At 68.2% G+C, this 111416-nt stretch carries 117 protein-coding genes and 1 pseudogene; 95 read left to right on the top strand and 23 right to left on the bottom strand.

The window, feature by feature from the left end:
• Nucleotides 1-220 precede the first annotated feature (220 nt).
• The gene (locus tag DS843_RS21465) at nt 221-1984 is read left to right on the top strand and encodes a pyruvate, phosphate dikinase (RefSeq protein WP_149470872.1); all 1764 of its coding nucleotides are present in this window, start codon (nt 221-223) and stop codon (nt 1982-1984) included.
• Between the two features lie 73 nt (nt 1985-2057).
• On the opposite strand, the gene DS843_RS21460 is transcribed toward DS843_RS21465, so the two are convergent.
• A complete protein-coding gene (locus DS843_RS21460; protein WP_149470871.1) occupies nt 2058-2507 on the bottom strand; it encodes a CBS domain-containing protein in 450 nt (149 codons plus the stop codon).
• Between the two features lie 336 nt (nt 2508-2843).
• On the opposite strand from DS843_RS21460, the gene DS843_RS21455 reads away from it, so the two are divergent.
• Nucleotides 2844-3593, top strand: coding sequence for a sulfite exporter TauE/SafE family protein (locus DS843_RS21455; RefSeq protein WP_149470870.1), 750 nt, complete (start codon nt 2844-2846; stop codon nt 3591-3593).
• A gap of 33 nt (nt 3594-3626) precedes the next feature.
• Here DS843_RS21455 and DS843_RS21450 read toward each other — a convergent pair whose 3' ends face one another.
• Nucleotides 3627-4175 carry a gamma carbonic anhydrase family protein gene (locus DS843_RS21450; protein ID WP_149470869.1) on the bottom strand — a complete coding sequence of 183 codons (549 nt, stop codon included), beginning with the start codon at nt 4173-4175 and terminating at the stop codon, nt 3627-3629.
• A gap of 130 nt (nt 4176-4305) precedes the next feature.
• Here DS843_RS21450 and DS843_RS21445 point away from each other — a divergent pair, with 130 nt between their 5' ends.
• The gene (locus DS843_RS21445) at nt 4306-4536 is read left to right on the top strand and encodes an FmdB family zinc ribbon protein (protein ID WP_149470868.1); all 231 of its coding nucleotides are present in this window, start codon (nt 4306-4308) and stop codon (nt 4534-4536) included.
• Nucleotides 4537-4549: 13 nt separating this feature from the next.
• Here the strand turns inward: DS843_RS21445 and DS843_RS21440 are convergent, their stop codons facing one another.
• Nucleotides 4550-6091 (bottom strand): sigma-54-dependent transcriptional regulator, encoded by a 1542-nt coding sequence (locus DS843_RS21440; RefSeq protein WP_149470867.1) that lies wholly within the window; start codon nt 6089-6091, stop codon nt 4550-4552.
• A 275-nt stretch (nt 6092-6366) separates the two neighbouring features.
• Here DS843_RS21440 and DS843_RS21435 point away from each other — a divergent pair, with 275 nt between their 5' ends.
• Nucleotides 6367-7677: a D-amino acid dehydrogenase gene (locus tag DS843_RS21435; protein WP_149470866.1), complete on the top strand. Its 1311-nt coding sequence runs from the start codon at nt 6367-6369 to the stop codon at nt 7675-7677.
• Nucleotides 7678-7684: 7 nt separating this feature from the next.
• Here DS843_RS21435 and DS843_RS21430 read toward each other — a convergent pair whose 3' ends face one another.
• Nucleotides 7685-8416, bottom strand: coding sequence for a PRC-barrel domain-containing protein (locus tag DS843_RS21430; RefSeq protein ID WP_149470865.1), 732 nt, complete (start codon nt 8414-8416; stop codon nt 7685-7687).
• Nucleotides 8417-8545: 129 nt separating this feature from the next.
• Here DS843_RS21430 and DS843_RS21425 point away from each other — a divergent pair, with 129 nt between their 5' ends.
• The gene (locus tag DS843_RS21425) at nt 8546-9118 is read left to right on the top strand and encodes a type 1 glutamine amidotransferase domain-containing protein (RefSeq protein WP_149470864.1); all 573 of its coding nucleotides are present in this window, start codon (nt 8546-8548) and stop codon (nt 9116-9118) included.
• Between the two features lie 37 nt (nt 9119-9155).
• Here the strand turns inward: DS843_RS21425 and DS843_RS21420 are convergent, their stop codons facing one another.
• Entirely contained in the window at nt 9156-9818 is a 663-nt protein-coding gene (locus DS843_RS21420) for a LuxR C-terminal-related transcriptional regulator (RefSeq protein WP_149470863.1), read from the bottom strand.
• 351 nt (nt 9819-10169) lie between these two features.
• Here DS843_RS21420 and DS843_RS21415 point away from each other — a divergent pair, with 351 nt between their 5' ends.
• The 16 genes from DS843_RS21415 to DS843_RS21340 all read left to right on the top strand — a co-directional run bounded on the left by DS843_RS21415 (nt 10170) and on the right by DS843_RS21340 (nt 25457).
• The gene (locus DS843_RS21415) at nt 10170-10871 is read left to right on the top strand and encodes a LuxR C-terminal-related transcriptional regulator (protein ID WP_149470862.1); all 702 of its coding nucleotides are present in this window, start codon (nt 10170-10172) and stop codon (nt 10869-10871) included.
• 116 nt (nt 10872-10987) lie between these two features.
• Nucleotides 10988-12454 (top strand): xanthine dehydrogenase small subunit, encoded by a 1467-nt coding sequence (xdhA, locus tag DS843_RS21410; RefSeq protein ID WP_149470861.1) that lies wholly within the window; start codon nt 10988-10990, stop codon nt 12452-12454.
• Complete coding sequence (gene xdhB / locus DS843_RS21405) at nt 12447-14801, top strand: xanthine dehydrogenase molybdopterin binding subunit (RefSeq protein ID WP_149470860.1); 2355 nt, start codon at nt 12447-12449, stop codon at nt 14799-14801. The genes xdhA and xdhB overlap by 8 nt, the downstream gene beginning before the upstream one ends.
• The gene (locus tag DS843_RS21400; protein WP_286192239.1) at nt 14794-15636 is read left to right on the top strand and encodes an urease accessory protein UreD; all 843 of its coding nucleotides are present in this window, start codon (nt 14794-14796) and stop codon (nt 15634-15636) included. Before xdhB ends, DS843_RS21400 begins: the two co-directional genes overlap by 8 nt.
• 42 nt (nt 15637-15678) lie before the next feature.
• Nucleotides 15679-16944 carry a glycosyltransferase gene (locus tag DS843_RS21395; protein ID WP_149470859.1) on the top strand — a complete coding sequence of 422 codons (1266 nt, stop codon included), beginning with the start codon at nt 15679-15681 and terminating at the stop codon, nt 16942-16944.
• Between the two features lie 37 nt (nt 16945-16981).
• Nucleotides 16982-17284 carry an urease subunit gamma gene (locus tag DS843_RS21390; RefSeq protein ID WP_014240308.1) on the top strand — a complete coding sequence of 101 codons (303 nt, stop codon included), beginning with the start codon at nt 16982-16984 and terminating at the stop codon, nt 17282-17284.
• 11 nt (nt 17285-17295) lie between these two features.
• Complete coding sequence (locus tag DS843_RS21385) at nt 17296-17601, top strand: urease subunit beta (RefSeq protein ID WP_035673497.1); 306 nt, start codon at nt 17296-17298, stop codon at nt 17599-17601.
• Nucleotides 17602-17627: 26 nt separating this feature from the next.
• On the top strand, nt 17628-19337 hold the full coding sequence (ureC, locus tag DS843_RS21380; protein WP_149470858.1) for an urease subunit alpha: 1710 nt from the start codon (nt 17628-17630) through the stop codon (nt 19335-19337).
• A gap of 18 nt (nt 19338-19355) precedes the next feature.
• Nucleotides 19356-20207, top strand: a complete 852-nt coding sequence (gene murI, locus DS843_RS21375; protein ID WP_149470857.1) for a glutamate racemase — start codon at nt 19356-19358, stop codon at nt 20205-20207.
• Nucleotides 20204-20731 (top strand): urease accessory protein UreE, encoded by a 528-nt coding sequence (gene ureE, locus DS843_RS21370; protein WP_149470856.1) that lies wholly within the window; start codon nt 20204-20206, stop codon nt 20729-20731. The genes murI and ureE overlap by 4 nt, the downstream gene beginning before the upstream one ends.
• A complete protein-coding gene (locus tag DS843_RS21365) occupies nt 20664-21530 on the top strand; it encodes an urease accessory protein UreF (protein WP_286192238.1) in 867 nt (288 codons plus the stop codon). The genes ureE and DS843_RS21365 overlap by 68 nt, the downstream gene beginning before the upstream one ends.
• Nucleotides 21527-22165 (top strand): urease accessory protein UreG, encoded by a 639-nt coding sequence (ureG, locus tag DS843_RS21360; protein WP_149470855.1) that lies wholly within the window; start codon nt 21527-21529, stop codon nt 22163-22165. The genes DS843_RS21365 and ureG overlap by 4 nt, the downstream gene beginning before the upstream one ends.
• Nucleotides 22166-22265: 100 nt before the next feature.
• Nucleotides 22266-23153 (top strand): PRC-barrel domain-containing protein, encoded by an 888-nt coding sequence (locus DS843_RS21355; protein WP_149470854.1) that lies wholly within the window; start codon nt 22266-22268, stop codon nt 23151-23153.
• A 37-nt stretch (nt 23154-23190) separates the two neighbouring features.
• Nucleotides 23191-23604: a YgaP family membrane protein gene (locus tag DS843_RS21350; protein ID WP_286192237.1), complete on the top strand. Its 414-nt coding sequence runs from the start codon at nt 23191-23193 to the stop codon at nt 23602-23604.
• 292 nt (nt 23605-23896) lie between these two features.
• Complete coding sequence (gene fabI / locus DS843_RS21345) at nt 23897-24682, top strand: enoyl-ACP reductase FabI (protein WP_149470852.1); 786 nt, start codon at nt 23897-23899, stop codon at nt 24680-24682.
• A gap of 364 nt (nt 24683-25046) precedes the next feature.
• Nucleotides 25047-25457, top strand: a complete 411-nt coding sequence (locus DS843_RS21340; RefSeq protein ID WP_149470851.1) for a bacteriohemerythrin — start codon at nt 25047-25049, stop codon at nt 25455-25457.
• Between the two features lie 10 nt (nt 25458-25467).
• Here the strand turns inward: DS843_RS21340 and hutG are convergent, their stop codons facing one another.
• Together hutG and DS843_RS21330 are read right to left on the bottom strand one after the other, a co-directional pair.
• On the bottom strand, nt 25468-26292 hold the full coding sequence (hutG, locus tag DS843_RS21335) for an N-formylglutamate deformylase (protein WP_149470850.1): 825 nt from the start codon (nt 26290-26292) through the stop codon (nt 25468-25470).
• Nucleotides 26293-26469: 177 nt separating this feature from the next.
• Nucleotides 26470-26820 carry an ArsR/SmtB family transcription factor gene (locus DS843_RS21330; protein ID WP_149470849.1) on the bottom strand — a complete coding sequence of 117 codons (351 nt, stop codon included), beginning with the start codon at nt 26818-26820 and terminating at the stop codon, nt 26470-26472.
• Nucleotides 26821-27111: 291 nt separating this feature from the next.
• Between DS843_RS21330 and DS843_RS21325 the strand changes: the two genes are divergently transcribed.
• The 3 genes from DS843_RS21325 (at nt 27112) to DS843_RS21315 (ending at nt 30031) form a co-directional block, all read left to right on the top strand.
• Nucleotides 27112-27582 carry a DUF3299 domain-containing protein gene (locus DS843_RS21325; RefSeq protein WP_149470848.1) on the top strand — a complete coding sequence of 157 codons (471 nt, stop codon included), beginning with the start codon at nt 27112-27114 and terminating at the stop codon, nt 27580-27582.
• A gap of 87 nt (nt 27583-27669) precedes the next feature.
• On the top strand, nt 27670-28887 hold the full coding sequence (locus tag DS843_RS21320) for a hypothetical protein (protein ID WP_286192236.1): 1218 nt from the start codon (nt 27670-27672) through the stop codon (nt 28885-28887).
• Nucleotides 28888-28906: 19 nt separating this feature from the next.
• A complete protein-coding gene (locus tag DS843_RS21315; RefSeq protein WP_149470847.1) occupies nt 28907-30031 on the top strand; it encodes a glycosyltransferase family 4 protein in 1125 nt (374 codons plus the stop codon).
• Nucleotides 30032-30158: 127 nt separating this feature from the next.
• Here DS843_RS21315 and DS843_RS21310 read toward each other — a convergent pair whose 3' ends face one another.
• Both DS843_RS21310 and DS843_RS21305 read right to left on the bottom strand, forming a co-directional pair.
• The gene (locus DS843_RS21310) at nt 30159-30446 is read right to left on the bottom strand and encodes a hypothetical protein (RefSeq protein ID WP_149470846.1); all 288 of its coding nucleotides are present in this window, start codon (nt 30444-30446) and stop codon (nt 30159-30161) included.
• Between the two features lie 493 nt (nt 30447-30939).
• Nucleotides 30940-31500: a hypothetical protein gene (locus DS843_RS21305; protein WP_167525400.1), complete on the bottom strand. Its 561-nt coding sequence runs from the start codon at nt 31498-31500 to the stop codon at nt 30940-30942.
• A 139-nt stretch (nt 31501-31639) separates the two neighbouring features.
• On the opposite strand from DS843_RS21305, the gene DS843_RS31305 reads away from it, so the two are divergent.
• The 51 genes and pseudogenes from DS843_RS31305 to DS843_RS21050 all read left to right on the top strand — a co-directional run bounded on the left by DS843_RS31305 (nt 31640) and on the right by DS843_RS21050 (nt 73815).
• The gene (locus tag DS843_RS31305) at nt 31640-31936 is read left to right on the top strand and encodes a helix-turn-helix domain-containing protein (protein WP_167525399.1); all 297 of its coding nucleotides are present in this window, start codon (nt 31640-31642) and stop codon (nt 31934-31936) included.
• A 255-nt stretch (nt 31937-32191) separates the two neighbouring features.
• Nucleotides 32192-32668, top strand: a complete 477-nt coding sequence (locus DS843_RS21295; RefSeq protein ID WP_149470843.1) for a phage regulatory CII family protein — start codon at nt 32192-32194, stop codon at nt 32666-32668.
• 2 nt (nt 32669-32670) lie between these two features.
• Nucleotides 32671-34878: a DDE-type integrase/transposase/recombinase gene (locus DS843_RS21290; protein WP_149470842.1), complete on the top strand. Its 2208-nt coding sequence runs from the start codon at nt 32671-32673 to the stop codon at nt 34876-34878.
• A gap of 81 nt (nt 34879-34959) precedes the next feature.
• Nucleotides 34960-35724 (top strand): AAA family ATPase, encoded by a 765-nt coding sequence (locus tag DS843_RS21285; protein ID WP_149470841.1) that lies wholly within the window; start codon nt 34960-34962, stop codon nt 35722-35724.
• The gene (locus tag DS843_RS21280) at nt 35721-36338 is read left to right on the top strand and encodes a hypothetical protein (RefSeq protein WP_149470840.1); all 618 of its coding nucleotides are present in this window, start codon (nt 35721-35723) and stop codon (nt 36336-36338) included. The genes DS843_RS21285 and DS843_RS21280 overlap by 4 nt, the downstream gene beginning before the upstream one ends.
• Nucleotides 36335-36685: a hypothetical protein gene (locus tag DS843_RS21275; protein WP_149470839.1), complete on the top strand. Its 351-nt coding sequence runs from the start codon at nt 36335-36337 to the stop codon at nt 36683-36685. Before DS843_RS21280 ends, DS843_RS21275 begins: the two co-directional genes overlap by 4 nt.
• Nucleotides 36682-37089 carry a hypothetical protein gene (locus DS843_RS21270; RefSeq protein ID WP_149470838.1) on the top strand — a complete coding sequence of 136 codons (408 nt, stop codon included), beginning with the start codon at nt 36682-36684 and terminating at the stop codon, nt 37087-37089. The genes DS843_RS21275 and DS843_RS21270 overlap by 4 nt, the downstream gene beginning before the upstream one ends.
• On the top strand, nt 37086-37481 hold the full coding sequence (locus DS843_RS21265; protein ID WP_149470837.1) for a hypothetical protein: 396 nt from the start codon (nt 37086-37088) through the stop codon (nt 37479-37481). The genes DS843_RS21270 and DS843_RS21265 overlap by 4 nt, the downstream gene beginning before the upstream one ends.
• The gene (locus tag DS843_RS21260) at nt 37478-37870 is read left to right on the top strand and encodes a hypothetical protein (RefSeq protein ID WP_149470836.1); all 393 of its coding nucleotides are present in this window, start codon (nt 37478-37480) and stop codon (nt 37868-37870) included. Before DS843_RS21265 ends, DS843_RS21260 begins: the two co-directional genes overlap by 4 nt.
• 51 nt (nt 37871-37921) lie before the next feature.
• Complete coding sequence (locus DS843_RS21255) at nt 37922-38461, top strand: host-nuclease inhibitor Gam family protein (protein WP_149470835.1); 540 nt, start codon at nt 37922-37924, stop codon at nt 38459-38461.
• 8 nt (nt 38462-38469) lie between these two features.
• Entirely contained in the window at nt 38470-38769 is a 300-nt protein-coding gene (locus DS843_RS21250; RefSeq protein WP_149470834.1) for a hypothetical protein, read from the top strand.
• Nucleotides 38762-39025, top strand: coding sequence for a DUF2312 domain-containing protein (locus tag DS843_RS21245; protein ID WP_149470833.1), 264 nt, complete (start codon nt 38762-38764; stop codon nt 39023-39025). Before DS843_RS21250 ends, DS843_RS21245 begins: the two co-directional genes overlap by 8 nt.
• A complete protein-coding gene (locus DS843_RS21240; protein WP_149470832.1) occupies nt 39018-39293 on the top strand; it encodes a hypothetical protein in 276 nt (91 codons plus the stop codon). Before DS843_RS21245 ends, DS843_RS21240 begins: the two co-directional genes overlap by 8 nt.
• Nucleotides 39290-39655: a hypothetical protein gene (locus DS843_RS21235; RefSeq protein ID WP_149470831.1), complete on the top strand. Its 366-nt coding sequence runs from the start codon at nt 39290-39292 to the stop codon at nt 39653-39655. Before DS843_RS21240 ends, DS843_RS21235 begins: the two co-directional genes overlap by 4 nt.
• The gene (locus DS843_RS21230; protein WP_149470830.1) at nt 39652-39849 is read left to right on the top strand and encodes a hypothetical protein; all 198 of its coding nucleotides are present in this window, start codon (nt 39652-39654) and stop codon (nt 39847-39849) included. The genes DS843_RS21235 and DS843_RS21230 overlap by 4 nt, the downstream gene beginning before the upstream one ends.
• Entirely contained in the window at nt 39846-40088 is a 243-nt protein-coding gene (locus DS843_RS21225) for a hypothetical protein (RefSeq protein WP_149470829.1), read from the top strand. The genes DS843_RS21230 and DS843_RS21225 overlap by 4 nt, the downstream gene beginning before the upstream one ends.
• On the top strand, nt 40085-40372 hold the full coding sequence (locus tag DS843_RS21220) for a hypothetical protein (RefSeq protein ID WP_149470828.1): 288 nt from the start codon (nt 40085-40087) through the stop codon (nt 40370-40372). Before DS843_RS21225 ends, DS843_RS21220 begins: the two co-directional genes overlap by 4 nt.
• A 5-nt stretch (nt 40373-40377) precedes the next feature.
• Nucleotides 40378-40773, top strand: a complete 396-nt coding sequence (locus DS843_RS21215) for a hypothetical protein (protein ID WP_149470827.1) — start codon at nt 40378-40380, stop codon at nt 40771-40773.
• Complete coding sequence (locus DS843_RS21210) at nt 40770-41243, top strand: regulatory protein GemA (protein ID WP_149470826.1); 474 nt, start codon at nt 40770-40772, stop codon at nt 41241-41243. Before DS843_RS21215 ends, DS843_RS21210 begins: the two co-directional genes overlap by 4 nt.
• Nucleotides 41240-41821 (top strand): hypothetical protein, encoded by a 582-nt coding sequence (locus DS843_RS21205; RefSeq protein WP_149470825.1) that lies wholly within the window; start codon nt 41240-41242, stop codon nt 41819-41821. Before DS843_RS21210 ends, DS843_RS21205 begins: the two co-directional genes overlap by 4 nt.
• A 74-nt stretch (nt 41822-41895) precedes the next feature.
• A complete protein-coding gene (locus tag DS843_RS21200) occupies nt 41896-42477 on the top strand; it encodes a hypothetical protein (protein ID WP_149470824.1) in 582 nt (193 codons plus the stop codon).
• Nucleotides 42478-42932: 455 nt separating this feature from the next.
• Complete coding sequence (locus tag DS843_RS21195) at nt 42933-43472, top strand: hypothetical protein (protein ID WP_149470823.1); 540 nt, start codon at nt 42933-42935, stop codon at nt 43470-43472.
• Nucleotides 43473-43482: 10 nt separating this feature from the next.
• Complete coding sequence (locus DS843_RS21190) at nt 43483-44244, top strand: hypothetical protein (RefSeq protein ID WP_149470822.1); 762 nt, start codon at nt 43483-43485, stop codon at nt 44242-44244.
• A gap of 11 nt (nt 44245-44255) precedes the next feature.
• Complete coding sequence (locus DS843_RS32070) at nt 44256-44459, top strand: TraR/DksA C4-type zinc finger protein (protein WP_149470821.1); 204 nt, start codon at nt 44256-44258, stop codon at nt 44457-44459.
• Complete coding sequence (locus tag DS843_RS21180; RefSeq protein ID WP_149470820.1) at nt 44459-44761, top strand: DUF2730 family protein; 303 nt, start codon at nt 44459-44461, stop codon at nt 44759-44761. Before DS843_RS32070 ends, DS843_RS21180 begins: the two co-directional genes overlap by 1 nt.
• Nucleotides 44758-45054: a VpaChn25_0724 family phage protein gene (locus DS843_RS21175; protein WP_149470819.1), complete on the top strand. Its 297-nt coding sequence runs from the start codon at nt 44758-44760 to the stop codon at nt 45052-45054. Before DS843_RS21180 ends, DS843_RS21175 begins: the two co-directional genes overlap by 4 nt.
• Nucleotides 45055-45057: 3 nt before the next feature.
• Nucleotides 45058-45582 carry a DUF3486 family protein gene (locus DS843_RS21170; RefSeq protein WP_149470818.1) on the top strand — a complete coding sequence of 175 codons (525 nt, stop codon included), beginning with the start codon at nt 45058-45060 and terminating at the stop codon, nt 45580-45582.
• A complete protein-coding gene (locus tag DS843_RS21165; RefSeq protein WP_149470817.1) occupies nt 45579-47180 on the top strand; it encodes a hypothetical protein in 1602 nt (533 codons plus the stop codon). The genes DS843_RS21170 and DS843_RS21165 overlap by 4 nt, the downstream gene beginning before the upstream one ends.
• A complete protein-coding gene (locus DS843_RS21160) occupies nt 47180-47968 on the top strand; it encodes a DUF935 domain-containing protein (RefSeq protein WP_149470816.1) in 789 nt (262 codons plus the stop codon). Before DS843_RS21165 ends, DS843_RS21160 begins: the two co-directional genes overlap by 1 nt.
• A gap of 32 nt (nt 47969-48000) precedes the next feature.
• Nucleotides 48001-49433, top strand: a protein-coding gene (locus DS843_RS21155) for an IS3 family transposase (protein WP_286192234.1) whose coding sequence is annotated in 2 segments (ribosomal slippage) — nt 48001-48370 and nt 48370-49433 — 1434 coding nt in all. Because the reading frame shifts where the segments join, the coding sequence is not laid out codon by codon here.
• A 284-nt stretch (nt 49434-49717) separates the two neighbouring features.
• Nucleotides 49718-50560 (top strand): annotated as a pseudogene (locus DS843_RS21150) (phage portal protein family protein); the annotation flags it as partial.
• A complete protein-coding gene (locus DS843_RS21145; protein WP_149470814.1) occupies nt 50547-50828 on the top strand; it encodes a hypothetical protein in 282 nt (93 codons plus the stop codon). The pseudogene DS843_RS21150 and the gene DS843_RS21145, both read left to right, overlap by 14 nt.
• 3 nt (nt 50829-50831) lie before the next feature.
• Nucleotides 50832-52115, top strand: coding sequence for a phage head morphogenesis protein (locus DS843_RS21140; RefSeq protein ID WP_149470813.1), 1284 nt, complete (start codon nt 50832-50834; stop codon nt 52113-52115).
• A 372-nt stretch (nt 52116-52487) separates the two neighbouring features.
• Nucleotides 52488-53660 carry a phage protease gene (locus DS843_RS21135; protein WP_167525397.1) on the top strand — a complete coding sequence of 391 codons (1173 nt, stop codon included), beginning with the start codon at nt 52488-52490 and terminating at the stop codon, nt 53658-53660.
• A gap of 3 nt (nt 53661-53663) precedes the next feature.
• Nucleotides 53664-54077: a hypothetical protein gene (locus DS843_RS21130; RefSeq protein ID WP_149470811.1), complete on the top strand. Its 414-nt coding sequence runs from the start codon at nt 53664-53666 to the stop codon at nt 54075-54077.
• 11 nt (nt 54078-54088) lie between these two features.
• The gene (locus DS843_RS21125) at nt 54089-54982 is read left to right on the top strand and encodes a Mu-like prophage major head subunit gpT family protein (protein WP_149470810.1); all 894 of its coding nucleotides are present in this window, start codon (nt 54089-54091) and stop codon (nt 54980-54982) included.
• Nucleotides 54983-54997: 15 nt separating this feature from the next.
• Nucleotides 54998-55294 (top strand): HI1506-related protein, encoded by a 297-nt coding sequence (locus DS843_RS21120; RefSeq protein WP_149470809.1) that lies wholly within the window; start codon nt 54998-55000, stop codon nt 55292-55294.
• 75 nt (nt 55295-55369) lie between these two features.
• Nucleotides 55370-55801: a gp436 family protein gene (locus DS843_RS21115; RefSeq protein WP_149470808.1), complete on the top strand. Its 432-nt coding sequence runs from the start codon at nt 55370-55372 to the stop codon at nt 55799-55801.
• Nucleotide 55802: 1 nt separating this feature from the next.
• A complete protein-coding gene (locus DS843_RS21110) occupies nt 55803-56363 on the top strand; it encodes a phage virion morphogenesis protein (RefSeq protein WP_149470807.1) in 561 nt (186 codons plus the stop codon).
• Nucleotides 56360-56836 carry a phage tail terminator protein gene (locus DS843_RS21105; protein WP_149470806.1) on the top strand — a complete coding sequence of 159 codons (477 nt, stop codon included), beginning with the start codon at nt 56360-56362 and terminating at the stop codon, nt 56834-56836. Before DS843_RS21110 ends, DS843_RS21105 begins: the two co-directional genes overlap by 4 nt.
• Nucleotides 56836-57000: a hypothetical protein gene (locus DS843_RS31300; RefSeq protein WP_167525396.1), complete on the top strand. Its 165-nt coding sequence runs from the start codon at nt 56836-56838 to the stop codon at nt 56998-57000. Before DS843_RS21105 ends, DS843_RS31300 begins: the two co-directional genes overlap by 1 nt.
• Nucleotides 57001-57006: 6 nt before the next feature.
• Nucleotides 57007-58299: a hypothetical protein gene (locus tag DS843_RS21100; protein ID WP_149470805.1), complete on the top strand. Its 1293-nt coding sequence runs from the start codon at nt 57007-57009 to the stop codon at nt 58297-58299.
• 12 nt (nt 58300-58311) lie between these two features.
• The gene (locus tag DS843_RS21095) at nt 58312-58809 is read left to right on the top strand and encodes a hypothetical protein (protein ID WP_149470804.1); all 498 of its coding nucleotides are present in this window, start codon (nt 58312-58314) and stop codon (nt 58807-58809) included.
• Between the two features lie 77 nt (nt 58810-58886).
• Nucleotides 58887-59213, top strand: a complete 327-nt coding sequence (locus DS843_RS21090) for a hypothetical protein (RefSeq protein ID WP_149470803.1) — start codon at nt 58887-58889, stop codon at nt 59211-59213.
• A 109-nt stretch (nt 59214-59322) separates the two neighbouring features.
• Nucleotides 59323-65892, top strand: coding sequence for a tape measure protein (locus DS843_RS21085; RefSeq protein WP_149470802.1), 6570 nt, complete (start codon nt 59323-59325; stop codon nt 65890-65892).
• A complete protein-coding gene (locus DS843_RS21080; RefSeq protein ID WP_149470801.1) occupies nt 65889-67436 on the top strand; it encodes a hypothetical protein in 1548 nt (515 codons plus the stop codon). Before DS843_RS21085 ends, DS843_RS21080 begins: the two co-directional genes overlap by 4 nt.
• Nucleotides 67436-68296, top strand: a complete 861-nt coding sequence (locus tag DS843_RS21075) for a hypothetical protein (RefSeq protein ID WP_149470800.1) — start codon at nt 67436-67438, stop codon at nt 68294-68296. The genes DS843_RS21080 and DS843_RS21075 overlap by 1 nt, the downstream gene beginning before the upstream one ends.
• Nucleotides 68293-71295 (top strand): LamG domain-containing protein, encoded by a 3003-nt coding sequence (locus DS843_RS21070; RefSeq protein WP_149470799.1) that lies wholly within the window; start codon nt 68293-68295, stop codon nt 71293-71295. The genes DS843_RS21075 and DS843_RS21070 overlap by 4 nt, the downstream gene beginning before the upstream one ends.
• 91 nt (nt 71296-71386) lie before the next feature.
• Nucleotides 71387-71755, top strand: coding sequence for a hypothetical protein (locus DS843_RS21065; protein ID WP_149470798.1), 369 nt, complete (start codon nt 71387-71389; stop codon nt 71753-71755).
• Nucleotides 71756-71986: 231 nt separating this feature from the next.
• Nucleotides 71987-72958, top strand: a complete 972-nt coding sequence (locus DS843_RS21055) for a Wzz/FepE/Etk N-terminal domain-containing protein (protein WP_286192233.1) — start codon at nt 71987-71989, stop codon at nt 72956-72958.
• Nucleotides 72955-73815, top strand: a complete 861-nt coding sequence (locus tag DS843_RS21050) for a glycosyltransferase family 2 protein (protein ID WP_286192232.1) — start codon at nt 72955-72957, stop codon at nt 73813-73815. Before DS843_RS21055 ends, DS843_RS21050 begins: the two co-directional genes overlap by 4 nt.
• 23 nt (nt 73816-73838) lie before the next feature.
• On the opposite strand, the gene DS843_RS21045 is transcribed toward DS843_RS21050, so the two are convergent.
• From DS843_RS21045 to DS843_RS21035, 3 genes are all read right to left on the bottom strand, one after another.
• A complete protein-coding gene (locus tag DS843_RS21045; RefSeq protein ID WP_149470797.1) occupies nt 73839-74306 on the bottom strand; it encodes a helix-turn-helix domain-containing protein in 468 nt (155 codons plus the stop codon).
• Between the two features lie 120 nt (nt 74307-74426).
• On the bottom strand, nt 74427-75245 hold the full coding sequence (locus DS843_RS21040; protein ID WP_149470796.1) for a glycosyltransferase: 819 nt from the start codon (nt 75243-75245) through the stop codon (nt 74427-74429).
• Nucleotides 75242-78316 carry an SLBB domain-containing protein gene (locus tag DS843_RS21035; RefSeq protein ID WP_167525395.1) on the bottom strand — a complete coding sequence of 1025 codons (3075 nt, stop codon included), beginning with the start codon at nt 78314-78316 and terminating at the stop codon, nt 75242-75244. The genes DS843_RS21040 and DS843_RS21035 overlap by 4 nt, the downstream gene beginning before the upstream one ends.
• Before the next feature lie 169 nt (nt 78317-78485).
• On the opposite strand from DS843_RS21035, the gene DS843_RS21030 reads away from it, so the two are divergent.
• The gene (locus DS843_RS21030; RefSeq protein WP_149470795.1) at nt 78486-79112 is read left to right on the top strand and encodes a putative metalloprotease CJM1_0395 family protein; all 627 of its coding nucleotides are present in this window, start codon (nt 78486-78488) and stop codon (nt 79110-79112) included.
• Between the two features lie 18 nt (nt 79113-79130).
• Here the strand turns inward: DS843_RS21030 and aguB are convergent, their stop codons facing one another.
• Nucleotides 79131-80027 (bottom strand): N-carbamoylputrescine amidase, encoded by an 897-nt coding sequence (gene aguB / locus DS843_RS21025; protein WP_149470794.1) that lies wholly within the window; start codon nt 80025-80027, stop codon nt 79131-79133.
• A gap of 388 nt (nt 80028-80415) precedes the next feature.
• Between aguB and DS843_RS21020 the strand changes: the two genes are divergently transcribed.
• On the top strand, nt 80416-80910 hold the full coding sequence (locus DS843_RS21020) for a MarR family winged helix-turn-helix transcriptional regulator (protein WP_286192231.1): 495 nt from the start codon (nt 80416-80418) through the stop codon (nt 80908-80910).
• Nucleotides 80911-80925: 15 nt separating this feature from the next.
• On the opposite strand, the gene DS843_RS21015 is transcribed toward DS843_RS21020, so the two are convergent.
• On the bottom strand, nt 80926-82236 hold the full coding sequence (locus DS843_RS21015) for a pentapeptide repeat-containing protein (RefSeq protein WP_149470792.1): 1311 nt from the start codon (nt 82234-82236) through the stop codon (nt 80926-80928).
• A gap of 191 nt (nt 82237-82427) precedes the next feature.
• On the opposite strand from DS843_RS21015, the gene phoU reads away from it, so the two are divergent.
• Nucleotides 82428-83138, top strand: coding sequence for a phosphate signaling complex protein PhoU (gene phoU, locus DS843_RS21010; RefSeq protein ID WP_149470791.1), 711 nt, complete (start codon nt 82428-82430; stop codon nt 83136-83138).
• Between the two features lie 37 nt (nt 83139-83175).
• Here the strand turns inward: phoU and DS843_RS21005 are convergent, their stop codons facing one another.
• Both DS843_RS21005 and DS843_RS21000 read right to left on the bottom strand, forming a co-directional pair.
• Complete coding sequence (locus tag DS843_RS21005) at nt 83176-83400, bottom strand: ChaB family protein (protein WP_149470790.1); 225 nt, start codon at nt 83398-83400, stop codon at nt 83176-83178.
• A gap of 222 nt (nt 83401-83622) precedes the next feature.
• Nucleotides 83623-84495, bottom strand: a complete 873-nt coding sequence (locus tag DS843_RS21000; RefSeq protein WP_149470789.1) for a hypothetical protein — start codon at nt 84493-84495, stop codon at nt 83623-83625.
• A gap of 450 nt (nt 84496-84945) precedes the next feature.
• Here DS843_RS21000 and DS843_RS20995 point away from each other — a divergent pair, with 450 nt between their 5' ends.
• The 5 genes from DS843_RS20995 to DS843_RS20975 all read left to right on the top strand — a co-directional run bounded on the left by DS843_RS20995 (nt 84946) and on the right by DS843_RS20975 (nt 89990).
• Nucleotides 84946-86589, top strand: a complete 1644-nt coding sequence (locus tag DS843_RS20995; RefSeq protein WP_286192230.1) for a Do family serine endopeptidase — start codon at nt 84946-84948, stop codon at nt 86587-86589.
• 90 nt (nt 86590-86679) lie between these two features.
• Nucleotides 86680-87438: a glycosyltransferase family 2 protein gene (locus DS843_RS20990; protein WP_149470788.1), complete on the top strand. Its 759-nt coding sequence runs from the start codon at nt 86680-86682 to the stop codon at nt 87436-87438.
• A 26-nt stretch (nt 87439-87464) separates the two neighbouring features.
• Nucleotides 87465-87785, top strand: coding sequence for a lipid-A-disaccharide synthase N-terminal domain-containing protein (locus tag DS843_RS20985; RefSeq protein WP_149470787.1), 321 nt, complete (start codon nt 87465-87467; stop codon nt 87783-87785).
• Nucleotides 87782-89467: an ArnT family glycosyltransferase gene (locus tag DS843_RS20980; RefSeq protein ID WP_149470786.1), complete on the top strand. Its 1686-nt coding sequence runs from the start codon at nt 87782-87784 to the stop codon at nt 89465-89467. The genes DS843_RS20985 and DS843_RS20980 overlap by 4 nt, the downstream gene beginning before the upstream one ends.
• 142 nt (nt 89468-89609) lie before the next feature.
• Nucleotides 89610-89990, top strand: a complete 381-nt coding sequence (locus DS843_RS20975; RefSeq protein ID WP_149470785.1) for a hypothetical protein — start codon at nt 89610-89612, stop codon at nt 89988-89990.
• On the opposite strand, the gene DS843_RS20970 is transcribed toward DS843_RS20975, so the two are convergent.
• On the bottom strand, nt 89962-90927 hold the full coding sequence (locus DS843_RS20970) for an ROK family protein (RefSeq protein ID WP_149470784.1): 966 nt from the start codon (nt 90925-90927) through the stop codon (nt 89962-89964). The two genes, DS843_RS20975 and DS843_RS20970, sit on opposite strands and share 29 nt — an antisense overlap.
• 269 nt (nt 90928-91196) lie before the next feature.
• On the opposite strand from DS843_RS20970, the gene DS843_RS20965 reads away from it, so the two are divergent.
• The 7 genes from DS843_RS20965 to DS843_RS20935 all read left to right on the top strand — a co-directional run bounded on the left by DS843_RS20965 (nt 91197) and on the right by DS843_RS20935 (nt 98075).
• Nucleotides 91197-92000, top strand: coding sequence for a hypothetical protein (locus tag DS843_RS20965; protein WP_149470783.1), 804 nt, complete (start codon nt 91197-91199; stop codon nt 91998-92000).
• Between the two features lie 401 nt (nt 92001-92401).
• Nucleotides 92402-93307 (top strand): branched-chain amino acid ABC transporter permease, encoded by a 906-nt coding sequence (locus DS843_RS20960; RefSeq protein WP_014240349.1) that lies wholly within the window; start codon nt 92402-92404, stop codon nt 93305-93307.
• 4 nt (nt 93308-93311) lie between these two features.
• The gene (livM, locus tag DS843_RS20955) at nt 93312-94829 is read left to right on the top strand and encodes a high-affinity branched-chain amino acid ABC transporter permease LivM (RefSeq protein WP_149470782.1); all 1518 of its coding nucleotides are present in this window, start codon (nt 93312-93314) and stop codon (nt 94827-94829) included.
• 29 nt (nt 94830-94858) lie between these two features.
• Nucleotides 94859-95728 carry an ABC transporter ATP-binding protein gene (locus DS843_RS20950; RefSeq protein WP_286192229.1) on the top strand — a complete coding sequence of 290 codons (870 nt, stop codon included), beginning with the start codon at nt 94859-94861 and terminating at the stop codon, nt 95726-95728.
• 3 nt (nt 95729-95731) lie between these two features.
• Nucleotides 95732-96442 (top strand): ABC transporter ATP-binding protein, encoded by a 711-nt coding sequence (locus DS843_RS20945; protein ID WP_149470780.1) that lies wholly within the window; start codon nt 95732-95734, stop codon nt 96440-96442.
• Nucleotides 96442-96801, top strand: a complete 360-nt coding sequence (locus DS843_RS20940; RefSeq protein ID WP_149470779.1) for a DUF6867 family protein — start codon at nt 96442-96444, stop codon at nt 96799-96801. Before DS843_RS20945 ends, DS843_RS20940 begins: the two co-directional genes overlap by 1 nt.
• 173 nt (nt 96802-96974) lie before the next feature.
• Nucleotides 96975-98075 (top strand): branched-chain amino acid ABC transporter substrate-binding protein, encoded by a 1101-nt coding sequence (locus DS843_RS20935; protein ID WP_109068298.1) that lies wholly within the window; start codon nt 96975-96977, stop codon nt 98073-98075.
• Between the two features lie 100 nt (nt 98076-98175).
• Here the strand turns inward: DS843_RS20935 and DS843_RS20930 are convergent, their stop codons facing one another.
• The gene (locus DS843_RS20930) at nt 98176-98415 is read right to left on the bottom strand and encodes a hypothetical protein (RefSeq protein ID WP_149470778.1); all 240 of its coding nucleotides are present in this window, start codon (nt 98413-98415) and stop codon (nt 98176-98178) included.
• Between the two features lie 194 nt (nt 98416-98609).
• Here DS843_RS20930 and DS843_RS20925 point away from each other — a divergent pair, with 194 nt between their 5' ends.
• The 3 genes from DS843_RS20925 (at nt 98610) to DS843_RS20915 (ending at nt 101191) form a co-directional block, all read left to right on the top strand.
• Entirely contained in the window at nt 98610-98825 is a 216-nt protein-coding gene (locus DS843_RS20925; RefSeq protein WP_167525394.1) for a hypothetical protein, read from the top strand.
• A gap of 401 nt (nt 98826-99226) precedes the next feature.
• Nucleotides 99227-100270, top strand: coding sequence for an OmpA family protein (locus tag DS843_RS20920; RefSeq protein ID WP_149470777.1), 1044 nt, complete (start codon nt 99227-99229; stop codon nt 100268-100270).
• A 276-nt stretch (nt 100271-100546) separates the two neighbouring features.
• Nucleotides 100547-101191, top strand: a complete 645-nt coding sequence (locus DS843_RS20915; RefSeq protein ID WP_149470776.1) for a response regulator transcription factor — start codon at nt 100547-100549, stop codon at nt 101189-101191.
• Here the strand turns inward: DS843_RS20915 and DS843_RS20910 are convergent.
• Complete coding sequence (locus DS843_RS20910) at nt 101168-102631, bottom strand: ATP-binding protein (protein ID WP_149470775.1); 1464 nt, start codon at nt 102629-102631, stop codon at nt 101168-101170. The genes DS843_RS20915 and DS843_RS20910 overlap by 24 nt on opposite strands.
• A gap of 152 nt (nt 102632-102783) precedes the next feature.
• Here DS843_RS20910 and DS843_RS20905 point away from each other — a divergent pair, with 152 nt between their 5' ends.
• The gene (locus DS843_RS20905; RefSeq protein WP_167525393.1) at nt 102784-103122 is read left to right on the top strand and encodes a 4Fe-4S dicluster domain-containing protein; all 339 of its coding nucleotides are present in this window, start codon (nt 102784-102786) and stop codon (nt 103120-103122) included.
• 71 nt (nt 103123-103193) lie between these two features.
• The gene (locus DS843_RS20900; RefSeq protein ID WP_149470773.1) at nt 103194-103634 is read left to right on the top strand and encodes a DUF4383 domain-containing protein; all 441 of its coding nucleotides are present in this window, start codon (nt 103194-103196) and stop codon (nt 103632-103634) included.
• A gap of 4 nt (nt 103635-103638) precedes the next feature.
• On the opposite strand, the gene DS843_RS20895 is transcribed toward DS843_RS20900, so the two are convergent.
• From DS843_RS20895 to DS843_RS20880, 4 genes are all read right to left on the bottom strand, one after another.
• Complete coding sequence (locus tag DS843_RS20895) at nt 103639-104328, bottom strand: RluA family pseudouridine synthase (protein WP_149470772.1); 690 nt, start codon at nt 104326-104328, stop codon at nt 103639-103641.
• Nucleotides 104329-104350: 22 nt separating this feature from the next.
• Complete coding sequence (locus DS843_RS20890) at nt 104351-104701, bottom strand: hypothetical protein (protein ID WP_149470771.1); 351 nt, start codon at nt 104699-104701, stop codon at nt 104351-104353.
• Between the two features lie 83 nt (nt 104702-104784).
• Nucleotides 104785-106416 carry a fumarate hydratase gene (locus DS843_RS20885; RefSeq protein WP_149470770.1) on the bottom strand — a complete coding sequence of 544 codons (1632 nt, stop codon included), beginning with the start codon at nt 106414-106416 and terminating at the stop codon, nt 104785-104787.
• Between the two features lie 239 nt (nt 106417-106655).
• Nucleotides 106656-110639 carry a Pls/PosA family non-ribosomal peptide synthetase gene (locus DS843_RS20880; protein ID WP_149470769.1) on the bottom strand — a complete coding sequence of 1328 codons (3984 nt, stop codon included), beginning with the start codon at nt 110637-110639 and terminating at the stop codon, nt 106656-106658.
• Nucleotides 110640-111416: the final 777 nt, after the last annotated feature.

The raw sequence follows: 111416 nt of genomic DNA, 5'->3' as shown, positions 1-111416 counted from the left end.
GGGAGTTTCCGGCCGGAATTCCGTGCGAACTTCCATGATACGGAATTTTTCGTGCCTTTTTGCGGCCCCAAAGCGTTGTCGTCTCAAATGCGACTATTTGTGCATTGCACTCCGTGCGCGGAGCGGCATTATGGAGAAATAAGATATCGGGTTGAGCTGAGAAATTTTTCGTTCATGTCCACAGGGCGCCTGAACACCACGCTGACGCGAGGATAGGTCGATGTTGCACCACTCCACCCTCCAAGGCTCCACCGACATCGGCGGCTCCATCGCCGTGGGTCCGGCGGTGGTCGCGGGCCATGCGGCGCTGCCAGCGGCCGGTGGGCAGCGGGCGGAGGGACAGCGGGCTGAAGGACAGCGGGCGGAAGGGCAGCGGTGGGTGTATGCCTTCGGCGGTGGCGGTGCGGAGGGGCATGCCGGCATGGTGGCGGAACTGGGCGGCAAGGGCGCCGGGCTGGCCGAGATGGCGCGGCTGGGCATCCCGGTGCCGCCGGGCTTCACCATCGTGGCCGAGGCCAGCCGCCGGCACCGCGCCGGCCAGAACCGCTTTCCCGCCGGGCTGACGGCCCAGGTGGAGGAGGCGCTGCTCCGGCTGGAATCCGTCGCGGGCGCGCGGTTCGGCGGGTCGGAGAATCCGCTGCTGGTGTCCGTCCGCTCGGGCGCGCGGGCGTCGATGCCCGGCATGATGGACACGATCCTGAATCTCGGCCTGACCGACGCGACGGTGAAGGGGCTGGCCGCCCGCAGCGGCGACGCGCGCTTCGCCTACGACTGCTACCGCCGGCTGATCCAGACCTACGGCACGGTGGTCCAGGGCGTGGGCGCCCACGCCTTCGATGCGGCGCTGGATTCCTACAAGGAGGGTCGCGGTCTGGCCCGCGACGCCGACCTGAACGCCGCCGACTGGCGCGCCGTGGCCGCTGCCTATCGCGACGTGATCGAGCGCGAAGCGGGGGAGCCCTTCCCGCAGGATGCGCGGACCCAGCTCTTCGCGGCCATCGGCGCCATCTTCTGTTCCTGGAGGAATGCCCGCGCGGTTGCCTACCGGGCGCTGCACGGCATTCCCGACGATTGGGGCACGGCCGCGACGGTGCAGTCCATGGTGTTCGGCAACCGCGGCGGCGCCTCCGGCACCGGGGTGGTCCACAGCCGCGACCCGGCCACCGGGGAAGCCGTGCTGTGCGGGGAATTCCTGGCCGACGCCCAGGGGGAGGACATCGTGTCCGGCCTGCGCACGCCGGGGCCTCTGTCCGGCGCCGGCCCATCTATGGAGACGGTGGCCCCCGAAGCCTTCGCCGAACTGGGCCGCATCGCCGACCGGCTGGAGCGCCATTTCGGCGACATGCAGGAAATCGAGTTCACCGTCCAGCAGGGACGTCTGTTCATCCTCCAGTCGCGCTCGGGCAAGCGCTCTCCGGAAGCGGCGGCGCGGATCGCCACGGAGATGGCCCAGGCCGGTATCATCACGCGGGCCGAGGCGGTGCGGCGCGCCGACCTGCCGGCTCTGGCGGACGGCCTGCGCCCCATCCCCGATCCGGACGCACCCCGCGAGGTGATCGCCAGCGGCCTTCCGGCCTCCTCCGGCGCGGCGACGGGCGCCGCCGTCTTCACATCGGACGAGGCGGTCCGGCTGGCGGCGGAGGGGGTCGCGGTGGTGCTGTGCCGGCCGGAGACGTCCCCCCACGACGTGCACGGCATGCAGGCGGCCTGCGCCGTGGTGACCGCCCGCGGCGGAGCGACCAGCCACGCCGCGACCGTCGCCCGCGCCATGGGGCTGCCTTGCGTCACCGGTGCCCGCGCCCTGCGCGTCGATCCGGCGGCCGGCGTGATGACCGTGGGCAATAGGACCGTTCGGGCTGGCGAGATCATCACCGTGGATGGCGGCACGGGCGAGGTGATCCTCGGCAGTGTCCCGATGATCCGCCCCGAACCGCCGGAGTCCGTGGCCCTGCTGCTGCGCTGGGCCGAGGAACCTGGTGAATAATCGCTCCGCTTGATGTGAAAAGACCCTTCGCCCGGCGGGACGAAGGGTCTTTTTCGTGGGAGTGCCGGTGGCGTCAGTGGGCGTAGACGGGGGAGTCCTGCGCCGGTGGCTGGGTGTGGGCGACCATCTCGGTGAGCTGGAGCTTGGTGAAGTCGCGGGCGCTGACGACGCCGACCAGCGTCGATCCGTCGAGCACGGGCAAATGCCGGATGTGGTGACGGTCCATCAGTTCCAGCGCATGGGTGAGGCTGTCGTCGGGCGTGCAGGTCTGGGGGGCGCGCGACATCAGCATGAAGACCGGCGTCTTCAGAACCGAAGCCCCGCGCTCCAACAGCGCGTAGACGATGTCGCGCTCCGAAAGCATGCCGGCAACGGCATTGCCTTCCGTCCGGCAGACGTCCTTGACCACCAGGGCGCTGATGTTCTCCGACTTCATGAGCCGGATCGCCTCCTCGATGGTTTCGCCCGACCGCACGGTGACGACGCGGGATTCCTTGGTCCGAAGAATGTCAGCGACTTTCATGGCGAGCCCTCCACCAGACAGCGGTTTGCGTAAGCACGCCCTGCACGGAGACCCCCGCGGGGGACCGGAGATTCGCCGGTGGAGCCGCATCGGGCCGGTCGATGGCCGTCGGCGGCGCCTGGGCATCAGGCAGCGGCGGGCGATGGATATTTGGTATACCATATGCCACAAGGCGTCAATAGCTAATGTGGCAAACAATCAGTGAAATCGTGTTTTTGTGTTTCGGGCCCGTCGGGGCGCTTGTCCTCACTATGGCGATTGTCAGGGTACCCACCACCAAAGCTGGCATGCCAAATACGTTGAAGGCCTGCGTTGAAAGCCGATGTGGGAGGTCCGATGGTTGCCATGGTGCTGTTGATGCTGGCGGCGTTCGCGTCGGGCGTGCTCAACGCCATCGCCGGGGGCGGGGCGTTCATCACCTTTCCGGCGCTGCTGTTCGCCGGGGTGCCGCCGGTCAGCGCCAACGTGTCCAGCACCGTCGCCCTGTTCCCCGGTCAGATGGCCAGCGCTTGGGCCTATCGGAACGAAATCCGGGGCGTGACGGAGGTCAGCGTCACCGCCTTCTCCATCGTCAGCCTCGTCGGCGGGGTCGTCGGGGCGGTCCTTCTGCTGACCACCCCGGACCGCGCCTTCGCCGGGCTGGTACCCTGGCTGCTTCTGTTCGCGACGGCGGTCTTCGCGGTGGGGAGTTTCATGCCGAAGCTGGCCGCCCGGCTGAGGCTGGGAGGGCGCTCCGTCCTGGTGGTCCAGTTCGGCATCGCCATCTATGGCGGCTATTTCGGCGGCGGAATCGGCTTCCTGATGCTGGCGGCGCTGACCCTGTTCGGCCTGCGCGACATCCACGCCATGAACGGGCTGCGCATCCTGCTGGCCGCGCTGATGAACGGGGCGGCGGTTGCAGCCTTCTGCCTGTCCGACGCGGTGTCGTGGCCAGAGACCGTCGTCATGGCGGTCTCGGCCATCGCCGGCGGCTATGCCGGGGCGCTCGGCGCGAAGCGGGTCAGCCGCGACGTGATGAAATGGGTGGTGGTGTCGATCGGCGTGGGGCTGACCCTGTACTTCTTCATCAAGGGTGCCGGAGCCTGAGGGCGCCCCACATCGCGCCCCCAGAGGCCGGCTTCAGGGCTGACCGGGGACGGTGATGGGGCGCAGCCCCCGGGCGTAGCTCTTCCACCGCTCGCGATAGACGGCGCCGGGGGCGCGCATCCGCTCCACATCCTCGTCGGAGAGGGTGCGGACCACCTTGCCCGGCGCGCCGAGCACCAGGGACCGGTCGGGGATCTCCTTGCCCTCCGCGATGAAGGCGTGGGCGCCGATCAGGCAATCGCGCCCGATGCGGGCGCCGTTCAGCACGGTGGCACCGATGCCGATCAGACTGCCGTCGCCTACGGTGCAGCCGTGCAGCATCGCCAGATGGCCGATGGTCACGTTCCGCCCGATGAGCAGGGGAAAGCCGGGATCGACGTGGAGGACGGCGTTGTCCTGGACATTGCTGCCGGCGCCGATGTGGATGCGCTCGTCCTCCGCGCGCATCACTGCCCCCCACCAGACGGACACGTCCTCTTCCAGCAGGATGTCGCCGACGACGGTGGCGTTGGGGGCGACCCAGCAGTCGGGCGAAAGCTGCGGGGCCTTGTCGTTGAAGGCGTAGATCACGCGTTCCTCCATTTTTTATCGCCGGGCCATCCTACCGCAGAACGGCCCCGACCGGTGCGATTGCTGCACTGCGCTATACCCATAGGAAAAATAGGTGATATGATGGGTGTACACGGTTCCCGACCCGCGTGAGGACCTTCCCATGCCGCTCCATTCCTACCGCTGCACCGCCTGCAATCACGAGTTCGAAACGCTCGTGCGCTCTTCGGACACGCCCGCCTGCTCGTCCTGCGGGTCGGCGGCGCTTGAAAAGCTGGTGGCGCGCATCGCGCCGGACACCAAGGCGGACAAATTCCTGAAGACCGCCCGCCGGGCCGCCGCGGCGGAGGGCCATTTCAGCAACTACAGCAAGGCGGAGCGCTCGCGAATATAGTCAGCCGGGCGGTTCACGTCCCGTCCGGTATCCCGTACTTGCGCAGCTTGTTCGCGATCGTCGTGTGCGAGGTGTGGAGCCGCGCGGCGAGCTTCCGGCTGGAGGGGTGGCGCGGGTAGAGGCGGCGGAGAAGCCCGCGTTCGAAGGCCGCCAGCGCCTCGTCCCAGCTTGCCGCCTCGGCGGGTTCGCCACCGGTTTCCGCATCCATGCGCGCTCCGGCCAGTTCCAGGTCGGCGGCGTCGAGATAGGCGCCGTCGCTCATCGTCACGGCGCGGAAGATGACGTTCTCCAACTGACGCACGTTGCCCGGCCAGGGGTTGGCGAGCAGGGCGGCGCTGGCCGCGACGGTCAGCCGGCAGGGCGGGCGGCGGGCCTGGGCGCAGGCGCGGGCGATGAAATGCCGTGCCAGCAGAAGGATGTCGTCCCCGCGCTCGCGCAGAGCTGGAACCTGGAGCGACAGCACGTTCAGCCGGTAATACAGATCCTCGCGGAAGCTGTGGTCGGCCACCATGGCGTCGAGATCGCGGTGGGTGGCGCTGACGACGCGCACGTCCACCGTCTGCTCCCGGTCGCCGCCGACGCGGCGGAAGCGCCCGTCGTTCAGGAAGCGCAGCAACTTGGCCTGGAGGTAGGGCGACATCTCCCCGATCTCGTCGAGGAAGACGGTGCCGCCATGGGCCAACTCCAGCAGGCCGGGCTTGCCGCCGCGCTGCGCCCCGGTGAAGGAGCCGGGGGCGTAGCCGAACAACTCGCTCTCCGCCAGACTTTCCGGCACGGCGGCGCAGTTCAGCGCCAGGAAGGGCTTGTCGCGGCGCGGGCTGGCGCGGTGGCAGGCGTGGGCGATCAACTCCTTGCCGGTGCCCGTCTCGCCCAGGATCAGCAGCGGCGCGTCCACCGCCGCGACCCGCGCCGCCCGCGCCTTCAGTGAGCGGATGGGGGCGGACTCGCCCAGGATGCGGTCGAAGCCTCCCTCGTCGAAGTTCTGGAGCGCGTTCAGCCGCTCGCCCAGGCGGCTCGGCGCGAAGAGGGTGACGACGCCACCGGCGGGCCGACCGTCCTCCACGATGGGCGTGACGTCCAGAAGGAAGGGCTGGCCGTTCAGCGTGACCTCCTGCCCGGCGCCGAGGCGGAAGCCGTTGTCCACGAGAAGGTCCGACAGTTCCGCGTCGCCGAACAGGCGCCCGAAGTCGGCCCCGGTCAGCGCGGCCTCGCTGCGCCCCGCGACCGTGGCGGCGGCGGCGTTCGCCACCACGATCCGGCCCGCGCGGTCCACCGCCAGAACCGGGTCGGGCAGGGCGGCCAGCAGCGCGTCCAGATGCAGCCGCCGCCGCGTGCCCGGCAGGATGTCGATGGGGGTGACGGACTCCACACCCGGCACGCCGCGCAGGGCGGTGTCGAGTGGGCCGAAGGTTTGCACGTCCAGTTCCGGGGCGTCGATGTGGATGTGCGGCGGGTCCACCTCCACCGCCACGACGTTCAAGCGCCGCTTCGCCAGTACGGCGAGGATCTCATGGGCGATGCCGACCCGGTCGGCGAACAGGACGTCGATGCGCATGGCTTTCCCCCAATGGAAGAATGAAGGGTACCACGGTCGACGCGCCTGTAAATGATAATGTACGCTGTAACGATTTGTATACGGTCCTATTAATAGACTGTTATATAGTGCTTTTTGAGAGCGCAGTACGCTGCTACCCGGCCAATGCGTAACGAAATGTGTACAGACTGCCCGGGAGAGGAAGCCCTTTGCCCCAGCGTTTCCGCGGATTCCGGCAGTTGGCATCCGATTTGCGATCGGGATGCGAACAATTCCGTGATTTCGGGAGCCTTCACATGCGCGTCATCGTCCTCGGCAGCGGCGTCATCGGCGTCTCCACCGCTTATTTCCTGGCGAAGGCCGGGCACGAGGTCACGGTGGTGGACCGGCAGCCCGGCCCGGCGCTGGAGACCAGCTACGCCAACGCGGGCGAGGTGTCGCCGGGCTACTCCGCCCCCTGGGCCGCGCCGGGCCTGATGGCGAAGGCCGTGAAGTGGATGCTGATGAAGCACTCTCCGCTGGTGATCCGGCCCAAGCTGGACCCGGCCATGTGGTCCTGGTGCCTGAAGCTGCTGGCCAACGCCAACGAGCGCTCCTACGAGATCAACAAGGGCCGCATGGTCCGGCTGGCCGAATACAGCCGCGACTGCCTGCGCGCTCTGCGCGACGAGACCGGCATCCGCTACGACGAGCGCGCCAAGGGAACCCTCCAGGTCTTCCGCACGCAGAAGCAGGTGGACGCCGCCGCCACGGACATGGCCGTGCTGGACCGCTTCAACGTGCCCTACAGCCTGCTGGACGTGGACGGCTGCGCCGCGGTCGAACCGGCGCTGCGTCTGGTCAAGGAGAAGATCGTCGGCGGTCTGCTGCTGCCGGGCGACGAGACGGGCGACTGCTTCCGCTTCACCAACGCGCTGGCCGAGATGGCAACGGGGCTGGGGGTGGAGTTCCGCTACAACACCGGCATCCGCAAGCTGGAGAGCGACGGGCGCCGCGTCACCGGCGTGGTGACCGACGCCGGCACCCTGACCGCCGACGCCTACGTCGTCGCCATGGGCAGCTATTCCCCGATGCTGGTGAAGCCCTTCGGGCTGGATCTGCCGGTCTACCCGGTGAAGGGCTATTCGCTGACCCTGCCCATCATCAACGAGGCGGGCGCCCCGCAATCCACGGTGATGGACGAGACGCACAAGATCGCGGTGACCCGTCTCGGCGACCGCATCCGCGTCGGCGGAACGGCGGAACTGACCGGTTTCGACCTCACTCTGCGCCCCGGCCGCCGCGGTCCGCTCGACCATGTGGTGAGCGACCTGTTCCCGGCGGGCGGCGACCTGTCGAAGGCGGAGTTCTGGACCGGCCTGCGCCCGAACACGCCGGACGGCACCCCCATCGTCGGCCCGACCCCCGTGCGCAACCTGTTCCTGAACACCGGCCACGGCACGCTGGGCTGGACGATGGCCGCCGGCTCGGGCCGGGTCGTCGCCGATGTCGTCGGCGGGCGCCGGACGGAGATCGACATGGATGGGCTGACGGTGGCCCGCTATGGCCGCTCCGCCGCCGGGGCGCGGCGCCCCTCGGTCGGCGGCGTGGCGCGCCCGGCGGCCTGAAAGGTCCTTACTGGCGGGCGTGAGCCCCCTGGTTGAGGCGTGCGGTGTCGAATTCCTTCATGCGCGCCGCATCGAAGGAGCCGAGCGCCTTGACCTGCTCCGGCGTGGCCTGGAGCGTGACGGAGGTCAGGCCCGGCTCCACCGCCGCGGCCTTCCAGGCCACCGCGTAGGGGCCGTCGCCCTCCGGCTCGGGGGCGACCACGACGGCGCTCAGCGCGCCGTTGCGGTCGAACACCAGATCCTCCACCGTTCCGAAGAAGCCGGCCTCCGCGGCGCCGCCCGCGGTGTTCGCCGGCTGGCCGAGCAGGGCGGAGACGCGCCAGTCGCCGGGGCGGCTGCCCGCCTGCTGCTGGCGCCGGATCAGGTCCAGCGTGTCGGGGCCGGTGACCGGATAAGCCAGGATGCCGTCCACCGATCCGGGCATGAGCTGGTGCCAGGGGACCGTGAAGCGCGCCTCGCCCACGTCGAGCATGCCGCTGGCCTCGATCACGGCGCCCTCCAGCCGTCCGTCCGCCCCGACGACGAGGTCCACGACCTGTCCAAGCTCCTCGCCCAGCAGGCCCTCGACCTCCGTCCCGACGATCACGCCGGCCCGCCAGCCCTGGTAGAGCCGGGGGTAGGACGCCTCCGCGACCCGCTCCGCCCCGGCGGCCTGCACGGGTTGAGGAACGCCCAGGGTCAGGGACGTGGCGATGGCGAAGGCGGCGAGGATGCCCGCCGAAGTGCCGCTGTAACGCATGGGTCAGTGCTCCCGATTGTGACGCGCGGTCCGTCAAAGGGAACATGGGTGGTGCGCTGCGGTTCCGGGGGGAACTCCCACGGGGTACGCCGGTTGCTGACCGGACAGGCCAACCGAGGAGGTGATCCCATGCCGGGTAAACTGGAGAAGAAGACCGTCGCCGTGCTGGCGACCGACGGCTTCGAGCAGGTCGAGCTGACCGAGCCGGTGAAGGCGCTCCGCAACGAGGGGGCCGAGGTGCGGATCGTCGCGCCCAAGGGCGGACAGATCCAGGGCTGGAACCACCACGACAAGGCCGACCGGGTGAACGTGGACGTCACGTTGGATCAGGCCGACCCCGGCGGCTTCGATGCGCTGGTCCTGCCGGGCGGTGTCATCAACCCGGACGCGCTGCGGCTGGAACCGAAAGCCATCGATTTCGTGCGCAGCTTCGTCCAATCGGGCAAGCCCATCGCCGCGATTTGTCACGGCCCCTGGACCCTGATCGACGCGGGCGGCGCCAAGGGCAAGCGCATGACCTCCTGGCCGTCGCTGAAGACCGACCTCGGCAACGCCGGGGCGAACTGGGAAGACAGCGAAGTCGTGACCGACCGGGGTCTGGTGACCTCGCGCAAGCCGGATGACCTGCCGGCCTTCTGCCGCAAGATGGTCGAGGAGTTCGCGGAAGGCCGCCACGGCTCCAGCCGCCACGCGGCGGAATAAGTCCCTCTCCCAGGGTGGGAGAGGGGGATGAACTCCCTTACGCCGACACCAGCGGCGACAACCCGTTCTGGATCGCCCAGACCGCGGCCTGCGTGCGGTTCTGGGCGTTGATCTTCCGCATCACGTTCTTGAAATGCATCTTCACGGTCGATTCCGTGATGTGCAGGTTGCGCGCGATGGCCTTGTTCGACTGGCCGGCGAGCAGGCAGCGCAGGATCTGGATCTCGCGCTTCGACAGCTCGTTGCTGGCGGGCTGGGCGCGCTCCGGCTGCGGGCGCTCGCTGTTCGCGTTGGCGATCAGCAGGCTGGCGACGTGGGTCGGGTAGACCACCTCGCCCAGCATGACCAGTTGCAGGGCGCGCAGAAGGGATTCGCTCGACATCGACTTGTTCAGGTAGGCGTCGGCCCCGGCTTTCAGCGACAGCGACAGGGTGCGGTCCGCGATGGCGTCGGCCAGCACGGCGATGCGGGCGCTGGTCGCCGCGCGAAGCCGCTTCACGCCGCCCGCCTCGTCGCCCGTCGCCTCGCCCAGCGCCACCACGATCAGGTCCGGCTCCACGCCTTGCGCGATGGCCGCCTGAGCGTCGTCCACCGTCGCGGCGTGGTGGCAGACGCGGAACGGACCGCCGCTGATGAGCGTTCCCAGCGCCGCCGAAAACAGCCGGTCGTGGTCCACGAGCATGACGTTCCAGGTTTTCATCGAAACTCCTCCGTGACGCCACCCGTGACGAGCAGCGCACAACGCCAATCGTTGTCCGTTTTCGCCTGGGAAAAGGAAAAAAGCCGCCTTTATTGTATCGAAAAAGCGTGCTTTACGCTGGTTGTCCCAATGATTTATACGGATGGGCAGGGAGCGGCGCAAGATGCTTGGAAGAAGCTCGATACGAATAAATCATAAATGGCTTCAATGGGGCATGAATTCGCGCTGCGCTGCTTCTGGAAAGTCCAAAGGAGGTATTCTTATACTTTTCCGCTGGACAGAAAGTCGGGTCGGTTTGGGGGATTTTGTTTTCCAGACCGGCATCCGGCGGCTTGATGGGGTAGCAAAGCAATGGAAGTTCAGCTGCAGACGCGCGGCAAGGAGCGGTCGGTGGCCGGCAGGGCGCAGAAGTTTCTGGTGGTGGACGACCACCCCTTGGTTCGGCACGGCTTCGCTCTCTCGGTGGGGGAAATTCACCCGGACGCGCAGGTGCTGGAGGCCGGCTCGCTGGACGAGGCGATGGCGATCGCCGATCGCACGCCCGACCTGACGCTGGTGCTGTTCGACCTGAATCTGGGCGACCGCAGCGGGCGCGACGGGGTGCGCCGCATGGTGGAGGTTCTGGGGAACCGCCCGCTGCTGGTCATCTCCGGGTCGGACGAGGTGGCGGACATCGTGGACAGCGTGCGGCTGGGGGCCAGGGGCTACATCCTGAAGACCAGTTCCACGGCGGTGCTGGAGCATGCGATCTCGTTGGCGCTGACCGGGGAGACCTTCCTGCCGCTGCCGCGCGCCGTCCTGTCCGGCAACGTCGCGGCGGAGGTCGCGCGTCCGTCCGGCCAGATTCTGGACCGCCTGACCGACCGGCAGAGGGATGTGTTCCAACTTCTGCTGGCCGGACACTCGAACAAGGAGATCGCGCGGGAGCTGGGCGTCCTGGAGGGCACCGTGAAGGTCCATGTCCGGGCCATCATGCAGAAGCTGGGCGTGCGCAACCGCACCCAGGTCGCCGTCGTGGCCGCCCGCAGCGGCTGCTTCCCCGAAGACGCCTGACGTCGCCCAGAGTCCTATCCGTCCGATCCCCGCCTTTGTGGGTAGGCGGGTGGCCCGCCATTGCGGCCTGCGGAGACTTTCCGGCACTATGACGGAAACGCCCGACAGGAGGGACAATGACGGGCTCTGTGCGTTTCGTGCTCGGCGGACGGGTGGTGGAGGTGCGGGACGCCGATCCCGCCACCACGGTGCTGAACTGGCTGCGCGCCAACGGGCGCCCCGGTTCCAAGGAGGGATGCGCGGAGGGGGATTGCGGCGCCTGCACGGTGGTGCTGGGCGACCTGACGCCCGAGGGCCGTGTACGCTACCGCGCCGTCAACGCCTGCATCCTCTTCCTGCCGATGATCGACGGCAAGCTGCTGCTGACCGTGGAGGATCTGGCCGGCGAAGACGGGGACCTGCACCCCGTTCAGAAGGCGATGGTGGACAAGCACGCCTCGCAATGCGGCTTCTGCACCCCCGGCTTCGTGATGGCGCTGTTCGCCCTCTACCACGACAGGAGCGGTGCCGACGGTGGGCTGACCGACGGGGCGATCCACGACGCGCTGGCCGGTAACCTGTGCCGCTGCACCGGCTACCGCCCGATTCTCGACGCCGCCCGCTCCATGACGGCGGAGGAGGCCGAGGACCGCTTCGACCGGGCGGAGGAGGGCATCGCCACCCTTCTGCGCTCCATCCGGCGCGACGGCCCCCTGACCGTGACGCACGGCGCCGCCAGCTTCCATGCGCCCCGGAGCGTCGATGAACTGGCGGCCCTCTACGCCGCCCACCCGAACGCCACGTTGGTGGCCGGGGCGACCGACGTGGGGCTGTGGGTGACCAAGCAGGGGCGCAGCCTTCCCACCCTGATCCACCTCGCCCAGGTGCGGGAGCTTCACCGGATCGAAGACGCCGCCGACGCGCTGGAGGTCGGCGCGGCGACGACCTACACGGAGCTTCTGCCGGTGCTGGAGCGCCGCCTGCCCGAACTGGCCGCCCTGGTCACCCGCATCGGGGCGGCGCAGGTGCGCAATTCCGGCACGCTCGGCGGCAACGTCGCCAACGGTTCCCCCATCGGGGACAGCATGCCGGCCCTGCTGGCGCTGGGCGCCTCGCTGGTGCTGAACCGGGGCGGGGTGCGGCGCGAGCTGCCGCTGGACCGCTTCTACCACGGCTACCGCAGGAACGACCTGAAGCCGGGCGAGTTCGTGGAGCGCATCCGCATCCCCCTGCCGCGCGAGGGCCAGCGCTTCGCCACCTGGAAGCTGTCCAAGCGGCGGGACCAGGACATCTCCGCGGTCTGCGCCGCTTTCCTGCTGACGCTCGATGGCGAGGGGCGGGTGGCGGAGCTGCGCGCCGGCTATGGCGGCATGGCGGCGACCCCGGCCCGCGCCCCGGCGCTGGAGGCGGCGCTCGCCGGGCAGCCCTGGACGGCGGAGGCCGTGGCGGCGGCCCTGCCGGCGCTCGACCGCGACTTCAGCCCCATCGCCGACATGCGGGCGAGCGACCGCTACCGCGCGCTGGTCGCGAAGAACCTGCTGATGCGCTTCCTTCTTCACACCACCGGGGCCGAATTGCCCTCGCTGGAGGCGGCCCATGGCTGACGGCGGCACCATCCAGCCGATCCGCGGCGGCGTCCATCGCGGCATCGAGCATGAGAGCGCCCGCAAGCATGTGACCGGTGCGGCGGCCTACACCGACGACATCCCGGAACTGCCCGGCACGCTGCACGTCGCGGTGCGGCTGTCCGACCGGGCGCACGCGCGCATCCTGGGCATGGATCTGTCGCGGGCGAAGCAGGCGACGGGCGTGCACGCGGTCTTCACCTACGCCGATGTGCCGGGGGACGGCGACATCGGCACCATCCAGCGCGGCGATCCCGTGTTGGCCGACGACGTGGTGGAGTATGCGGGGCAGGCGGTGGTCGCCGTTGCGGCGGAGACTCTGTTGCAGGCCCGCGCGGCGGCGCGGCTGGTGGAGGTCTATTACGACGACCTGCCAGCGGTGCTGACCGCCGAGGCGGCGCTGGAGAAGGGAAGCTTCGTCTCCCCGCCGCTGAGCTTCCGGCGCGGCGACGCGGCGGCGGAGGTGGCGGGAGCGCCGAACCGGCTGACCGGCACGCTGGAGGTCGGCGGGCAGGACCATTTCTATCTGGAAGGGCACATCGCCTACGCCATTCCCAAGGAGGACGGCGACCTGCTCGTCCATTCCTCGACCCAGCATCCGGCGGAGGTGCAGCACGCCGTCGCCCAGGTTCTGGGGCGTCCGATGCACGGAATCGCCGTGGAATGCCGGCGCATGGGCGGCGGCTTCGGCGGCAAGGAGAGCCAGCCGGCGCAGATCGCCGCCATCGCCGCCCTGCTGGCGAACGCGACGAAGCGGCCCGTGAAGTTCCGCCTGGACCGCGACGACGACATGCTGATGACCGGCAAGCGCCACGACTTCTTCGTGCGCTACGACGTCGGCTTCGACGGCGAGGGGCGCATCCGGGGGCTGGAGATGGACCTCGCCGGGCGCTGCGGCATGTCGCTGGACCTGTCGAACGGCGTGGTGGATCGCGCCATGTTCCACGCCGACAACGCCTACTACCTCCCGACGGCGCGGGTGACGGGGCACCGCTGCAAGACGAACACGGTGTCCAACACCGCCTTCCGCGGCTTCGGCGGGCCGCAGGGCGTCATCGCCATCGAGCATGTGGTGGACGAGATCGCGCGGGCTCTGGGCAAGGACCCGTTGGACGTGCGCCGCGTCAACCTCTACGGTGGGCCGGGCCGCGAGACCACCCATTACTGGATGCCGGTGGAGGAGCCGGAAATCCTCGCCGAACTGATGGACCGGATCGAGCGGGACGGCGATTACCGCCGCCGCCGCGAGGAGATCGACGCCTTCAACGCCCGCAGCCCGGTGCTGAAGAAGGGGCTGGCGGTGACGCCGGTGAAGTTCGGCATCTCCTTCACGGTGAAGCACCTGAACCAGGCGGCGGCGCTGGTCCATGTCTACCTCGACGGCTCCGTTCAGGTGAACCATGGCGGGACGGAGATGGGGCAGGGCATCCACACCAAGATGGCCCAGATCGCCGCCCAGGAGTTCCAGATCGACGTGGATCGGGTGCGGGTCACCGCCAGCGCCACGGACAAGGTGCCGAACGCCCCGCCCACCGCCGCGTCCGCCGGCACCGACCTGAACGGCATGGCGGTGCGCATCGCCGTGCGGACCATCCGCGACCGGCTGGTGGCGTTCCTGGCGCAGCACTGCCACACCACGCCGGACAAGGTGGAGTTCCGCGACAACGCCGTCTTCGCCGGCAACCACGCCATGAGCTTCGCGGAGGTGGCGAAGCTGGCCTATCTGAACCGGGTGTCGCTGTCCTCCACCGGCCATTACGCGACCCCGAAAATCTGGTGGGACCGCGAGAAGTGCGAAGGGCGGCCCTTCTTCTACTTCTCCTGCGGCGTCGCGGTGACGGAGGCGCTGATCGACACGCTGACCGGCGAGTACACATTCCCCCGCGCCGACGTGCTGCACGACTGTTCCGGAAGCATCAACCCGGCCATCGACCTGGGGCAGGTGGAGGGCGCCTTCGTCCAGGGGCTGGGCTGGGTCACGTCGGAGGAGCTGTGGTGGGACGGCCAGGGACGCTTGCGCACCCACGCGCCCAGCACCTACAAGATCCCGACCTCGCGCTCGCTGCCGAAGGATTTCCGGGTGGCGCTCTACACCGACCGCCCCAACCGGGAGGACACGGTGTTCCGCTCCAAGGCGATCGGGGAGCCGCCGCTGATGCTGGGCATCTCGGCGTGGCTGGCGCTGAAGGACGCCGTCGCGGCGGTGGGCGGCCACCGCCTGCCCGTGCGTCTCGACGCGCCCGCGACCCCGGAGCGCGTTCTGTTGGCGGTCGAGGATGTGAAGGCCCAGGGTTCGAAGGCAAGGATGGGTTCCACCGGTGGCTGACACGTTGATGAAGAAGGTCGCCGTCCACGGCGCGGCGACCGTGCGGTTCGAGCATCGCCACGGGGCCACACGCCTCGCCACGCTCTACCACCACGACCCGTTGCGGGTGCTGCTGCCCGACCCGCGCGCGGGCGACCTGCCCATCGCGGTTCTGGTCACCACGTCGGGCGGGCTGGTCGGCGGCGACCGGCTGGACGTCGCCCTGTCGGCGGGGCCGGGGGCGGCGGCTCTGGTGACGACGCAGGCGGCGGAGAAGGTCTATCGCTCCGCCGGGCCGGACTGCCGGATCGACACCCGCGTGACCGTGGAGGCCGGCGGCTGGCTGGAATGGATGCCGCAGGAAGCCATCGTCTTCGAAGGCTCCCGCCTGCGCCGCCTGACCCGGCTGGAGTTGGAGGGCGACGCCCGCCTGATCGCGGGGGAGATGCTGGTCTTCGGGCGCGCCGCCTTCGGCGAGACGGTCACCCGCGGCCTCGTCCGCGACGCCTGGGAGGTGGTGCGCGACGGGCGGCTCGCCTGGGCCGACGCCCTGCACATGGACGGCGATCTCGCCGAGACGCTGGCCCACCCGGCGGGCTTCGGCGGGGCCGGGGCCTGCGCCACGCTGCTGTACGCCGCGTCTGACGCCGGAAGCCGGCGGGATGCGCTGCGCGAAGCGGCGGAAGGTCTGGAGGGCGTGCGCGTCGGCGCCACGGCTTTCGATGGCCTGCTGGTCGTCCGCATCCTGGGCGGCGAGGCGCGGTCGGTGCGCGGCGCCTACGCGGCGCTGTGGTCGCATCTGCGGTCGGCGGCGGCGGGGTTGCCGGTCAGATTGCCGCGGCTGTGGGAGGTTTGAGCCCCCTTGTCAAAGGGGAATTGCCGGCGTAGCTCCCGTCCCATGCGCTTCACCATCGTCACCTACGGGTCCCAAGGCGACATCCGCCCCTACGTCGCTCTTGGCAAGGGCCTGCGGGCCGCCGGGCACTCCGTCGCCTTTCCCGCCGACCGCGAGTTCCGCGGCCTGATTGAGCGGCATGGCCTGGACTACAGCCCGCTGTCCGGCGACCTGCGCGCCGTGACGGGTAGCCGGCAGGCGGACGGGCTGTTCCGCGACGGCATCAACCCCGTCAAGATGATGCGGGCGCTTCTCCGCCTCGGCCAGGACCATGCGCTGGACTGGATGCGGGAATATTGGGAGGCGGCGCGTGGAAGCGACGCGGTCATCGCCTCCGGACTGGCCTTCTACGCGGGTGTGGCGGTGGCGGAAAAGTTGGGTGTTCCGGTCGTCGGGACGGCGTTGCAACCGATGGCACCCACGCGGGCCTTCCCGCCGCCCATGATGCCGCCCCGGCGCTTTCCCGGTGTCGTGAACTACGCCCTCCACATGGCGATGATGCAGCTCGTCTGGCAGACCTTCCGGGCTCCGACCAACCGGGCGCGGCGTGCGGTGTTGGGTTTGAAGCCCTCCTTCATCGGGCCGGGACCGTTGTTGATGAAGGCGAGGTGGCCGATGCCCTACGCCTTCTCGACCCATGTGCTGCCGCAGCCGGACGATTGGCCGGACTTCATCCGGGCAACCGGATTCTGGTTTCTGGACGAGGCCGACGCCTACACGCCACCGCCCGACCTCCTGTCTTTCTTGGAGAGCGGTCCCCCGCCGGTCTATGTCGGGTTCGGAAGCATGGCCGGGTTCGATCCCGCCGAGACGACACGGTTGGTCGTCGCGGCCCTGAAGGGGCGGCGCGCCGTACTCTCCGCGGGGTGGGGCGGGCTCGACCGGTCGGCTTTGCCGGAGACGGTTCATGGTCTGGAGTCGGCGCCGCACGACTGGCTGTTCCCGCGCATGGCCGCCGTCGTCCATCACGGCGGCGCCGGCACCATGGCAGCGGGCCTGCGCGCGGGCGTGCCGGCGGTCGTCGTCCCCTTCATCGGCGACCAGCCCTTCTGGGGCGCCCGGCTTCACGCACTCGGGGTCGCGCCGCCGTCGATTCCCCGCCGGAGTCTGACCGCCGACGGGCTCGCCCGCGCCATCGCCGCGACCGACGAACCGGACATGCGTGCCCGCGCCGCGGCGCTCGGCACCCGCATCCGCGACGAGGACGGTGTCGGAAAGGCGGTGCGTTTCATCGAAGAGGGATTGGCGCACCGCAGCAACGTGGCATAATCCCGCCAATCCATTGGGTAGGCGGAGAGACAGCCCCATGAACCTGACACCGCGCGAGAAGGACAAGCTTCTCGTGGCCATGGCCGCCATGGTGGCGCGCCGCCGGCTGGAGCGTGGCGTGAAGCTGAACCATCCCGAGGCGGTGGCGCTCATCACCGATTACGTGGTGGAGGGGGCGCGCGACGGGCGGACCGTGGCCGAGTTGATGCGCGACGGCGCGACGGTGATCACCCGCGATCAGGTCATGGACGGCATCCCGGAGATGATCCACGAAATCCAGGTCGAGGCCACCTTCCCCGACGGCACGAAGCTCGTCACCGTCCATCAGCCGATTCGCTAAGGGGTGCCCCGATGAAACCCGGTGAAATCATCCCCGCCGCGGGCGAGATCGAACTCAACGCGGGCCGTGACACGGTGGAACTGGACGTCGCCAACGCCGGCGACCGCCCGATCCAGGTCGGCTCGCACTACCACTTCGCCGAGACGAACGGGGCGCTGACCTTCGACCGCGAAAAGGCGCGCGGCTTTCGGCTGGACATCCCCGCCGGGACGGCGGTGCGCTTCGAGCCGGGGCAGACGCGGCGCGTGCGGCTGGTCGCCTACGCCGGCAACCGCGTGGTCATCGGCTTCAACGGCAAGGTCAACGGCAGCCTGTAAGGGGCGCCAGCGGAGGGCATCAGACCATGGCGCATCGCATCGACCGGGCCGAATACGCGGCTCTCTACGGCCCCACCGTCGGCGACCGGGTGCGGCTGGCCGACACTGACCTGATCGTGGAGGTCGAGAAGGACCACACCGTCTACGGCGAAGAGGTCAAGTTCGGCGGCGGCAAGGTGATCCGCGACGGCATGGGGCAGGCCCAGACCTCCCGCCAGGGCGGCGCCGTGGACACCGTCATCACCAACGCGCTCATCATCGACCACTGGGGCATCGTCAAGGCCGACATCGGCATCACCGGCGGGCGCATCGCCGGAATCGGCAAGGCCGGCAACCCGGACGTCCAGCCGGGCGTGACCATCGTCGTCGGGCCGGGGACGGAGGTGATCGCGGGCGAGGGCAAGATCGTCACCGCCGGGGGCATCGACGCCCACATCCACTTCATCTGCCCGCAACAGGTGGACGAGGCGCTGTACAGCGGCGTCACCACCATGCTGGGCGGCGGCACCGGCCCGGCGGCGGGCACGTCGGCCACCACCTGCACGCCGGGGCCGTGGCACATGGCCCGGATGCTCCAGGCGGCGGAAGGGCTGCCGATCAACCTGGGCTTCTTCGGCAAGGGCAACGCCAGCCGTCCCGACGCGCTGATGGAGCAGATCGCGGCGGGCGCCTGCGGCATGAAGCTGCACGAGGACTGGGGCACCACCCCTGCCGCCATCGACACCTGCCTGACGGTGGCGGAGGAGACGGACATCCAGGTGGCGATCCACACCGACACGCTGAACGAGTCGGGCTTCGTGGAAAACACCATCGCCGCCTTCAAGGGCCGCAACATCCACGCCTTCCACACCGAGGGCGCGGGCGGCGGCCACGCGCCGGACATCATCAAGGTGGCGGGCCTGCCCAACGTGCTGCCCAGCTCCACCAACCCGACGCGGCCCTTCACGGTGAACACGGTGGACGAGCATCTCGACATGCTCATGGTCTGCCACCACCTGTCCCCCCGCATCCCGGAGGACGTGGCCTTCGCCGAAAGCCGCATCCGGCGCGAGACCATCGCGGCGGAGGACATCCTGCACGACCTGGGCGTCTTCTCGATGCTGAGTTCGGACAGCCAGGCCATGGGCCGGGTCGGCGAGGTGATCATCCGCACCTGGCAGACCGCCCACAAGATGAAGGTCCAGCGCGGGCGCCTGGCCGAGGAGACGGGCGAGAACGACAACTTCCGCGTCAAACGCTACGTCGCCAAATACACCATCAACCCGGCCCTGTCGCACGGCATCGCCCATGTCGTCGGCTCGGTGGAGGTGGGCAAGCTGGCCGATCTGGTCATCTGGTCGCCGGCCTTCTTCGGCGTGAAGCCGGACATGGTGCTGAAGGCCGGGACCATCGCGGCGGCGCTGATGGGCGACCCGAACGCCTCCATCCCGACGCCGCAGCCGGTGCATTACCGCCCGATGTTCGGCGCCTATGGCCGCACGATGCAGGCCAGTTCCCTGACCTTCGTCAGCAAGCTGTCGCTGGAGAACGAGGCGCTGCGCTCGCTCGGCCTGCGGCGCGAGCTGGTGGCGGTGACGGGCGTGCGGGCCATCGGCAAGAAGCAGATGATCCACAACGATTCCACACCCCACATCGAGGTCGATCCGGAAACCTACGAGGTGCGCGCCGACGGCCAGCTCCTGACCTGCGAACCGGCGGACGTGCTGCCCATGGCGCAGCGGTATTTCCTGTTCTGAGTGTGAGGTGACAGGTTCGTGATTGGTGTCTTCGATTCCGGGCATGGCGGTCTGACGGTGCTGCGCGCGCTGGTGGCCGCCGCTCCCGGACGGCCTTTCGTCTATCTCGGCGACCATGCCGCCGCTCCCTACGGTCCGCGCAGCGAGGAGGACATCTACCGCCTGACGGTGCAGGGGGTGGAGCGGCTGTTCGCCCAGGGCTGCGGGCTGGTCGTGCTGGCCTGCAACACGGCGGCGGCGGTGGCCCTGCGGCGGATGCAGCGGACATGGCTGCCCGTGGCCCATCCGGGCCGCAACGTTCTGGGCGTTCTGGTGCCGATGGTCGAGGCGATCACCCGCGTGCCCTGGATGCAGGACGGCCCCGCCGCCGACTGGCGTCCGGAGCCGCGGACGGTCGGCGTCTTCGCCACGCCGGCCACCGTGGCATCCGGCTCCTTCCCGCGCGAGATCGGCAAGCGGGCGCCCGATGTGCGGGTCGTGCAGCAGGCTTGCCCGGACCTCGTGCCGCTGATCGAGCGCGGGGCGGGGGACGCGGAGCTGGCTCCGGCGGTGCGCGGCTATGTACGGGCGCTGCTGGAGCAGCTCGACGGCCAGCCGCTGGACGCGGCGGTGCTCGGCTGCACCCACTACCCGCTGGTGGCGCATCTGTTCGCGGAGGCGCTGCCGCCGGGGGTGGAGGTGCTGTGCCAGCCCAGTCTGGTCGCCCGGTCGCTGGACAACTACCTGGAGCGCCACCCCGAATACGCCCCCATCGCGGGCGAGGCGGCGGGCGCCCTGCGATTTTTCACCACGGGAGCGGCGGAACCGGTCGGCGCCCTCGCGGGACGCTTCTTCGGCCGGACCACTCCCTTCGAACGGCTTTCCCCATGACCGACACGCTCCGCCGCGCCACCCGAGTCCACGCCCGCGGCCATTGGCCCGCCGAGCGCGAGGCCGGCACGGTGACCCTCGCCTTCGACGACCGCCACCGGCGTCGCATGGTGATGAAGGACGACGCGGGGGCCGACTTCCTGCTGGACCTGCCGCGCGCGGTCGCGCTCGACCATGGCGACGGGCTGGAACTGGGCGACGGCGCCTTCCTGCGCGTGGTCGCCGCGGACGAGGACTTGATGGAGGTGCGTTGCGGCGGCGGGACGGAAGGATTCGCCCGCATCGCGTGGCATCTGGGCAACCGGCACCTGCCGGTGCAGATCGTCGGCGAGACCATCCGCCTGCGCCGCGACCATGTGATCGAGGATATGCTGAAGGGACTGGGGGCGAGCGTGCAGGCCATCCACGCGCCCTTCGCGCCGGAGGGCGGGGCCTACTCGGGGCAGGGGCATTCGCATGCGCATGGGCACGACCATGACCATGGGCATGACCACCACCATCATCATGGTCATTCGCATGACTGAGGGCGCTTGCCCCCACCCTAACCCTCCCCCGCTGGGCGGGGGAGGGAACCTGTCCCTCCCCTGCGCAGCGGGGGAGGGAGGGACCCGCGAAGCGGGAGGGTGGGGGTCCGTCTCCGCCACCCACCTCACCAAGCTCCTCGCCTGGCTGTCGCCGTCCTTCCCGGTCGGCGGATTCTCCTACAGCCACGGCATCGAGGCGGCGGTGGAGCTGGGCCTCGTCCGCGACCGGGACACGCTGGCGCGCTGGATGGACGGCATCCTGCGCCATGGCGCCGGGCGGACCGACGGCATGCTGTTCGCCGCCGCCCACCGGGCGGTGCTTGCCGGAGACGAGGCGGGCTTCGCCTGGGCGGTGGAACGCGCCGACGCCATGCGCGCCTCCTCGGAAACCGCGCTGGAGAGCCGCGCGCAGGGGCAGGCCTTCCTCATCGCCGTGCGCGCCGCCTGGCCGCTGGAGGGGATGGAGCGCTGGGACCGGGTGATCGCCGGCACGGGCCGTCCGGTCGCCTACGCCGTCGCCGTGGCGCTGGCCGCCGCGCTGATCGGCGTGCCGGAAGGGCCGGCGCTGTCGGCCTATCTGCACGCCTTCGCCGCCAACCTCGTCTCCGCCGGGGTGCGGCTGGTCCCGCTGGGGCAGACGGACGGGCAGAAGGCCCTGGCGGCGCTCGATTCCGTGGTGCACTCTGCGGCGGAGGCCGCGCTGGCCGCCCCGCTCGACGATCTGGGCAGCCGCGCCATGGCCGTCGATTGGACCTCCATGATCCACGAAACCCAATACACGAGGTTGTTCCGCTCATGACCGCCCCGATTTCCAAGAGCCATGGTGGCCCCCTGCGCGTGGGCATCGGCGGGCCGGTCGGCTCCGGCAAGACGGCGCTGACCGACGCGCTGTGCAAGCGCATGCGCGACGATTGGGAGGTCGCGGCGATCACCAACGACATCTACACCAAGGAGGACGCCGAATTCCTCACCCGCTCCGGCGCGCTGAAGCCGGAGCGGATCATGGGCGTGGAGACCGGCGGCTGCCCGCACACGGCGATCCGCGAGGACGCCTCGATCAACCTCGCCGCCGTGGACGAGATGAACCGCAAGTTCCCGAACCTCGACCTGATCTTCGTCGAATCGGGCGGCGACAATCTGGCGGCCACCTTCTCGCCGGAACTGGCGGACCTGACCATCTACGTCATCGACGTGTCGGCGGGCGACAAGATCCCGCGCAAGGGCGGGCCGGGCATCACCCGCTCGGACCTGCTGGTCATCAACAAGATCGACCTCGCCCCGCTGGTCGGCGCCAGCCTGGAGGTGATGGACCGCGACGCGAGGAAGATGCGCGGCGACCGGCCCTTCGTCTTCACCAACATCAAGACGGGGCAGGGGCTGGACGCGGTCCAGTCCTTCATCGTCCAGCGGGGCGGGTTGCCGCTTCCGGGCTGACCGCTTCGCGGAAGAGGGGACCGCGGAACCTCCGTCTTGGCCGTGCTGTTTTCCACGCGTGAGAACCACACGCACGGAAACCAAGCCGGAGGCACCGACGATGAAACGCCTGCTCCTCAGCGCCGCCGTGATCGCGGGGGCGCTTGGGTCATGGCCGGCTCTGGCCGAGACCTGCCCGGAGGGGGTGAACCGGCTGGGCCAGCGCATCGGCGCGCTGGAGGCCGCCGGAACCCAGAATCCCGGGCAGACCCCCGGTTCCATCAGCCCGCAGGAGATCGGCCAGCTCCGCGCCTTGCGCCAGACCGCCGAGCGCGCCGGCCAGCGCGGCGGAGAGCCCGCCTGCCAGACCATCCTGGGCGAAGCCGACGCGCTGCTGCGCTCCGTCGAGCATCCGCGCGTCGTCGCCGCCGACGACCTGTCCAAGGCCAAGCTGCACAACGCGAACGGCGAGGAGATGGGCTCCATCGCCGAACTGGTGGTCGATCCGAACACCGGGCGCGTCGCCTACGCCGTGGTGGAGGCGGGCGGCTTCCTGGGGCTGGGCGAGCGCAATTTCCCGGTTCCCTGGGCGCTGATCCAGCCGTCCCAGGGCGGTGACGGCTATGTGCTGAACGTCGCGAAGGACCGGCTGACCGCGGCGCCGCAGTTCACCCGCTCCAACCGTCCGGACATGTCGGACCGGCAATGGGCGATGGCGCTGCACACCTACTACGGCGTTCAGCCCTATTGGATGCGCGACGGCGCGGCCCTTGCCGCGGTTGGTATGCCGGAGGGCGGTGCGTCGGGGTCGCCTCAGCTTCAGTCGGAAGTGCAACGCCTGTCGCAGGAGGTGGACCGGCTGAACCGCGAGCTGTCGCAGGCGCGCACGCTGGCCGACACGACGGCCCGCAAGCCCGATGGGGCGGCGCAGCCGGGCTCCGGTTCCACCGGCAATGTCCCGGCGCCGGACCAGGGCGGTTCCGCGCCGCCGGCTCCGCAGCAACAGTGAACCCGCCGGAACACGATCGAGGAGAGGAGCGATGGCGATGACGAGCCAACAGGGCATGGGCGGCCGCGGCGCGGTCGAACCGGACGATCTCGAACGCATGATCAACGTCGGCCATACCGAACGTCTGGTGTCGCTGGTCGGTGGCGGCGTGCTGGCGGTGCTCGGCCTGCGCCGCCCGTCCGTCGCCGGGGCGGCCATGGCGCTGGCCGGCGGCGCGCTGGTCGCGCGCGGGCTGACCGGCTATTGCCCGGCCAAGGCGATGGTGCAGGACTGGAGCGGCCATGAGGGCGCCGCCATGCCCGCGGAGGATGTGGAGCGGGGAATCCATCCCTATTCCCGCCATCCCGGCGACATCTACGACGATGCCGACGAGAAGGAGAAGGTGGACGAGGCGTCGATGGAATCCTTCCCCGCCAGCGACCCGCCGTCCTTCACCCCCGGCACGACGTGATCGTCCGTCCATTATCCGGTCAAAAGGCCCTTCCGACAGGAGGGGCCTTCGCTTTTTGTTGCGGACTCTCCAATGAATGCGCAAGAAAGGGGCGCTGGTTGGTCCTGCGGACTTCGTGTCTTTGCTGTATGAAGGCTGTGTTACGGATAAACAAAGCGATAATGTCGGTTTTATTGCGACTTTAACAAGTTGCCTATGACCTTCGATTGAATTATGGTGCGTCGCACAATTCGAGTGATCCGATCTGGCGCACTCCGAATCCGGCCACTCAGCAATCCGGGAAAGCCAGCCTATGACCACGATCATCCCCGCCGCCGCCACCCTCGAAGGCAAGAAGGGCCTCGTGCTTGGCATCGCCAACGATCAGTCGATCGCGTGGGGCTGCGCCCGCGCCTTCCGCGCGCTGGGCGCGGATCTCGCGGTCAGCTACCTCAACGAAAAGGCGAAGCGCTTCGTCGAGCCGCTGGCCCAGCAGCTCGAAGCGGAGATCTTCGAGCCGGTGGACGTCACCGGCGAAGGCGAGCTGAAGGCGATCTTCGAAAAGATCGAGCAGAAGTGGGGCAAGCTGGATTTCGCCCTGCATTCCATCGCCTTCGCCCCGAAGGACGATCTGCACGGCCGGGTGGTCGATTGCTCGCGCGAGGGCTTCCAGATGGCCATGGACGTGTCCTGCCACTCCTTCATCCGCATGGCCCGTTACGCGGAGCCGCTGATGAAGGACGGCGGTTCGCTGTTCACCATGTCCTATTTCGGTGCCAACCGCGTGATCGACAATTACGGCGTCATGGGTCCGGTGAAGGCCGCGCTGGAGGCCAGCGTGCGCTATCTGGCGGCCGAACTGGGCCCGAAGGGCATCCGCGTCCACGCCATCTCCCCGGGTCCGATCAAGACCCGCGCCGCGTCCGGCATCGCCCATTTCGACGAGTTGATGGAGAAGGCGGCGGAACGCGCCCCGGAACAGCGCCTTGTCACCATCGAAGAGGTCGGCTACACCACGGCGTTCCTGGCGACGGACGGTGCGAAGGGCATCACCGGCAGCACCACCTACGTGGATTGCGGCTATTCGATCGTTGGCTGATCGAACGGTCCTTCGCCGGTAGGTTGAGACAGCGGATCGTCCTATTGGCGTCATGATGTTGTCATGAAGGCAGGCGGGAACATCATGTTTCCGTCTGCCTTCATGCGTTTTCGCCTTCGGTGCGGCAAAATGCCATGTGACAATCGTATGAGTTTGTTTTGTGCGCAACCGCGCCCATAATGCAGGCAATGGCCGCCGGTTGGAGATTTGGTGGTACCTGGGGTTGCTGCGTCCGACATTTACGGTTTTTTGACGGATTGCGCACCTTGATCTTCAGTTGCGCAGATACGGCGCGCTTCCCTTCAATGCGGTGGCTTTCGGCGGATTTGCCCGGTGGCCGCGGAAGACAGGGTGCGGAGGGTTCATGGGTGTCATTACGTGGAGGCGGCAGCTCAGTGTCGGCCAGCCGTCCATCGATGAAGATCACAAGCACCTGATCGAGTATCTCAATGAATTGGATACCGCGCTGAACTCACGCAGCTTCGCGCCGGTGCGTGTCGCGAAGATCCTGATGAAGCTGCTGGAATACACGCAGCAGCATTTCGCGCGCGAAGAGAAGATCATGCAGATCGTGCATTATCCGAAATTCGAGGAGCATGTGCGCCAGCATCACGAAGCCGTGCGGACGCTGAGCGAACTGTCGGCGGTCTTCACCAAGGACCCGACGCATCAGAACGCCGAGCGGATCTACACCTTCACCGCGAACTGGCTGGTCCACCACATCATCATGCAGGACACCCAGCTTACACCTTATGTGCGGGGCGTCTGGGTGTGAGGCGCCGCGTCTACAGGTAGGAACTCCGGCGGCGTCCGGCGGCGTTCTCCCACGCCCATTCGACGATGAGGGCCATCAGGCGCTCCAGCGTCGGGCGGACCTGCCGTGCCGCGTCCTCGCGGAAGCCGTAAGGGGCCTCCTCGTCCATGTAGGTGACCTGCGACAGCTCGAGCTGGATGGAATGGATGTCGTCGGCGGGGTTGCCGTAGTGGCGGGTGATGAAACCGCCTTTGAACCGTCCGTTCTGAACGGAGGAATACCGCCCCGTCGCCGTCAGCACGTTCATCAGCCGTCCGACCAGGGCCGGGGAAGCGCTGGCGCCGTCGGAGGTGCCAAGGTTGAAGTCCTGGATCTGGCCGTCGAAAAACCGTGGCACGCGCGACCGGATGGAGTGGGCGTCGAACAGCACGGCGACCCCGAACCGCTTCTTCAGCGCCTGAAGCTCGCCGTTGAGCTGCTCGTGGTAGGGCCGCCAGAAGGTTCCGACTCGCCGCCGCACCTCTGCCGCGTCCGGCTCCCGTCCCGGCCTGTAGACCGGTTGATGGTCGAAGGTGGTCAGGGGGCAGAGTTCGGTGTTGCTGGCGCCGGGATAAAGGACGCCGCCGTCGGGATCGCGGTTCAGGTCGATCACGTAGCGGGAGAAAATGGGCTTGAGGAAGCCGATCCCCAGCGCCGGAGCGAAATGATAGAGGCGGTCCAGATGCCAATCCGTGTCCGGCACCGCCAGGGCGGCGTCGGTCATGGTGGCCGCGATGTCCGGCGGCACGACGGTGCCGACATGCGGGATGCTGAGCAGGACGGGGGTTTCCCCCGGCTGGAAGCGGAACGTCTCCATGCCAACACCCTCGATTTCCCGACCCTGTGCGTTGGGCCATTCGTATAGAAACGACGTGGTGCGCCGCAGCATGTCGGAACTATGCGGCGCAACCGGCGCAACGGTCAAACCCTATTGCGAATTTATTATGAATGCCGGAAAAAGTTGCGGCGGGTGAAAACCACGCAACCTCAGCCGTCAGGCCTCCAAGTCACCTTCGCTTTCCTCCGCCACATGGTCGACCATGTCCGACAGAACGCGCCGGATGTGCTCGTCGGTGATGAGATAGTAGACGCGGTTGCCCCGCCGTTCGGCCTGGATCAGCCGCCCGGCCCGCAACAGGCGGAGGTGATGGCTCACCAGCGACGGCGACAGCCCCAGCGCCGCCGCCATGTCGCCGACCGACGTCGAGGTGTCCAGGCAGGCCAGGATGATTCGCAGCCGGCTGGGGTCGCTCATCAGGCGGAACATGTCGGCCAGTTCGGTGGTCTGGTCTTCGGACAGCCGCAGATGCGCGGGTTTGTCCTTCGGTGCTGACCCTTTTTGCATGCCGCGTTGGTTCCCGCTCTCAAGGTTTGCATCGGTGGTTGCCGCCCTTACAAAGTATAGGCTGGCGGCCGCGTCAATCCCATAGGTCGGCGAAGCGGTGCCCGAAGTCGCCGTGCAGCGGCTTCTTACGTATGGCCTGGCGCTCGCCTGTTGACCTCGAGCGTAGGCTCGGGAACAATTCGGCCACAAGCACGACGGTCTGCGCCAAAGGCCGCACGGGGCACCTTTGACGATCGAATGAACGGTCGGACAACGACCGGAAACGGGTGGGGATCGAGGGGGAGGACAGCCATGACGTCGCGCCGACAGGTTCTTCTGCCGCTCGCGCTGGCCCCGGTGGCCGGCTGGGCGATCTGGGCGACCAACGCCAGCGAGCCCACGCATCCCGCCGGGCCGTTCCATCTGCCGCTCGACGACACCACGGCGCTGTGGCGCGATCTGGTGCAGGTCCGGATGGAAGGGCCCGCCGCCAATCCCGTGTTCCCGACACGGGTGAAGGCGCTGGACGGAAAACTGGTGACGGTGCGCGGCTTCATGGTGCCGTTGAGCGACGCGCCCGCCCACAACCGTTTCATCCTCGCGGCCAACCCGGTGGCCTGCCCGGCCTGCCACCGGCCCAGCCCCTCGACCATGCTGCACGTCCACAGCCAGATTCCCGTCCGCGAGTCGCAGGCCCCGGTGTTGTTGACCGGCACGCTGCGGCTGAATCCGCAGGAAGGCCTGTTCTACCGGCTCGACCGCGCGGAATTGCGCTACGCCTGACCGGTTGCGGGACGAATCGGGAATTCCCTTTCCATTCATGCCATGGAATGCTTCCGCCTGACGTGATGATCGGACGGCGGGGTGCGGGTGGCCGAGGGAGGAGGGGCGCTGTGGCGAGCCGCCGGGTTGTTCCTGGCGCTGGCCGTCTACGGCCTGCTGAGCGCGCCGGCTCCGGCGGACATCCGACCGGCGGAGGCGGTGATCGGCGCGCTGTTGGTGCTGGGTGTCGGGTTTCTGCGCCCCTTGTCCGTTGCGACGGGCCACAGCTTGCTGGAGCGTGAGTCGCTGCCGTGGGAGTTGCCCGCGGTGCTGTCGCTGGCGGTTCTGTTGTGGTGCCCGCTGATGCGCGGCGTGTGGCTGGGCTGGGCGCCGCGCGACATGGTGCGCGACGTTATCCCTTTGCTTTACCTGTTCCTTCCAGTGCTTCTGGTGCCATTGCTGAGGGCCGCCTCCGACCGGGCCGTCGATCTGCTGACCGCGGGAATGGCGGTGGCCGGAGCGGGATTCGCGCTTCGCTGGTGGAAACAGGCGGAGTGGGGATTCGGCGCGGTCGGCGTCCGCGCCATGGCGGACGGCGGGGTCTATCTGCTGAACGCCCCGTCCGTCCTGTTCGCCGCCATTCTGTTGCCGGCTTTCGGATTCGGGATGCTGGTGCGCGGCGGGTGGCCGAGGCGGGTCGCGGGAATGGTTGCGATTCTGGGCGGGCTGATGTGCTTGGCGGCTCTGGCCGGGGCTGTGCACCGGATGGCGCTGGGTCTCGCGGTCATCGCCTTCGCCGCGCTGGGCCTTTGGTGGCTGCGCCGGGCACCGCTGGCGGCGCTGGGAGCGGGGGCGGCGGCGCTGCTTCTGGTCGTGCTCGTCCCGGACGTGCTTTTCGGCGCCCTGGGGCAGGTTGCGGAAAAGACCCGGTTGGCCGGGGCCAACACCCGCTGGGAGGAGGCGGAGGCCGCCGTCGGGCAGGCGCTGTCCTCCCCCTCGGCCTTCCTGTTCGGGCAGGGCTGGGGCGCGCTTCTCGCCAACCCGGCGGTGGGTGGATGGCGCGTGTCCTACACCCACACGCTGGCGACCTACGCCATCGCCAAGGCCGGGGTGGTCGGGCTGTGCGCCCTGACCGCCTATCTCGCAGGCCTTGCCCCACGCGCCTTGGCGCTGCTGCGCGCCGACCCGGCGCTCGGCTGGGCGGTGGTGCCGCCGTTGCTGATGGCGCTTGGGGCGCACACCAGCTTCAAGTACCTGGATACGGGACTTCTGCTCACGTTGATGGTGCTGGCGGCGGAGCGCGGGAAGCGGTTGCCGGAGCCTTAGGCGAAATGCATACTTATGCGTGCTCTCCCATCGCTCCGGTGCGGTTGTCGTGGATTCTCCTTCCATCCTGTTCATCAACCGCGTGTTCCCTCCGGATAAAGGAGCGACCGGGCGTTGCGTGTCCGATCTCGCGGAGCGGATGGCGGCGATGGGATGGCGCGTCACCGTCGTGGCGGACGGGCGCGGCCCCGGTGTGGCGCCGCCCGGCGTGACCGTCCGGCGCACGGGCGGCGGTCCGCCGGACGCACGGGAGCCGTCCGGCGACCCACGGCTGAGCGTGCGCGGCTATCTGGCTGCCGGGGTGCGGTTGATTCAACGGGCATTGCGCCTGCCGCAGCACGACGTGGTGGTGACGATGACCGATCCGCCGCTGCTGGCCTGCGCCGGGCCGCTGATCGCCGCGCGGCATGGCGCGGCCTCCATCCACTGGAGCCAGGACGTCTATCCGGCCCTGCTGCCGGTGCTGGGCGTCCGTCTGCCGGACCCGCTGATGAGGATGGTGGAGCGGGCGAGCGTCCGGGCGCTCCGCCGTCACGACGCGGTTGTCGCTATCGGGCGCTGCATGGCCCGGCGGCTGGTCGCCGCGGGCACGCCGGCGGAGCGGATCACCGTCCTTCCCAACTGGCCCGATCCGCGCGCCCGGCCCGTGCCGCGCGCCGGCAATCCGTTCCGCCTGGAGCATGAGCTGGGCGACCGCTTCACTGTCGCCTATTCGGGGAACATGGGGCTGGCCCACCCGATGGACGCCATCCTGGGCGCGGCGGAGATGCTGGCCCGCAGCGATCCCGAAATCCTCGTCCTGCTGATCGGTGAAGGACGGCGCCGGGCCGCCCTGGCGGAGGCGGTGGAGCGGCGTGGTTTGACGAATGTCCGATTGCTGCCCCTCCAGCCGCCCGACCGTCTGGCCGAGAGCCTGTCGGCGGCGGACCTGCATCTGGCGACCATGGACGCGCGGGCCGAAGGACTGCTGGTGCCCAGCAAAGTGGCCGGCGCCCTGGCGGTCGGCCGCCCCTGCCTGTTCCTGGGGCCGGAAGGCAGCGACGCGGCGACACTGCTGGATGGCTGCGGGCAAAGGCTGGCGCCGGGCGACGCGGCGGGGCTGGCGACGGCGATCCGCCGCTACGCCCACGATCCGGCCTTGTGAGGAGACTGATGGTTTGAGGTATTGGGCGTCGGGATTTGGTGGGATTTTCGGGGACAATCTGGGACGCCGAGCCGTTGGAAATCCTACGTCGGCGCCCGCTTGAGGAGCCTGTTCGTCAAACCATCCGTCACATCGCTTCGCCCTCCGACTTCGCCGCATGGTTTGAGGCGGCTGCATCCGCCAGGACCGCCCGCGTGAGGCGCTGTTCGTAGATCAGATCGAGCTGGCCGCGCCGGATGCTGCCAAGTCCGATCAGCACCAAGCCCACGGTGGACAGTCCGAGACCGGGCAGCGGATCAAAACGCGACACAGCGGCCAGTCCGATGCCCAAGGCCGTGAGCAAGAGCCCGGCCACGGTTAAGACAAAAGAAACCATAGAAGTTGGTGTGGTGATTGGCTCGTTACCTTGCTTCATCGTTTCCTCGCAAATTGAGAACATGATGCACCGCAATGCGCGACGCCACGTTGCACGTTTGGTTGCTGAAGTCCTGATGTTCGTTTACCCCTAGGCATGCACCATCTGAAACGCTGGTCTTTTGCATAAGGGAGGTTGACGAGGCGACGAAGGGACACGCGAACGAAGACTTCGCGAAAAAGCGGTGTCGATGTTCGCGTTCCTTTACCGCCGCGCGCAAGATCGCCCTGACTTCATCAGCCTCAGCAGGGCTGCCAGAGAAAATCATAGAATACATAGGCACACCTTGTGCTATCCCGACGCTGCCGCACGGCGGCGTGGGGTGGAGGGTCTCATCGACCGGACGATGTTTCTCTCTCACGGGTGTGCCTGCACCCGTTGACCGGGGCTGCCAACCCCGGCCCCCGCTCTTTCCAGTTACATACCATGGTATGTACTACAGGTTGAGTGGTAACAATTATTCTGCCACTCGTAATTCTTGGAATGCAAGGCCCTAACCGGCCAATCGTACTATGTCCGAGAGGTCCGGATCAGCGCCGATATCAATCGGGTGGCCGGCCTCACGCAGCTCGGGCGGCACGCCGCCCACCTGGGCCAGCTCACGGCGGCGCCGGGCGAGCATGCGATACAGCAGCACCATAAGCCGGGCCTTCGGCGCAGGGTCGAGGATCAAGTCCTCTCGCACCAGGAACGTTTCGACGCCCACCACCAAGTTGGTCAGCAGCGCCTCATCCACTGGCTCGACGACGCCGGTTGGCTCGCCGTGCGCCCCCGCCACCCGCTCGTGCAGCCACATCGGGCCTTCGCCGGTCGCCAGCCAGTCGAGCGATACCCCCTTGGCGTAGGCCAACCCCATGATGCTGTCGAAGGCCGGGCGGTTCAGCCCCTTCACTTGGCGCATCAACTGTTCGCGTGACATTCGTGCGGCCTGAGCCGCCATGGATTTCGTATCGAACAGGTCTACCACCATACCCATTCGAGTTCCCAGTTCGGCCAGGAAACCCGGAACGTCAGTTCCTTCTTCACCGCGTTGTTCCTGCTTCCTGGAAGTCATTGATTTTCCTCGTTCTTCTGCGCGACGGACGCTCAACAAGCGTCATCGGAACCGGGAACGGTTCCAAGATCGAAAATTTGTCTGGAACGCCATACACTTTCGAGGTATGGAAATAGACATGGCAACTGACACGACACAAATGTCACATCGCGAACCGCCCCCGTCGGATCTGATCGACCGTCGCGACTGGATCGTCGCGAAGGCCAAGCGTAACGGAAAGTCCCTGCGCCAGATCGGAAAAGACCTGGGGATCACCCATCAAGCGGTGGCCCAAGGGCTGCGCGCGCCGTCGCTGCGCGTGGAACAGTATCTGGCCGACCTGCTCCTCTACCCGGTCCAGCAGCTCTTTCCGGAGCGCTACAGGCCTGACGGAACGCGGCTGTGCCTCACGCGGGAACTCCGCTCCGAGCCTCCGCCCGCGGTGGAGGCGGCATGATCCGCCTTCCGGTACAGCCGGCCCACCGCGGCCGAGGCCGCCGCCCAGCCGAGGAACGCCTCGGCCACGTCGGCCAGGGACCGCCCCACTGGACCCGCCCCGGCCCGCGCCGCCGCGTCAACACCGGCAAGGCCAGCGCCGAGATAGCGCCCCGCCGCCGCTTCGAACACTTCCGCTCCGAGTTTCACATCAACCTCCAAGCCTCTCGTGAAGAGACAATCTCACCGGCTTGAAGCACGCACAACGGGAACAGACATGGCTAAGTCTCCCTACAAGCAACGCCGGCCCGGAACGCTAAAGGCAGCGGTCCATGAGCTGATCGTGGCGTGCGGCGGTCTCGAAAGGGCCGCCGAAATCGCGCGGGTCCGCAAGGCGCAGCTCTTCCGCTATACCGACGACAGCGACGACAACGCCGACTGCCACATGCCAGCCGACATCGTCGCGGCGCTGGAACGCTACTGCGATCTTCCCCTGGTGACCGAGTGGCTGGCGGCGGAACACGGCAGCGCGCTGCTGCCTCTGGCGCTCTCGCCTTCGGAAGAGACCATCCCGCAGGATGTGGCCGAGATCGCCGAGCACGCTTCCAAGCTCTTCCACGAGTTCGCGCGGGCCAGCACGGACGGCACCATCGACGCGGCCGAAGCCGCCCGGATGCTCGCCGCTGGCGACGACATGATCCGCGAATACATGCACCTCCGGCCGGCTCTGACCAGCCGCATCACGCGGGGCTGACCATGGCGGAGGAGCGCGACCAACAGGAATGGCGCACCGCCGCCGGATGGGCTGAGGAGGGAAAGGCGGGCGTCCCCGACATTCCCGCCAGCGCCCGCGGTGTAAAGAAGAAAGCCGAGAAGGATAATTGGAGGTCTCGGCCCAACGAAGGGCAGGGCGGCGGTCTGCAATATCATGTGTCGTCGCTGCCCCCAGCCGCTCGCCTGGAACTGGCCCGCCGGGCCGCCCAGACGCACCCGCCAGCGTCTGTTCCCGCCAGCCCGGCGGTCGCGGCGACCAAGGCCAAGCTGAAGGCATCCTCGGCGCTGACGTCGCGGGGCAAGGAACGGCTGGACGCCAAGCTCGCCATCTGCGCCGCCTTCGACCGCTTCCATCAAGCGTCGGGCCAGGGTGTCTTCGCGGCTCGGCAGAAGTTCGTCGGTTTCTACAACGCCGGCGAGATTACGGTGGAACCCTATGTCCGTTCGGAGAAGCCGACCATCAGCGTTTCGTCGCTGGAGCGCTGGCTTAAAGACCGTGCGACGGGCGATGCGGCGAAGCTGGCCGGCCGCTACGGAAACCGCAAGGGCGGCGGCGTCCTGGACCGTGCGGTTAAGGACATCAAGGGTTACCTGATCGCCGCCCTGATCGAGAACCCCAATCTCTCCGTGGAAAAGGTCCGCCGTCTCCTGGTCGTCCGCTTCGGCGAGTACGTGATGCTGTTCGACGGCGCCGAAGCGCCAATGCCCTCTGAACGACGCCTCCAGGTCATCGTGCAGGAATGGCGTGACAACAACCGCCAGCTCCATCTTGCGGTCACCAACCCCGACGCTTGGAAGTCGCGTGCCCGCGTCGCTGTCGGCAACGCTTCGGAGGGTATTGAGCGGCCCAACCAGCTGTGGGAGATCGACGCCAGCCCATCGGACGTGATGCTGACCGATGGTCGCCACTCGATCTATGTGGTGGTCGATGTCTTCACGCGCCGCATCATGGTGCTCGTCACCAAAGTGCCGAAGTCCTCCGCCGTCCTGCTGCTGATCCGCCGGGCAATCCTGGCCTGGGGTATGCCGGAGGCCATCAAGACCGACAACGGCTCGGACTTCACCAGCCGCGAGGCCGAGCGCGCCTACTTCCTGATCGGTGCCGCGCACCCGACCTGCACACCCTACAGCCCAGAGCAAAAGCCGCACGTCGAGCGCTCTATCGGCACGGTCCAGCACTCGTTCATGACCATGCTGCCGGGTTACGTCGGCCACGACGTCGCCGCCCGTCAGGCCATCCGGGCACGGGAGACCTTCGCCAAGCGCTTGGGCGAAGCCGACGCCGATGTGTTCGACGTCCGCCTGTCTGCCGAGGAGCTTCAGCAGCTGGTCGATGCCTGGGTCGAGAACGTTTATCAGCACAACACCCATGAAGGGCTGGGCGACCGCACCCCCTTCGAAGTGGCGGAAGCGCACGCGGCCGGCGTCGCGCGCGTGGCTGACGAACGTCAGCTCGACATCCTGCTGATGCAGGCCCCTGAAGGTTGCACGCGCACTGTGGGCAAGAAGGGCGTCATGGTGGAGAACGCCACCTTCTACGCCCATGAGTTGATTCCCTTTATTGGGACCGGGGAGGAACTGGAAGTCCGCCTCGATCCCGAGGACATGGGCCGCATTTACTGCTACAGGCCCGACCCCTTCGAGTTCGTGTGCATCGCCGAGAACCCGGAGCGCCTGGGTTTGTCCCGCCGCGCTCTGGCTGCTGAGGCCAAGGCCTTGCAGCAGCGCTTCATTGCCGATGGCAAGGCCGCCATCAAAGCCGCCAAGGCGAAGTTCCGCCCGCACGAGCTGGCCGACGCCATCATCGGCAAATCGCTGCCAGCCCCGGCGCCGAAGGTCACGGCCTTGCCCACCGCCGCGCTGCCGCCGACACCGCAGTCAGCTGGCATGATGGCCGCATCGCGGGCCGTCGAGGCCGGCACGCCCGCCCAAGCCGCGCCGCTGACGGATGCCCAGCAGGCTCGGCAGGCCGATATCGCCCGCCGGATTGAGGCGCCGCCCGTCCAGTCCGACAGGCCGGAGGACCGCTGGTGGGCGCGTGCCCAGGCCATCGAAGCCGCCATTGCTGCCGAACAGGAGGTAACTCAGGACGATCTGGATTGGCTGGCAATGGCCGAAACCACCGCTTGGTACCGCGCGCGCAAGCGCAGCCAGGAACGCACCGCCGGGTTCGCCCGCGCGGTCGAGTAACTCCCGAACACAACCATGGCCCGCGCGTGGGGCGCACGGACCAGGGCTGAAACGAAACAAAAGCACCGAATGAGGTTGACCATGCCGCAAACCAGCACGACGCGCAACAGCTTGCCCGGTAAGTGGGCGCCGTTACGCAACCTCACCCTGATGGACGAGCTGGTCGAAACGCTGAAGACGCGGCCGAGCCACGCGCCGGGTTTGGGCGTGTTCCACGGCCCTTCCGGCTTCGGCAAGAGCTACGCCTGCGCCCGCGCTTCGGTCGATCACCAGGCCTTCTACGTCGAGGCCAAGTCGATGTGGTCGCCGCGCACGATGATGGCGGCCATCCTGAAGGAGATGGGCCTGCCGGTGAAGCGCTCCGCCACCATCCACGAGATGGTTGAACAGGCTGCCGAGGAGCTGGAAGCCTCGCGCCGCCCGCTGCTGATCGATGAAAGCGACCATGTCGTCGCGCGCGGCTTGGTCGAGCTGGTACGCGACCTGCACGATGCCGCATCGCCGGTGGCCGTTATCGTCCTGGTCGGAGAGGAGGGACTTCCCCACAAGCTCAAGCCCTATGAGCGCGTGCACGGCCGCGTGCGCAAGTGGGTCGCCGCGCAGCCCTGCAACCTCGAAGACGCCCGTGCGCTCGCCGAACTGTACTGCCCCAGGGTCACCGTGGACGATGACCTCCTGGCGCACCTGGTGCAGATGGTCGGCGGCTCCACCCGCCGCATCGCCGTGAACCTTGAGGAGTTCGCCACCTTCGCCTTCGGCGAGGGCATGAAGACGCTGACGCTGAAGGATTGGGGCAACCGCGAAATCTACACCGGCGCCCCGCCCGCAGTGCGGAGGTTCGCGTGACAGCCACCCCGCGCAAAGGCCGCCAGGACCTGCGCGCCGAGGTCTGGGCTACGATCCGCCGTCTCAAGCGGTTCACAGTCCCGGACCTGCTGGCGGCGGGCATGAGCCGGCCGACCTGTAAGAGCTTCATTCCGCTGTTGGTGGACAACGGCATCCTGAGCCGGGAGGAGGTGCCGGGGCGTCGCGGTTTCGTGGACGGAATGGTCCAGCGCTACGAGCTGGTCCGTGACCTCGGCCGCCGTTGTCCGCGCTTCACCGCCAACGGCCAGCTGGACGAAACGCCCACGACCACGGAGCGCATCTGGGCGGCTATCAAGCCGCTGCCCGCCTTCAGCATCCCTGAAATCGCGATGCTGGCCCGCGTCGCCCGGCCCACCACGGCGAAGTACATCAACACGCTGTACCGCGCCGGCTATCTGGACGAGCTGTCACCGGGCGGGGGCTACTACCGGCAGGCCAAATACCGGCTTCGCCGGAAGCGCAGCACCGGCCCCCAGCCGCCCGTGATCTGCAAGGACGGGTCTGTCTGGGACGCGAACGAAGGCAAACAGGTGCTGGCGCCGCGCGCCGAGACCAAGGCCGAGGCGCCCGCCTTGGCGGAGGTGGCGGCATGACGTCGATGCTCGCCAAGGCGACCGAAGCCTGGGGCGGCAACCCGCCGCCGTTCGTCGTGCTTCTCGCCAAGGAGGTGGATCGAACCTCCCTGGGGTCGGCTGGAAACCGCATCGGCTACGGCAAGGCCGCCGTGTCCCTAGTTCTCAGCAACCGCTACGGCGCGGCCACCGACGCGATCCGCGGCGCCGTGATGGCCGCCCTGGGCGAAGCCGTGGACTGCCCGCTTCTCGGCCCCATTGAACAGGCCCGCTGCCACGCGGCGCAGTCCACGCCCTTCAGCGCCACCAGCCCTCTCGCCCGTCTCCAACGCGCCTCTTGCCGTGCCTGCCCCCGGAGGGACGCATGACCATATCCCCTGTGGCCGACGCTATCGAGGCGTTGGCCGACCAAATCGCGCAGCTGGCCCAGTCGCCCGGCCAGCAGTCGCCTGGTCAGACCGATGCGCTGGCCGACCGCCTTTTCCTTCTGGCCCAGCAGGCCCGCCCCGTCGAGTTCCAGACCGGTGTGCGCCTGTCGCATCGGGCGGAAGGCCTGCGGGGTCGGGCGATCACCAAGCCTTTCCGCCCCCTCGATCCCGGTGAGTTGAACGCCCTATGCGGTGGGCTGCGCTACTTCGCGGCGACGGTGCGCGGACGGGTGCAATCCACCCCTGTCTCGCCGTCGCTCTCCGCCGGCAACGTTCTGGACTTCAGCGCCGCCGCCGCGCGCCGCCACCGCGCCGCCGCTTCGACTGGGGGGGACGCGGCATGATCGCGCGCAGCAACCCGCAGATCGGCGCGTCCGTCGTGATCGACGTGCCCGTTCCCGGTGCCGCCGCGGTGACGCAGGTCATCCGCGCCATCGTCACCGTGCGCGACCTTGGCGACGGTCGCTTCACCTGCATCCTGAAGGACGAGGGCAGCGGAGCGGCCGAGGCGGTCACCATTGCCCCGGCGCCGGGCGGCCATTGGGTGTGCGTTGCGCCGCCCGTGGACATCCTGGGCGCGATGCACACCGCCCGCCGCGTGCTGGCCGGCGAGACGCTGCATGGTCCCGCTCTGGCCCCGCTTCTTACGCTGGCCCGCGCGGTGGAGCATCTGACCGGCTGCGTTCGGAGCGCCGGCCCGTGCCTTCCGGCCCGCATCGATGGAGGCCGAGCATGAGCGCTCCCACCGTCTTCCATGAATGGCGCCTGCTGGCGGGCTTGGACGCCTTCGCCGACGCGGAAGAGCAGGGCCGCCAACTGAACAAGAATGAGCTGACCGCCGCTGTCGGCAGCTTCACCGGGAGCGACGGCCGGAAGTTTCGTGACGCACTCGTCGCGCGCGGCTGGCTGACGATCCTTGATCCCGGCGGCTCCAACAGCCCGGCCAAAACCCGCGTCACCGAGAAGGGCTGGCAGCGGCTGGGGCGACCCCAGCCCAAGCCCAGCAGCCGCGGGCCGCGCACCCGCAAGTGCCTGAAGTGCACCAAGCCGTTCCAGTCCGAAGGTGCCCACAACCAGATGTGCGCCCGCTGCCGGCTCCAACCGGAACGGGACATCGCGTTCTGACCGTCTCGTCAAACCATCTGTCCAACCCAGACACAAAGAGGCAAGAACCCAATGGCCGCCGCCAAGACCACCCGCAGCAAGACCGCTGCCGCGACCGTGCCGATCCCGCAGAGCCGGGCTGAGGCGACGGACGCCGTCGCCGAGATCGGGCAGGCACAGCGCGAACTGCTGCGCATCGAAGCCGCGATGAACGACGAGCTGGCGCAGATCAAGGAGAAGTACGAGGAACAGGCCCGGCCGTTCCGGGACCGCGTGAAGGCGCTGACCGCCGGGGTGCAGACCTGGTGCGAGGCCAACCGCCACGCGCTGACCGACGGCAACAAGACGAAGACCGTGAACCTGTCCAGCGGCGTCGTGAAGTGGCGCCTGACGCCGCCGTCCGTGAAGGTCGGCCGGGGCATGCTGGCCGCCGTCCTGACCAACATCCGCCAAACGGGGCTGGCCGACCTCTTCATCCGCACCAGCGAGGAACTGAACAAGGAAGCTCTTCTCGCACAGGAGGAGAAGGCGAAGACCATCCCCGGCATCACCATCCATCAGGTGGAAGAGTTCGTGATCGAACCTTTCGCCGAAGAACTCGCTACGGCGTGAGGCGGACCATGAAAACCTTCGCACGCCACCGCACATTGGCCGAACTGAAGCCGCTGTGCGCCCAGCGGAACATCGCGGTCGATACGACCAGACACGATGTGATCGCGTCTGACTTCATCACGCTGTCCGGAAAATTCGGCATCGTTGATCTGATGGTGATCTATTCCGTGTTCAACGGAACCTTCTACGGCGAGACCAGCGACGGTCTGGCGTTCAACGAGCGGAGCCCGTTCGACGACACGCCCTGGTTCGCCGCCCTCCTGGAGCTGCTGTACGTCGCCAAACCGGTGGAGGCCGCCCATGGCTGAGAGCGATGTGGGCGGTATTGCTGCCGACCGCCTGAAGTCCTTCGTCGAGCGCATCGAGCGCTTGGAAGAGGAAAAGCGCGGCCTGTTGGAGGACATCTCCGAAGTCTACGCAGAGGCCAAGGGCACCGGCTTCGACACCAAGATCATCCGCCAGATCATCCGCTTGCGCAAAATGGACAAGGCGGACCGCCAGGAACAGGAAGCGATCCTTGAACTCTACAAGGAAGAGTTGGGGATGGAGGACGCCAATGGCTGACCGTCCCACCCTTGACCAGGAAGTCCTGCACTGGCTGCGCCGTCGCGTCGGCGAGCTGATGGGCCGGACGGGGGAGGCGGCGATAGCCGCCGCCCCTTCCGCCGCGCGCCTGGTGCTGCTGAAGCTTGGCATGCCCGACCTCGACACGCTGGAAGCGGCCATTGCCACCCGCTGGGGCGTCTCCCTGACGCTTGGGGCCAGCACCGACACCATCCGCGACATTGCCGGTGCCATCGTCGCCGGTATGCAGAGGAAAGCAGCCGCATGAGCCGCTACACATCCATGATGCTGGTGCTCGCGCGCGCCGCCGAGCAAGCCAACGCCGCCCCGGCTTCCACGGTGGAAGTGCTGCGGGCTCTGGGCAAGGTCGAACAGAAGCACGGCATCCAGGCCACCTTGGCGGCGGCCCTGTCGGCCTATGTCTCGACGGTGACGACGCTGATCGCTAACGACGCCATGCGGGCCGACCAAGCCGTCACTCAAGTCGCCGAGCGTCTTCAGCACCTGACCGAGATCCGCGATGCCTTGGCCGCCGGAAAGCCGATGCCGGACATTCGCATGATCGGCGCGGCGACGGTGGAAGACGATGTCTCCGCCGTGTGGGGCAAGAGGCAGGGAGGCACAGCATGAGCGCTCCCAACATTGCTGCCCTGCTTAAGGAAGCGGACGAACTGCCGAACCCCGAAAGAAGCCTCCTGACGCACAACGAGCGGGAGTTGATCGAGTTCTGCAACCGTCTGGCGTTTGCCCTGCGCTGGGTGACCTCGGAGAGCCGGGAGCCGTTGGATCGGCCCGCCAAGGCGGCAGAGGGGCTGATGCCATGAGCCGCCCCGCCGTCACTCTCGACCTTCAGGTCGATCTGTATGAAGAGGGCGTGGTCCCCGTCCTCCGCGTGGCCGGTATCCCCGGCCACGCGGAGGCGTGGTTCCTGATCGACAACGGAACGGTGCGGACGCTCGGCCCGATGCGTGGCCTTCCCGCGCGTCTGCCCGAGCGCCCGTTCGCCCCCGGCCTGCCGTCGCTCGCCTCGATCCTGCGCGATGCAGTCGAGGTGACCCGATGAACAGAGCCACCCTCAGCTTGGCGCTGGAAGTGGCCGCCCTGGCAGAGCGGATGCGGCGTGGCGAGCCGATGGGCACGCGCATGCGGGCCGACTTGCTGACCCTTCTTCCCCGCGTCCGCGAGGCACTGCGGGGCGCTGAAGAGGACGCGCAACCCGCCGACCCCCGAGCCATCTTCGACGCGGCCTTTGAGATTTGCGCAGAGGCCGGCGTGGATGGCCGGGAACTGGCGGAGTGGTTCAACGAAGCCGCCGAGCGTCACGCCCGGCCTGCCAGCAGAAGGTGATCATCGTGGCCGAAGCTGAAGAGATGACGGTCTCGCAAGAGGCAGAGCCTGTCATGACAGGGGAAGAGATTTACCAGCGCATCAAAGCATTGGTCAGCACACTCGAAAAAGGCGCGACGAAGACGATGCTCGTCTACTACGTCGCCAATCGGATCGTGAGCCACGGCCTCTATTTGCACGGCACCCACGCGGGCATTGACCAGGAAGAAGCGCGTCTGCTGGATGAGCTGAAGTCCTGGAAGAACACGGGCCGGGACGTGAACCGTCACAAGCGCGTCATGTCGCTGCTGGCGAAGTTGGACGAGAACCACGCGGCTGAAGAGGCAGGCCGCAAGCCGCCCCACAAGTTCAAAACGCCCAAGCGCCGGAAGAAGCCCGCGGCCCGGAGAGCCAAGGTATGACCGCCCACGTCAAACCATCCGCCGACGCCGGGCGTCGGACGAAGGAGCTGGCGGCGATCCATGCCATGAAGCGGGAACTCGCGCTTTCGGAGGAATGCTACCGGGCGCGGGTATCGCAGGCGTCCGGTGGACGCACCGGCAGCGCCGGGGATCTGACCCAGCGTGAGCGGACGGCGCTGATTGACGGTCTGAAGGGCCTGGGCGCCGGGCAGAAGCGGCCCGGAGGTGGACGGTCGCGACCGGTGCGGGCTACGGGCACTCCCATCCAGGGCAAGGTCCGCGCGCTGTGGATCGAGGTGCACAAGGCCGGCGGCACCGAGGATGGCAGCGAGGCCGCCCTTGGTTCCTGGCTGGGCCGCCAGTTCGGCGTCCAAGCCCTGCAATGGCTGGACAACGCCACCGCCGCCCGCGCCATCGAGCAACTGAAGGGCTGGCTAAAGCGCATCCAGACGGAGAAGGAGGGGATATGACCACCTCGGGCCTGCGCATCCGCAATCTGCCGGGGGTCCTGTCGGACGTGCAGCGCCTGTGCGGCGACGCCATCGCCGTTCGGTTCGCCGCCGCCTTCGGCGACAGCCGGCTTCACATCCCGCGACCTGGCCGCATGAAGGAGGATCACCCGTTGGTCCGCGCTCTCGGCCGACGGGCCGCGCGGGTGATCGCCAGCCAGCTGGGCGGCCAGGACTATCAGGTGCCGACCGGCAGGCACAGCATCAATCACCACCAAGTGCGCCTGATGCGCTTGGCCGGCTGGCGGCACAGGGCCATTGCCCGCGTGCTTGGCATCCGTGAAGAGACGGTCAAGAGCTTGACCGAAGACGTGCAACCCGCCTCTGCCGAGGCACAGCCGGTCACCATCTGCTGCCCGTGCTGCGGTCGCGTGTACAAGGCAACTCCGCCGGCGGCACCGATCCTGGCGCCCTCGGAAGAGGATGACGAGACCTTCCTCGCCCGCATGCCGCCCCTGATCCGGTTGGCGGTCCGCGAAGGCGCCATGGAGCTTCTCGAGCTGCGCCGTCTCGAACACCGCCAACAATTGACCCTTTGAAAACGCGCCCAAACCGCCGCGCCGCAGCAATAGGACTGCGCTCCGCTGGCTCGAATAGGAGAGGAACAGCAACCGTGGCCGATTTCTACTTACGAAAAGGCGATCCGCTGGACCCCGTCTACGAAGTGGACATGGAAGCCGGGACTTGGCGCTTGGTGGCGTCGCGGATCGGCGTGGTCGCTGGCGTCGGTGGCGCCATGGCGGATGGTGGAGCGCGGTTCCGCTCTGCTGACTTCGAGCGGGTCTACCCGAAGGCCGAAAGCGACAACGTCGTCACCTACACCACCACGGCGCCGACCGACGCCAATAAGGCCAAGCTCGGCTGCGACTACGCCGGACACGAATTTGGCGCCAGCTACCCCGACAGCATGTGCATCGAAGGTTTCTTGTGGGACGCGGATAGCGACGATGGCGACGGAATGCTCACCAGCGGCGGGGATATTCCGTGCCCACAGTGCAACCACGCCCGCTGGTTGGAACACATCAGGGATGAGGTAATCGAAGCCGGTTACGAAGCCGCCTACGACGGCAAGACGGCTGACGATTGTCCGTTCCCGGCCAAGGCCCGGTTCGCCCAGGACGGCGAAATCTTCAAGGCGTGGTGGCTCCAAGGGCACCGCGAACACGCCGCGGAGAACGCTTCCGAACCCGCCTGAACGCACCAGCGAGATAGCGCCAAGGCTCCGTAGGAGCAGCGGCCTATCTCCGCTGCACCGCAATTTGCACGCGCCACCAACCGAGCGGTTGAACCTCAACCAGCCCCCGACAAAAGGAACTGCTTATGCCCTCACTACCTCCGCCATCACTCCGCTGCGACGTCCCAGGATGCGTCGACGAAATCGCCGTGCGTGTCGGCACCGAACAGCGATGCTTTGCGCACGCGCTCGAAAAGGCAAATGAGGAACAGCGGGCGCTGGGGCGCCCGCCACTGGTTCCCGGCGACGATGGTCGCTTACACCCGGCACAGTGACCAACCAAAAGCACCCAATCAAGCCGCCCAAATGGGCGGCTTTTTCATTGCGATAGAATTCTACGGCACCACCCCGTGCCCCGCTTTCCGGCAAGGAACTCGCCCCCTGAAACGCGCACACGCGAAGGGCGAAGATGGGGCATGACGAACACCCCTCCCTCCCTCCCCGCCGCCGGCCTGTCCGTCCGGCACTTCGCCAACTACGTGGTGCGACCGACGCTGGGCTTCCTCGGTGACGGGTTTCCCGGCATCGAGAGCGAGGCCGCCGTGGAGCTGATCCTCGGCACAGCCGCGCAGGAAAGCCAGTTCCGCGCGCTGGACCAGATCACCGGATCGAACGACCGGATGCTTGGCCCGGCCTATGGCTTGTTCCAGATCGAACCGGCCACCTGGGGCGATCTGCGCCGCAACTATCTGGCCCACCGGCTGGAGCTGAATATCCGCGTGACGCAGCTGCTGGCGCCGCACCCGGCGACCGACGTGCAGCTGGTCAGCAATCTGGCGTTCGCGGTCGCCATTGCCCGCCTGATCTACTACCGCAGCCCGATCAAGCTCGCCCGTGCCGGCGACGTCGAAGGGCACGCCGCCGTGTGGAAGCAGGTCTACAACACGCCGCGGGGCAAGGGGCGGCCGGAAGAGTTCGTCGCCAACTACCGGCGCCTGGTAGCGCCCAGCCTGTAAGGAGCCTCCCGTGGAAATCAAGCTGCCCGTCCTTGTGGGCGTTCTGTCACTCGCCCTGTCGGTGTTCGTCCTGTGCCTCATTCCCACCCTGTGGCGCAGCGGCGTCCGCGTGGCCGCCGGCCTGCTGACGGTGCTGGGCATCCCCACGGCCATGGTGGCGATCCTGCTGCTGTTCACCAGCTCCACCTGGGCGGCGGACGGCGTGGGCCGGCATCCGGCGCCGTGGCTGGTGACGGCCGTTGTGGGTGGCGCCATCGCCTACATCGTCTCCCTGGTCATCCGGCATAACCGCGGGATCGGCATCTTGGCGGCCGGTGCTGTCCTGTTCCTGCTGCCCTGGCCCGCCGCCGCCGGAGATGGCCAGACCTTCCCCATCGTCCTGCCCAAGGAGCTGGTGACCACGTTATTGGACGCCGCCCTCATGGCGACGTGGGCCGGCCTGATCTGGCTGATCAAGCGGGGCGCCGAATGGCTGAACATCAGCCGCGAAAGCAAGCAGGTGGACCGGCTGGAAGACGGCATGAACACCGCGCTGATGTATGCCCATGAACTGGCGCTGCTGGCGGGCAAGGATATTCGGATCGCCGACGTCCGGTCCGAGCTGGTGGCGACCGCCGCCAACTACCTGCTGCCCAAGATGCCCGGCACGATGAAGGCCCTGAAGATCGATCCGGATGGGCTGCGCGAGCGGCTGACCGCCCGGCTGGGCTACGTCGCACCGCATGGCGCCGCGACCGTCCTGTCCTCCCCCGTTCTGTCGTCGCATCGCTGACGGAGGGCGCCGTGGACTTCGGGGAGGAAGCCGAGGAGCGAACCCAGCGGCACACCGCGGCGGCCATTGCGGCCGCCCGGTCTCGCCTGGATGGCGATGGGGCGGATGACTGCACCGACTGTAGTGCGGTCATCCCGGCGGCCCGCCGGGCGGCCATGCCCAACGCCACGCGCTGCGTGGACTGCCAGGAACTTCTGGAACGACGGGGACTGTGATGGCTGACGAGCTGGCGAAGTGGGGCTGGGCCATCGCCCTGCTGTTCAATCTGATCCTCGGCTGGGCGCTGTGGTCCATGCGGAACGCCTTCGTCCCGCGCCAGGAGTTCCAAGAGCTGTCCACGAAGGTGGCGCTGATCGAGCGGGACCTGTCCCACCTTCCCACGCAAGACGACTTCGAAAGCCTGCGCGACGGGGTTTCGAAGCTGCAAGGGCAAGCCGATGCCCAGGCGGAATTGCAAAAGCGCGTCGCCGCTTCCGTCACCAGGATCGAAGACTATCTGCTGAAGGCGAAGGCATGAGCTTCCAGAACCACCTGATCGAGGATCTGCGGCTGTGCATCCTGCGCATCCTCGCCGAAGCACCCGGACACCGGGGCAACTCGTCCATCATCCAAAGCGCGGTGAACCAGCTGGGGCACCATGTCACGCGGGAGCAGGTGGTTCAGCAGATGGACTATCTGGCCTCGCTTCAGGCCATCGACACGGAGATGGTCGGACCCGTCAAGGTGGCCGAACTGCGCTCCATTGGTGAGAACCACCTGAGGCGGCTTGGGCCGCCGCTGCCGGGCGTCAAGCTGCCCAGCCTGGGTTGAGCCATGGCCCGTTCAACCATCGAACGCCTGCCAAAAGAGATCCGCGAAGAAATCGGCCGCCTGCGCCAAGGCGGCCGGACCATCGACGAGATCCTGGACAAGCTCCGCGAGCTGGGCGCGGACGTCTCCCGCTCGGCCGTCGGGCGTCACGTCAAGAAGATCGAGGAGATCGGCGCCAAGCTCCGCCAGTCGCGAGAGATCGCCGAGGCGCTGGTCCGCGAACTGGGGGACGAGCCTGACACGAAGGTCACGCGGCTGAACATCGAGATGGGCCATACACTCATCATGCGGCTGCTGTCGGGTGAAACGGAGTTCGGTCCGGAAGAGGTCATGTTCCTGACCAGCTCCATCCAGAAGCTTGCCTCCGCCCGCAAGACCGACGCGGACCTGATCATGAAGCTTCAGGCGGACGCGGACAAGAAGGCCATGGCCGCGATGGAGACGGTGGCGAAGAAGCGGGGCCTGACGCCCGAGGCCATCGCCTCAATCAAGGAAGACTTCCTCGGCATCCGGAAGGCGGCGTCATGAAGCGGCGCCCCGAGCCGGCAAACATCCAGGAGGATTTCGCGCGCCAGCCCACGGAGATCCCGGTGGAGCTGCGTGGCCCGGACCTGTTGCTGGATTACCAGAAGCGCTTTCTCGAAACGACGGCCATGCACACCGTGGTGGTGTGCGAGAAGTCCCGCCGCATCGGCTTCACCTGGGCGGTGGCGGCCGACGCGGTGCTGACGGCCGGCGCCGAGAAGCGCGCGGCTGGCATGGACGTGCTGTACCTCGGTTACAACCTCGACATGGCGCGGGAGTTCATCGACACCTGTGGCGCCTGGGCGCGGCTGTTCGACAAGGCGGCGTCCGCCATAGCCGAATTCCTGTTTGACGACGGGTCGGACGATGGCGTGCAGGCGTTCCGCGTCAACTTCGCCTCGGGGTTCGAGATCGTCGCCCTTGCCAGCCGCCCGCGATCCCTGCGCGGCCGGCAAGGCTATGTGATCCTGGATGAAGCGGCCTTCCACGATGATCTGGAAGAGGTCATCAAGTCGGCGATGGCGCTGAAGATTTGGGGCGGCAAGGTCGCGATCATCTCCACCCACGACGGCACCGACAACCCGTTCAACCAGCTGATTGAAGCCTGCCGGGCCGGGCAGAAGCCCTATGCCGTGCTGCGCGTCACCTTTGACGAGGCGCTGGATGACGGGCTGTACAAGCGCATCTGCCTGGTCAAGGGCGAGGAGTGGACCCAGGAAAAGCAGGATGCGTGGCGGGCCGACATTGTTGCGTCCTACGGCGACGCCGCTGACGAAGAGCTGCACGTCAAACCAAAGGCCAAGGGCGGCACCTGGTTGCCGCGCGAGCTGGTGCTGGCCCGCATGTCGCCGGATATCCCGGTGCTGCGGTTCGAGTGCCCGAAAGGCTTCGTGGATCTGCCGGACTTCGCGCGGCACGCCGTCGCCATGGCCTGGTGCAAGGAACATCTGGACCCGCTGATCGCCAAGCTGGACCCGACGCGGCAGAGCTTCTACGGCCAGGACTACGCGCGCCTGCGCGACGCCTCGGTCGGTTGGCCGGCGCAGCTGATGTCCGACCTGACGCTTCGGACGGCCTTCGTGTTCGAAATGCGGAACACGCCGGACGAGGAACAGAAGCTGATCGTCCGCTACGTGCTGGACCGGCTGCCCCGCTTCACCCGTGGCGCCATCGACGCCGGCGGCAACGGCGCCAGCCTTGCCGAGCGCATGCGGCAGCTGTTCGGGCCGGACCGGATCATCGAAGTCAAGTTCAGCACCGAGTGGTACCGGGTGAACATGCCGCCGATGAAGGCGGCCTTCGAGGGCGCCTCCTTCCTGCTGCCCAAGGACGCGGACATCCTGGTCGATTTCGGCCAACTGGAGATGCGCGACGGCGTCGCCCAGCTGAAGCGCCGGGGCGCGCGCACCACCAGCGAGGACGGCAACCAGCGCCACGGCGACGCCGCCATCGCTGCCGCCCTGTGCCACTTCGCCAGCCGCCAGGACCCGTCCGAATACGACTACACGTCCGCCCGCGCGCCGGAGCGCGACCAGCGGATGCACCCCGATTTCCCGGAAGACGATGCAGGCGGGCGCCGCTTCGGCGCCGGAGGATACTGATGGCCGCCATCCACGTACCGTCCACCATCCTCGGCGCGGACGGGCGCCCGCTCGTCCGCCAGGTGCTGACCGAAGAGGTCAGCGGCCCGACGCTGACCGGCGTCCGCCAAGTGCTGGCCGAACACCCGTCGCAGGGGCTGACCCCGCAACGGCTGGGCGGCATCCTGCGCGACGCCGAACAGGGCGACCCGGACGCCTATCTGGCCCTGGCCGAGGATCTGGAAGAGAAGTTCCTGCATTACCGCGGCGTGATCAGCACGCGCCGTCTGGCCGTGGCCGGCTTGGACATCACCGTCGAGGCGGCGTCGGACGATCCCATCGACATCGAGGCGGCCGACCTGGTGCGGGCGGTGGTCGAGGATGATGCCTTCGCCGACGTGCTGTTCGACCTGCTGGACGGCATCGGCAAGGGCTACTCGGTCGCGGAAATCGTCTGGGAGACGTCGGCACGGATGTGGAAGCCGGCGCGGATCGTGCACCGCGATCCGACCTGGTTCCGGCTGGACCGGAACGACCTTCGGACGCTGCGCCTGAAGGAGGAGGGCTACATCGACGGGAAGGACTTCGACCCGTTCAAGTTCATCACCCACGTTCCAAAGACCAAGTCCGGCATCCCGATCCGTGGCGGTATCGCCCGGCCGGCTGCGTGGGCGTGGCTGTTCACATCGTTCGGCACGAAGGACTGGCTGTCCTTTGTCGAGACCTACGGCCAGCCGATCCGGGTCGGCCGCTACGGTCCCGGCGCGTCGCCCTCTGTGCCAACGTCAGGTGAGACAGCCGCCTCCTGAAATGATCGGTAGAGGGCGCTGTTGAGGACCCGATGAGCATGAAGCCCCTGTCGCCATCCGCCGCCCCCCTTTCGCCCCCGGATCCGGAGGTCAGCGACCGGCCGCAACGCCGGACGTTCAGCATCGCCGACAAGCTGCGCATCCTGGAGGAGATCGACCGCGCCCGCCCCGGTGATGTTGGCGCCATCCTGCGTCGCGAAGGGCTGTACTCGTCCAATGTCGGACGGTGGCGCCGGCAGCGCGATGCCGGCATGCTGCGCGGACTGGCTCCGGCCAAGCCCGGCCCGAAGAGCCCGCCGGCCAATCCGCTGAAAAGCGACGTGGAGCGCCTGGAGCGGGAGAACGCGCGCCTGCGTGACCGCCTCACTCGCGCCGAGGCGGTCATCGAACTCCAAAAAAAACTTTCCGACGTGCTGGGACTTCCGCTGCCCTCGCCGGACCGCGACGAGAGCCGGTGATGGCCGCCATTGAGCAGGCGGCCCCGACGGTGGACGTCGCCACCGCCTGCCGGGCGCTGGGCGTGCCGCGCGCCAGCTTCTATCGGCACCGCGGCCGCCAACGTCGCGTCGGGCCGCCGTGCCCACCACCACGGCCCCCCTCACCGCCGCGCACGTTGAGCGCGCCGGAACGCCGCCAGGTTCTTGACCTGCTGCATGGCGAGCGCTTCGTCGATGCCGCCCCGGCCCAGGTCTACGCCACGCTGCTCGATGAGGGGCAGTACCTGTGCTCGGTGCGCACCATGTACCGCCTGCTGGCCGCCAACGACGAGGTGCGTGAGCGCCGGCAGCAGCGCCGGCATCCGGCCTATGCCAAGCCCGAGTTGCTGGCCACCGGCCCCAACCAGGTGTGGAGCTGGGACATCACCAAGCTGAAGGGGCCGGTCAAGGGCACGTGGCTGTGCCTGTACGTCATCCTCGACATCTTCAGTCGGGCCGTGGTCGGCTGGACGGTGGCCTACCGGGAAAGCGCGGCTTTGGCCGAGCGGCTGATCCGCCAGACCGTGCGCAAGCACGGCGTCGCCCGTGACCGGCTGACGCTGCACGCCGATCGCGGCGCGGCGATGAAGGCCAAGGCGGTGATCGAGTTGCTGGCCGACCTCGGCGTGACGCGCAGCCACAGCCGGCCGCAGCAGTCCAATGACAATCCCTTCTCCGAAGCCCAGTTCAAGACGCTCAAGTACCACCACACCTTCCCGGACCGCTTCGGCTCGATCCAGGATGCCCGGGCGTTCTGTCGCGCCTTCTTCGCCTGGTACAACACCGGGCACCGCCACTCCGGGCTGGCGCTGATGACGCCGTACCAGGTCCACTACGGCGACACGGGGGCGATCCGCACCGCCCGGCAGGCGGTGCTCGATGAGGGGCACCGCCGCCATCCCGAGCGTTTCGTGCGCAAGCCGCCCGAAGCACCCACGCCGCCGGCCGCCGTGTGGATCAACCCACCAGCCGACCGGACGGTGAGCTGATGTCCAGTCCTGCCATCCCGTTGTTCGGCGGAAGACCGGCATCCCGCCGTCCCGGCTTGTCATCCCCCACGCCGGCGCGCGAGAGGGAGGGCAAGGCCCTTCCCGAGGGACCCGCCCTCAGGGGCGGGACGGAAGGACCTTGCGCGACCCGAGCCCGCCGGCATCCTGCAAGCAGACGGGCGCGGCGACCTCGGCGCGGGCACCTCTAATCACGGGAGCTTGCCGAGCCTGAACTCCAAACCCGGCTGTCTCATTCGCGTTGACACGTACCGTCGGATGCGGACAAAGCCGCGTTGCTGCGGGCGGTGCGCTCCATTTCGGCCGACGCCGCCGCGATCATCCCGCAGTCCATGCTGATCGAGTTCGTCCGGGCCGAAGGCGCGTCGGCGAACGCGGACATCTTCCTGCGCCTGGTGGAGTTCTTCGAGCGCCAGACGTCGAAGCTGGTGCTGGGCCAGACAACCACCACCGACGCCGTGTCGGGCGGCCATGCGGTTTCGCAAGAGCACCGGCAGGTGCAAGAGGACATCGAGCGCGCCGACGCCCGGCAGCTCGCCGTCACGCTGAAGCGCGACCTGTCGGAACCGATGGTCAAGCTGAACATCGGTCCACGCCCCGGCTACCCGACCATCCGCATCGGTCGCCCGCAGGCCGAAGATCTCAAGCTTCAGCTTGAGGCGCTGAAGGGGTTGATTCCTCTCGGCCTGCGGGTCGAAGCATCCCAGGTGCGGGACAAGTTCGGCTTCACCGACCCGGCCGAGGGCGCGGAGCTGCTGGGCATGCCGGCCAAACCCCAGGTGCCGCCGAAGGTGCCGCCACAGGACGTCGCCGACGTCTCGCCGGAGCCGTCCACGGCTGCGGCCCTGGCCGCCGCGCAGGCTGGGGGCGACGCGGTGGACCAGCTGGTGGACGAGCTGCTGGCCGACTACGAGCCGCTGTCCGGTCCGTTGGTCCAATCCATCCTGGCGGCGGCCGGCGAGGCCGAGAACGCCGAGGACTTTGTCACGGCCCTGGTGCGGATCGCCGGCGAGAACCGCACCAGCGGCCTACAGGAAGCCCTGGCGCGAGGGCAGTTCATGGCGCGCATCGCGGCGCGGGTTGGAGCGACGGGGGATGGCGATGAGTGATGCGGTCAAGCTGCTGTCGAAGGTGACCGGTGTCGGCGTCAGTGAACTAAGGGCGCTCTGGCAGGATGCCAGGGACAACGTGGACCGCCTGCACGGTTGCACCCGCCATCGGTTCGATGTGCCGTTCGATGCCGTCCAGCCCGGTAAGCGGTTCACCTGCCTGGAGTGCGGCGGCGTCATGAGCCTGTCGGACATCGGGAACTATATCCAGGGCTACGTCGCGGCCGGTGGCGCGGCGGACGATATCTGGCCCGGCTGGACCCGATAGGCCATGGCCGCGCCGACCATCGCGCCGCTGCCGCCGGACGAAGCGGTCAAGTTCCTGGAAAGCAAAGGCTACCGCGTCGGCTTCGCGTGGCAGGATGTGTGGAAGGCCGAGCATGCGCGGGCCTTCACCGTCGCCAAGATGATGGAGGTGGACCTTCTTCAGGAGGTTCACGCCTCGCTGGTCACGGCGCTGAAGGAGGGGCAGAGCTTCGATCAGTGGCGAAAGGGGTTGGAGCCGATGCTTCAGGCCCGCGGCTGGTGGGGCCGGGCACCGATGACGGACCCGCTGACCGGGCAGACCAAGGTGGTGCAGCTGGGCAGCCCGCGCCGGCTGAGGACCATCTTCGACGTGAACGTCCGCATGTCCATGGCGGCCGGGCAGTGGGAGCGCATCGAGCGGCTGAAGGCGGCCCGGCCCTACCTGCGCTATGTCGCCGTGCAGGACGCCAAGGTGAGGGCCGAGCATCTGGCTTGGCACGGCACCGTCCTGCCGGTCGATCACGCCTGGTGGGACAGCCATTCGCCGCCCTGCGGCTGGAACTGCCGCTGCACGCTTCAGCAGCTGTCCGCGAAGGATCTGGAACGGAACGGCTGGACGGTGACCGAGACGCCGCCACCGGACGACCCGCGCCCGTGGCTGAACAAGCGGACCGGCGAGGTGATCGACGTGCCGGCCGGCGTCGATCCGGGGTTCGACTATCACAAGGGCGAAGCCGCTCGGGACGCTGCGGCCGCCCGGATGCTGATGGAGAAGATGGCGGCGCTGCCCCCGCAGATCGCGGCGGCCGTCGCCGATCCGGTCAAGTTGGCGAGGGCCATCCAGCCCGACTTCGCCGCCTGGATTGATGGCTTGGATCTGGCGAGGCCGCGCGGCCAGATGCGGGCGGTCGGCACGCTGCCGCCGAAGGTGGTGGACTGGCTGGCGCGCGAACGGCCCGACCTGACGCCGGAGAGCGGCGCCCTGATGGTTACGGACAAGGGCATCGCCCACCTGATGCGCGACGCCAAGAAGGAAGCCCAGCGCCTGCTGCCGGCGGACGTGAAGGCCCTGCCCACCTTCCTGGCCGAACCGGCGGCCATCTACTTCGACCGCCAGGACCCGGCGTTGTTGTTCGTCTTCGATCCGCCGGGCCGGACCGGCAAGCTGGGGAAGATCGTGGTCCGGGTGAACTTCGCCACGAAGGAGCCGGGCACACGGGCCTCGATCAGAGGGAACTTCATCACGACGGGGGGCGTGGTGAAGCCGGCTGACATCGAGGGCCAGGCGCGGTACGAGCGGATTGTGTAGAAGGGAGCCTGTGATCAGGGGGGCACGCCACTTTCCCCGTGGCTGTCGGCGGTCTCCCGCCCACAGAACCGGACCGGCGATTTCCCGGTTGTCACTGGTCACAGGCCCTCTTCAGAGATAGGCCGCCGCCCCTTGGATGTAAAGCGCCGCCAGAAGGCCGCCCATGCGTTCGGGACGGTGGACGGTGCCAGCGGAGCTTCGGCACCCCACACCCGTTTAAAACCGCGTTTAAACGGGCGCGGCGGGGCGCTTCATCGGAAGGGGTACGCCGCAGGGGTGCCGGTTGGATCTGGTGGGGGCCGAACCGGGCCGGTTTCCCCCTCCGGACTTGCCTCCTGAAACGCCTGCGCGAAGGCCGCCACAATGGGCGGCATGAAGACGTTACGCCCTTTCCTCCCTGACCTTGACGCCGGCGCCCTGGTGGCGCTGGCGTCCTCTTCTGACGTCGCGGTTTGCGCCGCGACGCTGACCGATCTGTCGCCGGTCGATGGGCAGGCGCCGGAGTGGGTGCAGCTTCTTCCCGCCGGGACCTTCGCGCCCAACGACGGCCGTGCGCCGTGGTCCATGAAGGACCCGGCCGCGGTGATCGCCGCGTCCATGGCGGCGGCGCCGAAGGGGCTTCTCGCCATCGACTACGACCACGCGGCCGACCTTGCGGCACCGAAGGGTGGCGCGGCGCCGGCCGCCGGATGGATCACGACGCTGGATGCCCGTCCGGACGGCATCTGGGCGAAGGTGGAGTGGACGCCCGCCGGCGCCAAGGCCATCGCCGCCCGAGAGTATCGCTTCATCAGCCCTTCCTTCCTGCACGGGAAGGGGGATCGCGCCGTCACCCGCATCATCGGCGCCGGCCTGGTCAACCGGCCGGCGCTGTCGCAGCTCTCCGCCCTCGCATCGTCTCAGGGAGACACTATGGACCCCGTTCTGAAGGCGGTCCTGGACGCGCTCGGTTGCCCGCCGAACGCCGACCAGGCCACCGCGCTCGCCGCCGTGGCGACGCTGAAGGCCGGCACCGCCCCGGCCGCCCTGTGTTCCGCGGTCGGCGTCGCCGCCGACGCCACCCCCGACCAGATCGTCGCGTCGGTGAAGACGCTGAAGGCCGCCGCCGATGGCGTCAAGGCCATCGCCGCCGCCGCCGGCCTGGGCGCCGACGCCACCGCCGACCAGATCGCCGCGTCGGTGAAGACGCTGAAGACCAACGCCACCGCGGCCACGCTTCTGGAAACCCAGGTGACCGCGCTGGCCGCCAAGGTGCAGGCGCTGGAAGGCGACAAGCTGGGCGCCGAGGTGGACAAGGTCATCGCCGAAGGGAAGTTCGTCCCGGCGCAGCGTGCCGATCTGCTGGCCCTGGCCGCCGCCGACAAGGCTGCCTTCGACCGCCTGACCGCCAACGCCGTGCCCGTCCTGAAGGCTGGCGAACAGGGCGGCGTCAAGCCCGCGCCCGGCGAGCTGAGCGCCGAGGACAAGGCCGTCTGCGCGGCGATGGGCCTGTCCGCCGAGGACTTCAAGAAGTCGCTCGCCGCGCAGTCGGGCAAGGAGGGCTGATCCATGGCGTCCCTGACCACCGACCGCAACACGCCGGAGCGCTCCGGCGGCTTCCACTGCCTCAGTCGCGCCCTGGCTCCGTCAACCACGGTCTTCGCCGGGAGCATGGCGGCGCAGAACGCCGCGGGGCTGGCCGTCCCGGCCTCGGCCAGCACCACCCTGACGGTGCTCGGCCGCGCCGCCTACCGCGCCTCATCGCTCGCCGGCAGCGGTGATCCGGATTTCGTCCGCATCGACCGCGGCGTCTTCCGCTTCGCCAACTCCGCCGGTGGCGACGCCATCGGCATCGCCGATTACGGGAAGCCCTGCTACGCGGTGGACGATCAGACCGTCGCCAAGACCGATGGCAGCGGCGCCCGTCCGCAGGCCGGCATCATTCGCGACGTGGACGCCCAGGGCGTCTGGGTCGAATTCTAAGGGGACCGCACATGCTCCTTACCCCCACCAGTCTCCGTGCCCTGTTCACGGGGTTCCAGACGTCATTCCAGCAGGGCTTCGGCGGTGTCCAGTCGCAGTGGAACCTGGTCGCGATGGAGACGCCGTCCACCACGGCCGAGGAAACCTACGGCTGGATGAAGGACATCCCCGGCTTCCGCGAGTGGATCGGCCCGCGCGTCGTCCACAATCTGGAAGCCGCGGGCTACACGATCAAGAACAAGCCCTGGGAACTGACGGTCGGTGTGGACCGCGATGCCATCGAGGACGACAAGTTCGGCATCTACGCGCCGATGTTCTCGGAGATGGGCCGCCAGACCGCGTCCTTTCCCGACACGCTGGTGTTCCCGCTGCTGAAGGCCGGCTTCACGACGCCCTGCTACGACGGCCAGTATTTCTTCGACAGCGACCATCCGGTCATCGGCGCGGACGGCGGCACCGTGTCGGTGTCCAACGTGCAGGCCGGCGCCGGGGCGCCGTGGTTCCTGCTGGACCTCAGCCGGATGATCAAGCCGGTGGTCTACCAGAAGCGCCGGGCCTTCAATTTCGTCCGCATGGACGCCGCCACCGACCAGGTGGTGTTCGACCAGAAAAAGTACGTCTACGGCGTCGATGGTCGGGCCAACGTCGGCTACGGCTTCTGGCAGCTGGCCTTCGGGTCCAAGGCGGACCTTAGCCACGACACCTACTCCGCCGCCCGTTCGGCGATGCAGGGGTTCAAGCGCGATCACGGCCAGCCGCTGGGCATCAACCCGACGCATCTGCTGGTGCCCCCTTCGCTGGAAGGCAAGGGCCGGCAGATCCTCGAAAACCAGCGCAAGGCCAACGGCGAGGACAACGAGTGGAAGGGCACGGCCCAACTCGTCGTCGTGCCCTGGCTCGCCTGATCGGAGGAACGGAGCATGAAGGACCTTATCATCGCCGCCCGTCCCGCCGAGGGCTTCCGCCGTTGCGGCGTTTTTCATCCGCCCACCGAGGTCCATCACCGGGCCGGTACGTTCACCGAAGATCAGGTCGCGGACCTGAAGAAGGAACGTAACCTGATCGTGGTGGAGGTCGATCCGGTGACCGAGCCGGAGGACGACCAGAAGGAGAGCCGGCAGCCCAAGGCGAAGGGCGGCCGGGGAACGCCGAAGGCCGACGACGCCCAGCCGCCGACCGAGGCCCCTCCGAAGGCCGAGGACCCGCCGGCGGCCTGACCGTCCAGTCCCACGCCGCGGTGACCCGCGGCGTGGGCCGCCCCGCTCGTCAAACCATCCGTCGCGAGTGTCCCTATGCCCGCCGTCTACGTCACCAAGGAACGTCTGATCGCCCGCTATGGCGAGGACCGTCTCGTCAAATTGACGGACCGGGTGAAGCCCTACACCGACGCCATCGTGGACAGCGTGCTGGACGAGGCCATCGCGTCGGCGGTGGCGCTGATCGACCTGCACATCGGCGGGCGTTGCCAGCTGCCGCTGCTGACCGTGCCGAAGGCGCTGGAAGACATCGCGGCGCCGCTGACCCTGTCGGCGCTTCACATCGACGCGGCGCCGGACAAGGTGACGGCGGACTTCCAGCAGGCCATGCGGACGCTGCGCGATATCCGGGACGGCTCCCTGACGCTGGACGTGGGCGGCGCCCCGCCGCCGGAACCCGCGTCGGTGGGGGTCGAAACCGTCGCGCCGGATCGCGTGTTCGGTCGCGACAACATGCGGAATTGGTGAGATGGCCGACACCGGCGCCAGCCTGCGGTTCGAGCTGGGCGACGTCCAGAAGCTGCTGGACGGGCTGATCCTGGCCGGCGGTGACCAGTCGGAGCTGATGGACCGGCTGGGCGCCCACATCGAGTTGGAAACCCAGCGTCGGTTCGAGACGGAGCGGGACCCGGACGGCAATCCCTGGCCGAAGTCCCTGCGCGCCCTCGCCGAGGGCGGCCAGACCCTGACCGAGACGGCGCGGCTGCGCCAGTCCATCACGCGCCGTACGACCGCCAGCAGCGCCGAAGTCGGCACCAACGTGGTCTACGCGGCCATCCATCAGTTCGGCGGCACGGTCCAGCGGCAGGCCCGGACCGTCACGCTGTACCGCCACTACAACGCCCGGACGGACACCTTCGACCCGAAGTTCCGCCGGAAGTCCAAGAGCAACTTCGCCACCGACCATCAGGTCAAGGCGCACACGGTCAAGATGACGGCCCGCCCGTTCCTGGGCGCCGGCCCGGCCACCATGAAGGTGCTGGGAGAGATCGCCCGCGACTGGCTGGCCGAGGCCGGAGGGCTGGCATGACCGGCTTCGTGCCCGTGGATCTGGCCGGCAAGGTCCAGGTGCGCATCCGTGACCGCGTGCCGGAGCTGGCGCGCGACACGGCGGGCGCGGTGGACTTCGCGGCCCTGGTCGCGGCCGGCCAGCTGCCGCAACGCCTCCCGGCCGCCTTCGTCATCGTGGGCGGCCTGATCGCCGATGGGGAGCGCCGCGCCGGCGGCACCAGCAGCACCGTGACTCAGACGATTGCCGTGGTGCTGGTGCAGGGCGATCACCGCGACACGACGGGCGAGGCGGCGCGGGCGGCGGTCTGGCCGCTGCAATGGGCGGTCATCCGAGAACTGGCCGGGTGGTCTCCCGCGCCGGGCTACAGCGAATTCCTGCTGGCCGAAGACCGGCTTCAGGGCATGGGCGCCGCCGGCCGGACCGGCGTCGTCGCCAGCACCATCAGTTTCACCACCGAGTGGAAGTTCCACACGCGCACAGGAGGAGTGTGATGCGTCCCTGCATCGACACCGTCATCGAGGACCAGGCCGAGGGGCCGAAGCCGGCCGAGCATGAGCGGCGAGACACCGAGATCGCCGCCGATCCAGACACCGAACAGGCCGGAGCGTCCGCCCCGGCCAACCCGCGCCGCCGTCGCGGCACGAGCCAGGAGTAAAGCCCCATGCGCCTGCCCAGCTACCCCGTGCATTGGGATCACAAAGCCGTCTTCGCCGCCCTGGAAACCGCGTTCGGCCAGGGCGCCGCCGCCATCACCGGTGCGGACGCCGTCAAGCTGTGGGACGTCAACTGGACCCCGATGGAGGCGCAGGAAAAGGAGCTTCCCTACGCCAAGCCCTACTTCGGCGCGAACCCGTCCATCCTGCTGACGAAGCAGTCCAAGCTGACCGGCAAGGTGGCCCTGGTCGGCGGTGGCGCCGCCGGGGTGCCGTGCTGGGACGCGATCATGCGCGCCGGTGGCACGAGCCGCGCGCAGGTGCTGAAGACCCCGACCGCCACCATCGCGGCGGCGGCCGTGAAGACCAGCGGGGCCGGCGCCTTCACCTACACGCGCACCACCGCCTATGGCGGCGTGCATCCGCGCACGGCCACGCTGACCTGCACCACGGGTGGCGGCAGCGGCGTGGCGGCCTTCACCGTCGCCGCTCCGGCGCTGGGGTCGGACGCCGCGCACAATCAGGTGGCCGTGGTCATGACCACGGGCACGGCCTTCGCCCTGCCCGGCGGGGCGGCGATCACGCCCAGCGCCATCGGTACCGACTTCGTCGTGGGCGACGTCTTCACCATCGCGCTGACGCCGGCGGGCTGCACCTACACGCCGTCCAGCGACCGCAGCGGCGGCAAGAGCCTGGAAGTGGTGCTGACGCTGCCCGATCCTGAGAACGCCGGCCAGGTGCAGCGGTGGCGGATGCTGGGCGGGCGCTGCACCATCAAGGCGTCGGGGGCTGCGGACGATTACCCGTACTACGAGTTCGAGGTGACCGCCGATTTCCTGGCCCCGGCGGCTGGCGTGGCGGCGCTCCCGCCCGACTATGCGGCGTGGCCCGACCCCGTCGTCATCAGCACCGAGAACACCCCGCTGTGCCGCATCCACGGCCATGACGTGGTGCTGGAAAGCTTCGGTTGGGATGCCGGAAACAGCATCGAGTATGTCGCGCGGGTCGGCCGCCAGGGCGCGCGGAAGTCGGATGCCAAGGCCAGCCTGACGGCGAAGATCGAGGCGCCGTCGCTGGCGTCGGTGGATTTCTTCGCCCTCTGCGACGCCCGCACGATGGTGCCCTTCCTGTTGCAGCACGGCGCCGGCGCCGGCACCGCCGTGGTCATCAAGGCGGACCGCTGGCAGCTGTCCCCGCCCAAGCCGGGTGAGAGCAAGAAGGACATGATGTACGACCTGTCGGGCAAGGCTCTGCCGCTGTCCGGCGACGACGACTGGTCGATCTTCGCGTCGGCCGCGTAACGGAGGGGTGCCATGAGCAAGGTGAAGCTGAAGTTCAAGGACAGCGCCGGCGACGATCTGACCATCGACTGGCCGGTCAAGGTGAAGATGCCCGAGAGCGTCAAGCCGTCCCAGCGCAGCGGGCGGGCGCAGGGGCGGCATGTGGAGAAGACCTTCTTCCTAACCTACAAGCTGCTGCCCGACAGCGAGATCAACGATCTGCTGAAGGAACTTCAGGAGCACAACGAGCGGATCGCCAAGGCCAAGGCGGCGGTGGCCGATGCCAAGAGCGATGACGAGCGGGACGCGGCGGAGAAGGCCGCCGCGGACGCCGAGGACGGTTTCGTCGCGTGGCGGGTCGCCCTGCTGCGGGAGGTGATCGTCGGCCTGCCCGACAACCACGGCTGGGCCGCCCTGTTCGAAGAGCTGCCGGAGTTCTCGCCCGCCCTGGTCGAGGCCATGGCCGATTACCGGATGATCGGCAAGGCCATGGAAGAGGGCTACTGGGAGATGGCGAACGGGGGAAAGTAGCGCACCTGAAGGAGGCGGCGCGGCTGTGGGCGGGCGGAGAGCCTGCCCAGGGGCGCCGGAAGCGGCGGTCCCCCACCTTGGACGCCGCCGATTGGGCGGAGCTGACGGGCCAGCCCGCGCCGCCGCTTCAGGTGGAGCCGGAGACGGAGCGCGTGTTCATCGTCTGGGCGCCGCTCTGGGATGTGTTCATGCTGTTCTGCGCGTCGGAACGGCTGTGGCGATACCCCGCGATGGGTGGCCCGGCCATCGGCCTGGATCTGGTGCAGGTCCGGTGCTTGGCAGAGGCCAGAGGGATGCCCTGGAACGGTGAGACGGTCGGGCTGATCCAAGCGATGGAAGCCGAGGCCGCGCGGGTGTGGGTCGAGGAATGGAAGCGGACCCATCCCGACAAGGGTGGCAAGTGACGGATGGATTGACGAGCGGGCGGCCCCCTTCAAGGCCGGAACTCGCCCCCTGAACGGGCGTGGGCGTGGCGGCGATAATGGCCGCCACGTCCCTTCGCATGCCCGACCCATGGCCGAACTCAAAGTAGCGCTGAAGCTGACCGCCGATGGTTCCGCCCTGGTGGGCGAGGTCCGCCTCGCCCGCTCGGAAATCGATAAGCTCGGGGCGGCGGCGAACGATGCCGGGGCCAGCCTGCGTGGAGCGACCGGGGACAGCAACGTCGTCGCGTTGAACGCCCACCGCCGCGCGACCCGCGGGTTGACCGAGGACATGGGGGCGGCGTCCCACAGCGCACAGGCGTTGCAGCGGGTGAGCGCCGAGGCGGCGGCGTCCCATCGCCAAGCCGCCGCCGGCATGGGCGATCATGCAGCCGCCGCGCGGGAGTTCGGCAATGCCACCCGTGCCGCCAACGACAACGCGGACGGTCTGGGCGACACCATCGGCATGCTCGTCAATGGTCTGAAGACCATGGCCGGCTTGTGGGTGGTGGACCAGGTCCGCGCCTTCGGGGCGCAGCTGATCGCCTCGGCCGCGCAGGCGCAGCAATTGGAGCGCCGGCTGTCGTCGCTGGTCGGCACCGGAGCGGCACTCGCCGAGAACCAGACATGGCTGGCGCAGACCGCCGACCGGTTGGGCCAGTCTCAGACCGTGATGGCGGACAGCTACACCCGGCTGCTGTCTCTGGCCCGCTCCGGGCTGGTCACCATCCAGCAGTCGCGCGAGCTGACCGAAGGGCTGGCGAACGCCCAGGTCAAGTTCGCGGCCGACGTCGGGCGCATGGGCGATGTGATGTATGGCCTGTCGCAGGCCCTCGCGTCGCCGGTGGTTCAGATGGAGGAGCTGAACCAGGTTGTCGAACCGCTGCCGGGCATCCTGATGGATCTGGACCGCGCCGCGGGCCTGCCGGGCGGAGGGTTCCGTCGGTTGGTGGGCGAAGGCCGCGTCACCAGCGAGATGTTCCGCGACACCTTGATCAAGGCCCTGCGGGGCTATGCGGGTGAAGCGGAGAAGGCCGCGGGGTCCGTCGAAGCTGCCTATGCGCGGATGGAGAACGCCAGCCAGCGGGCCAAGGCCGAGCTGGGCAAGATGATCCTGCCCGGCTGGGTCAACCTGGTGGAAAGCGCGGCAGCGGCCCTCAACCGCGTCAACAAGGAGATCGAGGCGGCGGAGCGCCGCTCCAACCAGGTCTCGCTGATGCGCGAGACGACGAACCTTGACGATCTGCTGGCCGAGCGGGCGGGGCTGGAAGCGAAGCGTCAGCGCTACGCGAACGGGGCCAGCGGCGTCTATGCCCGCCGCAACCTGGAGGTGACGGACCGCGATCTGGCCGACGTCGAAAAGCGGATCGACGCGGCTCTGGCGCGGCTGCAACAGCTGCGGGCCGCTCTGGGCGATGCCGGCGACGGTTGGGCTCAGATGTGGGGCATGGCGTCCGATGGTGGCGCGGACCCGGCAGCGGTGGCGCTGGACAAGCTGGCTGGCAAGCTGGGCTTGGCCGCCGACGCGGTCGATCTGGTCATCACCAAGAACGGCTTGCTGACCAAGTCGGAAGCCGATCTTCGCGCCCAGACCGAAACGCTGACCAAAGTTCTCGCGTTGCCGCCCGACCAGCTGAAGAAGCTGGGGATCAGTGCGGCCGACGCGGCCTTCATCCTCGACCAGCTCCGCGAGAAGTTGGACCCGGTGACGGCGGCCGTCGCCGCCATGAACCGTGAAACCGCGGCGCTGGGCGTGGCTCCGAAGTTCCGCGGCCTCTATCAGGCGCTAGAAAAAGCGGAGCAGGACAAGGGCCGCAAGCTGACCGACGACGAGGCCATCAACCTGACGGGCGCCTACGCCAAGAACCGGGCGGCGAACTCGGCGGAGCAGGTCCGGCTGACGCGCGAGGCGGCCGAGGCGGCGGAGGCCCTGGCGCGGGCGCAGGCCAGCGGCAACCCGGCGGCAGTCGCCAACGCGCGGGCGAACCTGAAGGTGGCCGAGGCGCTGCGCGACGGCGTAATCGTGCAGGCCGACAAGGCGGCCTATTCCCAGGCGGTGCTTCGAGAGGAGATGGCGGGCCTGGCCGGACAGGCCGGCGAGGCGGCGACCGTCAGCAGCCGGCAGGCGCGCCAGATGCTCGAACTGGCCGAAGCGACGCGCCGGGGCGGGGCGGCGGTCGCTGAAACCACGCTGCGGCACCAGATCGAGAATGAGACGCTTCGCGTCGGTGCCGGGGAACGTTCGGAGCTGGCGCGGCGCCTGACCGAAGAGGCCGCCGCCCGCCGGGCGTTGGCCGCCGCGCAGTTTGACCGCGATCTGGACGCGCAGATCGCCGCGACGAAGGCCCTGGCTGCGGCAGAAGGCGAGAGTGCCAAGGCCGTCGCCGAAACGACGATCCGCAACCAGGTCGCGGCGCAGGTCGAAAGGGAAGGCGTCAAGGCCGACAGCGACCGTGCCAAGGCCATCGCCGCCAAGACCGCCGAGCTGGCGAAGTGGCAGGAAACGCAGGGCTACAACCGGGAAAGCCGAGCGCGCGACCGTGAGCTTCAACTCGCCCAGGCGGAAGTTGCCCTGGCCGACGTGAGCGAGGCGCAACGCCAGCGGACCATAGAGCTGCTGCGCTATGAGCTGGACATCCGCGAGCAGTTTCCGACGAAAACCGAAGAGGACATCCAGGCGCTGCTGCGCAAGAAGGCGGTGCTGTTGGACCGGCAGGACATCATCCGGTTCCAGAACGACGTCCGGGAGACGTCGCGACGGATCAGCGACGACTTGGCCGCCAAGATGTTCGAGAAGGGCGGCTCCATTCTCGACTGGTGGCGCAATCTGCTGAAGCGGATGGCGATTGAGATCGCGTCCACCAAGTTTATCATGCCCATTGTCCAGACGGTGGTGGGCGCCGTGCCCGGCCTGTTCGGCATCCAGGCGCCGGCTGGTGGGGCGGGGGCAGGCGGCCTCATGGGGCAAGCCGGCAACGCCGGGATGAACTGGGCCACCAGCAAGGCCATGGGCTGGGCCGGTGACAAGCTGGGACTGACCGGAGCGGGCGGTAGCATTACCGGTGCTATCGACACCTGGGGGGCAACCAACCTGGGCATTGGCACGGCGGCCACGGTGCCGGCGACACCGCTGATGGCGTCCGGAGGTGCCGGTGGTGTTGGCAGCGGCATGCTGACCGGCGGCGGCGCGCAGTCTGTCGTTGGAGGCCAAGTCGCCTCCGGAACGGGGCTGTCATCGCTGGCTTCCGGCGTCGGTGCCGGTGCTGCGGCGGGCGGGATCGTTGGTGGGCTCGTCGGGACCGCAACCAACAGCAAGGTCGCCGGTGGTGCAAGCGGGGCCGTGGCGGGTGGCTTGGCCTCCTACATGATGATGGGGTCGGCCTTCGGGCCGTGGGGCATCGCTGCGGGCGCGATCCTTGGTGCTGTCATGGGCATGCTGGGCACGCAGAAGGCGAGCGTCGGCCCGAATTCCCGTTCCAACCTGACGCTTCAAGACGGGTCCTGGAAGACCGGCGAGGCGGCGGCCGACAACGGCGGGGACCTCGGCAAGACCAAGGGCGTCACCGACGCCATCGCAACCGCCCTCAACAGCCTTATGAACGCGGCCGGTATCAAGAACGCCACGCTGATGGAGAACGTGGCGGCGATCAGCTTGATGGAGAAGGATGGCCGCTACACCACGCAGATGCGGGGCCAGAAGAAAGATTTCAGTGACCAGACGGCAGCGCTGACCTCTCTATTCGGCGACGTGCTGACCATGGTGATCGAAGATGGGGCCACCGAGTACGTCAACAAAGACAACAAGTACGTTGCAGAGAATGTCCGTCGTGCGCTGGTGGCCTCGGTTGGGAAGCCCGTGGAGGAGGTGGTCAGCAACCTGACCTTCGCCGCCAGCGACTTTGCGCACCTGTTCGATGATGCCGCGAAACCGAGCGCTGACCAGTTCAGTGAAACGCTGACAGCTATGTCCGTGCAGTTCCAGACGTCGCGGGACCGGGCCGCCGAACTCGGATTGACCACGGACGGTATGGTTTCGAGCCTGGAACAGGCCACCACCCGCATGTTTGCGGCTGCCGGGCGGGGTCTGAAGGGCCTGGGCGTCGTCGATCAGATCCAAAGCGCCATCGAGAGCTGGCGCAAGGCGTCCATTGCCCTGATGGGGGCGGGGCTGTCGCCTCAGCCGGCAATGGAGCTGCTGGGCGCCCAACTGTCCGCCATCGTCAACGCGGCCGGCGACGGGATTGAGGGCCTGCAACGCTTGACCGAGGCCGCCGCCATCCTGCGTGGCATGGGCGAAACCACTGGCGCGGCATTCGCCGAACTGCGCGCCAGCCAGGTGCGCGAACAGGTCATGGGCGACTTGGCCTTGCAGGAGATGCAGGCGCGGGTGGAGCTGGGGCAGCTGTCGCAGGACGCCTACGACCGCCGGGTGTTGGAGATCCAGCAGCGCGATGCCTTGGCGCGGGTGACCGACGCCGGCGTCCGTGCCGAGATGGAGCGCGTGCAGGCGTTGCAGCGGGCGGCCCTGGCCGCGAAGCAGGACGCGGCGGCGGCGACGGAGCGGGCGGCGGCGCTGGAGCGCACCATGTCGGCGGCCGGCGACGTGCTGTCCGACCTCGACCGCAAGCGCGCGGACGGGTCCACCGGCCTGACGGCGGAACAGCGGATCGCGGCCGTGGACAGCATGCTGCGCCGCGACCTGGCCCTGGCCCGTTCCAACGATCCGACCGTCGCCGAAGAGGCGCTGCGCCGGCTGACCACGACACGGCAGACCGCGGAGGACACATACGACGCGGTCTATGGCGCCGGCTCCGCCGAGACGACGGCGATGCTGCGGGCCTATGAGCAGAGCGTCCGTTCCCTGCCGGCGGTTCAGACTTGGCAGCAGCGGGTGTTGGAGGCTTTGGCCGCCCTGCCGTCCGATATCAGCGCCAACCTCGACCTGAAGGGGCGCATTTTGGAGGTGTACGAACCTGCGGTGCTTCAGCGGGTTGACCCGGCGGTCCGCAAAATCGTGGAACAGCTGGTGACCCTGGCGTCCCAGGGCTTTGACTTCACCGCCATCCCGGCTGCCGGACAGCGCGTGATCGCCGAAGCCCTGACCCGCATCCAGGGCGGCCAGCCGGTGACCGTGCTGGACTTCACCGCCGTGCCGGCGGCAGCGCGGCGCGACGTGATCGAGACGCTGCGTCGCCTGCATGGGGATGCGGCGGTCGAACGGTTCGCGTTCACGGCCCTGCCGCCCGCCGCGCAGCGTGATCTGGCGGAGGTGCTGTCCCGCTACCGTGGGGCGCTGCTGGTCGATAGCCTGGATTTCACAACGCTGGCGCCCGACGATCAGCGCCGGCTGTCGGAGATCCTCACCCGCTATGACCGCAATCAGGCGGTCGCCGATCTGTCCTATTCGTCGCTGCCGGCGGACGCCCAGCGGGTGTTGGACGAGATCCTGACCCGGAACCAGGGCGGCGTTGTGGTGCCGGCCCTGCAATTCTCGACCATCGCGCCGGACGCGACCCGCCGGCTTGCCGAACTGATGGAGCGCTACGGCAACCGGGTCCTGGTCGATGAATTCGACTGGTCCCAGATGCCGGAGGATGACCGCCGCCTTCTGACGGAGGTCATGGGCCGTTACCGCAACAACGTTCAGGTGGATCAGTTCGACTTCGCCGCGTTGCCGGCGGACGATCAGCGGGAGTTGGCGGAGCTGCTGTCGCGGACGCTCAACGGCGACGCCATCGCCGCTTGGACGCCAATCACTCTGCCCGGCAACGCCACCCGCACAGTCACGGAGACGGTCAAGCGGGACGTGTCGGAAACGGTCACCACCGCGGCCATGCGCGACCTGACCAGCGGCTTCCAGGCGTTGCAACTTCAGACCACCAGCGTCCTGATCAAGCAACTGGACGATCTCGGGCGGATCATTCACAGCGGCTTGCTGAACGTCGTACGGGCGATCACCGCCAATTGGTCCTGGGGCGCGAACCAGACGTTCGGCGCCAGCCCTCATGTCCTGACGACCCGTGAGGCCCAATACCTCGCCACGTACGCTGACTTGGCGGATGCGTGGTCGAGCTGGACGGCTTGGGACCCGACGCATCACTACTACACGGACGGCATCCGAGAGGGGCGGACGTTCCAGAACGGTGGGATCGTTGGGCGCTACCAGTCCGGCGGCTTGGTGGACAACGGCATCAAGGGCGTGGACAGCGTGCTGGCGCTGTACCCGGACGGCAGTCCGATCATGGTCGCGGGCGGCGAGTTCGTGACGCCGACGCCAGCGGTCACGCCGGACACTCTCCCCATCCTCGAATACATCAGGGAACACCGCCGGCCGCCCTCGGCGATCCGCGCCTACGAAGGTGGCGGTCTGGTTGCTGCCAACAACAATGTGGCGCGGACGATGACCGCGGCGGGCGCTCCGGCGCCGATGGTGACGATGACGGTGACGCGGTCGGCGGCCGACGTCTCGGACAGCTTGGTCATGGCCCGGTCCATGGACCGGATGGTATCCGAGCTGGCCGAGCTGCGCCGGGAGCGGCGCGAGGATGCGGCGCGGGACCGTCAGCTTGTGACCGGGATCGCGGAGGATCAGATCGGCGTGGCGGAGCGGCAGGAGCAGCAGCTCCGCGCCCTCGCCAGCGGGCGGAGGGCGGTCATATGAACGACCTCATCATTCTGGCCCGTCAGCATGGCTGGCACCTGCCGACCGCCGCGCCCCGCGTGGTGCGGCTGGCGACCGCGGCCTATCAGGACCCCGCCGATCCCACGCCCTGGTGGCCGTTGCTGCGCCCGGCCGGCGGCTGGACGTTGGCGGCCACCGCGCCGGGCGAGAGCGACGGGGCGACGAAGGTCGAGGTCGGCGAGCTGACGCTGTCAGAGACGCCGCCCAGCAGCGACCGACACGGCACCCCCCGCCTGACGGCGCTGCTGGACGGGATGCGCATCGTCGGCTGGCCGCTGGAACTGTTCGCCATTCGCGCCGGACAACCCTTTTCCGCCGCGGTGCCGCTGGCCGTCTTGACGGTCGGCGAAGTGGAGCGCCGCTCCTACAGCCGCGTGCTGCGACCGCGCGACCGGGCCGCCGACTTCGACATGCGGGCGGCGGGGCCGGCGAGCTACGCGGGCACGGGCGGGCTGGAAGGCCCGGCGGCGCTGAAGGGCAAGGGCAAGGAGCTGCTGATCGGCCGCCACCGCCATTTCGAACCGACATACCTGGGGATCGACGCGACCAACGGCTGCCACCTGTTCAGCGTCAGCCAGGGCCTCCCGATGGGTGGGTACCGGGAGGTGCGGTCGCGCGGTCGCCGCTGGACCGAGGTCACCGGCACGCCGGCGTCCGGTCAGTGGAGCCAGGACGCGACGCGGGGGCTGGCCTGGGTCGGTCCGGGCGACGTCGGAACGATCACCTGCGCCGCCGATGGCGTGGTGGACGGCAGCGGCGCGCTGATCGAGACGGCCGCCGCAGTCGGCGCTTGGCTGGCCCGCCACAGCGGTGCGCTGGGCGCGGCGGAGATCGACGCCGTCGCGGCGGCCGGCGTCGGCGCCGGGCTGCCGGTGCAGATGTGGTTGGCCGCCGGCGACACGACGCCGCTGCGGTCGGCGCTGGATGATCTGACGCGGGCCGTCCGCGCGAACTGGTATTTCGGGCCGCTGGGCCTCCTGACCTTCGCGCTGCGGGGACGCCCGGCCGCTGGCTCAGCCGCGTCGGCGACGCTGCGGGCCGGCATCGACTTCGTGCAGGCGGTGACCGAACCCCGCGTCACCGGCGTGCCAGCCCGCCGCGTGCGGCTGCGCCACTCCCACAACGCGAAGGTTCTGACCGCGTCGGAGATCCTGGCGGAGGTGCCGCCGGAGGAAAGGGCGGCGCTGATGGCGGAATGGCTGGACGAGGTCACCCCGGACGATCCGGCCATCACCGCGGCCTGCCCGATCCCCCGCGAGGTGACGGATGACACGCTTCTGGCGACGGCCAGCGCGGCGGCGGTGGAAGCGGTGGGCCGCCGCGACGACGCCTTCAGCCCGCCCGGACGCTATCGCCTGCCCATGCGGAGGCTGCCGACCGAACGCATCGGTCAAGTCGTCCGGGTGATCGACCCGTCGCACCCGGTGTTCGTCGGCGGGCCGGTGGCCCGCGTGGTGGAGGTGCAGGTGGACTTGGCCGGCGTGGACAACGCGCTGGTGGTGATCCCGGAGGGCACGGTCTGATGGCGCACGAGGCGATGATCGCGGGCCGGAATGCCGCCCTCACGGCGACGCTGGACCCAGAGGGCTGGGACCCGGCCGCGTCGGTGGACCTGCTGGCCGAGCCGGACGGCGTGCGGGCGCGGTCCATCGGCGCGGGTGTGGAGGGGGCGCCGCGGGTGTTGCGGGGCCGGTGGGACGAACCGGAGTTGTGCAGCTTCGCCGGCCTGTACGACACCAACCTTGATCAGACCGACACGCACGAGCTGCTGATCTATGCGAACGGGGACTATTCGGAGCTGGCGTGGACCAGCGGGCGCGTGGCGGTGATCGAGCCGCTGTTCGACCCCGCCGATCTGCCCTTCGAAGATCCGCGTAAGTTCTCCGGCGGCCTGTATCCGGAAGCGTGGCGGTCCTGGCCGGCCAACGTCTACCTGTTCCCGCCGTCGATCTATGGCCTGTCGTTCGAATGGCGCATGTGGAGCGCTGGGTTGACGCCGACCGGGACGGCGGCCGGCTATGTGGAGGTCGATCACCTGTGGCTGGGCGACGGGGTGTTCTTCGACTTGCAGATCGACAGCACGGTGGATGACGACACGGGCGTCAGCACGCGCCGCGAGGCGGGCCGGGTGATCGCGGAGCCGGGCACCGCTGGCCGGACGGCGACCCTGCCGTTGGCGTCGGTGGAGCCGGGGCTGATCGACCAGATCGTCACCATCGTGCGGAGCGGGCGGGGCTTATCCCCCATCGCGTGGATACCGGACCGCGACGATCCGGCGGCCTGCTTCCTCTACGGCTTCCTGGCGCGGATCACCAAGGCCGGCCGGCGGTGGGGCGCCGGTGGCTGGGCGGACAGCACCCTGAATTTGGAGGAATTCTCGTGAGCGAACTGGATGACGCCCTGTACCGGGCGGCGCGCTACAACAACGGCGCCTATCACCCGGAAACCAACCCGTACGGGCACACTGGCAAGGGCGGCACGCTCGCCAACTGGGTTCGGTCGCTGAGGGATGGGGTGTCGATCTACAACGGCATGGCGGCGATGTGGAACTCGATCAACTTCGTGGCGGAGCGGACGGCCGTCGCGTCCATCCTCCAGCGCTGCCAAGAGCTGGTGGCGCAGATCACCATGGGCAGCACCAGCGCGCTCGCCTTCCCGGCGCTGGACAAGCCGCTGCTGTCCACGGGGGCGGTCGCGCAGGTCTATGTCTACGACACCCGCCTGGACGATCTGGCCGCTGATGGGCGGCGCTGGAACGAGCCGGGCAGGTGCAGCGCCATGTCCTACTGGCATGAGGCCCAGGGCATCTATGCAGGGGTGAAGCGCGACGTTCCTGCGGTGGTGGCCATCACCGCGCTGCGGGAGCAGTGGTATTTCCACGATGCGCTGGACCTCGACCCGGTAACCGGCGCGCCTCGTCTCTGGAGGGCATCAAACCCGACCGGCAATGGTCTGGTCCTGTGCGGTTCCGCCGCGCCCATCACCTGTGTGTTCGCGCTGCACGGCTACATCTACATCGGCTCGGGCATGGGCCTCCATGTCATCAGCCTGACGGGCGACTGGTGCGACAGGTACGACAATGGCGGGCGGCGGCGGCGGCTCGGCACCTTCGCGGCGCGCAACACGGTGTTGCAGGAGGGCGCCGTCATCGCCTCCGCGGCCTTGCCGGCGACGGCCATCAACAGCGTGCATGCCCTTGTCTATCCCGGCGCCCCACTGGACGCGGCAGGGATGCCTATTCCCACGGTGCTGGTGACGACTGGCGCCGGGGCGGCGGTGATCCACCCGACCGGACAGGTGGTGCATATCACGCGGTCCGGCGGTTTCGGTCTGGGTCAACTCCTGCCCGATGGCCGCCTGGTTCTGTCGCTCGGCACGGGCGGCAGCCTGATTGAGATCGGCCCGGTCCCGTACGCTACGCAGACCGACAGCGCGTGGGTCCGCGACTACGCGCAGGCCAACAGCCTGGGCGGTGGCGCGGCGTATGTGCTTGGCCCCAGCACCGGGCTGGTGTCGGCAATGGCGCCCGGCGCGTGCGGCACCAACCAATCGCTCACCCTGATCGCCGAGGACTGGGGCAACCCCTCCGCCAGCATGACGTCGGTGATCACTCCCAGCTACGCCACAGGATGGATGCCCGGCGGCGGCGGTATCCGCCTCGCCACGCTCTGTGATTCGGATACGGGGCCGGTGGCGGCGGCCAACGTCCTAGCCGACGATGGATCGGCCACTCTCGGGTGGGTGTCCGGCGGCGGCGCGGTGTCGTCGGTCGCCGGGGAAATCCAGGTGACGTTCGCGGGCAACCCCATCGGCGCGTATAAGGATTTCCCGACCGTGCCCGGGAAAACCTATGTGGTCCGGGCGCGGCGGCGCCGGGGGTCGGCCCCGACCGCCAACATCAACGTGTACCCCGGCGGCGTGTCGAGCGGGGCCATCGCGACCGGGACGAGCACCACCTCGGCGACCCCTGTCGAGGACAGTTTCCAGTTCGTGGCCATCGGCCCGACGACCGCCATCGCCATCATGTTCGGCGGCGGGGCCGCCGCAGGTCAAACTGTGCTGCTGGACGATGTCAAGGTCGACCTCGCCGCCCCAGATCGCAGCCACAAGGGAAAGGGCCTGATCGTCAACGGCACGCTCCAACGCAACCCGGTCGCGACGGGTGCTGACGTCGTGGCGTGGTCGGGGTTCAGCGCTTCGAACTACCTGGAGCAGCCGCCCAGCACCGACCTCGATGTCGGCACGGGTGATCTCTACCACTGTGGGTGGGTTGCCAACCTGACGACAGGATATGTTCTGCGGCGCGGCCATGCGACGACCGGGCCATGGTACCGGCTCGTGTACAACGGCGGGGGCAAGTATCAGTTCGACATCAGCGACGGCGCGGGCGCGGCGGCCTCCGTTCAGTCGGTGTCACCAGCCACATCCTCCGCATATGCCTTTGTCTGCATTGTGAGGCGCGCAGCCACCGGCAACATTGAGCTGTGGGTCAATGGCGCGTTGGAGGCGACTGCCCCCGCCGCCGCGGTAGGGTCCCTGAGCAACGCCGCCGCAACGTTGCGCTATGGGCTCCACCAAGATGGTAGCGGAGCCCTGCATAGCGGCACGGCTCTCACAATGTGGCGGTCTGGGGCCTACGCCCCAACTTCGGCGCAAATCCGCCGCATGTGCGAGGACGAGCGACCGCTGTTAGCTGATGGCGCCAAGTGCCTGCTCGGCGGTACCAGTTCCGCGGTGGCGTCCCTCGACCGCGACCCGCTGACGGGCCGGCTGGCGGTCGGCACCGGCGACGGGGTGTCGGTCTTCGCCGGGCTGCGCCGGGTGGCCTATTACGACGCCGACGTGCTGGGGGCCACCACCAGCGACACGGTGCGGTCGGTCGCCCTGCGCGGTGGGCACATGCTGATCGGCACGGCGACGGAGGTCGGTTTCGTCGGGGATGCTGTGGGCGGTAAGGAGGCTATCGCCGCGGGCGGCGCCCGCCCAACGCTCCGCCCATGGCTCGTCACTGGCCGGACGACCGATGCAACCCCGACCGCGCTTGGGCCGCGCATCGCGGTGGGCGAGCGCGAGACGGGAACCGCCATCATTATAATGAAGGGACGGACCTACGGCGCCTCGGCCGCGGAGGACCTGACCTATCATAAGAGAGTGGACTGGTACCGGAACGCTGGTGGCAACGTCATGATCCGGGGGAGCATCCTTCCTGTCTCGGACGATGACGAGACGACAGCCAGCCCATGTGACTGTACCTTCATCGCCGACACCGCCAGCCAGACCATCGCAGTTCAAGTGACCGGCAAGGCCGGTGCGCTGATCGTCTGGGAAGGCACACTCACAGTTCAGCGCCGCTCGGAGGAGACCATCTATGCTGCGCAGTGACCAGCTCACCGACACGTATGGCGACGACCGCTACCTGCGCCGCTGGACCATCGTGGGCGGTCAGGCCCGGTGCACGGAGGACGCCTACCCGATGGCGACCACTCCTCCCACCGTGCTGGACGGGCAGCGCCGTGACAACGCGCTGGTGCGGGAGCGCTTGGCCGCCGTCGAGGTGCTGGAAGATGCGCGCCTGCTGCTGGCCCGCGTCGCCGCACTACCCGCGTTGCCGGCGGAGACGGTGCCCAGCATCGACCATGCCGGCCAGCCGACTACTGCCACCAACCCCGCGTGGGTGGAGTGGCAGTCCGCGCTTGCCGCCGAGCGGGACGCCGACGACCTAACCCGCGCCTATGCGCTGGTCCGGCAGGGCCGGCCGCCCGATCCCGCACCCGGCGACGACCCTTCACCGGAGTGGCTGGCCTACCGTGACGCCATGGCCGTGATTGAGAGCGCTGACTGATTGTGCGCGACAACAATCCACCTGCGCGGCACTCGTCAAACCATGTGGCGGCACTCGTCAAACCACGCGGCGCGCTACAGGCCTTGTGCGCGGAACAGGGGAGGCGGGCGCTGACCGTCGCGGCGGCCTGGGATGCGGATGCGGCGGCACGGCGCTTCGCGGCGCTCGCGGATGCGCTGCGCCTGAGAAGGTTGCGCGGCGCGACCATGCCGCGGGGCCGGAGCCTGCCCCATGCCTGACGGAATGCCGCTGCGCCGCCTCTCGCCGGAGGCCGATGCGGAGGAGGCCGGCCGGCGGCTGCGACGGTTGTTAAGGACGCTGTGGGAGGGCCGGCTGCTTCTGCTCGGCGGTGCGGTCCTTGGCTTGGTGCTGTCCGTGACCGCCCTGCGGCTGGTGACGCCGCAATACACGGCGTCCATGTTGGTCGGGCCGACCGCCCGCGTCGGTGCGGCGGCGATGGGCGCGCGGCTGCCCGTTCTGATTGGCCGGGAAACCGCCGCCGCCGCGTCGGAGCCCGGTCCGGGGGACGAGATCCTGTCGGACTTCGCGCGCTATCTCCAGCTCTTCACGTCCATCCCGGTGGCTGAGCGGCTGATGGCCGATCCGGTGTTGCTGCGCGGCCTGTTTCCCGACCGCTGGGACGAGGAGGCCGGCGGATGGCGTCCTCCGCCCGGCCCGGTGGCGGGTGCCAAGCGGCTGTTCCTCGCGCTCGTCGGACGGACGGACTGGGTGGAGCCCGATGCCGAGCGGGTGGCGAGCGCCCTTCAGAATCGGCTGGTCGTCGATATGGTGGGCAGCGGTCCGATGCGGCGGATGCGCCTGCGCCACGCGGACCGCGCGGTGGCGTTGCGGATTCTGACCGCCGCGGCCCGGGCGACCGATGCCCATTTGCGCGCGGAGGCATCCCGGCGGAGCGGCGCGCAGATCGCCCATGTCCGCGCCCGTCTGGCCGGCATCACGGTGGCCGAGCACCGCCGCGCGCTCGCCGACCTGCTGTCGGAGCAGGAGCGGATCGCCATGATGATCGAGGTCGACCTGCCGCTCGCGGCGGACGCCATCGAGCCGCCCGGTGCGGCGCAGCGTCCGGATTGGCCGAACCCCTTGCAGGTCGTCCCCGTCGCGACGCTGGTGGGGCTGATGGCGGGGGCCGTCGTCGTCAGTCTGCGGCGGCTGTGGCGGGCCGGTGGAGAGGCGACTCCATGATCCACATGATCCCCGTGTCGGTCGTGGTGATGACCCGCAACGAAGAGGACAATCTCCCCTATTGCCTGCCCGCGCTGGAGCGTTTCGCCGAGTGCTTCGTGGTGGACAGCGGCAGCACCGACGGGACGCAGGCCATCGCCCGAGCGGCTGGCGTGCGCGTGGTGCCCTTCCGATGGGACGGGCGATACCCGAAGAAGAAGCAATGGTGCCTGGATCACCTGCCGTTCCGCCACGACTGGGTGCTGTTCGTCGATGCGGACGAGCGTCTCGGCGGTGCGCTGGTGGACGAGATCGCAGCGCTGCTGGCCGAGGAGCCCCGCCATGCCGGTTACTTCATCGATGGCTGCCCGGTGTTCCTGGGGCGGCGCCTGCGCTTCGGCGCGCGCAACCGGAAGCTGGCGCTGTTCGACCGGCGGCGGGCGCACTTCCCGCCGGTGCCGGACCTGGACGTTGCAACCATGTGGGAGGTGGAGGGTCATTACCAGCCGGTGATCGCCGGCAGCGTGGGACGGCTGCGGCACAGCCTGGACCATGCGGACGACAAGCCCGTCGCGGCTTGGTTCGAGCGACACGCCCGTTACGCGGACTGGGAGGCGGCCTTGCGCGCGGATGGGCGGATGGATGAGCTGATCGCGTGCGAATCCGGCGCGCGGCGGTGGCTGAAGCGATGGCTCGGCGTTCTGCCGGCCCGTCCGCTCCTGGTCTTTTTGTATGGGTATGTGGTGCGGCTGGGGTTTCTGGATGGCGGCCCGGGGTTCCAGCATGCGCTGGCGCGGGCTTTCTATTATTGGCAGATCGGCGTGAAGATCGCGGACGCGCGGCGGCGGGCCATGCCGCGCGCGTCCGCCATTGACTGAGGGCTGTCCAACGGTTCCGAGCCTTACACTGCCTCGTCCAGGGCGCGCTCGCCGCCCAAAGCCTTCAGCAGGTCGAAGGTGCGCTTGCGCACGGAAGGGTCCTCGATGCGGTAGTAGGCGCGCACCAGTTCCAACGTTTCGCGGCGGGCCATCGATTCGAACTCTTCCGTCTCGGACGGCGGAAGGTCGGGCGACGGGGTGGCGATGTGCTCCGGCGACGGCATGTCCTCGAAGAAGTAGCTGACCGGGACGCCCAGAACCTGCGACAGGTTGAACAGGCGGCTGGCGCTGATGCGGTTGGACCCGCGCTCGTACTTCTGGAGCTGCTGGAAGGTGATGCCGACCGCCTCTCCCAGCTTTTCCTGGCTCAGCCCGAGCAGGGTCCGGCGCAGCCGCAACCGCGCCCCGACATGGATGTCGATGGGGTTGGGACCTTCGCCGCGGCGTGAAAGCGTGTGGGCGGGCGCAAGCTTGGTTTTCGTTGCACTCATTATAGACCCTCAGTATGGAGGCGGCTGGCACCACCAGGGAAATTGGTTAGGTCAGAAAGTAAATTCTATGCAACTTTTCGTGCGCATCAACAGTTAGATGCGTGGTTCAGTCGATAAAGCTTATGAAAGAAAGGATCGTTCATTTGGCAAGAAACGATATTTCGCGTAGAGCCATGGAATTGTCTGGCGCAGGGAATGAGCAAGCCATTGTAATCCCCATAATGTTGCGTTCACCGGCCAGCCAAGTCCAAGCAGCTCGCGGCGGATGATCGCCTGCTCCGTTCGGCCCCGCGCCGGGTCCCGCTGCGACCGCCCACCGGTGGCGAAGATGCAAACCGAAAGTGGCAGACGCTGCGCCGGGTCCCCTCGGTCCAGCACCGTCAACGTGAAGGCGTAGTCGGCGGCCAGCGTGTGGCGCAGATCGAATCGGACTCCGGACAGGGCGGCCAGCCGGTAGATCATGGCCTGATGGTGCGTGAACATGCCCAGCGCGGCGCGGCGATGCGACCTCGCGGGCTTCACGGCCAACCCTCCGTCGGTCCGTTCCTCGAGTGCGTCCCCGTACAGCAGGCCGAACTCCGGGTGTTCCGCCAGGGCGGGGAGGAGCCTTTCCAACACACGGTCGTCGGCAAGCCGGTCGCCGGCGTTGAGGAACAGGACGTGGCTGCAGGGCGGCGACCGGTCCGCGACGGCGTCCAGCGCGATGTTCATGGCGTCATAGAGGCCGCGGTCGGGGGCGGAGCGCCACCACGCCGCCTCGGCACCGTGGCGGGCCAGCCAGCCGGCGGTCCCATCGGTGGAGGCGCCGTCCGCGATGAACCAGTCGTAGGCCGGCATGGTCTGGGCACGCAGGCTGGCGCGGGTGGCGAGCAGGCCGGGAAGGTCGTCGCGGACCACCGTGACGACGGCCAGCCGGACCGTTATCGTTCCGCCCGTCATTCGGAGATGACCGCGATGGCCGCCGCCGAGATGGCGAGCTGGCCGAGAATGCTGCCGATGTTCTTGGAGAACTCCATCACGTCGAAGGGCTTCGGGTCGCGCGGCACCACGATGGACGAGCCGGGGGGAATCGCCGCGACCGTGTGGTTCCACGAGGACAGGGACAGCGGCTGCGCCCGCCCGTCCGGCAGGACTACGAAGATGCGGGCGGTGTCGGCGTTGCGGCTCGCCCCGCCGGCCTCCCGCAGATAGGATTCGGCGGTCTTGCCGCTGACGAACTGCGCGGCGGTCGGGTGAAGCACCTCGCCGGTCACGGTGACGGTCAGGGGGCGTTTCGGGACCAGGATTCGGTCGTCCGGCTCCAGAAGCACATCCAGTTCGGGCCGCTGGCGCAGCACCAGGGGATCGGCCTCCACCACGATGCGGCCCAGCGGTTCCACCCCGCGGAGTTGGGTCGCGAGCTGCCGGGCCAGCCCGACGACGTCCGACCGGGCGGCCTCGCCCTTTTCCACCTCCTGCACCATCCAGCGCTCCAGGTCGCGGGCCTGCTGGTCGAACCAGGCGCGCTCGCGTTTCCGCTCGCTCTCGCGCAGGAAGCTGGTTCCGGCGGGATAGGCCTCCTCCGTCAGGCCGCCGGCCCGGTCGATCAGCGAGGACAGGGTCTCGCCGCGGGCCACGTCGTAGGAGCCGGGACGGCGCACCGCTCCGGAAATGGTGACCGCCCGCGCTTCCAGGGCCTGGGGCGCCGGGTTGAGCCGCAGGCTGTCGCCCGGATGCAGTGCCGTCCGTGCCGACGCGCCATCCCGCAGGTCCAGGCGGCGGCGCTGGCCGGTGGCGGTGGTGACCTCCAGGCTGGCGGGATCGGCCGTGGCGGACGAGCCGCCCGCCGCGGACAGAAGCGCGTCGACGGTCGCCGCCTCCGCCACGGGATAGGCGCCGGGACTGCGCACGGCGCCCCGCACCTGCACGCCACGTTCCCGCACCAGCGCTGCGATGTCGGCGGGGAGCGGGGGCTCCGCGTCGGGCGGCGGCGTCGCGGGCTTTCCCTCCTCGGGTGGGCTGGTCAGCGAACGGACCTCGGCGGCGGACAGCAGGCGCACCCGGTCGCCGTCGGCCAGCTTGCGGTTGGCCTGCCCGGAGGCCACCTCTTGCGGTGAGAACGGAATCAGGCGGCGTGCGAGGGTGCGGCGGTCGAAACGTTCGATGACGCCCAGCAGAGGGTAGACGTCCCGCTTCAGGGCATCGCCGCCGGTCAAGGCGTCGCGCAGCGTGGCGCCGCCCGCCAGGGAACGGACTCCGGGCCGGCGGACGTGGCCGGTCAACTCGTAGACCGGTTCATCCGGCTCCAGGACGGTTCCCGGCCCCGCCGCGCGGCGCTGCGATGCGCCCCCATAGGACGGCGTGCCGTACGGTGCGTCGTAGTCTGCAACCTCCGGCCCGCCCGCGGCGAGCGCCAGATCCCCGGCGGTCCCCCGCCCGGCGGAGGGATAGAATCCGGGGCGGGGGACGCCGCCCATCAGCAGGGTGGAATGCTCCAGAGCGAAGACGAGAAGGTCCGGGACCGATTCGAACAGGGGCGGGCAAGGCGTGCGCCCGCCGGTCAACCCCGCCGCCGCCCGCGCCTGGGGGCCTTTGGCGAGCGGGCCGTCCGGTTGCGCCGTCAGCGCGCGGGCCAGAACGACCAGACCGCGGCAGGCGTCCGGTGCCGGATCGCGGGCGCCGCGCAACAGCTCCAGCACCGGTTCCGAGGTCAGGAAATCCACATCCTCCGCTCCCAGCACATACAGGGTATCGCCTTCGTCCAGGCGCCGCCGGTCGTTTCCCTTCAGCACGGCCCCCAGATCGATGGGCCTGAGCACCCGCGCCCGGCTCCCGGGATCGGTGGAGGCGAGCACGGCGAAGGGCAGGTAGGGCGCCGGCCCCAGATCCGCCGACGAGATCAGCGCCGCGATGGACGGTGTCCGTTCCAGGGCCCGCGGGCCGGGGCGCAGGACATGGCCGTCCAGCCGAAGGTCGCCGCGGCGGTCCTCGCGCCGGGGCGACAGCAGCAGAAGGTCGCCGTCGCCCAGCCGGGCGGCGTTCGCTTCGGCCATCTCCTCCGCCCGCTCCTCGCCGTCCGGGCCGATGGCGTAGCGCAGCGCCCGGTGCGCGCCGGGCCGCAGAAGGCCGCCGGCCATCTCCGTCGCGGCGGCGAGCGGCAGGCGATCCTGGCCGGGGGGAAGCTCATAGACGCCGGGCCGCTTCAACAGGCCGGCCAGCGCCACGGTGGGGCCGAGCGGCGGCACGAAGATCCGGTCGCCGTCGCGCAGCCGGATGCCCGCGTCGGTGCCGTCTCCGGTCATGAACAGATCGTACAGATCGATGGGGAGCCCGGCGGGGGCGGCGCTTCCCGCCATGCTCGAACGGAACAGGCGGATGCGGCGCAGCGACCCGCCGCGTGTGACGCCGCCCGAAGCGGTCAGCGCGTCGATCAGCGTGGCGAAAGCCCCGACCTCCTGCCGCCCCGGGCGGGCCACGGCGCCGGTCACGAGGATGCCGATGCGCCGGACCTCCGTCACCGTGACATACACGTCCGTGTCGGGAAAGGAGGCCGTCACGGCGTCGGCAAGCTGCGCGCGCAGTTCCGTCAGGGTCAGCCCTTGCGCCACAACGGGCCGCACGTCGTCGGCGGTCAGCAACCCGGTTCCATCGATGGTGTAGCGCTTGCTGGAGGATTTCTGGCCGCGCAGCGTCACCAGAAGCTCGTCGCCCGGTCCCAGCGTGTAATCCGCCTGCACCGCGCCCGAACCGTCGCGCCGGGTGGATTCGGGGCCGAACTGGTCGTAGCCGAACTGGCGAAGGACCGCGCCCGCCCGCTCGCTGTAGGCGGCCTCCACCGGAGACAGCGCGTCGGGGCCGGAGGAGGGCGTCCCGGCAGGGCTCCGATGAGGGACGGCTTGCGGGGGAACAGCCATGCTGCGGGCAGGAGGTGCCGTGCGCGCCGGTTCCATGGCCGACACGGCGAACGCCCACAGCATCAGCGCCGCCAGCGGCACCAACCGGGCGAGAATCCTGCACGCAGCAGCAAACATAAATGACCAATATCCCGATACCCGGCCCTTCCGCGATTGGTGAGGGCGGGTGCAATGCATACTAATGCGTGTGAATTCCGGAAAAGGCAACGGTCAAGCCGCGTTGCCGCGGCGGCGCCGCACGTGTAGACTGGACGCCATCGCGTGGAGCGCGCAGGAGCCGCGGGCCATGGTTGCGGGTGTATCGTCCACTGGCGTTCACGGGCTGCCGCCTCTGCGGACCGGCCTGTCGGTGCGCGCCCGGAGTCGGGACAGCGACCAGCAGGCGTCCGATGATCCGTCCAACAGGCTGACCGAGGATCAGCAACGGCAGGTTCAGGAACTCAAGCGCATCGATGCCAGCGTCCGCCAGCACGAGGCGGCGCATCAGGCGGCCGGCGGCCCCCATGCGGGCGGCGCCTCCTTCACCTTCACCCGCGGACCCGACGGCAAGAACTACGCGACCGCCGGCGAAGTCCAGGTGGACGTCAGCGCGGAGCGCGATCCCGAATCGACCATCCGCAAGATGGAGACGGTCAAGGCGGCGGCGCTGGCTCCGTCCGACCCATCTTCCCAGGACCTCCGCGTCGCGCAGCAGGCCGACGCCGCCAAGATGCAGGCGCAGCAGGAGTCGCGGCGCAAGGGCTCACAGCAGGGGGCTTCGGGCAGCGGTTCCGCCGGCGGACAGGATGGCGGGCAAGACCACGGGTCGGGAAGCGACACCGCCGCACCGGCGCTGGCGGCGCGCGGTGCGGCGGCTTATGCGGCGGCCTTCGGGATCGGCCGGCGAACCGGCACCGCCGGTTTCATGGTCTGACGCCGCCGGTTCCTGCCGTCACCGGCGGACGGGCGTCTCGCCGTCGAGGGTCAGCAGCGGGCCGTAAAGCTCCGGACGGCGGTCGCGGAAGACGCCCCAGGACGCGCGCTGGGCGGCGATGCGGTCCAGGTCGAAGCTGGCGGTGAGGACCGTCTCGCTCTCCCGGTCGGCCTGCGCCACCAGTTCCCCGGTCGGTCCGGCGATGAAGGACGACCCGTAGAAGGTGATCCCGCAGGTCTCCCCCTCTTCCCGTCCGATCCGGTTGGAGGCGACCAGCGGCATCAGGTTGGCCCCGGCATGCCCCTGCATCACCCGTGTCCAGTGGGCCTGGCTGTCCAGCGACCCGTCCTGAGGCTCGGACCCGATGGCGGTGGGGTAGAAGAGGATTTCGGCCCCCTTCAACGCCATGGCGCGGGCCGATTCCGGAAACCACTGGTCCCAGCAGATCGCGCAGCCGATGGCGGCGTAGCGCGTCTTGTAGACCTGGAAGCCGGTGTCGCCGGGGTTGAAGTAGTATTTCTCCTGATAACCGGGGCCGTCCGGAATGTGGGACTTGCGATAGACGCCAAGCACCGAGCCGTCCGCGTCGATCATCGCCAGCGAGTTGTAATAGGCGTTCCTCGCCCGCTCGAAAACGCTGGTGGGGATCACCACGGACAGTTCGCGGGCGAGCGCGCTCATCCGCGCGATCACCGGGTGATCGTCGATCGGGTGGGCGAGGGCGAACAGGTCCTGCTTCTGGTCCTTGCAGAAATAAGGAGTCTCGAACAGTTCCTGCGGCAGGATGATCTGCGCGCCGCGCGCCGCCGCCTCTCGCACGAGGCGCTCGACGCCGCTCACATTGGCTTCGCGGTCCCAACCGCAGGCCATCTGGGTCGCCGCGACGGTGACGGTGCGTCCGGTGGTGGGGCGCATAAGCTGGTGCTCCTGTGCTCTTGCGTGGTGCTGTGCCGTGTTAGTCGGCGGAAGACCGGGCGCGCAACCCCGTCTCCGCCCTGTCACAAACGTTTCAGAATTGCCGGTGGCCCACACCCTTAGGCGCCCTGTCGGCTCAGGTCGGTGGAACCCGCGGATTAGGCAGTCATACGAACATTTGCAAAAGAACGGGCGCGGATCTCGCGCTTCGGATGCGCGACATATTATTGCATGCTTGAAAAATTTATGTTCGCATCCGCTTTACGATTTTTCCGGGAAAAGCTATGGTCGGGGTCGTTGATTTCGTCCGCTACACCGATTCCCCGGCCCCACGGACGGCTGCTGAGAGATCGTCGTCATGGTTGGGCGTTTCAAGAGACAGGAACCGATGTCTGCCGAGCCGGACGAGGAGGGTGCCGACGCGCTCCCCCGGCCCGACCTCACTCTTCCCCGTGCCGTGCGGGAGGCGCACCGCGCCATGACGCGCGCGCTTCAACACCGAATCGCCGGATACGGCGTCAGCATGGGGCAGTGGTATTTTCTCCGCGCCCTGTGGGAGCAGGACGGGCTGACCCAACGCGAGTTGAGCCAGCGGGTCGGCATGATGGAGCCCACCACGGTGACCGCGCTGAACAATCTGGAACGGTGCGAACTGGTCCAGCGGGTGCGCAACCCTCACGACCGGCGCAAGGTGAACATCTATCTGACGCCGAAGGGCAAGTCACTGCGGTCCGACGTCCTGCCCTGCGTGGGGGAAATCGAAGAGAACGCGACCCTGGGGATCTCGCCCGGTGAACTGGCTCTGACGGTCAGCGTGCTCAGCCGCGTGTCCGCCAACCTCGGTGGTCTGCCGCCCATCGGCGGTGACGACGAGTTGGGGTGAGTGGCGGGGCGGCGGTCAATCGTCCGGATCGGGCGGCGGCGGCAGGCTGGCGCCGGTCAGGTTGGCGCCCGTGAAGCGGGCATCGCGGACGTTCGCGTCGCTGAGGATGGCCCCGGTCAGGTCGGCGTTGGAGAAGTCGCAGCCGGCCAGATTCGCCCCGCGCAGATTGATGCGGATGCAGGAGGCACCGGTGAAGTTGCTGCCGGTCAGATTCGCCGCCCACAGCCGTCCGGTCGGTTTGCCGTCCAGTCCCTTGATGTCCACCCAGCCGATGCCCGCCCCGTCGAATCGCGCGCCGGACAGGTTGGTGCCGCGCAGGGTCGCCCCGTCGAGGATGGCGCCGCTGAAGTCGCTGCCCGTCAGGTCGGCGGCGGAGATGTCGCACATGATGAGCAGGGCGTCGCGCATCTTGGCCCCGACCAGCCGTACGCCGCGCAGGTTCGCCCCGGACAGGTTCACGCCGTGAAGATCGATGTGCGACAGGTCGGCCCCGCTGAGATCGGCGCGCGTCCCCATGGCGCCGTTGGTGTTGATCCAGGTGTAGTGGTTGTGCAGCGCTTCCTGGATCTGGATCGAGAAATTCTCGGCGGAGCGGGCCATGTTGGCGCCGGTGGTGTCGGCCCCGGCGAGGTCCGTCCCCTCCATCTTCGCGCCTTGAAGATCGGCGTTGCGCAGGTTGGCGCCGGCCAGCACAGCGCCGTTCAGGTTCGCATCGCGCAGGATGGCGCCCTGAAGATTGACGCCGGACAGGTTGCAGCCGCGCAGGTCGGCGCGGGCGAGGTTGCAGTTCTTCATGGTGGAGCGCATCAGCGTCGCCCCGGCCATCAGCGCGCCCTCGCAATCCGCCCCGTTCATCGAAACGTCGGTCAGGTCGGCGCCGGACAGATTGGCGTTCGACATCATCGCGTCGTCCATGTCGCTGCCGGACAGGTCGGACCGCACGAAGTCCAGCCCCTTGCCGCCGTTCGCACCGGACCCGCCATACAGCAGCGCGCCGCCGCGCAGGTCCGCCTCCTTCAGAACGGCCCGTTTCAGTTTGGCGCCGCGCATGTGGGCGCCACGCAGGTCGGCCCGGTAGAGGTTGCAGCCGGTGAGGTCGGCCTTCGTCAGATGGGCGGCGAACAGGTCGGCGTGGCTGAGGTTGGCGTTTGACAGGTCGCAGTGGGCCATGTTGGCCCCGGACAGCTTGCCCTGCGTCAACTCGACTCCGGCGAGGTTCGACCCCTCCAGGTTGGCCATGGTCAGGTTGGCACGGTTGCCGCCCGACCGGTTCTTCAGCCAGCGCTCGTGCTTTTCCAGCACGGCGACCAACTCATGTGGCGTCATGACCCCGTCCGACATTCGGCCCGTTCCCGGCGCGGCGCAGCACAGGGGCAGGGGCGCGGTTACTCCAGCGTTAGCGGTGTCATAGATAATCTGGTTTAATTGTTAACATGCCGTTCTGCGGCCGGGCACGATGCGATGCCGGACCGGCATGGCACAGGGACATATGGCACAGGGGAATGGAGAATTCGGGAATGACCGGCGGACATACAGTGGCAGCCTTCGACGCGGAACTGGCGCGGCTGCACCAGATCATCGTGACCATGGGGCAACAGGTGGAAAGCCAGTTCGCCGCGGCGCTGGAAGCCATCGCGGAGCGGGACGCCGCCAAGGCCAGCCGCGTGATCGAAGCCGACGCCGAAATCGACCGGCTGGAGCTGGAGCTGGAGGCGTTGTGCGTGCGGCTTCTGGCCTTGCGCCAGCCCATGGCCAAGGATTTGCGCGACATCGTGTCGGCCCTGAAGATCGCGTCGAACCTGGAGCGCATGGGGGACTTCGCGGGTTCGGTCGCCAAGCGCGCCGTCACCCTGGCGGCCTTGCCGGTGGAACCGCCCATCGCGTCGCTGTCCTGGATGGGCGAGACGGTGCTCGGCATGATCCGCGACGTGGTGGCGGCCTACGACACCCAGGACGCCGAACGCGCGCTGGCCGTCCGCAACCGGGATGGGCAGGTCGATGCGGCCTACACCAGCCTGTTCCGCGAATTCCTGACCTACATGATGGAATCCCCGGCGCAGATCACCGGCTGCACCCATCTGCTGTTCGTGGCGAAGTCCATCGAGCGCGCCGGGGACCACGCCACGAACGTGGCCGAAAACATTTGCTACATCGTCCAGGGCCGCCTGCCGTCCGAGGAACGCGCCAAGGGCGACCTCAGCAGCTTCACCGTCGTGGAGAAGGAATAGGGCGCGCGAACGGCGCCCCAGGGCAGGCCGAGGCGCCTCAGTGTTTGGGGCGCCAGCCGCTGCCGTCCGGCTCGTAGCGCCGCCGGACCGCCGCCCAGGCGACCTTGTGGGCCAGCAATTCGCGCTGCATGGCGTGACGCGCCTCCGGCGACCGGCAGCTCTGCCAAGTGTGATTGAAGGCGGAGCGGTAAATGTCCTGCGCGGGCGGCGGCAGGCACCGCTTCACCGCTTCGGGCAGTTCGGTGTTCCTGCGGAAGGTCATCGGGCGTTCCTCCAGGATTATGCTTGGTTTGTTGCCCCCATTATAACCGGCATTCCAGCAAGGATCGTAGGGCTTTTTCCCGATGCGTTGGAGGTAGGCCCCGCCCGCCGGAAGCCTATGCCCAAAGTCGTGCGGCCATGAAAAAGCCCTTCCCCGGCTGGTGGGGAAGGGCTTTTCAACGACCCAAGCAGTATCGAGGCGACCCGTTCTGATGGCCCGGTCTTACGGCGTGCGGCGTGCGGTGCGGTGCGCCGGGATCGGAATGGGCCGAATCGCCTGCTCCTCGCGGCGGCTGGCCGACATGTCGATCTCGATGCGGGCCAAAGCCTTGCGCAGTTCGTGCACCGCTTCCGACAGCGCCTGGATGGACGCTTCGCCCGGCTGCTGGCGCCAGCCGCGGTAGGCGTTCAGGCAGCCGCGCGCCGTGTCGCGCAGCCGCGCCTCCACGGCATCGACCGGCGGCGGGTTGGAGCCGGCCGGACGGTTGCCCTCCGCCGGGGCGGGCTGGGAAGCGGCTTCGGCGGGCACCGGCACCGGCTGCGCCGCAACCGGCTGGTGGTTGGCCGGCTGGTGGTTGGCCGGCTGGGAAGCGGGCTGCGTGTCCGGACGGTTGAGGCGCAACGTCTCGGTGTGGGCCGGAGCGGACGGCTGGACCGGAGCCGGCTGGGGAGCCGCAGCCTGAGGCGCCGCAGCCTGGACAGGGACCGGCGCAGCGGCGCGGGCCTCCTTCACCGACTCCGGACGGGGCTCGGCAGCGCGGCGGGCCGGCTTCACGGGCGCCGGAGCTTCGGCAGCCGCAACCGGAGCGGGAGCCGCGGGGGGCTCTTCCGCCAGCGCATCGCCGGCCGGCGCTTCCGCAACGGCTGCATCCTCGGCGCCTTCGGCCGTCGCGTCCTTGTCGCTGGCGGCGTCGCTGGCGGCCTCGGCCTTGCGAATGATGTAGGAAATGGCGCTCGGCGTGCATTCGAATTCACGCGCGATCGCCGACAGGGTTGCGCCGGAACGGTAACGCTCAAGAATCTGCGGCCACGCCGACTGGGGGATTCGTCCGCGCTTCTTCGGAGCCTCCGGTTCGGACCCGGTTTCTGCGTTCATTATGTCGCTCGGTTGCCAAAGTGAATTTTGAGTCATGCGTACGCTGCTTGGGCCGTATCGCGCGCCTTCTGACGCAGCGTCACGCGGGCGCGTGCACGAGCATCACGTCAGGAGCCGATTTTGCGTGCGATGTTGTCGGTATCGATGAATATCGGGAACTCGCTGGGAAAATGCCAGAAGAACTTTGCGCCGCATGGAAAAATTGCGCTTAGGCGAGTTGCCGGAGCCATAGTCCGAAGGCAGGAATGCGCTGTGGGCGGGCGTTTGGGCGAACCGCATAGGAACATTCGCGGGCGACGATTTTAAAAGTTTTCTTTCACGAATCGTCGTGCAGGAAGCGGTTGCAAAGCGGTTTGAAAATCCGCTGCGGTCCGGAATGCGTTGCGGAGCGTTCTGTTGACATGAAGCGCCCCTCGCGGGTGCGTGCTGTCCGATAGGCGGAGTTCATTCATGCCGCGTTCCATCGCCCGATATTCCATCGCCCGGTTCCGGCGCCTGTCCCGCCTTCCGCTGCGGCGGACCGGATTGGAATTTGGATCTGCATCACGATGGGCGGCGTCCGCCGCGCCTGTGGGGCTTGTCGCCGCCTTTCTGGCTTTGTCTCCCCCGGTGCTGGCGCAGGACGCGGGCGGGGCGGCACCCGAATCCGCCGCTCCCCCGCTGGCGTCCCTTCTGCCGCCGAACGCGCCTCCGACCTTCGCCGATCTCGCGGACAAGCAGTTGGACGCGGTGGTCTTCATCTCCACCACGCAGGCGGCCCCGCAGGGCGGTCCGCAGGCGGGGCCGCGCGGTCAGGAACTGCCCGATTTCCCGCCGGGCTCCCCTTTCGAGGAATTCTTCCGCGAGTTCCGCGACCGCCAGCGCGGCCAGCCGCAACAGCAGCAGCAGGCACCGCGCCCGACGGCGGCGCTGGGGTCCGGATTCGTCATCGACCCGTCGGGCTTCGTGGTCACCAACAGCCATGTGGTGTCCGAAGCGGCGGAGATTTCCGTGACTCTGCACGACGGCACGAAACTGCCGGCGAAGCTCGTCGGGGCGGACGGGCCGACCGACCTCGCCGTTCTGAAGGTCGAAAGCCGGAAACCTCTGGTGGCCGCCCCCTGGGGCGACAGCGACGCGGTGCGGGTCGGCGACTGGGTGGTCGCCATCGGCAATCCCTTCGGCCTGGGCGGATCGGTGACGGCGGGAATCCTGTCCGCCCGGCAGCGCGACATCCAGCAGGGACCGTATGACGACTATCTGCAGACGGACGCTTCGATCAACCGCGGCAATTCCGGTGGTCCGCTCTACAACCTCAATGGGGAGGTGATCGGCATCAACACCGCCATCTATTCGCCGACCGGTGGGTCGGTGGGCATCGGCTTCGCCATCCCATCCTCCATCGCGCGTCCGGTCATCGAGCAATTGCGCGACCATGGGCAGGTGCGCCGCGGCTGGCTGGGCGTCCAGGTGCAGAGCGTGACCCCGGACATAGCCGAAAGCCTGGGCATGCAGGAACCCTCGGGCGCCCTGGTGACCAGCGTGTCGCCGGAGGGACCGGCGGGGAAGGGCGGCGTGCGCCAGGGCGACGTCATCACCCGCTTCAACGGCGAATCCATCGAGCAGATGCGCGAATTGCCGCGGGTCGTCGCGGCGACGAAGATCGGCTCCTCCGTCCCGCTGGAACTGGTGCGCGAAGGCAAGGCGGAGACCCTGACGGTCACGGTGGGCGAACTGGCGCCGCAGGAGCAGCAGGTTGCCCTCTCCGGTTCGAGCGGCACGCCGCGTCCGGAGTCGACGGTGGACAGCAAGACGGTTCTCGGCCTGACCCTGTCGCCGCTGACCCCCGGCCTGCGCGACAGTTTCTCGATCAATCCCGATGTGGAAGGCGTGGTGGTGACCGAGGTGGGCGACGCCAGCGTCGCCAGCGAGCGCGGGATCGAAGCCGGCGACGTGATCGTGGAGGCCGGGCAGGAGCCGGTGAAGACCCCGGAGGATCTGAACCGTCTGGTGGACGACGCGCGCAGCCAGGGGCGCAAGACCGTCCTTATGCTGTTCAGCCGCGACGGCGACCTGCGTTACGTGCCGATGCCCATCGAAGACCGGAAGGGCTGAGGGCCGCAGGACTTGGTCCTACCTTTTCCTCTACCGTTTGCCAGGCGGCGGGAGTAATTTGCCCGCCACTTGGCGAATGGGATTAATCCAGTGAGCGTAGATTCCGAGGGCCGTCCGCCCGTGCGGCTGTCGGTCGTGGTTCCGGTCTTCAACGAAGCCGAGAACGTCCTTCCCCTCCTTGAAGAGATCGAGCGCGCCCTGTCGCCTGCCGACGTTCTGGGCCGCGCTTTCGAGGTGATCTATGTGGACGACGGCTCCAGCGACGACACGCTGGCGCGGCTCGCCCCCGTGGTCGCCGCGGGGCGTCTGCGGCTGGTCCGCCATGTGCGCCGGTCCGGGCAGAGCGCCGCCGTGCGCACCGGCGTGAAGGCGGCGCGCGGAGAGTGGATCGCCACCCTCGACGGCGACGGGCAGAACGACCCCGCCGACATCCCAGCCTTGTTCGCGCTGGCCGCCCAGGGTGGTCCGGACGCGCCGGTTCTGGTCGGCGGACTGCGCAAGAAGCGGCAGGACACGCTGTCCAAGCGGCTGGCCTCGCGCTTCGCGAACGCGGTGCGGCAGTCCTTCCTTCAGGACGGCTGCACGGACAGCGGCTGTGGGCTGAAGCTATTCCGCCGCGACGCCTTCCTCGACCTGCCGTTCTTCGGGGCGATGCACCGCTTCCTTCCCGCCCTGTTCCGGTCGCACGGCCATCCCGTGGCCTATGTGCCGGTCAATCACCGGCCGCGCGAACGCGGCGTGTCCAAATACAACAACTGGCGCCGTGGTCTGATCGGCGTGGTCGATCTTCTGGGCGTCTACTGGCTGAAGCGGCGCACCGCGCTGTCGCCCGCGGTCGAAGACCGCTAGGCCGTCACGGAACCGGTTGCCTCCCGATGCTCGAACGCGTCATCGCCTGGTACCAGAGCCAAAGTACCGCCGACCTGATCTGGGTCGGCGTCGGCTTTTTTGCGCAGGCGCTGTTCATGATGCGCTTCGTCGTGCAGTGGATCGCCAGCGAGCGCGCCCGCCGCAGCATCGTTCCCGATCTCTTCTGGTATTTCTCCATCGGCGGCGGGGTTCTTTTGTTGGCTTACTCGATCCAGCGGGGTGATCCGGTGTTCATGTTCGGTCAAGGGCTGGGCCTCGTCATCTATTTCCGGAACCTCTACTTCGTCTGGAACAACCGCCGAAACGGCGCGGCGGACCAATCATGAACGCGTCACCCGCCCCCTCGACCAACCGGTTGCCGGTTCTGGCCTATCTGGCCCTGGCGGTGCTCAGCGTCCTGCTGTTCCTGCCGGGATTCGTCGACCTGCCGCCCTTCGACCGCGACGAGGCTCGCTTCGCCCAGGCGTCCCATCAGATGCTCGAAAGCGGCGACTATGTGGACATCCGTTTCCAGGACGAGGCGCGCCACAAGAAGCCGGTCGGCATCTATTGGCTTCAGACCGCGGCGACGCGGCTGGTGGCCGGGGCAGGGGAGATGCCGAAGGAGATCTGGACCTTCCGCATCCCGTCGCTGCTGGGGGCCGTTCTGGCGGTCCTGGCGACGGCCTGGACCGGCGCCCGGATGTTCGGCGGGACGGTGGGATTCCTCGCCGGGCTGATGATGGCCTCCTGCGTCGTGCTGGGGGTCGAGGCCCGCATGGCGAAGACGGATGCCGTCCTGCTCTCCACCATCGTGATCGGTCAGGCGGCGCTGGCAAGCCTGTACCTGAACCGCCATGCGGAGCGGTCCGGCTGGGCGGCGCCGCTCGCCTTCTGGATCGCCGCGGGGGTGGGAATCCTCATCAAGGGACCCATCGTCCTACTGGTGTCAGGCACCACGGCGCTGGCGCTGGCGGTGCTGGACCGCCGGGCCGGCTGGCTGAAGCGGCTGCGCCCCCTGGTGGGCCTCGCGATCGTGGTCGCCATCGCCGCGCCCTGGCTGATCGCCATCACGGTGAAGACCAACGGGGCCTTCTTCGCCGAATCGGTCGGCCACGACATGATGGGCAAGGTCGTCAGCGGGCAGGAGGCCAAGGGGCTGCCGCCCGGCTATTATCTGGGCACCTTCTGGGTGACCTTCGCGCCCTGGTCCTTCCTGGCGCTTCTGGCCGTTCCCTGGGCCTGGAGCCACCGCAAGGCGACCGGGCCGGCGGCGGCCGCCGTGCGCTTCTGCGCCGCCTGGATCGTGCCGAGTTGGCTGGTGTTCGAGGCGGTGCCGACCAAGCTGCTGCACTACACGCTGCCGGTCTTCCCGGCCATCGCCATCCTGACCGCCGCCGCGGCGCGCGAGCATTTCCTGCGCTTTGCGGAGACGCCGCGCCGGGGCCTGTTCATTGTCGCCACCGCCTTGGGAGCCATCGGCTTCGGTGCCTTGGCCACGGCGGTCGCGGTGATTCCCTATCTGGTTGACCAGCGCGTTGATCCGGTCGCGGTCGCCATGCTGCCGGTGGTTCTGGTGCTGTACGCCCTGGCCGTACGCCTGTTCGCCCAGAGCCGGGAATCCTTGGGCTTCGCGGCAGGCACGGCGGCGGCGGCGGTGCTGTATGCGGGCACCTACTGCGCGGTTCTGCCGGCCATCGACGGGGTGTGGATCAGCCGGCAGGCCGCGCGTACGGTCGCGGCGGTCCGTCCCTGCGCCGACAGCGTGGTCGCCTCCGCCGGCTACTCGGAGCCGAGTCTCGTCTTCCTCCTGGGGACCGGCACGCGCCTGACCCACGGGACGGGCGCCGCCGCGCATCTCACCGCCAACCCGGCCTGCGGTCTGGCCCTGGTGACGGGGCGGGAGGAGGCGGAGTTCCGCGCGGGTCTGAACGGGATGGAGCCGCTGCAACTCGGTCGGTTCACCGGCTTCAACTACAACACCGGCAAGCGGCTGACCCTGACGCTCTACGGCGCGCCTCGGCCCTGAGGGGACCGGAAAGGGGATGTCCGGTGGGGGGAGGGTGCGGGCTGAGTAACCCGCCTCCTCCCTGGACATGCGGCGCGGCATCCGGCGGAATCCGTCTTCCACACGCAAAAGGATGGAAGGCCGCCAGGTCATGCTTCGAACGATGACTGTTGCGACCCTCGCGGTGCTGGCCTTTGCCGCACCCGCCGAAGCGCAGAGGCAGGAATACCCCTCCTGGGTGTATGAGGAGATGGTCCCGACCGGACCCCACATGCGCCGCATGGAGGAAGCCCAACCTATTCCCGGCCCTCGCCCGTCCCATTGGGGGTCCATGGGCAACGGCGAGCAATTCCGCGCCGGCTCGCGCGGTTACGGCACCGATCCGGCCCGCGCCACGCCCTCCTACTCCCGCACCAACTCGCTGACCCCGCCGGTCCGCGACGGGCGCGGCGCGGCGACGGCGGCGCGGCGCGGGGGCGGAGACAACATGCCCGGAACCCCGCGCGAGGTGACGCTCAACCCGGAATACACGTTCGAGCGCTGATGGCCTCCTCGGGCCGCCACAGCCAGGCGGCGCCCCGGACCCCGCTCGAATCGCCATGGACGGCGCGGCGGATCGGCGTGTCCAGGCTGTCGGAGAAGCTCCAGCGGGCGATGGCCGGGGGCAGGGCCGTGTAGAGGAACTCCAGGTTCGACAGCCCGCCGCCTAGAACGATCACGTCCGGGTCGAGGATGTTCACGACCCCTGCCAGCCCGCGTCCCAGCCGGTCCACCAACCGGTCGAGAGTCGCGCGGGCCGCGGCGTCACCGCTCTCCGCCAGGGCGGCGATGGCCTCGGCGGTCCGATCCTCGCCCGTCGCCCGGCGATGGTCGGCGGCGACGGCCGGGCCGGACACGAAGGTTTCCAGGCAGCCCGCCTTCCCGCAGTAGCAGGCGGGGCCGGGCCGCTCCTCGTCGGTGGGCCAGGGCAGGGGGTTGTGCCCCCATTCGCCGCCGATGGCGTTGCGTCCGCCCAGCGGTCGGCCATCCACGACGATTCCCGCGCCGCAGCCGGTCCCGAGGATTGCCGCGAAGACCACGCCGCAGCCGGCACCCGCGCCGTCCGCCGCTTCCGACACGGCGAGGCAATTGGCGTCGTTCTCGATCCGCACGGGGCGCTTGAGCGCATCGGCCAGATCACGGTCGAAGGGCTTTCCGATCAGCCATGTGGAGTTGGCGTTCTTCACCAGCCCGGTCGCCGGAGAGATGGCGCCGGGAATGCCGACTCCGACGGTGGCGCCGACCGCGCCCGTCTCCTCCTCCAGCCGGGCGACCAGGGCGGCGATGGTCCGCAGCGTCCCGCCATAGTCTCCGCGCGGCGTCGGCACGCGGAAGCGGGCGCGCTCCTCGCCTCCCGGACCGAGCGCGATTCCTTCGATCTTCGTGCCGCCGAGGTCGATCCCGATGCGGATGGCCGACGGGGTGCCGTTGATGCGGTTCATGGGAAAAATCGCCCTGCTTTGTGGGCCGCGTCACAGAATGGCGCCGGCGCTGTTGCAATACTGGGAAAGACCGCCGCGCCGCAACCCAAGCAACCGCCCCGTAGTGGATCGCTGTTTCCGGCGACGGCCACGCCACAGGCTGAGACAAATGGTCTTTGGACGGGCGATATGGGTTGACCGTCTGTCGGGATCTTGTAGAACGACCGAAGGAGAGGGCGTGATCCGTCGGATTCCGCCCGTCAATCAGGGCCACCGGAGCCGGACCAACGATGAATCGCCAGCGCGCCGCCCATCGCATTCCTTCCCTCACCCTGCGCAGCGCCGCCGCCGTCGGCCTCGCCGTGCTGTTCGCCGGCGCCGCTTTGCCGGCCGCCGCCAAGGAGGCTACGGCCAATCCCGCCACCGCGAAGCCGGCCTCTTCCAAGAGCACCAGTGCCAAGTCCACGGCGGCCAAGTCCACGGCAGCCAAGAGCACCGCGTCCAAGCCGGGCGCCTGCTACAACCGCGCGGAGCACGCGGCGGAGCAGACCATCCGCATGCACACCGAAATGATGGTGGTCGGGCTGGCCTGCCAGCAGGTGTATCCGGACAAGAAGCCCTTCAACCTGTACCAGGACTTCACCATCAAGAACCGCTCGCTGATCTCCAATTCGGAAGCGTCGATGATCGACCACTTCCGCAAGCGGAGCGGCGGCAACGCGACGCGGCAGTTCGACATGTTCCGCACCGAACTGGCGAACGAGATCAGCCGCCGCGCGGCGGTCATCGGCACGCCGCTCTATTGCGCCAACTTCGTCGACCGCTCCAAGGCCGCGATGGACCTGACGGCGGACGACATCCGCGTCCTCACCGCCGATGAAAAAAGCGCCGGGCTGATGCATTTGTCGTCAAAGCCGCTGTGCGACGTCCAGGTCGTCAGCAATCCGGACATCAATTATGACGTCGCCCAGGCCCCGGCCTCGCGCGGCGGCAGCGCCGCTCCGGCGGCCAAGTCCACGGGCAAGGCGACCGCCAAGGCCCCTGGAAAGCCGAAGGACCCGGCGAACGCCCAGGTGGTGTCCGCCAAGCGCTGACGGGCACCGTTCCGGTTGTCCGACCGCCGGGCATGAACCATCCGGACCATGCCCCGGCGATGGTGGCACAGTTGTTGCGAAGCCCTCTTCACCACAGTGAAGGGGGCTTTTTCGTGGGCTTCATTCGCTATGGTAGAAAGCAAGCGCAAAGTTCACGGAACTGACATGAATCGATATTGCAAATTCTCTGAAAATTGGTATTACCGCATATAGAGTGCGGCTTTGCCCTCTTGCTCTGTTCGGAGCCGCTGGGCTAACGTTCCGCTTACACAACAATCTTGGTCCCGCGCTCAAGAGCCCGGGTAAGCCAATTCGGGGAGTGGCACTTCACGTGACTGGTGTACGAGCGCGCTTGTCTCGCTCGCCGAAGCCTGCGCATCGCGCCGAGGCGAGGTAGGACAATGGAGTATTTCCTTCAGCAGTTGATCAATGGCCTATCGCTGGGCGCCATCTACGGCCTCATCGCGATCGGATACACGATGGTCTACGGCATCATCGGTATGATCAACTTCGCCCACGGCGAGATCTACATGATCGGCGCCTTCGTGGCCCTCATCACCTTTCTGGCCATCGGCAGCCTGGGGATCACCTGGGTCCCGCTGGCGCTTCTCGTCATGCTGGTGGCGTCGATGCTGTTCACCGCCGTCTATGGCTGGACGGTGGAGCGCATAGCCTATCGCCCGCTGCGCAGTTCGCCGCGTCTGGCGCCGCTGATCTCGGCGATCGGCATGTCGATCTTCCTGCAGAACTACGTCCAGATCCTGCAGGGTGCGCGCAGCAAGCCGCTTCAGCCGATCCTGCCCGGCAACCTGACCCTGATGGACGGTGCCGTGTCGGTCAGCTACGTGCGTCTGGCGACGATCGTCATCACGATCGCGCTGATGTACGGCTTCACCCAGCTCATCACCCGCACCTCGCTCGGCCGCGCGCAGCGCGCGTGCGAGCAGGACAAGAAGATGGCGGGCCTGCTGGGCGTCAACGTCGACCGCGTCATCTCGCTGACCTTCGTCATGGGTGCCGCCCTGGCCGCCGTGGCGGGCATGATGGTTCTGCTGATCTATGGCGTGATCGACTTCTACATCGGCTTCCTGGCCGGCGTTAAGGCCTTCACCGCCGCGGTGCTCGGCGGCATCGGCTCCCTGCCGGGCGCCATGCTGGGCGGCGTGGTCATCGGCCTGATCGAAGCCTTCTGGTCGGGCTACATGGGCAGCGAATGGAAGGACGTGGCGACCTTCACGATTCTCGTGCTCGTCCTGATCTTCCGTCCGACCGGCCTGCTGGGCCGTCCGGAAATCGAGAAGGTGTGAGGCCATGACCGCGATTTCCCTGTCTTCGCCGCGGGCCATCGCCTGGCCCGCGATCCTGAAGGAGGCGGCGATGACCGCCTTCGTCGCCCTTCTTCTGACGATCCCGCTGGTCGGCCTGCGCACGGTGGACCGTCCCACCGGCCTCGGCCTGGAAACCCGCTGGAACGAGGTGGCCGCCGCCGTCGGTCTGGTCTTCCTCGGGCGCCTCGGCCTCTGCCTGATCCGCGAGGGGCACGCGGCCATCGTCCTGGTCCTGGCCGCCGTCGCCACCGCGGCCGGCTTCTTCATCGCCATGCCGACCGAGGCCCTGCGGGTCATCCTGATCGGCGGGGGCGCCGTCATCGCCATCCGCGCCATCCTGGCGATCCGCACCGGCCGCTCCAAGCTGTCGCAGGCGGAGCGCGACAAGCGCATGGACCACATCGCGGCGCAGGTGCAGCACGCCTCCCGCTGGCTGGGTCCGATCGGCGTCGCCCTGGCGCTGGCGTTCCCGTTCACGCCGCTGGCCGACCGCCAGTTGCTGGACATCGGCATCCTGCTGCTGACCTACATCATGCTCGGCTGGGGTCTGAACATCGTGGTCGGCCTCGCCGGCCTGCTCGACCTCGGCTATGTGGCCTTCTACGCGGTGGGCGCCTACTCCTACGCGCTGCTGGCCCATTATTTCGGCTTCAGCTTCTGGGTCTGCCTGCCGCTGGCGGGTTTGCTGGCGGCGCTGTCGGGCGTGCTGCTGGGCTTCCCGGTCCTGCGTCTGCGCGGCGACTATTTCGCCATCGTGACGCTGGGATTCGGCGAGATCATCCGAATCATCCTGATCAACTGGTACCAGTTCACCGGTGGTCCCAACGGCATCTCCGGCATTCCGCGCCCGAGCTTCTTCGGCATCGCCGACTTCACGCGGACTCCGGCGGAGGGCACCGCGGCCTTCCACGAGCTGTTCGGCCTGGAATTCAGCCCGCTGCACCGGATCATCTTCCTCTATTACCTGATCCTGATGCTGGCACTGGTGGTGAACCTGTTCACCATGCGCGTCCGCAAGCTGCCGTTGGGCCGCGCCTGGGAAGCGTTGCGCGAGGACGACATCGCCTGCGCCTCGCTGGGCATCAACCGCACGAACATGAAGCTGGCGGCCTTCGCCATCGCGGCGATGTTCGGCGGCTTCGCCGGGTCCTTCTTCGCCACCCGCCAGGGCTTCATCAGCCCGGAGAGCTTCACCTTCATCGAGTCGGCGATCATCCTCGCGATCGTGGTGCTGGGCGGCATGGGCAGCCAGATCGGCGTCGTCGTGGCGGCCTTGCTGGTCATCGGCCTTCCCGAGGCGTTCCGTGAACTGGCCGACTACCGCATGCTGGCGTTCGGCATGGGCATGGTGCTGATCATGCTGTGGCGTCCGCGCGGCCTGCTGGCCCACCGCGATCCGACCATCCTCCTGCATGGCCGTCCCAAGGGCGGAAGCGGCGGCCCCGCCGCGGGCACCGCCGCCGCCGGTGGCCAGGGCATCGCCGGGGGGAGCGCGAAGTGATGGAAGGTACAGTGATGAGGGGTCATTCCATGACCGCCACGCCCCTGCTGACGGTCGAACACCTCACCATGCGCTTCGGCGGCCTGGTGGCGGTCAACGACGTCTCCTTCTCGGCGAACAACGGCGAGATCACCGCGATCATCGGTCCGAACGGCGCCGGCAAGACCACGCTGTTCAACTGCATCACCGGCTTCTACACCCCCACGGTGGGCCGGCTGACGCTTCGCCATCCCGACGGCAAGGAGTTCCTTCTGGAGCGGATGCCGGGTTACCGCATCTCGCAGAAGGCCAGCGTCGCCCGCACCTTCCAGAACATCCGCCTGTTCGGCGGCATGAGCGTTCTGGAGAACCTGATCGTCGCCCAGCACAACAAGCTGATCCGCGCGTCGGGCTTCTCCATCGCCGGCCTTCTCGGCCTGCCGTCCTACACCAAGACGGAACGGGAGGCGGTCGATCTGGCGAAGTACTGGCTGGACCGCGTGCGCCTTCTGGAGTTCGCGGACTGGGAGGCGGGCAATCTTCCCTACGGCGCCCAGCGCCGGCTGGAGATCGCCCGCGCCATGTGCACGGAGCCGGTGATGCTGTGCCTGGACGAGCCGGCGGCGGGCCTCAACCCGCGCGAGTCGGGCGAACTGGCCGACCTGCTCACCTACATCCGCGACGAGCACAAGATCGGCGTGCTGCTGATCGAGCATGACATGAGCGTGGTGATGACCATTTCCGACCATGTCGTGGTGCTGGATTACGGGCGGAAGATTTCCGACGGCGATCCGGCCTTCGTGAAGAACGACCCGGCGGTGATCCGCGCCTACCTGGGCGAGGAAGAGGACGAGGAGTTGCCGCCGGAGATCAAGGCCGATCTGCCGGAGGTCGCCAAGCGAGCCGAGGAGGGGGCCTGAGCCATGCTGAAGGTATCGGGCGTCCACACCTTCTACGGCGCCATCGAGGCGCTGAAGGGGGTCGATATCGAGATCGGGGCCGGCGAGATCGTCTCGCTGATCGGCGCCAACGGCGCCGGCAAGTCCACGCTTCTCATGACCATCTGCGGCAGTCCGCGCGCCCGCATGGGCCGGATCACCTTCGATGGGCAGGACATCACGCAAATGCCCACCTACGAACTGGTCCGCCTGGGCATCGCCCAGTCACCGGAAGGCCGCCGGATCTTCCCGCGCATGAGCGTGCTGGAGAATCTGCAGATGGGGTCCATCACCGCCAAGCCCGGAAGCTTCGCCAACGAGCTGGAGCGGGTCCTGACCCTGTTCCCGCGCCTGAAGGAGCGCATCGGCCAGCGCGCGGGCACCATGTCCGGCGGCGAGCAGCAGATGCTGGCCATCGGACGCGCGCTGATGAGCCAGCCGCGGCTTCTGCTTCTCGACGAGCCGTCGCTGGGCCTCGCCCCGCTGGTGGTGAAGCAGATCTTCCAGGCGGTGAAGGACATCAACCGCGAGCAGAGGATGACGGTGTTCATGGTGGAGCAGAACGCGTTCCACGCGCTGAAGCTCGCCCACCGCGGCTATGTGATGGTCAACGGCAAGGTCACCATGTCGGGGACCGGTGCGGAACTGCTGGCGAACGAGGAAGTGCGTTCGGCCTATCTGGAGGGAGGTCACTGATGGACGGCGTTCTCGGCTCCTCTCTCCCGGTGTTCCTGGGGCTCACCGTTCTGGTGTTCGGCGGCTGCGGCGTTCTGACCGGCCAGACTTTGGCCGAAGGCTGGAAGCCGGTGTCGCACGCCATCGGCTATTCGCTTCTGCTGGGGCTGGGCGACCGGTTTCTGGTCTGGGGCCTGTTCGGCGGCGAGCTTCTGTCGCTCTACGGATTCGTGGTGCACACGTTGGCGATCGGTGCGATCACCCTGACGACGTACCGCATTTCGGTGGCGCGCCGGATGGTCTCCCAGTACCCTTGGCTGTACGAACGTTCGGGACCTTTCGGATGGCGCGAGCGCGTCGGCGGGTCTCTCGCTGAGTGATTGCGGAATCCATGAGTCCGGTCAGGACTAGGGCGCGTGTGAAACTGTCGCACTTGGCGATGATCGGACTATAGTGGAACCTTGTCGGCACCGGCGCCCCCGCCCTTGGGGGGCCGGTGAAAAGGCCCCCGATGGGGCCGGCGTACGACTCATAACAGGGAGCCAACGAAACTATGAACTACAAGCTTTCCCTCCTCGTTGCGGTTGCGGCGACCGCTATGACCGCCTCGGTGGCGAAGGCCGACATCGCGGTGGCGACCGCCGGCCCGATCACCGGTCAGTACGCCACCTTCGGCGAGCAGATGAAGAAGGGCATGGAGCAGGCGGTTGCGGACATCAACGCCGCCGGCGGTGTCCTGGGCCAGAAGCTGAAGCTGGAAGTCGGCGACGACGCTTGCGACCCGAAGCAGGCCGTTGCCGTGGCGAACCAGCTCGCCAAGGCGGGCGTGAAGTTCGTTGCCGGCCACTTCTGCTCGGGCTCCTCGATCCCGGCTTCGCAGGTCTACGCCGAGGAAGGCGTCCTGCAGATCTCCCCGGCTTCCACCAACCCGAAGCTGACGGAGCAGGGCCTCAAGAACGTCTTCCGCGTCTGCGGCCGTGACGACCAGCAGGGCCAGATCGCCGGCAAGTATCTGCTCGACAACTACAAGGGCAAGAACGTCGCGATCCTGCACGACAAGTCGGCCTATGGTAAGGGCCTCGCCGACGAGACGCAGAAGGCGCTGAACGCCGGCGGCCAGAAGGAGAAGATCTACGAAGCCTACACGGCGGGTGAGAAGGACTACTCGGCGCTGGTGTCCAAGCTGAAGCAGGAAGCCGTCGACGTCGTGTATGTCGGTGGCTATCACACCGAGGCCGGTCTGCTGGCCCGTCAGATGAAGGATCAGGGCCTGAACGCCCCGATCGTGTCGGGTGACGCGCTGGTGACCAACGAGTATTGGGCCATCACCGGTCCGGCCGGCGAGAACACCATGATGACCTTCGGTCCGGACCCGCGCGAGATGCCGGACGCCAAGGAAGCCGTGGAGAAGTTCCGCAAGGCCGGCTACGAGCCGGAAGGCTATACCCTCTACACCTACGCCGCTCTGCAGATCTGGGCGGACGCGGTCAAGCAGGCCAACTCCACCGACGCGGCCAAGGTCTCCGAGGTTCTCCGCAAGGGCAACTACAGCACGGTGATCGGCAAGATCGGTTTCGACGCCAAGGGCGACGTGACCACTCCGGCCTATGTCTGGTACCGCTGGAACAACGGCCAGTACGCCCAGGTGAAGTAATAGGTGAAGTAATCGGCGTACCGTCTGGTTCCCCTCAGGGAGCATAGGCGCGCAAAGGCCCGGCGGGAAACCGCCGGGCCTTTCGTGTATCGGGGGACCGTCAGACGCGGGCCGGTTGCGGTGCCCGTGGAGGCGCGGTGGGCGGGGGCGCCAGGGACGGGGAGCGCTCCGCCAGAAGCCGCTCGGACGTGCGCATCACGTCCCGCCAGAAGGCGGCGGCGCGCAGGTTGTTGGCAGCCGTCAGTTCGACGAGGCGCACGCGGCTGATGCGGATGGCGGACTCGCCCAGCTCTTCCACAAGGCGGGTCGCGAACAGGAGCACGTCGTGATCGATTTTCATGACGGCATCAACGTATCGGGTCGTCGGTTTGTTCCGCAAGTGCGAAGACCGTTGTTGCAGCACCGCTACATACCGGCTTCGGCTTGCCGCGGTCCGCAACGGACGCTCGCCAATCGGGGCCGGTTTGGTGTTTGAATGGTTCGCCGTGCCGGCATCGTTGCCGGGTGCGAAGCCTTGGGTTTTGGAGATTGGATATGCGCAGAAAGCGCGAAGTCGTTGAAGGCCAGATGTTCCGCAAGTTGGGTCCCGGCGGCGGAGTCTGGCAGGTGATCGCCGTCCGCAAGGATGGGCTGGGCACCCAGCACGCCCAGTTGCAGCGGTCCGACGATCACAAGACCCTCAAGACCCTGGCGGTGTCCACCCTGCTCGATCCTGCCCAGTTCGAAATGGTCGCCGAGACGCAGGACTGACGCGCGCCGTGGCGCCGGCCCGCTGGTTGCGACAGGCGGCCTTCCCAGGCATTTGCCCGCCCAAGGTGCCCGGATTGTTGGCCATAGGAGCCAATCATCCAAACGTGGTGGCGATCATCTAAAAGGGCTATGAGGGTTTCTGCTTGTGATTACTTTTAACTCGAAGGGATATGAAGACTAGGGCGAAAGATCGAGTAATGCAGAAATGCAACATCTCTGTGCATCTTATCACAGGGTACTTGTGACGGCGGGTGGTTGCTGATATTTCGAAACCATGATGTTTCCACCGCCGACGGAATGCGGCGGGCTCGCCCGATGAAGGCGGGTGTCATCGACACCGGTCCATCCGAACGGTTCGCTTCGACAGCCCCGGCAACGCCGTCTACAAGGGAAAGAAGAAAATGACTCTGCGTGGGATTCTGCTCGGAACGGCGCTCGCGGCGATGCTGCCGACCGCCGCCATGGCCGCGACCGAAGGCTTCTATGTGGGCGCCGGTGCCGGCGTGAATTGGACGCGCGACGCCGATCTGCGCTTCCAAGGCACCTCGGCCGAGGCCGACACCAGCTTCAAGCTGGGTGGCATCGGCGACATTTCCGCTGGTTACGCCACCGCCGCCGGCCCTCGGGCCGAGCTGGAGTTCGCCTGGCGCTGGCGCAACGCCATCGACAGCACCGAGAGCGCGACCGCGGCTCTGAACGGGCAGGGCGGCAAGGCCAGTTCGCTCGCCTTCATGGGCAACCTGTACTACGACATCAAGACCGGCACGGCCTTCACGCCCTACATCGGCGTCGGCGCCGGTATCGCGCAGGTCCGCCTGGATCTCGGCGGCTTCGACGACCGCGATTGGGTGTTCGCCTACCAAGGCATCGCCGGCGTGTCCTACGCCCTCACCCAGAACCTGGCGCTGACGCTGGATTATCGCTACTTCGCAACCCTGGACCCGAAGTTCGATCTCGGCGGCCCCGCCGGACTCGCCACCTCGACCGTGAAGGGCGAGTACCAGAACCACACCATCCTCGCCGGCCTGCGCTACACCTTCGGCGCCCCGGCGGCAGCCCCCGCGGCGGCGCCCATCGCTCCGGCGGCCCCGGCGGTCCAGGCCCAGCCTCAGTCGGAGTATCTGGTGTTCTTCGACTGGGACAAGGCGAACATCACCGCGGCGTCCGACAAGATCATCGGCGATGCCGCCACCGCCGCGGGCCGTGTGCGCGCCGTCAGCATCCATGTGATCGGCCACACCGACACCTCCGGTTCGCCGGCCTACAACCAGCGGCTCTCGCTGCGCCGCGCCGACGCGGTCAGGAACGCCCTGGTCGGCAAGGGCGTTGCGGCCAACCAGATCACCGTCGAGGGCAAGGGCGAAACCCAACTCATGGTGGACACGGGTCCGAACGTGCGCGAACCGTCGAACCGTCGCGCGCAGATCCTCATCCGCGTGCAGTGACCCGGCGGGCCGCCGGTCCTCTCCGGGGGCGGTCGGCACGATCAGGACGATGGGTAAGGGCGTCGCTTCGGCGGCGCCCTTTTCGCACCTGCGGCAGAAGCACGCGCGGCGGCGCGGAAACATGCATCAATTGTGGCGTGAAACGCCCGGTCGGCGTATGAGGTTCATACCGGAAGCCGCACTTTGGTTTGAGACGACCGAGTCCGACCCGGTCCCAGCGGACCCCGTCCATCTGGGAAAGCTCCCCCCAGCCGCCTTCGCCGAAGCAGGGTTGTCATGCAGGTATTGATCGCCGACGATCACTCCATCGTTCGCAGTGGCTTGACCCATCTGGTCGGGGAATTGAACGAACAGGCCAGCGTGGCGGCCGCGACCAGCTTCGGCCAGCTCACCCAGTTGCTGGACCAGGGTCCCTACGACCTCGTCATCATGGATCTGCGCATGCCTGGCCTCGGCGGGCTGGACGATGTGGAGGCGGTGGTGAAGCGGGTGGCGCCGGTTCCTGTCGTGGTCTTTTCCATGATCGACTCGCCGGACGAGATGCGCGCCGTCCTGTCGCGCGGGGTGCGGGCCTTCATTCCGAAATCCACGGACGACGTTCTGGTGGTGAACATCCTGCGGCTGGTCATGGCCGGCGGGTCCTATGTGCCGCCGGTTCTCGGCATGCCGGGCATCGCGCAGCCGCCAGCCGCGGCCAAGGCGCAGGAGCCGAGCGTTTTCGACGGCATGACCCGCCGCCAGTTGGAGGTCCTGGACCTTCTGGCCCAGGGCCTGTCGAATCAGGAGATCGGGGAGCGGCTGGGCCTGAATCTCTCCACCGTCAAGACGCATGTCACGGGCGTGCTGAAGGCGCTGGGGGTGGGCAGCCGGACCCAGGCGGTACTGCTGGTCAAGGAGTCAGGCCGCGACCGTCTCGTGTGATACGGGAACCAACGGTACACCCACGGCGAACACGGTTCCCCGTCCTTCGACCGACCTCAACTCCAGTGGATGGCCGAGCAGCCGGGCCAGACGGTCCACGATGGCGAGCCCCAACCCGATCCCCTCGCTGCGGTCGCGGTCGGGCCGGTCGAGCTGCACGAATTCCTCGAAGATGCGGCTGCGGTCGGCTTCGGCGATTCCGCGTCCGGTGTCGTAGATCTCGATCCACAGGGTGCCGCCGCGGCGTCGGCATCCCATCAGCACGCCGCCCTGTTCGGTGTAGCGCACCGCGTTGGTCAACAGATTGCGCAGGATGCGTTCCAGAAGGAAGGGGTCGGTTCGCACCGACAGCGCCGTCGGAACGACGCGAAGCCGCAACCCCTTGTCCTCGGCGATCCCGGCGAACTCCGATTCGAGCTGGTCGAACAGGGCGGACAGCGCGACGTCCGCCTGCTTCGGCTCCACCACACCCGATTCCAGCTTGGAGATGTCCAGGATGGCGTTCAGCAGGTCGTGCATGGACCGCTGGGCCAGCCGCAAATCCCGCACCAGCGCCGCCGCCCGCGGCTTGTCGATCTGGCGTTCCAGCATGCCGGTGAACATGCTGATGGCCTGCAAGGGCTGCTTCAGATCGTGCCCGGCGTGGGCCAGGAAGCGGGACTTCGCCAGATGAGCCTGCTCCGCCGCCACCTTCGCCGTGTGCAGCTCCGCCGTGCGGGCGCGCACCTGGGCCTCCAGCGTGACGTTCGTCTGCTCCAGAGCCTCCGTCATGCGGGTGATGTCGGCGAACTGGCGCTCCACCTGCCGGACCATCGGGCGGAAGATGACCAGCACCTCGGCGCAGAGCGTCAGCAGAGTCAGGATCAGGGCGGCGAATCCCAGATGGTGCAGGGTGGCGAATCCGCGCTCCCCCGCCTCCTGATAGCGGGCCACCATGTCCTCCAGCCGCGTCAGGAGCGGGCCGAGCGCCTGATGGGCGACGAGGTTCGCCTCGGGCATCCCCGGGGGCAGGCCGGCTGGGCCGGCGGCGATCACCGCGCGAAGCGCGGCGATGTGACGGAGCACCAGATCGTTCAGCGGCTCCGGCCCGTCGAAATAGAGCCGCCGGACGTCCTTGCCCATGGCCGGCCCCTCGTCGGCGCCGGTCAGCCGCCGGTGGGCGTTCTCGAACATGTTCGTCGCCTCGGCCAGGCGGGCGGTCAGGGCCTCCCGCTCCGCGTCGGTCGAGGCGTTGCGGAGCTGCTCGACCAGCAGAGCCGTGCGCTGGGACAGCATGCGCTGACGGCCCGAGATGTTCACCACCTCCAGCATGTCCGCGTGCTGGTCGATGACCCGTTCCGTCATGAAGAAACCGGCGATCGTGCACAGCGCGATGACCCCCAGCGCCAGCCCGTAGCGAAGCGTCATCCAACGCGCCGTGGTGTTGCCGATGGGGACCATGCCGTCCGTCCTTCCGGGGCTGTCCGGGCCTTGACGATGGTCAAGGTCGGGTGATGTGCGAAGGAACAGTGTATCTCCATTGCCGACGCCCGGCATTCGCGAATGCAGCAAGCGCCGGACGACGGAATCGGGAAGGAAAGGAGACGGTCATCATGGCGGTCAGTCGTGCGGATCTGATCCGGGGCCGCTTCCGGGCCGAGCCGACGCCGGTTCAGGCGCCGGTGCCTCAGGCGCCGGTGACTCAGGCGTTGGAAGCGCGCATCGGGGCGAGCTGCCTGTCCTTCAACGGAACCGACTGCCGCATGTGCAGCGACCATTGCGACCCGGGGGCGATCCGCTTCCGCCCGCTGGGGCGCGGACGCTGGCTGCCGATGATCGAGGCGGGGGGCTGCACCGGTTGCGGCGACTGCGTCGGCGTCTGTCCGGTCAAGGCCGTGACCTTGGAGCCAGCCGTCTTGGAGACAGACGTCTTGGAGACAGCCGTCGGCTGAATCTGGGAACGCTGCTTCTAACCCTCTGTTGGTAGGGCGGTTTCATCCCCTGTCTGCCAACGGAGAGACATATGTGGTGGCGCAACGTAACTCTGGTCTACGCCGCGGCCTTTACGGCAATCGGCATACTGGGCTTCATCCCGACCTTCCTGAGCCCTCCCCCCGACGGCATGATCCTTGCCGTTGAGGCCTTCCACGGGTATCTGCTCGGCCTTTTCCCGGTCAATCTGCTGCACAACCTCGCGCACCTCCTGTTCGGCCTGTGGGGCTTCTTCGCCTATTTCTCCAGCCGTCTGGCCTCGCGCACCTATCTGCGCAGCGTGGCCGTGGCCTACGCCGCGCTGACCGTCATGGGCTTCATCCCGGGTCTGAACACGCTGTTCGGGCTGATGCCTCTGCACGGCAACGACATCTGGCTGCACGCCGTGCTCGCCATCGTCGCGGGCTATGTCGGCTTCATGGTGCACGAGACCGAGGCCGGCACGGAGAAGGGCGCCGAATGGCGGGCCTAAGTCTTCAAGCCGGGTCGTCTCCTTTGAATCCGCAGGCAGCCAGCGCCGCCCGCATGTGAGGCGGAACTGGCGCCACCGCGCCCACCGCTTCGCGGGAGGGGTAGAGGGGCAGTGAAATGGCGCGCGAATGCAGGTGCAGCGCATGCCCCTCCGGCCCGCCATACTGCGGGTCGCCCAGCAGAGGGCAGCCCAGCGCCGTGGCGCAATGCACCCGGATCTGGTGCGTGCGCCCGGTGTGGGGTTTCAGTTCCAGCCACGTCGTGCCGTCGCCGCGGCCCATCACCCGGTATTCGGTCACGGCGCTCTGCCCATCGTCGGCCACGACGATCCGCCAGCCGCCGGTCCGGTTGGTCACCTTCTTCAACGGCAGCTCGATGCGTCCCTGCTCCTCCGGCGGGCTGCCGGCGACGACCGCCCAATAGGTCTTGTCGACCTTGCCCTCCTGGAACTGCTTGCCCAGCTTGCGCAGGGCCTTCGGGTGACGCCCCAGGATCAGGCAGCCGGAGGTGTCGCGGTCCAGCCGGTGGGCGAGGCCGGGCGGCTTCGGAAAGCCGAAGCGCAGGGCATCGAAATGCCGCTCCAGATTCGGCCCGCCGCCCGGCCCGGCATGGACGGGCAGGCCGGCGGGCTTGTCGATGATGAGCATCAGCCCGTCGCGGTACAGCACGCGGGCCTGGATTTGTTCGGGTGTCATGATGCCTTAACGGACGATGCGGTCAGTCTTCGTCATCGTCTTCAAGGTCCGAGGACGTTTCGTCAACCGTTGTCAGCACATCGGGGCGAAGGACGGCAAGCGACAGCAGCACCGCGCGAACCGCTTCCGGAGCGAGGGCATCGCCCGCGACCTGGGTTACCAGCTCATCCGTCACCACGGGAGCCGCCGGCACACGGCGGCGGATGGCGCGGATTTCCTTCTCGATGGCCTTGCGCTCCTCCGCCACGTCGTTGGCGTAGTGGGTCTGATGGCGCATGGAAAAATCGTGAAGGCGGCGGTTCACGATGACCTCCGCGGCGAACAGGGCGCGGCGCTGGGCATCGGCAATCTTTGCGGTCAAGTCATCGGGCATGGCGGGTCCTCGAATTGCAGACGCTTGCCCTCTCCCTGACCCTCCTCCGCTCTCGCGGGGGAGGGAAACAGGAGGTGCCGAGATCAGGCCAGCTTCAGTTCCTTGAAGAAGTCGTTCCCCTTGTCATCGACGATGATGAAGGCCGGGAAGTCCTCGACCTCGATGCGCCAGATGGCTTCCATGCCGAGTTCCGGATACTCGATGCACTCCACCTTCTTGATGCAGTCCTGGGCCAGACGGGCCGCGGCGCCGCCGATGGAACCCAGATAGAAGCCGCCGTGCTTCTGGCAGGCCGCGGTCACCTCCGGGCTGCGGTTGCCCTTCGCCAGCATGACCATGGAGCCGCCCGCCGCCTGGAACTGCTCCACGAAGCTGTCCATACGCCCGGCGGTCGTCGGTCCGAAGGAACCCGAGGCGTAGCCCTCCGGGGTCTTGGCCGGGCCGGCGTAGTAGATCGGGTGGTTCTTGAAATAGTCCGGCAGCCCCTCGCCGGCGTCCAGGCGGGCGCGCAGTTTGGAGTGGGCCAGATCGCGGGCGACGATCAGCGGGCCGGTCAGCGACAGGCGGGTGCGGATCGGATACTGCTTCAGCGTGGCGAGGATCTCGCTCATCGGCTGATTGAGGTCGATCTTCACCACCTCGCCGGCCAGATCGCCGTCGGTGATCTCCGGCAGATACTTGGCCGGATCGGTCTCCAACTGCTCCAGGAAGATGCCGTCCCTGGTGATCTTGCCCACCGCCTGACGGTCGGCGGAGCAGGACACGCCGACGCCGATCGGCATGGAGGCGCCGTGGCGCGGCAGGCGGATGACGCGGACGTCGTGGCAGAAATACTTGCCGCCGAACTGGGCGCCGATGCCCATGGTCTGGGTCAGCTTGTGCACTTCCGCTTCCATGGCGAGATCGCGGAAGGCGTGCGCGTCCTCGCCGCCCTCGGTCGGCAGGTTGTCGAGATAGCGGGCCGACGCCAGCTTCACCGTCTTCAGGTTCTGCTCCGCCGACAGGCCGCCGATGACGATGGCGAGGTGGTAGGGCGGGCAGGCCGACGTGCCGAGATAGCGGATCTTGTCCTCGAGGAACTTCAGCAGCCGATCGGGCGCCAGCACCGACGGGGTGGCCTGATGCAGGAAGGTCTTGTTGGCCGACCCGCCGCCCTTCGCCATGAACAGGAACTTGTAGGCGTCCTCGCCCTCCGCGTAGATCTCGACCTGACCCGGCAGGTTGTTGCGGGTGTTCTTCTCCTCATACATGGAGATCGGGGCGAGCTGGCTGTAACGCAGGTTGCGCTTCAGGTAGGCGTCGCGGGCGCCTTCCGACAGGGCGGCCTCGTCGCCGCCCTTGGTGAAGACGCGGCGGCCCTTCTTGCCCATGATGATGGCGGTGCCGGTGTCCTGGCACATCGGCAGGGTGCCGGCGGCGGCGATGTTGGCGTTCTTCAGAAGGTCCAGCGCCACGAACTTGTCGTTCGGCGAGGCTTCCGGATCGTCGAGGATCGCGCGGATCTGGCTCAGGTGGCCCGGACGCAGCAGGTGGTTGATGTCCTTGAACGCTTCCTCGGCCAGCAGGCGCAGACCCTCCGGTTCCACCTTGAGGACCTCCTCGCCGTCGAACTCGACAACCGAGACGTAATCCGAGGTCAGCTTGCGGTAGGTCGTGTCATCCTTGGCCAGCGGAAACAGCGAGGCACCGCGGGCGGGGCTGATATCGTCGGGCATTCGGGGGGCTTCCTTCCTGTTTCTTGGGTCACAGGCCCCGATGCGGCGCGCGGGAGCGCGCAAAAGGGCCAGGGCCACGCTCGCGCACCGTTATACACCCCTCGGCCCCGCGCACAACGGGAACGGAAGGCCCTGCGGCGATAAGGAAGGGGCGTCGGCCGCGCCATGAAACGACGCGGCCCGGCCCCGACGCCGAAGCGCCGCAGGCCTGGCCAGAATATCCAAACAATCGCAACGGGTTACGCGGCGGTCTTGAACCGCTCTTTCAACTCGGTCCGGGGTTCCGCCACCCGCTCCGCCGGGGCGCCGGCCCATTCGGTGTGGGCGGGAATCTCCTCGCCCTTCATGACCAGGGTCAGCGGGCCGAGTTGGGCGTAATCGCCGACGCCGGTGTCGTACAGCACCGTCGACCCGGCGCCGATGGTGACGCCGCGGCCCACCTTCACGCGCCCCACCTTCATCACGCGGTCCTCGTACAGGTGCGTCTGCAGGGCCGACAGGGCGTTCACCGCGCTGTGGTCGCCGACCGACACGCAGTCGAACTCGGTGATGTCGGTGGTGTCCATGAACACGCCCTTGCCGAACCTCGTCCCGAACAGGCGCAGCACCCAGGGCAGCAACGGCGTGCCGCGCAGATGATCCAGCAGCACCTTGCCGGCCAGACCCCAGTAGAGCACCGCCACCGCCTCGGTCTTCATGGCCCACCAGGACCACATCGGCTTCACGGTCGGCTCGTAGCGGCCCATCAGCAGCCACTTCACCAGGATGACCACCGCCACCATCGCCACCGGAATGGCGACGCTGACGGCCAGGAACTGCGCCAGGAAGGTGCCGTAGCGTTGCTCCAGGATGGCCGGTGCGAACCACTCCACCGCCAGAGTGCCGAAGGTGATGAACAGCATCGTCGGCATGGAGAGGCTGAAGGCCTCGAACACGGCGCGGCCCAGGCGGCGGGCCTTGGACGGCTCATAGGTCCAGTTGGCGCCCACCCCGTCGAAGCGCTGGCGCACCGGCAGCTTGATGGGCGGGCTGCCGAACCACGTCTCCCCGGCGGACATCGCTCCATTCTCGGGCGGCTTCGACTTGATGCCGATCAGCGAGCCCGTGGGGATGCTGGCCCCCGCCGGCACCACCGCATCGTTGCCGACGAACACGCGCGCTTCGGTCTTCACAGGCTTCAGAATCATCCAGCCGCGGCGGATGTCCTCGTCGCCCAGCACCACCTCGTCGGCGATGAAGCACTTCTCGCCGATCTCGACGAGGTCGTAGCGCCCGGCGAGGTTGGTGGAGATCTCCGCGTCCTTGCCGATCTTCGCTCCCATCAGCCGGTACCACGCCCGCATGTAGACCGTGGCGTAGAGCGAGCTGAGCGTGTCCAGCATCACCTCGGTGGACAGGGCCACCATCCACTTCCGCAGATAGAAGCCGCTGTGAACCGAGTAGGTGCCGGCCTCGACGCGCGGCAGCACGATCCAGCGCACGGCGGCGATCATGCAGACCGTCACCGCGACCAGAGCCATGGCGGTCGGCCAGGCGATCAGCGGAAGATAATAGAGGTAATTGACGCCGAAGACCGCCCCCAGCACCCCGTCCAGATTGTCGAACAGGTAGAAGGCCGGGAAGATCGGCATCAGCGAGATCGGCGGCAGGGCCAGCAGCATCGCCGCGTAGAAGGCGGCGTGCACCCCCCGGCGCAGGCGCCCGGCCGTCGCGGGAACGGACAACTCCGCAGGGTCAACGCTGCCGGAGCGGCGGGCGGGTGATCCGTCCCAACGCTCGTAGGAACCGGTGCGGGCGCCGGCGGGCAGGGCGGTCAGATCGGCCAGTTCCGTGCCGTGGCCCACCACCGCGTCCATGCCGATGACGCAAGAGGTGCCGACATAGGCGTCGGCGCCGATCTCCACCGCTCCGATGACCAGCTCGTTTCCGATCACCTCGGCGTTGGCAAGCTTCACCTTGCCGCCGATGGCGGCGCCCGCGCCGATGGTGACGAGGTCGATGGCGCCGGACTCGAACTCGCCGATCAGCGCGTCGTCGCCCACCTTGGCGCCCAAGGCGCGCAGCAGCACCCGCATGACCGGGGAACCCTGGAACCACTTCAGATGGACAAGGCTGATGAAGCGCTGCGCCAGCCACCAACGGTAATAATAGACACCCCACAGCGGGTAACGCCCGGGCTTCGTCCGCCCGATGACCAGCCATTTGGCCGCGACGGCGATCAGCACGGTGGCGGCGTTGATGACCATATAGACGCCCAGCAGAGTGGCGATTTCCTGCAGGATGCCGGCGTCCTCGCCCGACAGCAGCATGTAGCTGACGAACACGCCCAGCCACTGCGCCGTCATCAGCGCCAGGATGAAAGGCAGGGCCACCGCCTGGGCCGCCCCGCACAGGAAGCGGCGGAGCAGGGGAGGCGGGGTGAAGGACCGATCCTTGCGCTCCGCCCCTCCGCTGCCGCCGCCTTGGGGGGCGCGGGCGTCCAGACGCTCGGCCATGGCGCGCAGGCTGCGGGCGCCGTAGACATCCTGCAACGTCAGCCCGTCGAGATGCATGGTCTCCCGCACCGCCGACACGAACCGCGCGGCCAGCAGCGAGTGCCCGCCCAGATCCATGAAGAAGTCGGCTTCCAGCGGCACCGCCTGACCGGGGAAGACGCGCCGGGCGGCCTCCAGCAGAGCGGCCTCCGTGGGGGTCCGCGGCTCGTCCTGCTCGCCGGGGCCGGCGTCGCCGGTCAGCGGGGCGGCCTGAAGCGCCTTGCGGTCGGCCTTTCCGGAGGTCAGGCGGGGCAGGCGGTCCATCACCTCGAAATGCGACGGCACCATGTAGCTCGGCAATTGGGCGCGCAGAGAGTCGCGCAGCGCGGTCTTGTCCAGCGTGGCACCGGGTTGCGGCACCAGGAAGGCGACCAGCCGGTCCAGCCCGTTGTCGTTGCGCAGAACGACCGTGGCTTGGCTCACCCCGGCCATGTCGGTCAGCTTCGCCTCGATCTCGCCCAGCTCCAGCCGGAAGCCGCGGATCTTCACTTGGTCGTCGATGCGGCCATGGAAGAGCAGATTGCCGTTCGTATCGACGCTCACCGCGTCGCCGGAGCGGTAGAGCACCGGATCGTTGCCGTGGATGGCGAAGGCGTTCCGGATGAACTTCTCGGCGGTCAGTTCGGGACGCCCCAGATAGCCCTGGGCCACGCCCGGCCCGCCGATCAGCAATTCCCCCTGAACGCCGGGGGGAACGAGCGCCATCGACTCGTCGACCACGTAGCAACTGTAATTCGGGATCGGGCGACCGATGGTGACCGGCTCGTCCGGACGCACCTCGGCCACCGTCGCCACGACCGTCGCCTCGGTCGGGCCGTAGCTGTTGAAGATCGTCCGACCCGGACGGCACCAGCGCGCTGCAACGGCGGGAGGACAGGCCTCGCCGCCCAGGATGACGACGCGCAGGCTCGGCACATCCTTGGGCAGCATGGCGAGCAGGGTTGGGACGGTGTCCAGCACCGTGATCCCGGCTTCGTTCAGCACGTCGGCCAGCCGATCCGCCTCGTCCAACACTTGCCGGCTCGCCACCCAGAGCGTGGCGCCGACCAGATAGGGGACGAAGATCTCTTCCAGCGACAGGTCGAAGGCCACCGAGGCGCCCTGGAACGCCACATCCTCGCCCGTGATCCCGTACACGCTGTTGGCCGCGCGCAGGTAATGGCAGATGTTGGCGTGGCTGATGACGATGCCCTTGGGTTTGCCCGTGGAGCCCGACGTGTAGATCGCATAAGCCGGGTGGTCCCGGGTGACTCCGCCCGCCCGCAGGTCTGGCACGCGCTCGTCATTGGACGCCAAGTCCTCCAACCGCAGCGCGGGAACATCCAGCCCCGCCGCTTTGGAACCGGTGACGGCGTCCACAAGGATGGCGGGAGCCGAACAGTCGGCGAGGCTGAGGGACACGCGATCGACCGGCGTGTCGGCATCGAACGGCAGATAGGCGGCGCCTGCTTTCAGAATGCCGAGCAGCGCCACATGCAGATCGAGCGACCGCGTCATCCACAGCCCGACGAAGCATCCCGGCCCATAGCCCCGCGCGCGCAACGCGTTGGCGACACGGTTCGCCCGTACCTCCAGTTCCGCATAGCTCACCCGGCGCCCGTCGAACAGAATGGCTGTCCGTTCCGGCACCCTCCGTGCCGTCTCCGCAAAAATATCCGACAGCAGTTCGTCCCGGAGCAGGTCCGGCACGGTGCTGCCTCGCAGCATGCCGGAAACGGAAGGGGGCGACGTTGGAAAGGAGAGGGCGCCGTTCGAGGATTCGGATGAACGGTGGCCGACGCCCGGGGCTTCGACCAAGGTCGGCGTGCGAAGCAGTGTCACGCTTGTCAGCCTTTACAAAATGGTTCAGCGCAGTCGCGGCAGTCGGACCCCTGCTGTGCTGGTCCCGGCGGTCGGCTGGCGGCTACTCTCTGCCGTTCTGCAACTTTACCTGTTCTTGGTTAACGAACCATTGATCGCTGCCGCGTCCAAGTTTGAACTCGTGTCGGCGGCCGGTCCGACCATGCGGCGGTGGACGGCCGAGATCCAATGAATTGGGTGTCATGTGCGTTGGAGGTGCCGAGCGGAAAAATCGCCGGGGTCGAAAAAAGTGCTTGCCACCCCCGTGGGAGCACGCATATAAAGCGCCTCCCGACGCGGTGGCCGCCAACGAGGCGCCGACGGGTCGGGAAAACAGAGACATTCTGGCCCTGGCGGCCCACTCCTCGAAGGGGATGGGCGCGGGGTGTTGCGGTTCTCCGGGGCCGCGGGATCTTGGAAATCGTTGATACCGTGTTGTGAGAAGGGATGCGCAGGCGGCGGTATGGACCGTTGGCCGCGGGTTGGTTCCGGATGGAGCCGGCATCGCGGGTCGCTTGAGCATCTCGGTCAAGCAGTAAGAGACGAACAGTTTCGAAGGCTTGGGTGAGGTCGCTTTGAGCGGCCCTGTCAAGTGGGCTCGGTCTTCGGATCGGGGGCCCAGCTTGA

Origin of the sequence: Roseomonas genomospecies 6 (assembly GCF_008365375.1) — a bacterium.
GTDB lineage: Bacteria > Pseudomonadota > Alphaproteobacteria > Azospirillales > Azospirillaceae > Azospirillum.
Note: the sequence above shows the minus strand (reverse complement) of the source record. Positions and strands in the feature narration are given on the sequence as shown.

Coding starts and splice junctions, on each gene's coding strand:
- DS843_RS21465 (WP_149470872.1), top strand. CDS start 221: ATGTTGCACCACTCCACCCTCCAAGGCTCCACCGACATCGGCGGCTCC.
- DS843_RS21460 (WP_149470871.1), bottom strand. CDS start 2,507: ATGAAAGTCGCTGACATTCTTCGGACCAAGGAATCCCGCGTCGTCACC.
- DS843_RS21455 (WP_149470870.1), top strand. CDS start 2,844: ATGGTTGCCATGGTGCTGTTGATGCTGGCGGCGTTCGCGTCGGGCGTG.
- DS843_RS21450 (WP_149470869.1), bottom strand. CDS start 4,175: ATGGAGGAACGCGTGATCTACGCCTTCAACGACAAGGCCCCGCAGCTT.
- DS843_RS21445 (WP_149470868.1), top strand. CDS start 4,306: ATGCCGCTCCATTCCTACCGCTGCACCGCCTGCAATCACGAGTTCGAA.
- DS843_RS21440 (WP_149470867.1), bottom strand. CDS start 6,091: ATGCGCATCGACGTCCTGTTCGCCGACCGGGTCGGCATCGCCCATGAG.
- DS843_RS21435 (WP_149470866.1), top strand. CDS start 6,367: ATGCGCGTCATCGTCCTCGGCAGCGGCGTCATCGGCGTCTCCACCGCT.
- DS843_RS21430 (WP_149470865.1), bottom strand. CDS start 8,416: ATGCGTTACAGCGGCACTTCGGCGGGCATCCTCGCCGCCTTCGCCATC.
- DS843_RS21425 (WP_149470864.1), top strand. CDS start 8,546: ATGCCGGGTAAACTGGAGAAGAAGACCGTCGCCGTGCTGGCGACCGAC.
- DS843_RS21420 (WP_149470863.1), bottom strand. CDS start 9,818: ATGAAAACCTGGAACGTCATGCTCGTGGACCACGACCGGCTGTTTTCG.
- DS843_RS21415 (WP_149470862.1), top strand. CDS start 10,170: ATGGAAGTTCAGCTGCAGACGCGCGGCAAGGAGCGGTCGGTGGCCGGC.
- xdhA (WP_149470861.1), top strand. CDS start 10,988: ATGACGGGCTCTGTGCGTTTCGTGCTCGGCGGACGGGTGGTGGAGGTG.
- xdhB (WP_149470860.1), top strand. CDS start 12,447: ATGGCTGACGGCGGCACCATCCAGCCGATCCGCGGCGGCGTCCATCGC.
- DS843_RS21395 (WP_149470859.1), top strand. CDS start 15,679: ATGCGCTTCACCATCGTCACCTACGGGTCCCAAGGCGACATCCGCCCC.
- DS843_RS21390 (WP_014240308.1), top strand. CDS start 16,982: ATGAACCTGACACCGCGCGAGAAGGACAAGCTTCTCGTGGCCATGGCC.
- DS843_RS21385 (WP_035673497.1), top strand. CDS start 17,296: ATGAAACCCGGTGAAATCATCCCCGCCGCGGGCGAGATCGAACTCAAC.
- ureC (WP_149470858.1), top strand. CDS start 17,628: ATGGCGCATCGCATCGACCGGGCCGAATACGCGGCTCTCTACGGCCCC.
- ureE (WP_149470856.1), top strand. CDS start 20,204: ATGACCGACACGCTCCGCCGCGCCACCCGAGTCCACGCCCGCGGCCAT.
- DS843_RS21365 (WP_286192238.1), top strand. CDS start 20,664: ATGCGCATGGGCACGACCATGACCATGGGCATGACCACCACCATCATC.
- ureG (WP_149470855.1), top strand. CDS start 21,527: ATGACCGCCCCGATTTCCAAGAGCCATGGTGGCCCCCTGCGCGTGGGC.
- DS843_RS21355 (WP_149470854.1), top strand. CDS start 22,266: ATGAAACGCCTGCTCCTCAGCGCCGCCGTGATCGCGGGGGCGCTTGGG.
- DS843_RS21350 (WP_286192237.1), top strand. CDS start 23,191: ATGACGAGCCAACAGGGCATGGGCGGCCGCGGCGCGGTCGAACCGGAC.
- fabI (WP_149470852.1), top strand. CDS start 23,897: ATGACCACGATCATCCCCGCCGCCGCCACCCTCGAAGGCAAGAAGGGC.
- DS843_RS21340 (WP_149470851.1), top strand. CDS start 25,047: ATGGGTGTCATTACGTGGAGGCGGCAGCTCAGTGTCGGCCAGCCGTCC.
- hutG (WP_149470850.1), bottom strand. CDS start 26,292: ATGGAGACGTTCCGCTTCCAGCCGGGGGAAACCCCCGTCCTGCTCAGC.
- DS843_RS21330 (WP_149470849.1), bottom strand. CDS start 26,820: ATGCAAAAAGGGTCAGCACCGAAGGACAAACCCGCGCATCTGCGGCTG.
- DS843_RS21325 (WP_149470848.1), top strand. CDS start 27,112: ATGACGTCGCGCCGACAGGTTCTTCTGCCGCTCGCGCTGGCCCCGGTG.
- DS843_RS21310 (WP_149470846.1), bottom strand. CDS start 30,446: ATGAAGCAAGGTAACGAGCCAATCACCACACCAACTTCTATGGTTTCT.
- DS843_RS21305 (WP_167525400.1), bottom strand. CDS start 31,500: ATGACTTCCAGGAAGCAGGAACAACGCGGTGAAGAAGGAACTGACGTT.
- DS843_RS31305 (WP_167525399.1), top strand. CDS start 31,640: ATGTCACATCGCGAACCGCCCCCGTCGGATCTGATCGACCGTCGCGAC.
- DS843_RS21295 (WP_149470843.1), top strand. CDS start 32,192: ATGGCTAAGTCTCCCTACAAGCAACGCCGGCCCGGAACGCTAAAGGCA.
- DS843_RS21290 (WP_149470842.1), top strand. CDS start 32,671: ATGGCGGAGGAGCGCGACCAACAGGAATGGCGCACCGCCGCCGGATGG.
- DS843_RS21285 (WP_149470841.1), top strand. CDS start 34,960: ATGCCGCAAACCAGCACGACGCGCAACAGCTTGCCCGGTAAGTGGGCG.
- DS843_RS21275 (WP_149470839.1), top strand. CDS start 36,335: ATGACGTCGATGCTCGCCAAGGCGACCGAAGCCTGGGGCGGCAACCCG.
- DS843_RS21270 (WP_149470838.1), top strand. CDS start 36,682: ATGACCATATCCCCTGTGGCCGACGCTATCGAGGCGTTGGCCGACCAA.
- DS843_RS21265 (WP_149470837.1), top strand. CDS start 37,086: ATGATCGCGCGCAGCAACCCGCAGATCGGCGCGTCCGTCGTGATCGAC.
- DS843_RS21260 (WP_149470836.1), top strand. CDS start 37,478: ATGAGCGCTCCCACCGTCTTCCATGAATGGCGCCTGCTGGCGGGCTTG.
- DS843_RS21255 (WP_149470835.1), top strand. CDS start 37,922: ATGGCCGCCGCCAAGACCACCCGCAGCAAGACCGCTGCCGCGACCGTG.
- DS843_RS21250 (WP_149470834.1), top strand. CDS start 38,470: ATGAAAACCTTCGCACGCCACCGCACATTGGCCGAACTGAAGCCGCTG.
- DS843_RS21245 (WP_149470833.1), top strand. CDS start 38,762: ATGGCTGAGAGCGATGTGGGCGGTATTGCTGCCGACCGCCTGAAGTCC.
- DS843_RS21240 (WP_149470832.1), top strand. CDS start 39,018: ATGGCTGACCGTCCCACCCTTGACCAGGAAGTCCTGCACTGGCTGCGC.
- DS843_RS21235 (WP_149470831.1), top strand. CDS start 39,290: ATGAGCCGCTACACATCCATGATGCTGGTGCTCGCGCGCGCCGCCGAG.
- DS843_RS21230 (WP_149470830.1), top strand. CDS start 39,652: ATGAGCGCTCCCAACATTGCTGCCCTGCTTAAGGAAGCGGACGAACTG.
- DS843_RS21225 (WP_149470829.1), top strand. CDS start 39,846: ATGAGCCGCCCCGCCGTCACTCTCGACCTTCAGGTCGATCTGTATGAA.
- DS843_RS21220 (WP_149470828.1), top strand. CDS start 40,085: ATGAACAGAGCCACCCTCAGCTTGGCGCTGGAAGTGGCCGCCCTGGCA.
- DS843_RS21210 (WP_149470826.1), top strand. CDS start 40,770: ATGACCGCCCACGTCAAACCATCCGCCGACGCCGGGCGTCGGACGAAG.
- DS843_RS21205 (WP_149470825.1), top strand. CDS start 41,240: ATGACCACCTCGGGCCTGCGCATCCGCAATCTGCCGGGGGTCCTGTCG.
- DS843_RS21195 (WP_149470823.1), top strand. CDS start 42,933: ATGACGAACACCCCTCCCTCCCTCCCCGCCGCCGGCCTGTCCGTCCGG.
- DS843_RS21180 (WP_149470820.1), top strand. CDS start 44,459: ATGGCTGACGAGCTGGCGAAGTGGGGCTGGGCCATCGCCCTGCTGTTC.
- DS843_RS21175 (WP_149470819.1), top strand. CDS start 44,758: ATGAGCTTCCAGAACCACCTGATCGAGGATCTGCGGCTGTGCATCCTG.
- DS843_RS21170 (WP_149470818.1), top strand. CDS start 45,058: ATGGCCCGTTCAACCATCGAACGCCTGCCAAAAGAGATCCGCGAAGAA.
- DS843_RS21165 (WP_149470817.1), top strand. CDS start 45,579: ATGAAGCGGCGCCCCGAGCCGGCAAACATCCAGGAGGATTTCGCGCGC.
- DS843_RS21160 (WP_149470816.1), top strand. CDS start 47,180: ATGGCCGCCATCCACGTACCGTCCACCATCCTCGGCGCGGACGGGCGC.
- DS843_RS21145 (WP_149470814.1), top strand. CDS start 50,547: ATGGCGATGAGTGATGCGGTCAAGCTGCTGTCGAAGGTGACCGGTGTC.
- DS843_RS21140 (WP_149470813.1), top strand. CDS start 50,832: ATGGCCGCGCCGACCATCGCGCCGCTGCCGCCGGACGAAGCGGTCAAG.
- DS843_RS21135 (WP_167525397.1), top strand. CDS start 52,488: ATGAAGACGTTACGCCCTTTCCTCCCTGACCTTGACGCCGGCGCCCTG.
- DS843_RS21130 (WP_149470811.1), top strand. CDS start 53,664: ATGGCGTCCCTGACCACCGACCGCAACACGCCGGAGCGCTCCGGCGGC.
- DS843_RS21125 (WP_149470810.1), top strand. CDS start 54,089: ATGCTCCTTACCCCCACCAGTCTCCGTGCCCTGTTCACGGGGTTCCAG.
- DS843_RS21120 (WP_149470809.1), top strand. CDS start 54,998: ATGAAGGACCTTATCATCGCCGCCCGTCCCGCCGAGGGCTTCCGCCGT.
- DS843_RS21115 (WP_149470808.1), top strand. CDS start 55,370: ATGCCCGCCGTCTACGTCACCAAGGAACGTCTGATCGCCCGCTATGGC.
- DS843_RS21110 (WP_149470807.1), top strand. CDS start 55,803: ATGGCCGACACCGGCGCCAGCCTGCGGTTCGAGCTGGGCGACGTCCAG.
- DS843_RS21105 (WP_149470806.1), top strand. CDS start 56,360: ATGACCGGCTTCGTGCCCGTGGATCTGGCCGGCAAGGTCCAGGTGCGC.
- DS843_RS31300 (WP_167525396.1), top strand. CDS start 56,836: ATGCGTCCCTGCATCGACACCGTCATCGAGGACCAGGCCGAGGGGCCG.
- DS843_RS21100 (WP_149470805.1), top strand. CDS start 57,007: ATGCGCCTGCCCAGCTACCCCGTGCATTGGGATCACAAAGCCGTCTTC.
- DS843_RS21095 (WP_149470804.1), top strand. CDS start 58,312: ATGAGCAAGGTGAAGCTGAAGTTCAAGGACAGCGCCGGCGACGATCTG.
- DS843_RS21085 (WP_149470802.1), top strand. CDS start 59,323: ATGGCCGAACTCAAAGTAGCGCTGAAGCTGACCGCCGATGGTTCCGCC.
- DS843_RS21080 (WP_149470801.1), top strand. CDS start 65,889: ATGAACGACCTCATCATTCTGGCCCGTCAGCATGGCTGGCACCTGCCG.
- DS843_RS21075 (WP_149470800.1), top strand. CDS start 67,436: ATGGCGCACGAGGCGATGATCGCGGGCCGGAATGCCGCCCTCACGGCG.
- DS843_RS21065 (WP_149470798.1), top strand. CDS start 71,387: ATGGCGACCACTCCTCCCACCGTGCTGGACGGGCAGCGCCGTGACAAC.
- DS843_RS21055 (WP_286192233.1), top strand. CDS start 71,987: ATGCCTGACGGAATGCCGCTGCGCCGCCTCTCGCCGGAGGCCGATGCG.
- DS843_RS21050 (WP_286192232.1), top strand. CDS start 72,955: ATGATCCACATGATCCCCGTGTCGGTCGTGGTGATGACCCGCAACGAA.
- DS843_RS21045 (WP_149470797.1), bottom strand. CDS start 74,306: ATGAGTGCAACGAAAACCAAGCTTGCGCCCGCCCACACGCTTTCACGC.
- DS843_RS21040 (WP_149470796.1), bottom strand. CDS start 75,245: ATGACGGGCGGAACGATAACGGTCCGGCTGGCCGTCGTCACGGTGGTC.
- DS843_RS21035 (WP_167525395.1), bottom strand. CDS start 78,316: ATGTTTGCTGCTGCGTGCAGGATTCTCGCCCGGTTGGTGCCGCTGGCG.
- DS843_RS21030 (WP_149470795.1), top strand. CDS start 78,486: ATGGTTGCGGGTGTATCGTCCACTGGCGTTCACGGGCTGCCGCCTCTG.
- aguB (WP_149470794.1), bottom strand. CDS start 80,027: ATGCGCCCCACCACCGGACGCACCGTCACCGTCGCGGCGACCCAGATG.
- DS843_RS21020 (WP_286192231.1), top strand. CDS start 80,416: ATGTCTGCCGAGCCGGACGAGGAGGGTGCCGACGCGCTCCCCCGGCCC.
- DS843_RS21015 (WP_149470792.1), bottom strand. CDS start 82,236: ATGACGCCACATGAGTTGGTCGCCGTGCTGGAAAAGCACGAGCGCTGG.
- phoU (WP_149470791.1), top strand. CDS start 82,428: ATGACCGGCGGACATACAGTGGCAGCCTTCGACGCGGAACTGGCGCGG.
- DS843_RS21005 (WP_149470790.1), bottom strand. CDS start 83,400: ATGACCTTCCGCAGGAACACCGAACTGCCCGAAGCGGTGAAGCGGTGC.
- DS843_RS21000 (WP_149470789.1), bottom strand. CDS start 84,495: ATGAACGCAGAAACCGGGTCCGAACCGGAGGCTCCGAAGAAGCGCGGA.
- DS843_RS20995 (WP_286192230.1), top strand. CDS start 84,946: ATGCCGCGTTCCATCGCCCGATATTCCATCGCCCGGTTCCGGCGCCTG.
- DS843_RS20985 (WP_149470787.1), top strand. CDS start 87,465: ATGCTCGAACGCGTCATCGCCTGGTACCAGAGCCAAAGTACCGCCGAC.
- DS843_RS20980 (WP_149470786.1), top strand. CDS start 87,782: ATGAACGCGTCACCCGCCCCCTCGACCAACCGGTTGCCGGTTCTGGCC.
- DS843_RS20975 (WP_149470785.1), top strand. CDS start 89,610: ATGACTGTTGCGACCCTCGCGGTGCTGGCCTTTGCCGCACCCGCCGAA.
- DS843_RS20970 (WP_149470784.1), bottom strand. CDS start 90,927: ATGAACCGCATCAACGGCACCCCGTCGGCCATCCGCATCGGGATCGAC.
- DS843_RS20965 (WP_149470783.1), top strand. CDS start 91,197: ATGAATCGCCAGCGCGCCGCCCATCGCATTCCTTCCCTCACCCTGCGC.
- DS843_RS20960 (WP_014240349.1), top strand. CDS start 92,402: ATGGAGTATTTCCTTCAGCAGTTGATCAATGGCCTATCGCTGGGCGCC.
- livM (WP_149470782.1), top strand. CDS start 93,312: ATGACCGCGATTTCCCTGTCTTCGCCGCGGGCCATCGCCTGGCCCGCG.
- DS843_RS20950 (WP_286192229.1), top strand. CDS start 94,859: ATGACCGCCACGCCCCTGCTGACGGTCGAACACCTCACCATGCGCTTC.
- DS843_RS20945 (WP_149470780.1), top strand. CDS start 95,732: ATGCTGAAGGTATCGGGCGTCCACACCTTCTACGGCGCCATCGAGGCG.
- DS843_RS20940 (WP_149470779.1), top strand. CDS start 96,442: ATGGACGGCGTTCTCGGCTCCTCTCTCCCGGTGTTCCTGGGGCTCACC.
- DS843_RS20935 (WP_109068298.1), top strand. CDS start 96,975: ATGAACTACAAGCTTTCCCTCCTCGTTGCGGTTGCGGCGACCGCTATG.
- DS843_RS20930 (WP_149470778.1), bottom strand. CDS start 98,415: ATGAAAATCGATCACGACGTGCTCCTGTTCGCGACCCGCCTTGTGGAA.
- DS843_RS20925 (WP_167525394.1), top strand. CDS start 98,610: ATGCGCAGAAAGCGCGAAGTCGTTGAAGGCCAGATGTTCCGCAAGTTG.
- DS843_RS20920 (WP_149470777.1), top strand. CDS start 99,227: ATGACTCTGCGTGGGATTCTGCTCGGAACGGCGCTCGCGGCGATGCTG.
- DS843_RS20915 (WP_149470776.1), top strand. CDS start 100,547: ATGCAGGTATTGATCGCCGACGATCACTCCATCGTTCGCAGTGGCTTG.
- DS843_RS20910 (WP_149470775.1), bottom strand. CDS start 102,631: ATGGTCCCCATCGGCAACACCACGGCGCGTTGGATGACGCTTCGCTAC.
- DS843_RS20905 (WP_167525393.1), top strand. CDS start 102,784: ATGGCGGTCAGTCGTGCGGATCTGATCCGGGGCCGCTTCCGGGCCGAG.
- DS843_RS20900 (WP_149470773.1), top strand. CDS start 103,194: ATGTGGTGGCGCAACGTAACTCTGGTCTACGCCGCGGCCTTTACGGCA.
- DS843_RS20895 (WP_149470772.1), bottom strand. CDS start 104,328: ATGACACCCGAACAAATCCAGGCCCGCGTGCTGTACCGCGACGGGCTG.
- DS843_RS20890 (WP_149470771.1), bottom strand. CDS start 104,701: ATGCCCGATGACTTGACCGCAAAGATTGCCGATGCCCAGCGCCGCGCC.
- DS843_RS20885 (WP_149470770.1), bottom strand. CDS start 106,416: ATGCCCGACGATATCAGCCCCGCCCGCGGTGCCTCGCTGTTTCCGCTG.